Origin of the sequence: Bombilactobacillus bombi (assembly GCF_003522965.1) — a bacterium.
Classification (GTDB): domain Bacteria; phylum Bacillota; class Bacilli; order Lactobacillales; family Lactobacillaceae; genus Bombilactobacillus; species Bombilactobacillus bombi.
On sequence record NZ_CP031513.1, the window covers coordinates 173,015 to 288,357 of the forward strand.

Below are 115,343 nucleotides of genomic sequence, written 5' to 3' on the forward strand. Positions count from 1 at the left end.
TGGCCGCTTAGGTCGGATTTTAGGACCTAAAGGATTAATGCCAAATCCTAAGACCGGTACTGTTACTATGGATGTTGAAAAAGCTGTCAAAGATATTAAAGCTGGACAAGTAACTTATCGGGCTGATGCTCAAGGGTTGATTCATGCACCTTTAGGTAAGATGTCTTTTGATACTGACAAATTAGTTGAAAACTTCAATGCCTTTAACAACGTTGTTGTTAAAGCACGTCCTGCAACAGCTAAAGGTCAATATATTAAATCTGTTAACTTGACTTCAACATTTGGCCCTGGAATTAAAATTTCAGTTGACTAATTATTTAATTAATGATAACTTATCATAAGAAACTACCTAAGACTCAGGTGGCGTAAGCCTTAATATCCTGCCGAGGCTAGATGCTGAACAAGTAGGGCATTGTGTCTTAGGGCGCGATGTCCTTTAATTTTAGGTAGAAAAAATTTATGGAGGTGAAACTTAATGAAAGACGCTGTTCTTAACGCTAAACAGGCCCAAGTTGATGCAGTTGCTGACAAAATGTCACGTGCTGAATCAATTATTGTGGTTGATTATTTAGGTTTAAGTGTTGCCCAAGTTACTGACTTACGGCGGCAATTGCATGATGCTGATGTTGAGATGAAAGTTGTCAAGAATTCTATTCTTCAACGTGCTGCTAAACAAGCAGGCTATGAAGGCTTGAATGAAACTTTTGCTGGACCTACAGCAGTGGCCTTTTCTTATGAAGACCCAATTATTGCTGCAAAGATTATTGCTAAATTTGCTGAAACTGTTGAAGTTTTGGAAATTAAGGGTGGTATGATCGAAGGTCAAGTTCAAACTTTGGACAAGATCAACGAATACGCACATATGCCTAGTCATGATGAACTCTTGGCTACATTGGCATCAATGTTGCAATCACCTGTTCGCAAATTTGCTTATGCTGTTAAAGCAATCGCTGAAAAGAAAGAAGCAGATGATTCTGCTGCTTAATTAAATTAAATTTCATTGGAGGAATTAAAATGGCTTTCGATAAAGATGCTATTATTGAATCATTAAAAGAAGCAAGCATTTCTGATTTAAACGACTTAGTTAAGGCTATTGAAGAAGAATTTGACGTTTCTGCAGCTGCTCCTGTTGCTGTAGCTGGTGGTGCTGGCGATGCTGGTGCTGAAGCAAAAGATTCATTTGATGTTGAATTAACAGAAATTGGTCAAGAAAAAGTTAAGGTTATCAAGGCAGTTAAGGATATCACAGGCTTAGGTTTGAAAGATTCTAAAGCTTTAGTTGATGGTGCTCCTTCAGTTGTTAAAGAAGGCGTTTCTCAAGCAGATGCTGATGATATGAAAGCTAAACTTGAAGAAGTTGGCGCAACTGTTACATTGAAATAATGATTAAATAAAAAAGTCATCCGAATTTAAATTCGGATGACTTTTTTATATCCATGATATTAATCAACGGTAAGCTTAACAGCACCTAAATCACAATTAAATGTAGCTTCCCACTCACCAGCAGTAAGCTTCTCTGGGAGGAGGAAAGTGCCACTAGAAACTCGCTGTCCAGCGGTTAGTTTCAAATTTTGACTTTCTAATTTTTGGACTAACCATTGTAGAGAATTTAAAGGATTGCCTAAGACTTCTGTTGCAGCGCCATCTTTTAAGTGTTGGCCATCATGGAACAATTGGCATTTTACATTTGTTAGCTCATCAGGGTTAGTAAACATTTTGTTAGTGGGGGTCTCTTGACCGTATACTACATAACCACCAACAGCTGCATCGGCAACGACTAAATATTTGGATAAACTTGGGAACCAATCTGAAAAGCGGGAATCAGGGACTTCGACTGCTGGTGCTACGGTTGTTTTTTTCATTAAATCCGCTAATGAATCTGTACTCGATAAGTCTTCTTGCGCAGTAAACATTAACTCTACTTCTGCTAAAGGATCCATTAGTTGGTTAGCCGTAAAATGAGCAGGTGACTGTAAAAAATGACTTGTTACTTGCGCACCATAAAGTGGTGAATCAGAATCAAACATTTTTTGCGTTTCCTCGCTGGTTAAAGAAACCTTATAACCACCGACTTTTTCTTCTTTTTGTTGTGTTAGCTGATATTGTACGCGATAAGCAGAATCTTCATCATGAAAAAATCCTTGGTAATCATTTTGTTGTAGAGGCTGATGGTTCTGATATGCATGGAATAAGTTATCAGCTACGGCCATTTCATTTTCTGTTAAATCATTCATTTTTAAAGTATTCATTAGATAATCCTCCAATTAATTGTCTGTTTGGCCTTGAAGTAACAAGGAAAACAGTATTTTTAGTATCGAAATAATAATCTGACTTGAATCATTTGAATTTGAAATCTGAACTTCCAATGTTACCACCACCTTTAATTGGATTGATTTTATAATTAAAAAACACCCTTAGCCTATAGCTAAGGGTGTTAAAAACACGGTACCACCTTATTTTGTATTTTTAAAATTAAAAATACCTCATGTACACTAATTAAGTAATACATTAACACAATAATGGATGTAACCAATACTACCTAAAGATTTCAGCAGCATAGCTATGAGATGATCATCACTTTGACTAGTAGATTGTTTTTCACCAACCAACAACTCTCTGACTACATCGTTAAAATGAAATTCTCATGAACGCTTTTAATTTTTATTTAATTGTTGAAAGTAATTTATCATGCTTATCGAAAAAAGTCAACGGTATTTAGAGAAATATTAATAATTAATTATTAAATTAAAAAAGAAAATTTCTTACATAGTATTGAAGCAAGTTACTCATAATATAGTTTTCTTGCATTAGCTTTAGTACTTAAAGCGTATTATAATAAACAATAATACAAGAAAGGATTACTTCTTAAATGGAACAGTACTTTACAGCGCAACCAACTGCGCAACATCAAGAACGAACTTTTAGTTTTAATTTGAGAGGCCATCTTTTACAGTTGACTACTGATAATGGTGTATTTTCGAAACAAACTGTGGATTTCGGGACACGCACACTTATTAGTGCAATTGATTTTACTAAGCTGCCTGCGGGAAATCTTTTAGATTTAGGATGTGGCTATGGACCTATCGGGTTAACATTAGCCAAAGAGCAACCACAACGCCAGATTATGATGGCAGATGTCAATGAACGAGCATTAGAATTAGCACGCAACAACGCTGCTGAGAATCGAATTACTAATGTCCAAATTCAAATCTCAGATATATACCAGCAACTACAACAACAAACTTATGCTGCAATCTATACTAATCCACCGATCCGTGCTGGTAAGGCAGTAGTCAATGCTATGATAACGCAAGCTAAGAATCATCTAGTACTTGAAGGACAATTGTGGCTGGTAGTACAAAAAAAGCAGGGAGCACCAACTTATAAGAAGATTATGCAGCAGACTTTTGAAAATGTTCAGGTTATAAAACGAGATAAAGGATACTATGTGTTAAAAAGTGTTAAAACCAACAATTAAAGAATTATATACCGCACAAGATTTAGAAAATTATATGCACTCTACAATTAAAATTGCTCAAAAGGCTTTAATTGATGATGAAGTACCAATTGGGGCTATTATTGTTGATAATCAAACGAAAGAAATAATTGCTACCGGCTTTAATCAACGGGAAGTTCAGCAGCGTGCAACTGCACATGCAGAAATTTTGGCTATCGAGTCAGCTTGTAAATCAGTTGGCAGCTGGCGGTTGGAGCATCATTCCTTATTTGTAACTTTAGAACCTTGTGCAATGTGTGCAGGAGCGATTATTAATAGTCGTATTGCTGATGTCATCTTTGGAGCAAGTGATCCTAAAGCAGGTTCAGTCGGTTCGTTAACTAATTTATTTACCTTAGATTATAATCACCATCCTGATTTTCAAGGCGGGGTATTAGCTGCTGAATGTGGAACTTTGTTGACGGATTTCTTCCGCACAATTCGTCTTAATCGAAAACATTCATAATATTCTGGCATGGTGCTAAAAATATTGAAGGCTAAATAACTGGTTAAAAGGTTAGCTTAACTATTGCAAAAAACGGAGAAATAGGTTAATATTATTATTGCCGTAAGGCCAGAGGCAATGGTGGGCTTACGAATCGTGTCAGGTTCGGAAGAAAGCAGCACTAAGTAGGATTCCGTCATGTGCCTTTTGATATGAATTTTTATACTCTTAGCTTTTTAGCTAGGAGTTTTTTATTATAATGATAAATTTTTGACCATAATTGTCGCTTTGGATTAGAATAGAAGTATCAATTTTGGGAAAGGAGTTTTTAATGGCTTATCAAGCTCTTTACCGTGTATGGCGGCCGCAGACTTTTGGTGATGTTGTCGGTCAAGAAGCAATTACAACTACTTTACGTAATGCTGTGGCAACTAAGCAAGTAAGTCACGCTTATTTATTTACTGGTCCGCGAGGTACTGGAAAAACTTCTTGTTCCAAAATTTTAGCTAAAGCTGTGAATTGTTTAAATCCGCAAAATGGTGAGCCTTGTAATCAATGTGAAATTTGTCAGGCAATTACTGAAGGTAGTTTAAATGATGTAATTGAAATTGATGCTGCTTCTAACAATGGAGTTGAACAAATTCGTGATATTCGTGATAAAGTGAAGTATGCACCAACCCGTGCTGAATATAAAGTTTATATTATTGATGAAGTTCATATGCTTTCGACGGGTGCTTTTAATGCTTTGTTGAAGACGTTAGAAGAACCGCCAGCTAAAGTGATATTTATTTTAGCAACTACAGAACCGCAAAAAATTCCGGCAACTATTATTTCCCGAACACAACGGTTTGACTTTCGAAGAATTGAAGCCAGCGATATTTTGAAGCGGCTTGAGTATATTCTGCAAGATAAAGACCTTTCTTATGATGAAGAGGGATTGCGCTTAATTGCTCAAGCTGCCGAAGGTGGAATGCGGGATGCGTTAAGTATTTTAGATCAAGCACTATCGCTAAATAATGATCAGCTCACTTTAAATAATGCCTTGCAAGTAACTGGAGCATTGGATAAACAACAACTTGAAGACTATTTACAAGCAGTTATCAAGCATGATGCTGCTCAAGCTTTAGACAATTTACATCAGTTATTGACTAGTGGACGTTCCGCCATGCGACTGACGGATTCGATTATTGAAGTATGTCGCGATTTATTGCTTGTTAAAACTGATGAACAGCTTCTGGATGAATTTGATCGTTCGTTAGTGGCAACTACTGTTTTGGAGGCTAAAGATCAATTTAGTCAAGACCAATTATATAAAATGATTGATGCCGCCTCTAAAACGCAGCAAGATTTACACAATGCAACCCATGCCACGATTTATTTAGAAGTATTAACTGTTAAACTTTGTGAAATTATGTCAAGGCAACCAGTAGCTGCGAATACTGTTGATAATAGTCAATTGCAATCTATGCAACAAGAAATTGATTCTCTTAAGGCACAATTGCAAAAGGTTAATAACAATATACAATCTAAAACAGCAACCAAAAAACAAACAACACCGGTTAAACATCAAAAACCTGGTACTAAAAAAATTCATGTTGATCAACAAAAAATTAATCAAATTTTAGCTAATGCAACCCGCCAAGACTTAAATCAAGTCCGTGAGATTTGGCCAGATCTGATGAGTATGCTTAATGTCACTCAAAAAGCAGTTATGAAAGTTTCCAAACCAGTAGCTGCCAGTAATGAGGGTATCGTAGTAGCTTTTGATTATGCGATGTGGTTTGAGCGGGTAATGAGCAACCAAGAAATGTTGGATATGTTGAAAGATAACATAGACAAGTTGCTTAAAAATGATGCTGATGTTGTGATTGTTGCTGCGGAAGATTGGCCGCAAATTCGGCAAAACTTTTTACAAAATCATAATATTACTGCTCAACATTCGGAAGCAAAACCTGCTTCAACACAAAATCCTGCAGTAGCAGAAGCAAAAAAGTTATTTGATCCAGATTTGATAGAATTGAAAGATGATTAAGGAGTAAGTTATGAAAGCACAAATGCCTGGTAATATGCAAAATATGCTCAAACAAGCACAAAAATTACAAAAACAAATGTCACAAGCACAAGATCAATTAAATGAAACTGAATTTATTGGCAATTCCGCCGATGAAATGGTAAAAGTCGTCTTTACCGGTAATTATCAATTAAAAGATATCCAAATCAAACCAGCAGCAATTGATCCAGATGATCCGGAAATGCTGCAAGATTTAATCATTATGGCTGTTAATGATGCAATGGACAAAATTGCGCAGCAAACTCAACAAACATTAGGTCAATATACTCCAAAATTATAAGAGGTAATTAAATGCAATATCCTAAACCAGTAGCTAATTTAATTGATTCATATATGAAATTACCTGGGATTGGTGAAAAAACTGCAGTTCGGTTAGCATTTTTTACAATTGATATGGATGATGAAGATGTTCAAGAATTTGCCAGCAGCTTAAAAGCCGTTAAAACCAAATTACAATATTGTTCAATTTGTGGCAACATTACGGATACCAATCCTTGTGAAATTTGCAGTAATCCACATCGTAACTCTGAGCAAATTCTGGTTGTGGAGCAACCAAAAGATATTATGGCAATGGAAAACATGCATGGTTATCAGGGGTTATATCAAGTTTTAGGTGGGGTATTGTCGCCAGTCAATGGAGTTGGTCCTGATGATTTAAATATTAAGCATTTGTTGCATCGCTTAAAGGATAACTCACAAGTGAAAGAAGTAATTGTAGCGACAAATGCTACTCCTGAAGGAGAAGCCACTGCTATGTATTTAGCTAAACTGATTAAACCAGCGCAAATTAAAGTAACACGATTAGCTCATGGATTGGCTGTGGGTGCTGATATCGAATATGCTGATCAAATGACTCTCCAACGTGCTGTCGAAGGTCGTCAACAAATTTAAGAAGATCAAAGAGGATTGCAGCAAGCTGGTCTTGTTGCAGTCCTTTTTAATATTTGAGGAAATATTATGATTGAATCAACCAAAATCCGTTGTCAGTGGGTGCCCTCTGATAATCAATTAATGCAAACTTATCATGACTTGGAATGGGGAACACCGACTACTTCCACGCAAGCATTATTTGAATTATTAACTTTAGAAATATTTCAAAGTGGGCTCAGTTGGCAAATCATTTTAAATAAACGCGACCATTTTCGACGGGCATTTGCACAATTTTCAGCAGCTCAAGTAGCTAATTTTAATCAGCAAGATATCGAGAACCTAATGAATAATGCTGATATTGTACGTAATCGGCGTAAGATTTTAGCAACTATCAATAATGCCCAAGTAATTGTTAATGATTTTCCCGACAACCAATTTAGCGAATATATTTGGTCTTTTACAGGTTATCATGTGATTAAACATCATTATGCACACTATTTTGAGATTCCTAAATTTGATTCATTAGCAGTTATTGTTAGTCAAAATTTACGACAACGTCATTTTCAATTCATTGGCCCGGTTACAATTTATTCTTTTCTACAAGCTAGTGGAATCGTGAATGATCATGAACTGGGATGTTTTCGCTCTGATTAATGCATGGGTATTATGATGATTTGAGCCAGATAAGGGTAGAAATTATTACAATAATTAGCCAGCAATAAATTATTTCATGTTATAATCATCTCAATGAAATATTTTTATTGATAGATTTTAAGCAATGTGCAAAGGAGTATTATGACGAATAAAATTGCGGTTTTAGGTGCCGGTTCTTGGGGAAGTGTGTTAGCTAGTGTTTTAGTTCAAAATGGACATAAAGTTTGTTTGTGGACTCGTCATCAAGAGCAAGCTGATGAAATGAACCAACATCATACTAACCAGCACTACTTGAATAATTATCAATATCCTTCTCAATTACAAGCAACGACAGATTTGACGGAAACTTTACGCCAAGCAGATGTAGTCTTGTTTACAGTGCCAACATCAGCTATACGTTCAGTTGCCCAACAAGTAGTTCCGATTTTACAAGAGTTGCATCAGCATCCTTTGATTGTGCATGCCAGCAAAGGCTTAGAACAAAAAACTCATCTAAGAATTTCTGAAATTTTAACATTTGTGATTCCTTTTGATTGTCGAAGTGGGATTGTGGCTCTTTCTGGCCCTAGTCATGCTGAAGAAGTTGCCAAAAAAGATATAACTTTGATTACTGCTGCTAGTACGGATCTGGCTGCGGCTCAACAAGTTCAACAGTTATTCATGAACGACTATTTTCGAGTTTATACAAATACTGATTTAATCGGAGTGGAATTAGGGGCAGCATTTAAAAATATTATTGCCTTAGGTGCTGGAGCCTTACATGGCTTGGGTTATGGTGACGATGCCAAAGCTGCACTCATGACTCGTGGTTTGGCTGAAATTTCACGCCTGGGAGTAGCTTTAGGTGCTCAGCCATTAACCTTTATTGGTTTGTCAGGTGTTGGGGATTTAATTGTTACTTGTACAAGTGTGTATTCGCGCAATTGGCGTGCAGGTAACCAACTAGGTCAAGGCAAAAAATTAGCTGACGTTGTAGCAAATATGGGAATGGTCATTGAAGGCGTTAAAACTTGCCAATCAGCCTATGAATTGGCTCATCAGCAGCATATTGAAATGCCGATTACAGAAGCTATTTATCACGTTTTGTATGAGCATGCTGATATTAAATCAGAAGCAGTTGAATTAATGCGACGTGAAGGAAAATCTGAAATATATTAAGTTTTTAATAGTTTATCTGTTAGATATTCTTTTACACCGAGACCATTTTCAAATAAAATGTAGGTCTTGTCTTGATATTTTAAGTTAATAGTAGTAGCTCCTAAAAAATTTCTTGATTCTATTTGGTCAATCTGGGACAAATCAATTTGAATGGGACGTTTCCACCGAAAACCTAAATATTTTTTGAGTGATAATAGCTGGTTGGTAATTTTAATATTTGCATAGCCATATTGCGTCTGATTATGAAAGATAATTGCAAAATATGTGTTCATCATTACCACCTCAACTGAATTGTAATGGATGATACGGGTTTCAGAGCAAACAAGATAACTTTAATAATTCTAAATATTTTTCGAAGCGGCCTGTTTTAAAGTCGCTTTTTTAGTACAATTAAGAGGAGGCTTTACTTGTAAATTAAAATCAAAAGCTGCATAATTTTTACTAAAATTTCAATTAGAAAGTAGGCATTGATGTGTCTGGTATTTTTATTTCTTTAGAAGGACCTGATGGTTCCGGAAAATCGACAACAGCTGCTAAGTTAGTCCCACAATTACAACAATTATCCCAAAAAGAAGTAATTTTAACTCGTGAACCTGGAGGAAGTTCAATTTCTGAGCAGATACGTCAAGTTATTTTAAATGTAGATAATACTAGTATGGATAGTCGGACAGAAGCACTTTTATATGCCGCTCAACGACGCCAACACTTAGTAGATGTCATTTTGCCAGCCTTAGCCGCTAATAAGATTGTGATTAGTGATCGTTACGTGGATAGTTCCGTAGCATATCAAGGGGCTGGACGCGAAATTGGAATGAAGCAGATTTGGGATTTAAATTTATTTGCTACTGATAATTTGTTGCCCCAGTTGACTTTATATTTTGATGTACCTCCAAAAGTTGGGTTGCAAAGGATTAATCAAGCACGGGCACAAGCTGTGGATCGTTTGGAAAAAGAGACACTTGTTTTTCATCAACGAGTGGCTGATGCTTATCAACAATTAGTGCAACAATTTCCACAAAGAATAGTAAGCATTGATGCACAACAAGATCCGACTCAAGTAAAAGATGAATGTTTGCGAATTATTAAGCAAAGGTTTAAATTAGGAGAATAATCATGAAACTAGTGATTGCGTTTGTACAAGATAAAGATTGCAATAAGCTAACGAGGGCGTTAAATAAAGCCCAATTTCGCTCAACACGTTTAGCAACCACGGGCGGGTTTTTAAAAAGCGGGAATTCGACGCTCATATTAGGGATTGAAGATGAACAAGTAGATAAAGTGTTGACTATTATTAAGGAACATTCGCATACACGTAAAGAATTTTCAACTAGTTCAATGGCAACTAATATGTTAGGTGAAATGCCTAATCATCCGATTGAAGTAGTTGTTGGTGGAGCGACTGTTTTGATTGCACCTTTAGAAAAGATGGTTCGGTTTTAATGACAGCAATTGTATCGACACAAGCACAGATTACTAAAGAACTAGCACAAACGATTGTTGCGCAGCGAGTATCACATTCTTATCTTTTTGTGGGTGCTAATCAAATTCAAACTAATGAATTAGGATTATGGTTTTGCCAGGCATTGTTTTGCCAAAATCCTCAAGCCGGTTATCCATGCCTGCAATGTGATTATTGTCGCCGGATTGCCCAACATGATTTTCCGGATGTGGTATTAGTCCAAAGCGACAAGCAAAGTATTGGTGTGGACGAAATTCGAAGTGTCAAGCTAGAAATGGGGCAAACAGGTGTAGAAAGTGCTCATCGAGCTTGTGTAATCATGGGTGCTGAGAAGTTAACAGTGGCTGCTGAAAACAGCTTGTTAAAATTTTTAGAAGAGCCTGCAGGAGCAATAACCACAATTTTATTAGCCAATTCAACCAATAATTTTTTACCGACAATTTTATCACGTGTTCAAATTATTCGACTAGCAGCTGGGCAAGATGAGCAATTAACACAAAAATTGCACAGTCAAGGTTACTCGCAGCCCGATATTGATTTAATTCATAAGGCACATTTGGAAAATTTGGTAGCTGCTGAAGATGCAGAACATTTTACTAAATTAAAAACCCAAGCGCAGTCTTGGTTCAAGTTGTTGATTACTAATCCACAACAAGCATTTATTGCAGTGGCAGCTTCTATTTTGCCCGTAATTGAAAATCGGATTCAACAACAAATTTTTTTGAGTTTGTTAGAATGGTACTTTTCTCAGTATTTACAACAGCAAGCTCAACAATCAACTTGGCACCAGAGTCGGCGGCTAGTTGAACAATTTCTACATGCACAAAAGTTATGGCAAGCCAATGTCAGTTTTGAAAATAGTTTGGAACAGCTAGCTTTAATAGCTGATTCAATTATCAAAGGAAGTTAACAATGGCACAAAAAGACTATTATGCAAAATTTGCCGCTTTGCAAGATGTGGCGCAGGATTTAACATCTGAGCTAGCGGTAATGAAAGATGATATTTCTCACGTTTTAGAAGAGAATGCGGAATTAAAAATTGAAAATGAACACTTACGCTCTCGCTTGGCGGAATTAGATGCCAAAAAAACTCCCGAATTACCTGAAGCTCGACGAACCTTAGAGAAATTATATGAACAAGGATTCCATGTTTGTACTGTATTGTATGGTGCACATCGGGAAAACAATGAAGAATGTGCTTTTTGCTTGGATGTTATTTATGGGGAGCGAAATTCAAAGTGATTGTAGAAAGACAAAGCTTTACTAACCAGCCGTTGGGGTGTTTATATTTAGTACCAACGCCAATTGGTAATTTAGACGATATGAGTATACGGGCAGTGCAGACCTTACAATCGGTGGACTTAATAGCAGCCGAAGATACTCGAAATACACAAAAATTATTAAATCACTTTCAGATTCAAACTAAGCAAATTAGCTTTCACGAGCATAATACTCAACAGCGAATTCCAGAATTATTAGAAAAGTTAAACTCAGGAATGAATATTGCTCAGGTTAGTGATGCGGGGATGCCATCAATTAGTGATCCTGGTAAAGAATTAGTTGCTGCTTGTATTCAGCGCCAAATCACAGTAATCCCCTTGCCAGGACCAAATGCGGCATTGACAGCATTAATTGCTTCAGGAATAGCACCGCAGCCGTTTTATTTTTATGGTTTTTTGCCGCGGAAGTTGAAGTTGCAACAACAAGCTTTAAGACAATTGCAACAATTGACAGCGACTTTTATCTTGTATGAATCACCTTATCGCATTCGCAAAACGATTACTACTTTAATTCAATATTTAGGGTCCGAACGCCAAGTAACTTTAGCACGTGAATTAACTAAAATCCACGAAGCTTTTTTGCGCGGGACTTTAGGTGAAGTACAAAGTTATTTAACAGAACATCAACCACGGGGTGAATATGTCATAATTGTTCAAGGTTATCAAGAAACTGAGCAAATTCAAACTATTAGTTCTCAACAACTGTTAGAGTTAATACAAAATCAGATTAATAGTGGGCAAAAGCCTAATTCTGCTATTAAGTCTATAGCTAAGCAATATCAACTGCCTCGGCAGCAAGTTTATAATTTATATCATGGATTGGATGAGAATAAATGAGCAAACAATATGTAGAAACAAAAGTAATTCCTTTTTATAGTACTAATGCTACGCAAGAAATGAATATTTCGTCCCTATTTAATGAAATGTTACTAGTGTCAGAACATCAATTACATGCAGTGGGAATTGATTCCCAGCAGATGGTTCAGCACGGAATAGGTTGGGTTGTTACAAAATATCATTTAGAAGTACAGCGTTTGCCATTAATAGATGAGCAAATTAAAATAACAACACAAGCCAATAGTTATAATAAATTTTTCTGTTATCGTACTTTTACTGTACAAGATGCTGCGGGCAATGAACTATTAACACTCATTAGCAATTGGGTAATGATGGATATCAAAGAACGGAAATTGATGCCGATAGTTCCTAAAGTAATGGAAAAAATAGATTGCGAATATTCAGAGGATGTTTGGCGTTTTCCACGTATAAAAAGAATTAAAGACGCAAAACAAAAAAAGCAATATCAAACACGATTTTTTGATATTGATGTCAATGGACATGTGAATAACGCAGTTTATTTGGATTGGATGTTAGATTCTTTGGGCAGAGATTTTTTGTTGAGTCACCAAATTAAAAGCCTAGATATTAAATATGATCGCGAAGTAGCTTATGGACAGACAGTACAAAGTTCTGTGCAGTTAGAAAATAATAGCTCTTATCATCAAATTAGTAGTGATCATAAAACTAACGCTCAAGCACAAATTGAATGGACAAAACGTAATGACTAAATTAGAGCATGGAATATGCAATAGCAACAGATCCAGCAATTCTGTCTGTTAGATAATTAGATTTGACCCTGCCATTCTTGCATAAACTTTGCTAAAAATTCCTGCATAAAAATTGTTCGTTGCTGAGCTAAATGATATCCAGCAGGTGTATTCATGGTGTCTTGGAGTTGGAATAATTTTTCATAAAAATGATTAATTGTCGTAGTAGGATGCTGACGATATTGAGAATGACTAGTTAACTGGCGAGGCTTAATCTTAGGATCATAAAGAGGCTGATTTTGTTTGCCACCATAAGCAAAAGCCCGTGCAATACCAATTGCTCCTAGAGCATCTAGACGATCAGCATCCTGTACATATTGCCCGATGAGTGGTAATTGATAGTGATAGGCCAAATTATCCGCAAAAGACATATGGGTAATAGTTGTAAGGACTTGTTCTTGTTCAGATGGAGCACATTCAGCTGTTTGAAGTAATTTGGTAACACGCTTTAATGCTTGGGGTGATGAAGTGACTATTTTTTCATCAATGGTATCGTGCAAATAACTAGCTGCAATTAAAGTGTCATTGGTAGTTGGTTGGTGATCTTTGTTCCACAAATTTTGGGCTAGATGAGCAACTCTTTGCACATGATAAAAATCATGACCACTAGTATCGGCTTTAAGTGTCTGATATGCGTATTGCTTAATTATATTTAGTTTGATAATCTTTCACCTCACAATTATTATATCAAATCAAAAGTTTGTTATAATGAATTAAGAGTATTAAAGGAGCAACTTTATGGCTGCACAAACAATTTTAGTTACTACTACCGAAAAAATTCCAGGCAAAAATTATGAAGTTATTGGCGAAGTATTTGGCTTAACCACTCAGTCTAAAAACATGATTAGTGATTTTGGAGCTGGTTTAAAAAGTGTTGTTGGTGGTGAAATTAAAGCCTATACGAAAATGTTACATGAATCTCGAGATAAGGCCATATCGCGTTTGCGCCAAGCTGCCCAAGATCAAGGCGCAGATGCTGTAGTAATGATGCGTTTTGATTCAGGTTCGATAGGCAATGACATGCAATCTGTGGTTGCCTATGGAACTGCAGTGCGTTTTATTGATGAGTTTTAAATAAGAGGAGCAAAAGATGCAAAATAACGTTGTTTGTCCAAATTGTGGTAATTATGTTGCTGCTGAGGCCACTACTTGTCCATATTGTGGTGTTGCATTAATGAACACTAACTATGGTTATTATGATAATAATCAGACACAATCAACAAATATGACTTCCAATAATTTTCCAAAGGAAACTATTCCAGATTCCACTCCAGATATAAGTCAAAATAGCACTACTCAAAATGATTACGTCTTAGAGCCGTTATCTTTAGCAGGGATGTTAACAGGCTTGCTTTCGCTAATTGTTCAATTTGGTGGACTCACAGGAGGGATTGCCATTGTTCTTTCCGCTTTAGCCTTGAATAAACGAGTTCAAAGAAAAAACAAGGCCTTAGCAATCGCGGGAATTTTATTAGGAATTATTAGTATCATTTGTTTTATTGTCGAATTAATGTATTTGAGACATACACTTGATTCAACAATGCATCTATTAAGTAGTCTGCGAGGGTTAATTCAACAATTGACCAATCATTAGACTTTGAGGTGGCAAAAGTGAATCGAATTTTACTGATTGAAGATAATGCTGATATTTTACAAGCGATGCAATTAGCATTATCTAAGTGGCAATATCAAAGTTTTGTCATCCAAGATTGGCAACAAGTAGGGATAGAATGTCAGCAAATAAATCCAGATTTAATTGTCATGGATATTACATTACCAATGTTTGATGGCTTTTATTGGACTAAGCAGATTCGCACTTTTTCACAAGTGCCGATTATTTTTGTTTCTGCAGCCCAAATGGATCCCAATGCAGTCCGGGCAATTGCTAGTGGAGCAGATGATTATTTAGTTAAACCCTTTTCGATGGATGTATTTATCTCTAAGATTCAAGCTATTTTGCGCCGAACACAACAATCTTTGCAAGAAGAGCTAACTTTTCAAAACTATCATCTTAATATGTTAACTAATGAATTACGCTACCAGCAAACAATTATTAAGTTATCCCCAACAGAAGGCTTAATTTTAAAATTATTTTTTTTGCAACCCAATCAAACTTTATCTAAAGAAGATTTACGGCAAAAAATTTGGCAAAGTGGAGAATTTATCGATGATGCAGTATTAAATGTGAATATTAGTCGTTTACGCCAAAAAATTGCACCGGTACATTTAAAAGAGCACTTGATTACGGAACGCGGTCGTGGTTATCGATTGGAGACGCAATGAGTTATTGGCAAATCGTTATTAAACAATGGCCTTTAGGTTTAGGTTATGTGCTTTTAGTCGGTTTTTTAGGTGGTATTTTTGGATTATATGATGTCTCTTGGAATATTTTAATTGATATTGTGCGTTATACTTGGTTTATTGTGGTAGCGGTAATTTTGCTGCGAGCATCTTATCAAAAACATCAAATTCAACAATTAAACCAATTACGCATTCAAAAATCTATGCCACGGCAAAATTTTAATAATCCGGTTTTACAAGCTTATAGTCAAACTTTGCATGAAGTTCAACAAGAATATCTGAACTCCCAACAGCATCTAGAGCAACAACAGTTAGAACAACAAAATTATTTGCTAACTTGGAGCCACGAAATGAAAACCCCATTGATGGCTTTAATGTCTTTGGCTGATAGTCAAACTTTAATTCCGAGTGCTCAAGTACAACAGCAAATCGTTCTAATTCAAAATAAAATCGATTTGTTGCTCAATTATGAGCGCTTAGCTGACTTCAATCATGATTTGAATTTTGAATGGGTTCAACTTCAAGCATTGGTAACACCTATTATTCAAAAATATGCCATCTTTTTTGCCAATAAACATCTACGTTTACAAAATTTTATTGGTGAAATTAAATTATTAACTGATGCTAAGTGGTTGACGGTGGTTTTGGAGCAGATAATTTTTAATGCAATTAAATATTCACAACCACAACAGCAAATTACAATCAAAGTATTGAAAAATCAGCTGCTTATTCAAGATGAGGGCATAGGTATTGCAAGTTCGGATTTGCCCAGAGTGTTTGAACCAGGATTTACAGGACACAATGGTCGTGAACAACAGATTGCAACTGGAATGGGGCTGTATATTGCTCATCAGATTTGTCAACATTTAGAAATACAATTAACAATTGCCTCGCAAAAAGGCAGAGGTACTACAGTAAAATTAACTTTTCCCCATAATCATGTGCGTTAATAACAAATTGTAAGATTCCTAACTAGACTGTAACTGTTATCTAGTTAGGAATTTTTTTATACTAGGATTAACAAAGGGGGAAGAAGAATGAGTTTATTAACTTTAAGACATATACGGCGGGCTTTTGTTAGTGGTAAAAATAATCAAATAATGGCGTTGAAAGATATTTCCATGGAAGTTGAAACGGGAGATTATGTAGCTATTATGGGAGAATCAGGCGCTGGTAAAACGACTTTATTAAACATTATCGCTACTTTAGATCAAGCTTCCAGTGGCACTATTATCCTTAATAATAAAGATTTAAGTCAGCTTTCAGAAAAGAAAGCGGCGAAGTTTCGTCGCCAACACTTAGGATTTGTTTTTCAAAATTTTAATTTATTAGATACGTTTAGTAATCAAGATAATATTTTTTTACCATTAGTTTTAGATCGGCAGCCTTTAGAAATTATGCAGCAACGATTAATACCTTTAGCTCAGCAATTAGAGATTAATGATATTTTAAATCGATATCCTTATGAAATTTCTGGTGGTCAACGACAACGAATTGCTGCTGCGCGAGCTTTAATCACTCATCCACAATTGTTATTAGCAGATGAACCTACAGGAGCTTTAGATTCGCAAAACTCACAACGGCTGCTACAAGTTTTTGACCAAATTAATCAGGCAGGTCAGACCATTTTAATGGTAACCCATAGTGCTGCCACGGCTGCCCATTCTCGAAGGACCTTATTTATCAAAGACGGCATTATTTATCATGAATTGTTTCGAGGAAAACAAAGTGAAGCAGACTATTTGCGTAATATTAATAATAGCTTATCAGCTTTAATGACTACTGGAGGTGAATAGGATGATTCATTATCGATTAGCTTGGAGCAGCTTGAAGCGAAATAAACAACAATATGGATTATTTGTTTTTGCGAGTGCTATCTTAGTTGCTTTGAATTTTATTTTTCTAGCTCTTATAGCAAACACTTCATTGAAAAATGCTAATGGTGGCAATTATATTGTAATTTATATTTACGCTTTGTTTTAATGTTATCAGTGATTTTTATGTTTTATGTGGATAGTTTTATTATGAAACAACGCAATCAAGAACTAGGATTGTTTAATATTTTGGGCTTAACTCGTTCAGATTTACGACTCATTATCATAATTGAAGATATTCTTTTATATTTAGGCACTATAATCTTGGGTTTATTGATGGGAGTAAGCTTTTTAAAATTAGCTTTTCTTTCGCTACAAAAATTAATGCAAACACAAAATTTGCATGAGCAATTTTCTAGACAACCGTTTTTGCAAGTGATTGGTATTTTTGCTCTCTTCTTTATATTAATTTTAATTTACAATTTATTTCGTTTACGTAAAGTTAAGCCAATTGATTTATGGGGTCAAGCAGCACAAGGTGAGCGCCAACCAAAGAATCATTGGATATTAGCAATATTAGGCGTATTGACTTTGGCGGCTGGATATTTCATTGCAGTGACTGTCAAGCCTAGAATAACAAGTTTTACGCAATTTACACTGGCTGTCATTTTAGTGGTAATTGGCACATATTTTGTCTTTATTGCTGCTAGTATTAGCATGTTACAATTTTTAAAAAATCGAAAACAATTTTATTATCAACCTAATCATTTTATTTCGATTTCGGGGATGTTTAATCGAATGAAACAAAATGGTGCTGGTCTGGCTTCTATTTGTTTATTGTGCACGACAATATTGGTTACAATGATTGCTACTATTAGCATTTATCAAGGTGGTCAAGATGTTTTAAATTCATGGAATCCTTATGATATTATGATGACTACTAAACAACCTTTAACAGTTCAAAATCAACAAACGATTAAGAGCTTAGCTAAGACTAATCAAATTCGGCTTGGACAGCAGCAACAAATGGCAATGACTGAACCGACAATGGGGAATCTAACTAAACAGAAATTTCAAAAAACGGATCTGAGTACTAGTACTTGCACTTTATCAACACTCACAATTAAAGACTACAATCGGATTCAACACCAACATGTGCGTTTAAAGGCCAATGAATTATTAATCGTTAGTTCTAATAATAGTTATCAAGCCTCGAAAATTTTAATTAAGGGACATCAATATCAGATAAGACCTGTTTCTTCATTCAAGTTATACTTTAATTATGAACGGACAATTTTAAAGCCGATTTTTATTATTGCTGCAAATCAAAAAATTGCGCAACAAATTAATCCACAACCTTGGATTTTTGTTAATGGAATCAATATTACAGGTCAGCATCAAAAACAATTTGTGCAACAATTACAAAGCACTTTTAAGTTAGATGAGAGTTTTAGTTCGCGCTCACAATTGAAAGAAAGTTTTAATAATCTATTTGGTGGTTTTCTCTTTTTAAGCATTATTGCTTGTATATCGATGCTATTAGTCACAGTACTAATGATTTATTATAAACAAGTCGCTGAAGGTTATGCAGATCGTGAACGTTTTCAAACTATGCAGCAAGTGGGATTAAGTAAGCAAGAAACTCGGCAGGCGATTCATAGTCAAGTTTTGCTAGTGTTCATGTTACCGATTATTGGTGCAACGGTAAATATTGCCTTTGCCCTGCCAGCTATCAGTAGTATTTTAAAACAACTAAGTTTGTATAATGATCAATTAGTTATTTATGTTGCACTGTCGACTTTAGGAATTATGTTATTAGCCTACTTGGCTATTTATGGCTTAACCACTAAAGTATATGAGCGTTTAGTTCATGCTTACTAATTGCTCAAAATTAAAGAATTAAACTCAGCAGGGATTGCTAGAGAGTAATTCTTTTTTATTTACAAAGATTTGCTTATTATATCCAGATTACTTGTTTATTAAAATAGCTAGTTGATTTGATTATTTATATTAATAATTTGACTCTCAGATAATTTAGTTCGGAATCGGATGATTACTTTTTTTAACATAATTAGCATACTGAGAATCTTTGTTAGGAAAATTAAGAACAGTGGCTTATCCTATCTATATAGGAGGTGCGGTAATGATTTTTGGTCAACGTTTACAGAAAAAACGGCAATCATTACATTTAACTCAAGTTGAAGTGGCTCAGCAATTGCATGTTAGTCAACAAACTATTTCTAGTTGGGAGCAGGGCAAAAGTTATCCCGATATTGATAGTTTAATTAAGTTGAGCGATTTTTATCAAATTTCTTTAGATGTTTTGCTTAAAGAAGATGTCGGAGTGAAAGAATCAATCAAAAAGAATGAAGTTTTCCATTTTTTAAAACCATTATTATATAGTATGTTATTGCTTAACTTATTTTTGCTAGTAATCTTAATTTTACATCTTTATCAACATGAATATCTTATGACGATTTATTTGATTTTGACAATTGTTTTAATTGTTAATTCAGTAAGTCTTATTTATCTCGCAGCTTTTATTAAAGATAAAATCCGCAAAAAGGCAAACTCCACTCATAAAAAACAACTATTACTAGTAATTGCTTGCTGGGGTGGTTTAGTAGTAATGTTTTTATTTTTAAAATCTTATTTATATGCAGGTATTTCTACTGGGATTGCGCTTGGCGTCATATTAGTTGAGTATTTGCAACAACGATATTTTTGAACTGTAAATATTATAGCGGATATTCAGGTGTACAACTTTGGAGCAATGCAAGCTCTAGATAAAGTTAGATTTACCATCCATATCAGACAAATGGCTGTTATATTATTAAAATTTATTAGAGTGTAATGTTGCCAACTGGTGATACGAGTTTGGGCAAAAGCTTAAACACAAGGCATCAGGCGATATTTGAAGCGACCATCAGAGGTCGCTTTTTAATTATTTTGAAATTTATTCTCAATTAATGCTAAGATGATTGTTAGACATTATTTATCAAAGGAAGTTTTATTTGTTATGGCAGATGATATACAAGCAACACCAAGGCATTTATCCCAAAAGCATCATATGACCATCCATTGGAAAGATTCGATTGCTGATGATAATATTTGTGCGACTAAAGCTAGTCTAAATGAACGCGCTGGTGTAGTTGGCAGAGTAGGAATCATGTTACTGTCTTGTGGTACAGGGGCTTGGCGAGTGCGCGATGCAATGAATGTTGTTGCACGAGCTTTAAATTTAACCTGTTCTGCAGAAGTAGGTTTATTAACTATTTCTTATACTTGTTTTAGCCAAAATTTAAGTCATTCGCAAATTTTAACTTTACCTAAAAGTGGTGTAAATACTGATAAGTTAGGACGAATGGAGTCTTTTGTACGTAATTTTGCTCAAGAATGTACGCATTTAACTATTCGCCAAATTCATATTAAGTTAGATAAAATCCAAAAACGTCCCGGTAACTATAATACATTACAAGCAGCCTTAGCCGCTGCGGTAGCTTGTAGTGCTTTCGTGTTTTTGCTAGGCGGCGGTTTAGTGGAAATGTTTTGCTGTTTTGTTGGTGCGGGCATTGGCAACTGGGTCCGCAAAGAAATGACCAATCACAGTATTACAATGTTAGCTGATATTTCTGTGAGTGTAGCAGTAGCCTGTTTGGCATATTTAGCATGTTTTAAATGTTTAGAATTATTTTTTGGCATTTCCTTACAACATGAAGCTGGTTACATCGGGGCAATGTTATTTGTGATTCCGGGTTTTCCTTTTATTACTAGTATGTTGGACATGTCCAAACTAGACATGAAATCAGGTCTGGAACGCTTAGCTTATGCGTTAACAATTATTGTTACAGCAACTTTAGTAGGCTGGATAGTTGCTTTAACTGTCCATTTACGGCCCAAAAATTTCTTACCTTTGAATTTGAGTCCCATGTTGATGTTATTTTTACGATTAATAGCCAGTTTTTTTGGCGTTTATGGTTTTTCAATTATGTTTAATAGTCCACGGAAAATGGCTTTTTGGGCAGGCATTTTAGGAGCATTAGGTAATACTTTGCGTTTAGAATTGGTTGATTTGACTCATATTCCAGCTGGTACAGCAGCCTTTGCAGGCGCCTTTTTAGCGGGAATTTTGGCTTCCTTAGTAAACAAAAAACATGGATATCCGCGCATTTCTTTGACAGTACCAGCAATTGTAATTATGATTCCTGGATTATATATTTATCGCGGAGTTTATAATATTGGCATTAATTCCATTGGAGTTGGTGCTTTATGGTTATCAAAAGCTGCAATGATTATTATGTTTATTCCATTAGGTTTGTTTGTTGCACGTGTGTTATTAGATAAGAAATGGCGTTATTGCGATTAGAAGTGTTTAAAGGCACTTCTTTTTTATTATGTAGACCATAAAATTGCTACATAAATATGTTGGAGGAATAAAAATTTGCAGTTGAAACAACTAACTTTGATAGGTAAAACAACTCTCACTACAGCAATAATGACTATTGTCTGGTCGCTAATTTCGGAAATGGGAGGTGAAGTTGTATCAAAAATAAATCATCATTCAGAAAATTGGTCCGTTATCAGTTGTGAGTTACTACTAGAAGGCATTGCCATTTTTTTAATGTGGCTGACTTATTATCGACATCCTAAAATTTGGGCTTTTGCTGATCAGCAGTTGCAAAAAAGATACTTATTGGGATTTTTGTTTGGGACGATTTGGTTTGCCTTATCATGGTCAATTTGTGTTATTTTAGGAGGTTTTAAAGTTCAATTTATTGGCAAATTTAGTAATTTGGGTTGGTTCATCGTATTTTTGGTAGGTTTTGCTGTGCAAAGTATGTTTGAAGAATTAATCTGTCGAGGCTATATAATGGGAAAATTTTTAGAATTAAATTTGCCTAAAACAGCAATAATTGTTAATTCACTGTTATTTATGTTATTGCACACTGGTAATGATGGCTTTAGTTTACTGGCAGCCTTAGATTTATTATTTTTTGCCTTCGCAATGTCTTTGTTGCGTTTGCAAACTCAGAGCCTTTGGTTTGTTGGGGCGTTTCATGCAGCATGGAATTTTGCTGAAGGAGTTTTATTTGGAACTGCAGTTTCAGGCACTACGAAACAGGCAATTATATTTAATTCAATCAGAATGTCACATAAATCCTTAGTCAATGGTGGTATTTTTGGCGTAGAAAATAGTTTAGTAAGTGTGATTTTAGATGGAATTTTATTATTAATTATAGTGGGATATGTTTATTGGCATCACAATTATCAACCAATTGATAGCTGAAAAAATTTTATTATTTTTGATTTTTATTATTGTTTTACAATAATTAAATATTGAAGTACAATAATTAAAACGTTTAAAGGATGTGATCATTTTGAAAGCAATTAATCAAATTACACTTAAATTTTTGGCGATTGTCGTTTTCATTGGTGAAATTATGATGCTTATCAGTGGTGCCGGGACATTAGCGACTGGAATTGTTAAACTAATTAATCCCAAGCAAGTGCACATGAATGTGGAAATTTATAATCTTCAACTAACTTCTAAATTTTGGCACCAAAATCTCATTGGGTCTATAGGGTTATTAATATTGAGTGTATTACTTGCTATGAGTTTAGCTGTTGGGTTGGATTCCCTGCGCAAAATCATTCTTAATATTGAGCGCCAACAATATTTTTCGCTTGCTAATTTACGAGCAATTCGCTGGATTCTAGGTGCTAGTAGTAGTGTGTTGATAATTGAATGTATTTTGCAAATTTACGCAAAATATCAGCATCTACTAGTTACCAGCAATAATATCTGGTTGCCTTTGATAGTTACAGGGATGATTTATGTAATTGAGCAATTGTTTGTCCAGGGCTTACAATTGCAGACAGATAATGATTCTTTTATTTAGGTAGGCAAAATGATTAAAATCAATTTAGCAAAAGTAATGTTAGATAAACGAATATCTTCGAAAGAATTAGCTCAACAAATTGGTATTACTCCAGCTAATTTATCAATCTTAAAAACCGGGAAGGCACATGGTGTCAGATTTGCCACCCTAGAAAAAATTTGTGCAGTTTTACAATGCCAACCCGGAGATATATTGGAATATGTGAATGAAACTCAAAAACCGCATAAAAGCTAGTTTAATTTACTAGTTTTATGCGGTTTTAAATTAGAAGATTGAAGTCAAGCTTTTAAAAAGTTGAGCACGCTAGCAACTTCAGCTTTCACTCCATTAATTAAGGAACTTTCATCAATAATAAATTTAGGACTGTGATTAGAATATGGATAGCCTTCGGCTTCATCCCCGCCACCTAACAAAAAGAAACAAACTGGAGCTACTTTGGCATAAGCAGAAAAATCTTCACTGGCACTCATCATTTGACCTTGAGGAACCATTGCAGCTGGTAAAACGTCGAGGGCACTCGCTTTAACCAATTGACTTAACTGCCCATCATTAATAACGGCAGCATAAGCAAATTGATAATTTAAGTCGTAACTAGCACCATATGTGTCACAAGTATTGTGGATGATTTTTTTAATTCTTTGTGCGATAGCTTGACGAGTATCTTCACTAATAGTTCTCACTGAACCACCAATAAAGGCAGTGTCTGGTAAAACATTAACTGCGACTCCTGATTGAAATTGGCCTACAGTTACTACGTTTAAATCTTTTGGTGGGGTAAAACGCGAAGTAATTGTATGCAATTGATTGACAATTTCTGCACCGATAGTAATAGGATCAATTCCTTCTTGGGGCATCGATCCATGACTTCCACGTCCTTGGATAGTAACTTCAAAGGCATCAGCTCCTGTTGTGGCAGCTCCTTCAGTGACAATATTAATACTGCCGGCCTTTAAGCCAGTCATGATGTGTAACCCAATCACAGCGTCTATATCATGCAGTTGGCCGCTAACTACAATTTCACGAGCTCCTCCTGGGACTTGTTCTTCTGCATGTTGAAAGATAACTTGAACAGTTCCATGTAATTGATCACGTAAATCATTTAAAACTTTAGTTGTGGCTAACAAAATAGCTGCGTGGGTGTCATGACCGCAAGCTTGCATAACCCCTTGATTTTGAGACTTAAAAGCTAAATCTGTTTCCTCTGTTACGGGCAATCCATCAATATCCGCCCGAATGAGGATTTTTTTACCCGGATATTGACCAACAATTGTTCCTAAAACACTAGTTGGAGTAGGTTGCGTTATCTTAATATCACCAAATGATTTTAAAATATCAATGATATAGTTACTAGTTTTAACTTCTTTAAAAGATAATTCTGGATATTCATGAAAATGCCGCCGCCAGTTAATCATTTCTAATTGGGGAATGAGCTGAAACCAAGTTTTTTCTTGCATGTTAGGCTCCTTTTAATAGACTTGCTTTCCTTTTTTGTAAACAGCTTTATCAGCTTGCTGCATAGCTTTGATATCAGTGAGTGGATTTTGATCTAAGACTAAAAAGTCAGCATATTTATTTGGTTCTAAAGTGCCGTATTCGTGATCAATTTTCATTAATTTGGCTGAATTTTGCGATGAAGTCAATAACGCTTCGTATTCACTAAATCCGTGTTCAACCATTAATTGTAATTCTACTGGAGTCATCGAAAAATCATTAAATGGTGTTCCAGCATCTGTGCCTAAAGTGACTGCCACTCCACGTTCATGGGCATGAGCTATATTTTGACATAAATCATCTAAAGCGTCTGCTGCTTTTTTAATTTCCCAATCTGGTAAAATGCCATGTCCATATTCTGGTATGGCCCAATCAGCAACAATTGTTGGTGTTAAATAGGTTCCTTGTCGGAGCATCATGTCAATTTCTTCATCATTTACATAAAATCCATGCTCAATTGAATCGACTCCTGCTTTAATAGCATTGAGAATCCCTGGGTTACCTTCAGCGTGAGCAGCTACAATATTACCTTTATGATGAGCTTCTTCAACAGCAGCTTCAATTTCGGCTGTACTCAATTGAGGATCATTCATAAAATCATTCTTAGTCATTACGCCACCTGTAGCCATGACTTTAATTGCTTTCGAGCCGATTTTTTGACCCTGACGGACAGCTTTGCGCATTTCGTCAGGGGAGTCGACTAAATGACCGAAGTTAGCAAAATCACCATGTCCGCCAGTCATGGAATAAGGACGTCCAGAGGGCATAATTTCGGGTGCTTGTTGGATTTGGCCTTCAGCAATTAAATGGCTCAAAGTGATATCGATATCATAAGTACTACCACACTCACGAATATAAGTGACACCAGATTTCAGCAAAGTATGCAAATTATCTATTGCATGTACGGTAGAAGAGATAACATTAGCGGCCGTTCCGCCATCACCAGTATTGGGATCCATTGTAATATGCGTATGACAATTAATGAGTCCAGGTACAATGTATTTGCCATTCAAACTGACATTTTGGTCAGCGGTGGGTTGCTTTTGGTTTCCACAATCGATAATTTTACCAGTTTGGTCATCAACTAACATCCAAGCATTAGTTTTTAAAGCTTCATTTTTACCATCAAACAGTGCAAAGTCAGAAAAAAGGGTTGTCGTCATCATCAAAATCTCCTTGTATTAAATCTTTTTAATTGAATATTATAATAATGATTATTAAGTTTGAAGTCAAATTAATTTCAAATAAGTGTTGACTAACATGAAAAACATCTGTATTATTACGTTAAATTTTTCTAATAAATGTTAATGATAAGGGGTAGGCCAATGCAATTTATTATCGCGTTTTTAATAGTTATGGTCTTTATGATGATAGGAGAATGGGTTTCATCAATCACTCATGCCTATATTCCTTCAGTTTTTGTTACAGCAGTTTTATTTGTTTTAGGATTTTGGACTATTTTGCCAAAAAATATTGTAGCTTCTGCGTCATTTGGGACCAATTTTAGTTCCATCTGCGTTGGCTTATTATTAGTCCATCTGGGAACTTTAATGAGTTTAAAGGAATTATTGCAACAATGGCGGGCAGTTTGTATAGCCTTATTAGGTGTAGTAGGAACTTTAGTTTTAACATTAACAGTTGGTACTTGGATTTTTAATTGGCACACAGTAGTAGCTGCGGTACCACCTTTAACTGGAGGATTAGTATCAGCATTACTCATGTCTAACGGACTCAAAGCACAAGGAATTCAGTCTTTAGTTGCTTTGCCAGTTTCAATGTTTGTTTTTCATTCATTAGTTGGTTATCCTTTGACTTCTTGGCTTTTAAAGAAGGAAGGTCGAAGATTAGTTACAGAATTCAACCAATTACCAGCCATTGAGCAAGAAGTAGTTCCAGACAATCAGGATGATAATGCTCATATGGACAAGGACTTATTTAAGAAATTACCAACAAAGTATAAAACAGCGGCTTTTACGTTGGTGAAAGTAGCCTTAGTTGCATTATTGAGTAGCTGGATTTCTAGTTTGACACATGGGAATTTGAATTCAAATGTTATTTGTTTAATTTTAGGAGTTATAGCGCACCAAGTTGGTTTTTTAGAAACTAATGTTTTGAACAAGGCGGGAGTTTATAACTGGTTAATTTATGGTTTGTTAGCGTACATTTTTGCACAATTAAGTATTACTACTCCTCAACAAATGGGCGGTATCGTAATTCAGATTGTTGTTCTGATTGCATTAGGCTTGTTAGGGATGTTTATTGCTTCGAGTCTATTAGCTAAACCTTTTAAAATGACTTGGCAGATGGCTTACGCTTGTTCATTGACTTCGTTGTTTGGTTATCCTGCAGATTACATTTTAACTTCAGAAATCTCTCATGAAGTCGCTAATAACAAAGAAGAAGAGAACTATTTATTAGCAAATATGATGCCTAAGATGTTAGTTGGTGGCTTTGCCACAGTTTCGGTAGCTTCAATCATTATTGCTTCAGTTTTCTTGAAATTATTATAGATTGATTAAAGTGAGCTAGAACAAATTTTTTGTTCTAGTTTTTTTTGATGTAAAATTGACACCGTGTCACTTTAATGCTATGTTAAATTTTGACCAATAAGTTATCAAAGGAGAAACTTTATGCCAAGTTCAACTTTTACTAATCTTAAACCAGAAAAAAGGCAACGTATATTCCAAGCTTTATTGACAGAATTTTCCCAATATCCATTGTCCCAATCACAGGTGGCACGGATTGTGAAACAGGCAGATATTGCTCGGGGGTCTTTTTACAAATATTTTACTAATCTCCTTGATGCTTATCAGTACGTCTTGCAGCAATCTATCTTTCAGTTACATACCAAACTTGCTCAAAAATTAACCGTCGATAATCAAGACACTATTGCTAATTTTTATCATTATACTGTGGAATTTGCTCATCAATTAAAAACTTCTCAATATAAAGATTTTTATCGTTTATTTTGGCAAGAAAATCAATATTATTTACAGTCACATGCAGCTATTGAAATGACTAATTTTAAATTTTTTCAGCATCTAACTTTGAAGGTGGCTAATCAGGCAATTAAAAATCCCCGACAAAATCAGGTAATTATCCAATTGTTAAGACAAGTTAGTCATGAGGCAATTAAAGAGATTCTCAGTGGGAAAGATGAAGAACAAGTATTACAAAATTTAAAAATAATTCTCAAAGTAATTAGTGCTGGTCTCCAGCAAGAAGAGGGATAAATATGTATTTAGCAATTAAAGAAATGAAGCATAACAAATTTCGTTATGGGTTAATTATCATGATGATTATGTTGATTAGTTATTTGATTTTTATTTTGACAAGCTTAGCCACAGGGTTAGCCGAATCTAATCGGCAAGCAATCGATTCTTGGCAGGCAGAAGCAATTGTTCTCAATGCTGATGCTGATGGTTCATTACGCAAAGCTAGTTTAACTACTTCTCAGGTCCAAAAAATCACTAAAAACAAAGGACCAGCGAGTGTTATTGGAGAATTATCAGTTACTGCTTCCCAAAAGAAGTCACAGCACAAAGCGGCAGCAGAATTATTAGGTATTAATAAATCCCAATTTATTTATCACGATTTAAAAATTATTGCTGGAAGAAATTTTAAACGTAATTTTGAAGCTGTAGTAGATCAGAGTCTGGCTAATAAAGGTTATCAATTGGGAGATGACATTACAGTTGCTGCTAATACGCCTAAAATTAAAATTGTCGGCTTCACTAAAAATGCCCAACTAAGTGTGGCTCCAGTTATTTATACTTCATTAGCTACTTGGCAACAAATTAAATATGGTGGTGCACCTATAGCCAATAGCAGTGCTGTGGTGTTTAAAAATAATTTTTCAGATAAATTAAACGCCGATACAGAAAAATTAACCATGGCTCAGTTTATTCAAAAATTACCAGGTTATCAGGCACAGAATTTGACCTTTGAATTTATGATTGGCTTTTTGTTGATTATTACTTTAATAATTATTGCTATTTTTTTGTATATTTTGACAATTCAAAAATTACCAATCTTTGCTGTGCTTAAAGCACAAGGAATCCCCACACGTTATCTTATCAAAAATACAGTAATGCAGGCTTTTTTGATTACAATTATAGGCTTAATTTTAGGTGTCATCTTAGCAGCGATTACTAAACTGATGTTGCCAAAAGCAGTACCAATGAGCTTTAATTATCAGTTGTTGTTTGGGGCCACTGTGGCTTTATTAATAATGTCTTTATTAGGATCTTTGATTCCAACACGAACAATTAAAAAAGTTGATCCAGCCGCTATGATTGGAGGTAATTAGATGACAGCAATTTTAATGCAGCAAATTAATAAGACTTATGGCCATGATATTAGCCAAGTACAAGCCTTAAAAAAGATTAACTTTCAAGCAGAATTTGGTCAGTTAATTGGAGTAGTAGGTCCATCTGGTTCTGGTAAAAGTACTTTTTTAGAAATAGTAGGTGGCTTACTAACACCAAGTGCGGGCACTATTCAAATTGATAATCAAAGTTATCATGATTTATCAGCCGCAGCACGTGAAAAATTACGTTTGAATAAAATTGGCTTTGTCTTGCAATCTTATAATCTAGTACCTTATTTGACTATTCAAGAACAATTTGAACTAGTCAACCGTGTGAAAAAAACACCTAATATGAATCGAGATACCTTTCACCAAGTTATTGAACGCTTGCAAATTGAACCATTACTAGATAAATATCCCGATGCTTTGTCGGGAGGACAACAGCAGCGAGCGGCCATTGCACGTGCACTTTATGCTAATCCACAAATTATTTTAGCTGATGAGCCAACAGCTTCTTTAGATTCGCAAAAAGCATTTGAAGTTATGAATATTTTTCGCGACTTGGCACATAGTACTAATAAAGTAATTATCGTAGTAACACATGATACGCGCTTAGAAAAATATGTTGACCAATTGTATAACATCAATGATGGGCAAATTAAGTTAGTAAAATAAAAGCGACTTCGAAGATAATCTTATCTTGAAAGCCGCTTGTTTTAATTATTGTGTGATGAAAATATTGATTGAATTATGAGCGTTCAATTAGGAATTAATATATTTGGCCAATTCCCGATTTTTCAGACCAGCACTGATGCCAACTAATAATTTGATTCGAGCCTTTTGGCCATTAAGGCCACGACAAAAGGTAACGCCCATTTTTTGAAGATTAACCCCACCGCCTTCATAATCGTAAACTGGTTCAGCAATGCCATTGAAGCAACGTGAGACTAAAATAATAGGAATTTGACGATCTAATAATTGTTGTAAAGCAGGAAGAACTTGGGGCGGTAAATTCCCAGCACCTAAGGCCTCAATGACAAGACCGCGAGTTGAATCTTGATTCAAGGCAGTAAGCAAGTCACCATTCATCCCCGCGTAAGCTTTAATTAAATAGACATTTGAACAAATCTGGTCAATGGGGAGACATTTTTCTGCAATTGTATTTTGCACATAAACAACATAATCATCGGAAATAATCCCAATAGGACCAAAAGTAGGTGTGCGAAATGTAGCTACATTGGTGGTATGAGTCTTAGTTACAAAACGAGCAGCATGAATTTCATCATTCATCACGACAACAACGCCTTTATTAATTGATGCTGGCGAGCTAGCGACCATAATAGCTGTTTTGAAATTATAAAGCCCATCACTACCAATTTCATTGGAAGAACGCATGGCTCCTGTCACTACTACAGGCATTTGACTATCAAGTGTTAAGTCTAAAAAAAACGCTGTTTCTTCTAGGGTATCAGTACCGTGCGTCACAACTGCCCCAAAGAAACCGTCAGCTTGAGCCTGCCGTAAGCGCAAGCTGAGTTGTAACATATGTTGTGGGTCCATATGAGGTGAGGGTATATTAAAAACCTCTTCTGTTACTAATTGTAAATTTTCATTAGTTGGTAATTGCAAACTAGTGAGAGGGTTTTGGGTATTAGGCTTCACTTTACCAGTTTCGTCTTCAGACATGGAAATAGTTCCGCCGGTATGCAAAATTAAAATCTTTTTCGTCATTAAATAACCACCTTTTTTGAACTAAGCTGATTTTACCACTAACTAGATTATTTGTGATATGGTAGTCATGTTATATAAATCTGGGGTAGGCAATAAAGCGTTAAGTGCTGGTGGAACGGAATGTGAACACCGGACGAAAAGAAGGCTAACTTCTTGCGATTTTATTGCCGCATTCGCCACGATTAGTGGCAGCTCCAAAAAGGAGATGCTGAAGATGAACAAAATTCAGTCAATGAGCAAAACGATGGGCTTAACATGGTTAGCAATATTAATGGCCTTGCAAATGATTTTAGGTCGTGTACATGTTGGCCCTAATTTTTTGAAAGTGGGCTTTGGCTTTATTGCTACAGCTTTAATTGGTTATTACTTTGGTCCGTGGAAATCCATGTTGGTCGGCTTTATTAGTGATGTGATTACTAATTCTTTATTTCCTGATGGAGCCTTTTTTTGGGGATTCACATTATCAGCTGTCGTTGGAGGGTTTATTTACGGAGTTATGCTTTATCAAAAGCCCGCAACGATTGGACGCATATTATTAACTACGATACTTGTGGTGTTAATAGTTGATTTGGGCTTAAATACAGAGTGGGTCAGCATTTTAGGCAAAGTCAACTTTATGACAATGTTTTGGATTCGGATTTGGAAAGAACTAATATTTATTCCCATTCAAACAGTCATTTTAGTATTTGTCTTTAAGTGGCTCAAACAACACCAATATGATTAGTGCGATAATAAACTAACTATGATCAAGAGCGAAAGCTCTTTTTTTGTTGTCTTGAAATAATCTTTGCAAGTAATTATGCTAAAATATGAAAAGTATAAGGAGATAATCATGAAATTATTAGCAATTGATACTTCCAATGCTCCGCTGATAGTAGCGGCGGCACAAAATAAGCAAATATTAGTACAAACTAATGACACTAATCAAAAAGCCCATAGCACTAACTTAATGCCTGCAATTGACCAAGTAACAAAAAAAGCAGGTTGGCAGCCACAAGATATTGATCGCGTTGTAGTCGCGCAAGGACCTGGGTCTTTTACCGGTGTTCGAATTGCAGTCACAGTAGCCAAAATGTTGGCTTGGACTTTAAACAAAGAATTAGTTGGCGTTTCTAGCTTAGCAGCTCTAGCCAGAAATGTTCACGATACTACCGGTTTAATTGTGCCGTTATTTGATGCGCGTCATCAAAATGTCTTTGCGGGTGTTTATCAGAACAACCAAGAGCAATTAGTTTCTCAGTTAATCGATAAACATACTGCTCTAAAATCGTTACTGAGTTACTTACAAAAACAAACCCAACCAATATATTTCTTGGGAACAGGGGCTCAAAACTATCATGAATTAATTACTGCAACTTTAGGTTCACAAGCAATCATCTTGAATGAGGTAGCCCCTCAAGCCAGTTCTTTGGTGGAATTAGGCTTAAATCAACAACCAGTTTTAGATTTAGATGCTTTTAGTCCAACTTATTTGCGCCAAACACAGGCAGAAATGGTTTGGGCTCAAGCTCATCCACATTCCCAATCAACAAATTACGTGGAAGATGTTTAAGGAGAGAAAATGGCAAAAGATGTTTTAATTTTAGCATTTGAAAGTAGCTGTGATGAAACCAGTGTTGCAGTTGTGAAAAATGGTCAAGAAGTGTTATCAAATATTATTGCGACTCAAATTAAGAGCCATCAGCGTTTTGGCGGCGTTGTACCAGAAGTAGCCAGTCGTCATCATGTTCAACAAATTATTCATTGTACAGATTTGGCCTTAAAGCAAGCACAAGTTAATTATGAAGATTTATCAGCTGTTGCAGTTACTTATGGACCTGGGTTGGTAGGGTCTTTACTAATAGGTTTAATGGCTGCTAAAGCTGTAAGTTGGGCACACAAATTACCTTTAATCGGTGTAAATCATTTGGCAGGACATATCTATGCAGCTAATCTTGTTACTCCAATTAAGTATCCCGCCTTGGCACTAGTTGTTTCTGGTGGACATACTGAATTAGTCCAAGTTAGTGCTCCGGGTGCGTTTACTATTTTGGGTGATACACGCGATGATGCAGTGGGTGAAGCCTTTGATAAGGTGGGACGAATGTTAGGCGTTAATTATCCAGCAGGAAAAACCATTGATCAATGGGCGCATGAAGGCCAAGATACATTTGATTTTCCACGCGCAATGTTGGAAGAGGATAATCTGGATTTTAGTTTCAGCGGTATCAAAAGTGCTGTAATTAATACCTTGCATCATGCAGAACAAATTGGTGAAACTCTTAATAAGAAAGACGTGGCTACAAGTTTTCAAAACGATGTCGTTGAGATTTTAGTTACTAAAACAAAACGAGCTTTAGCAAATTATCCTAGTCAACAATTAATTGTCGCAGGTGGCGTAGCTGCTAATTCGGGTTTGCGTGAACGGATTCCAAAAGAAATCAGTCCGCAAATAGAGGTAGTTTTCCCGCCATTACGCTTATGTGGTGATAATGCCGCCATGATTGGTGCTTTTGCGTATGTTAAATATCAACAGCAACAATTTAACTCGCTGGCTTTAAATGCTAATCCTAGTTTAGACTTTGAATATCTAGATAATTAATAAAAAAAACTTTTAAAAAAGACCAATCTGTGCTATTTTAGATAGGTTGGTTTATTGGTGTGGCATAGTCTGCAACCGGTTTACTATTTAAATTTTATTAAATTATTGAGGGAGGTCAAAATGGTCGGAATTGTAATTGCCAGCCATGGTAAGTTTGCAGAAGGCATTATGCAATCTGGTTCGATGATTTTTGGTGAACAAGAAAAAGTCCAAGCTGTGACTTTTATGCCAAGTGAAGGCCCAGATGATTTGCGGGCACATTTAGAAGATGCTATTGCAAGTTTTGATAATGATGATGAAGTATTATTTCTCATTGACTTATGGGGTGGTTCACCTTTCAATCAAGCTAATGCTTTGTTTGAAGAACATAAAGACAAGTGGGCTATTGTAACAGGTTTAAACTTGCCGATGTTAATCGAAGCCTATTCTGCTAGAATGTCGATGGATTCGGCACAAGAAATTGCTCAGCATATTTTGGGTGAAGCTAAAGGGGGCGTGAAAGTGCGTCCTGAAGCTTTAGGAGAATCTGAAACAACTGAGTCTAAAGCAACTAAGCCTGCAGTAAGTAACGCTGGGGCACCTGGCAAGTTAGAATATGTTTTGGCACGGATTGATTCACGATTGCTGCATGGTCAAGTAGCCACTTCATGGACCAAAACGACTAATCCTACACGGATTATTGTCGTCTCAGATGCTGTAGCACAAGATGATTTGCGGACTAATTTAATTAAACAGGCTGCTCCAGTTGGGGTGAAAGCTCATGTAGTGCCGATTAAGCAAATGATTAAATTAGCACAGGATGATCAGCATTTTGGAGGACAAAGAGCAATGTTACTCTTTGAAACACCACAAGATGCTTTACGTGCAATTGAAGGCGGCGTGCCTTTAAAGACTTTGAATGTGGGTTCAATGGCGCATTCCACAGGGAAAGTGCAGCCTAATAAAGTGTTGGCTTTTGATCAAAATGATATTGACACTTTTAAAAAATTAAAAGACTTAGGTGTTCAATTCGATGTTCGAAAAGTACCAGCTGATTCACAAGATAATATGGATAACATTTTAAGCAAAGCACAAAATGAATTGAATCGCTCAAAAAATTAATGTAAACGGAAAGCAGAGGCAAAATTGAAATGCAATTAAATTTCATTCAAATTATTTTGGTCCTCCTCATCGCGTTTTTAGCGGGGATGGAAGGTATTTTGGACCAATTTCATTTTCACCAACCAGTTATTGCTTGTACTTTAATAGGTTTGGTTACAGGTGATTTAACTCCATGCTTGATTTTAGGTGGAGAGTTACAAATGATTGCTCTAGGATGGGCCAACATTGGCGCTGCGGTTGCACCAGATGCAGCTTTAGCATCAGTAGCTTCAGCAATAATTTTGGTTTTAGGCGGTCAAGGCAAAGCTGGGGTTTCCACAGCAATTGCGATTGCTGTGCCGTTAGCAGTAGCAGGTTTGTTACTGACTATTTTAGTACGGACTTTAGCTACTGGAATTGCCCATATTATGGATGCTGCAGCTAAAGAAGGTAGTTTTCGTAAAATTGATTTTTGGCAGGCAATTGCGACCTGTTTGCAGGGATTGCGGATTGCTATTCCAGCAGGCTTAATTTTGGCCATTGGTGCTGGTCCTGTCAAAGGATTGTTAGCGTTAATGCCTGCTTGGCTAACTGACGGTTTAGCCATTGGTGGTGGCCTAGTTGTTGCAGTTGGTTATGCAATGGTTATTAATATGATGGCAAGTCGGGAAGTATGGCCGTTTTTTGCTATTGGTTTTGTCTTAGCGACAATTAAAGATTTAACTTTAATTGGTTTAGGTGCTATTGGTTTGGCAATGGCTTTGATTTATTTGGCATTATCTCAAAGCGGTGGCTCTGGTGATGGCGGCAATAGCAATGTTGGTGATCCTGTCGGCGATATTATTGATAATTATTAGGAGATGAAAACACACAATGGCCGAAAAAATTAAATTAACTAAAAAAGATCGAATTGCGGTTTGGTGGCGTTCGACTTTCCTACAGGGTTCATGGAACTATGAAAGAATGCAAAATGGTGGGTTTGCGTTTTCTTTAATTCCTGCTTTAAAAAAATTATATAAAACTAAAGAAGACCGCTCAGCTGCTTTAACACGACATTTGGAATTTTTTAATACGCATCCTTACTTAGCTTCACCAGTCTTAGGTGTTACTTTAGCCTTAGAGGAGGAGCGCTCTAATGGAGCTCCCATCGATGATGTTACTATTCAAGGTGTAAAAGTCGGAATGATGGGACCTTTTGCTGGTATTGGTGATCCAGTGTTTTGGTTTACAGTAAAACCAATTATTGGATCTTTAGCAGCTTCTTTAGCAATGAGCGGTAATATTTTAGGACCAATTATTTATTTCTTGGCTTGGAATATTATTCGGATGTCTTTTATGTGGTATACCCAAGAATTAGGTTATCGGGCTGGTTCTAAAATTACAGATGATTTATCAGGTAACTTATTGCAAAATATTACTAAAGGTGCTTCCATTTTAGGTATGTTTATTTTAGGCTCTTTAGTTAACCGCTGGGTAACTGTGAAGTTTACCCCGGTGGTTTCCAATGTTGCCCTTGATAAAAAAGCTTATATTCACTGGGATCATTTGGCCGCTGGTGGTAAAGGAATTCAACAAGCCTTATTACAACAACAACAAGGTTTGTCCTTAACAGCTCGTAAATTAACTACATTACAAGATAACTTAGATCAGTTAATTCCTGGTTTAGCAGGTTTGTTATTAACATTCTTGTGCATGTGGTTGCTCAAAAAGAAAGTTTCACCGATTGTGATTATCTTAGGATTATTTGTTTTAGGTGTTGTTTTCCACGTTTTGCATATCATGTAATTAAAAAGAGTCTGAGAAAAATCTCAGACTTTTTTATATAATGCTATTATTTGCCAAATAAAGCCGTAGGACTTTATCATGGAAATAATTTATTTTATTGGAGTTTTGCTGATGGTACAATCAATAAATACTAAAGTCGATTTAACAATGAAGGCAACTTCACATATGGGATTTGAAACTTATGGTCAAATTATGATTGGTGATCGCGGTTTTGAATTTTATGATGAGCGTAATGTTCAAAATTATATCCAAATTCCGTGGACCGAAGTTGATTATGTGGTAGTCTCAATTTTGTTTGGTGGTAAATGGATTCCACGTTTTGCTTTAAAAACGAAAAAAAGTGGGATGTTTACTTTTTCGGCTCGTGATCCTAAAAAAATCCTTCGGGCAATTAGAAATTATATTGCCCCCGAGAAAATTGTTCGTTCATTAAGTTTTGGGCAAGTTTTATCTCGCTCACTTAAAAAAATATTTTCTCGCTAATTATTCCATCAAGTTGGCCCATTTATCTTCGGCCAACTCTTTTTGTGTTGTCAAGTCATCAATTTGCGCTTGCAGATCTTGCAGTTTAGAATAACTAGCCAAGTTCTCGGGATCAGTCATAGCTTGATTGATAGTAGCAATTTGGTGTTCGTAATCATCAATTTGTTGTTCCAAAGCATCAATTTGGCGTTGTTTTTTGCGTTCTTCTCGTTGGTGAGCTTTGGCTTGTTCATATGTTTGACTGCCAGTATTGTTATTATTTTCCAATTGGGGCTTGGTTTGTTGCTCGGAATCAGTTTTAATAGCAGCAAGGGCTTGATTTTCAGCCTTTTTAGCCAGATAGTAATCGTAATTTCCTAGATAAATCGTGCTGGTTTGGGGTTCTAATTCTAATATTTTAGTTGATATTTGATTAAGCAAATAACGATCATGGGAAACAAATAAAACAGTGCCCGTAAAATTTTGCAAAGCATCTTCTAAAACTTCTTTGCTTTGAATGTCTAAGTGGTTTGTCGGTTCATCCATAATTAATAAATTATCGTGCTCTAAAGCTAACTTACAAAGAGTTAAGCGCGCTTTTTCACCACCCGAGAGAGAATGCACAGTAGTAAACACATCATCATCTCTAAATAAAAAGGAACCTAAAACACTGCGGATATCTTTCTCATCCAATGTAGGATGCTCATCCCAAATTTCGTGTAAAACGTCCTTATGGGAATTTAATTGATTTAAGGTTTGATCATAATAACCGATGTCAACATTAGTACCCCATTCAATTGTGCCTTGTTGTGGTGGCAGCTGGTTAATTAAAGTTTTAATTAGTGTAGATTTTCCCACACCGTTAGGACCAATAATGCCTAGACGTTCTTGTTTTTTTAGGTTAAAACTAATATCTTGAGCTAAAGGTTTATCTGGATAACCTGTTTGTAAATGACTAACTTTAAGGACTTCATTGCCACTCATTCGCTCGGGTGTAAATTGAAAATGAACTTGTTGGTTATAAGCTTGTGGACGTTTTAAAACGTCCATTTTTTCTAATTGTTTACGGCGGCTTTGTGCTTGTTTAGTACTGGAAGCCCGGACAATATTTTTCTGAATAAATTCTTGAGTTTTTTTGATTTGCTCTTGTTGTTTTTCATAAGCTTTCAAAGCTAATTCGAAGTTTTTATCCCGCTGTTGTAAATATTTGGTATAGTTGCCCTGATAATGAGTTAGAGTTCCTTGTTCTAAAGCATAAACTTCATTCACCGTATGATCTAAAAAGTATTGATCATGAGAAACAATTAATAATGCACCAGAATAATTTTGTAAATATTTTTCTAACCAATTAAGAGTATCAATATCTAAGTGATTAGTAGGTTCATCTAAAACCAAAAGATCATGATGCTCTAATAATAATTTTGCAAATGCTAGGCGTGATTGTTCACCACCCGAAAGATTTTGTGCAGGTTCATTAATACGTTCTTCACCAAAACCAAAACCAGCTAAGACGGAACGTATTTCTGAACGATAGCCATAACCGTTTTCATCTTTGAATTTAACTTGTAAATGGTCATAGCGTTTTAATAATTGTTGATACTCAGTAGTTTTTATTTGGTTAGCCTGATCTGCAATTTGTTGTTCCATTTGATGCAGCTGTTTTTCTTCAGCTTGCAAATAGGCAAAGACACTTTCCATTTCTTCATAAATTGTATTACCTGATTGAAAAGCAGGATTTTGAGCTAAATAGCCAATGCTAATACCATTTTTATAAATCATTTGCCCATCATTGGGCTCATTTTCTTGAATAATTATTTTTAGTAAAGTTGATTTTCCCGCTCCATTAGGACCGACTAATCCGATACGAGCTTGGTCAGAGATTTGAAAATTCACTTTAGAAAATAAAATCTCTCCACCAAAACTGCGGGAAATATTTTGACCTTGAACGATTAACAAAATAAGGCTCCTTTGTATATTTTTTCGTAAATTTATTTTAACATATTGACATTGTGATATTGAATGCGTAATACTGTAAGGAGCATAGAAATAAATTCACAAGAGGAATATATTATGAAACAGTACAAAATACCTAATGCAACGATTAAGCGATTACCACTTTATCATCGCTATTTTCAATTTTTAAAAGACTCTGATAAGAAAAAAATTTCATCAACAGAATTAGCGGAAGCGGTTCAAGTTGATAGTGCCACAATTAGACGTGATTTTTCTTATTTTGGCTCTTTGGGAAAACGCGGCTATGGTTATGAAGTTGAACCCATGCTAGAATTTTTTAAAAAGTTATTAAATCAAGATAAGACTTCACAAGTAGCCTTAGTTGGTGTTGGTAATTTGGGTAATGCACTTCTTAATTATAACTTTTCTCAGACTAATAATATCAAAATTGCAGTGGCCTTTGATAAAAATCCACAAATTATTGGTCAAAAGATTAATGATGTCCCTATTTTGGACACTGAAAAGTTAGCTGAGACTATTCAAAACCAAGAAATTGATGTAGCGATTTTGACAGTTCCAGCTAATAATGCGCAAAAAGTTGCTGATGAGCTTGTACAAGCTGGGATTAAGGGCATTTTGAATTTTTCGCCTTTAAGAATTTCAACACCACCAACAGTGCGAGTGCACAATGTCGATTTAGCTAATGAATTACAAACATTAATTTATTTTTTAGATAATTATCGCTAGGAGGCAATGGCATTGATGGAACCACTGTTTTTAAAGCCTGTTTTTCAGGAAAAAATTTGGGGTGGCCAAAAGTTAGCACAAGAATTTAATTATGATTTACCCGAAGGTAAAATTGGCGAATGTTGGGCAATTTCTGCGCATCCTCATGGACCGTCGCAAGTGGAAAATGGTCCTTATGCGGGCAAATATTTAAATGAACTATGGCAATCTCAACCAGAATTGTTTGGTAATCCACAAGGTAAAGTTTTTCCATTATTAACAAAGATTTTAGACGCAGAGGATAGTCTATCTGTCCAAGTTCATCCAGATAATGCTTATGCCAAGGCACATGAAGGGGAATTGGGTAAGACTGAATGTTGGTATATCATTGCTGCAGAGCCAGATTCGTATCTCATTTATGGACATAATGCTAAAAATCACCAAGAAATGAAAGATATGATTGAAAGTGGTGATTGGCAGCATTTTTTGAAAAAATTACCCGTTCAGGCAGGAGATTTTGTTTTTGTTCCTAGTGGAACAGTGCATGCCTTGAATAAAGGTATTGTAGCCTTAGAAACCCAGCAGAGTAGTGATACGACTTATCGGTTATACGATTATGATCGTGTGGATATGAAAACTGGGAAAAAGCGTGCTTTGCATTTGCAACAATCAGAAGATACAATAACTGTACCTTTTGTGGCACCTAAGCTAAAGTTGCAACAGCAAAAAATTGGTGCTAATAGTGTTATAACAAATTATGTTCAGCCCCCAATTTCACCATTCTTTGCAGTTTGGGGCATTCAAGTCCATAACGATCAAATACAGTTTCAGCATCAATTGGGTGCTTATACACTGTATTCTGTGATTGCTGGTGCGGGTGTCTTAACAATTGCTGATCAAGAATACCAATTGCCCTTGGGGACTCATTTTATAATTCCAGCAACGATTAAAGATTGGAAAATATCCGGCGCTAATATTCAATTAATTGCTTCAGAATCAACAGAAGAGTAATATGGTATTTTAATAAGTTAGGTTGGGGTAAGGATAAAAATTTTCCCAGCCTTTTCTTATTACCAGTTTAGTCTATAAAGTAGTCGTATTGCTGAGAAATTTGCAATTAAGGAGTTTACGTGAAGGATATTTATAAAAAAATAGCTTACCGAATTGTACAGATTTTAGTAGTGATTTTAATTGCAGCAGTTGCTTATTTTTATCTGCAATTAGCAATTACAGGACACTTAGATCGTGATTATTTAGCGATGTATAATGAGATTATTAGTAACCCCATAGCAACAGCAATTAATGTCTTAATGTTAATGGTATTTGTAATCACATTAATTGCACTGATTGGTGATTATTGGTGGGGGATTGCTGGCAGTATTAGTCTGTTTGCAATAATGATTTTTGTTGATTATCAAAAAATAGTCTCTCGCTCTGAGCCCTTATTGCCTTCAGATTTAATCATGGCCAAACAAGTTGGCGGTCTTATTCAGATGGTTAATTGGTTGTCAATTGTTGAACTTATTTTGTTTATAGCTTTAATGTTAGCTGCCGCCTATTTTTTGCGTAAATTTACTAAGAAAATGTGGCTGACTAAACATCGAATAATTTGGCCACTGAGAGTAGTAGTAGCAATTGTTGGTATTTGGGCGTTTGTGTTCTTTTTTCAGTGTGGCAATACTAATTCTTTAGCTTATAAACAATTAACTGATCTAGAGATTTATAATGACAATCACAATCCATTAAATGTTTATCGCTCAGATGGCACTGTGATTGGTTTTGCATTTAATGTTCGTTCAGATCCGATGAAACGTCCCAATGGTTATAGCGAAAAAGTAATTGCCAAGATAGCTAATCGTTATCGGATAGCTGATGCTGAGAAGGCTGATATAGGCAAGCAACCAGCTAATATTATTTATATTTTGAATGAGTCATTAACTAATCCACGAACTACTTCTGATCAGTATCCACTTCAAGAAGATTCCCCATTAAGCTATATTGACAATATTTTGCAAAATCCTCAGGCCAATCAGGCTAGTGGATATATGGTATCACCCGAATATGGTGGTGGAACTGCAAATATCGAATTTGAAGCAAATACAGGTTTTTCTAATTACTTTTTAAAGAGTATTCCTTATCAAGATATTTTGCCGAAAAAAGCCTATTTTCCTAGCGTTATGCACTACTTAGAAAATTATGGCTATCATTCTGATGCTTATCATCCTTTTGCCGGAGCCATGTATCAACGCCCTCAAGCCTATCAAGCATTAGGTATTCATCAATTTAAAGATCAAAAGCGGCTTAAAGGACTGCATAAAAGTAAATTTGGAGAATATTACACTGATAGTTCTACGTATCCAAATATCTATCCCCAACAAAAAAAGGCAAAACAATTAAGCTTAGTTATTACCATGCAAAATCATATGCCTTATATCACTAATGTTGGGTCTCAAAGTGATTATCAATTAGAAGATCCGATTAAGAATAATACTGATAAAACTAACAAAATGCAAACTTATTTGCAGGAACTTCATCAGTCAGATCAAGCATTTTCTAAGTTAGTGGATCATTTTAAGAATTCAGATCAAAAAACTTTAATTGTGATGTATGGTGATCACTATCCTGGAGACGGCTTGTATGATGATTTAGCATCAGATATTTTGACAGTGCATGCGACTCCTTTTGTGATGGTTGCTAATTTTCCTTTGAGCAACCACCAATATGGCTATTTTTCACCTAATTACATGTCTTTATTGATGTTACAACAACTAGGCTATCCTTTAACGCCGTTTTATAATTTACTTGATCAATTACATCAGCAAGTTCCTGTCTTAACTAAGGCAATTCAGATGGATGACAGCGGCAATCAGTACACTAATTCACATTCTAAGAAACCCAAGTGGCAAAAATCGCAAGCTTATCGTGATTACCAAATGGTAGAATATGATATGACTTATGGGAAAGGCTATGCAAATAAATATCATATGTTTACAGTATCTAAATAATAGAGTCAAGGCAAAAATTGTCTTGGCTTTTTTGTCTGGAAAATGAAAAAATAAAATTTTTTATGGTTAAATACTTGCATACTTTTTCAAACATGATAATATATAAAGTGTTGTTAGCACAAAGTGATAGAGAGTGCTAAACGTGCTAAAAAATTAAGATAAATTTGGAGGGATTACTTTGTTAAAGCCATTAGGTGATCGTATCTTAGTACAAGTCGATGAAGAAAAAGAACAAACTGTTGGTGGAATTGTTTTAGCAAACAATGCTAAGGAAAAGCCACAAACAGGAGAAATTGTAGCCGTAGGCGCTGGTGACAAAGCACCAGATGGAAAAATTATTCCTATGACTCTTAAAAAGGGCGACAGAGTTATCTATGACAAGTATGCCGGCTCCGAAGTTAAATATGAAGGCAATAAATATTTAGTTATGCATGAAAAAGATGTCATGGCTGTTATTGAATAATAAATAAATAAAATTTAATTGAGGTGTAATGAAGATGGCAAAGGAAATTAGATTTTCAGAAGACGCTCGAGCAAAAATGCTCAAGGGTGTTGATCAATTAGCAGACACAGTTAAGACAACTATGGGACCAAAGGGTCGTAATGTAGTTCTAGAAAAATCTTATGGTTCTCCTAACATAACTAATGATGGTGTTACAATTGCTAAAGATATCGAATTAGATGATCATTTCGAAAATATGGGAGCTAAGTTAGTTTCTGAAGTTGCTTCCAAAACCAATGATATTGCTGGTGATGGTACCACAACTGCAACTGTTTTGGCACAAGCAATTATTCGTGAAGGTATGAAAAATGTTACTGCCGGTGCTAACCCAGTAGGCATTAGAACTGGTATTGAAAAGGCAACAAAAGCTGCAATTGATGAGTTGCATAAAATTTCTCATAAGGTTGATGGCCGTGACCAAATTACACAAGTAGCTTCTGTATCTTCTTCTAGTGAACAAGTTGGTGAATTAATTGCTGACGCGATGGAAAAAGTTGGTCATGATGGTGTCATCACCATTGAAGAATCTAAGGGTATTGAAACAACATCAGATGTTGTTGAAGGTATGCAATTTGATCGAGGCTACTTATCTCAATACATGGTTACAGATAATGATAAGATGGAAGCAGATTTAGAAAATCCTTATATTTTGATTACAGATAAGAAGATTTCTAATATTCAAGATATCTTGCCATTATTGCAATCTATTGTTCAACAAGGAAAAGCACTTTTAATTATTGCTGACGATGTTGACGGTGAAGCATTACCAACTTTAGTTTTGAACAAGATTCGTGGTACATTTAATGTTGTAGCAGTTAAAGCACCTGGTTTTGGCGATCGTCGTAAAGAACAATTAGAAGATATCGCAATTTTAACCGGTGGAACTTTGATTACTTCTGACTTAGGATTAGAATTAAAAGACACAACTATTGATCAATTAGGTCAAGCAGGACGTGTAACTGTAACTAAAGATAATACAACTATTGTTCAAGGTTCTGGTTCTAAATCCGCAATTGAAGAAAGAGTCAACTTAGTTAAGAAACAAATCGAAGAAACAACTTCTGATTTTGATAAAGAAAAACTTCAAGAACGCTTAGCTAAATTAGCTGGTGGTGTTGGTGTAATCAAAGTCGGTGCTGCAACAGAAACTGAATTAAAAGAACGTAAATATCGGATTGAAGATGCTTTGAATGCTACACGTGCAGCAGTTGAAGAAGGCTATGTTGCTGGTGGTGGTACAGCATTGATGAATGTTATTCCAGCTGTTGAAAAGTTATCCCAAACAGAAACTGGCGATGTTCAAACTGGTATTAATATTGTAAAACGCGCATTGGAAGCTCCTGTACGTCAAATTGCTGAAAATGCTGGTAAAGAAGGTTCAGTTGTTGTTGAACACTTGAAAGGCCAAAAACCTGAAGTAGGTTACAATGCTGCTTCTGATAAGTGGGAAAACATGATTGATGCTGGAATTATTGACCCAACTAAAGTTACACGTTCTGCATTGCAAAATGCAGCTAGTGTATCAGCATTGATTTTAACAACTGAAGCAGTTGTTGCTGATAAGCCAGAACCAAAGGCTGATGATGCTGCTGCCGGTGCAGGTAACCCAGCTGGCGGTATGGGCGGTATGATGTAATTTAATAATTTAATATATTAAAAGGTCTCTAAAAGCTAATTGCTTTTAGAGACCTTTTTTAAAAGTTAAATAAGTTATTTGTGTTGACGGATTATTTGCTGTTCCAATTTTTGAAAATTACCAACTTTATAGTGAGGAGCATAAGCTTTCCAATCTTCATAATTAACTGCGATAATTTTATGATTGGAGTCTCCAACAAAAAAATGCAAAAACATCGGGTCCTCACTCATGTTTGAGGACCATAAATAGTCGATATTAGAATAGTTGATAACATAAAAGTCTTTTCGCTGGAGTGTCTGTTGATATTGACAATAATCTTGCGATAATTTGTTGGTTTGATAGTAATTAAGTGAGATTTTGTTAAAATAAAATCCTAAAAATAACAATGCAAGTAAACTTAAGGGAGTTAATATCTTATAGTAATGTGGTAAACGTGCTGTCAGATTAATTACTAACAAGGCGATTATCAAAGTATAACTGCCAAAAATACAACGGGGACCAAATGGGGTAATTACAATAAATGGTAATAAAGCTACAATTGCATCAATTATAAGCCACCCATTGATCAGTTTTAATTTTGAATAATTCGGATAATCAGTTTGATAATAAAAATTAACTAAGATAATTGCCAGCAGTATTATTAATAGTAGAATAACGCGATAATGACTTACAAAGGTTTTGAGATAAGGCAGTAAAGCTGCTTGTTGCGAGTCTATATGGCGATAGCTGTCATGGCCAGCAAATAATAATTTGATATAAGCTCCATTGATAAACATCAAAAATGCGCCGATTAAGTTACCTATAAAAATCCACCGAAAATATTTTTGGAAAAATTCAGGACTAAAATGACGGCGGAAAAAAATTAAAAGTAAAAAATCGTTGAAGCAATTTAACAAAGTTATATGTTCTGCTAAAAATTGGCTTAATATTGCAGCTAATAAAATTAAGAAGCTAGTGGATTGGGAAAAATTAATTTTTTTATTTGGTTGATCATAATAAGCACAGATAAGATAAATAAAAAATAAAGGAAAAATAATGGATGGAACATAGTTAGCAAAACCGGCATGCCAGCCCCAGATTTGGCGAAAAACATCTTTGGGAGCTAATAACAGCCCAATAGCCATTAAAATAGCTCCAATTACTTGATAATCACGCTGGAAAAGTATACGCGAAATTAAATTTACTAGATAGGTAATAAGTGCGGCACAACTTCCATAAATACAAAAAGAAATTAACTTGGAGTGAGTCATTAAGATAACTAATAAATCTCCTAAATAACGACCATCGTAAGTTAAAAAAGTCCCACTACTAAAATAATGTGTCCCCCAAGCACTCCACCAATTTAAATCATCGCCAACTAATGGCATCCAATAACCAATTAATCCAAAAATAACAAAAATTATTAGATAAATTAAGGGCCGGATTCTGTTACTTGTACGCATAAATCTTACTCTTTTCTATTTAATTATTTTTCAGCTTATAAAATATATTGCCATAAGGACATTATACTAATCATTAGCAAAGTATCAATTTCAATCCCCTTTAAAAAGAAATTTTAGACGATACTTGTTTTAAAGAGACATTTAATTGATAATAGCTATATCTGTCTTGAAATAAGTACTTAATGTAACATGAAATTTATCATGTATATTATGAAGGAGCGCATAATGAGAATAGTGTTTGTAGGCGATGTAATGGGTGAAATTGGAATGCGGGCCGTTAAAATGTATTTGCCCTTAATTAAAGCTAAGTTTCATCCCCAAGTAACAATTGTCAATGGTGAAAATGCTGATAATGGCCGTGGAATTAAAGCTACACAATTCAAAGCTATCCTACAAGCAGGAGCTGACGTAGTGACACTGGGTAATCATGCTTGGGATAAAAGAGATGTTAATGAACTCTTGGCAACTAATGATAATTTGTTGCGTCCAGCTAATTATCCTGGGAAAAATACTCCTGGTCAAGGTATGGTGATTAAAAAGGTAAATCAACAACAATTAGCGATTATCAATCTGCAAGGACGCGCTTTAATGAATCCATTAGATGATCCTTTTATGATAGCAGATCAGCTTTTACAACAAGTTCCCAAAGAAACAAAAATTTTTGTTGATTTTCATGCGGAGGCAACCAGTGAAAAGGGTGCTTTAGCACATTATCTTGATGGTCGTGTAGATGCCGTAGTGGGTACGCATACCCATGTTCAAACTAACGATGCCCATGTCTTGCCGAAAGGAACGGCTTTTTTGACTGATGTAGGGATGAGTGGTTCTTATGATGGCATTTTAGGAGTGAAAGCAAGTTCTAGTGTGCAAAGATTTTTAACCCAGCAACCAACTCGTTATGAAATTGATGATAATGGTCGCCCACAAATTAATTATTGTGTACTTGATTTAGAAACGCATAATCATATTCAAGTAGGACAAATCAATCCAGACCACCCTTTAGATGTTTAAATTAGCTAATTTTAGTTATAATAGTAGATATAATTTGTAAGAGGTTGAATAGTAATGCCACAAAAAACCAAAGATACACCAATGATGCAGCAATATCTGAGTATTAAAAAAGATTATCCGGATGCTTTTTTATTTTATCGGATTGGTGATTTTTATGAAATGTTTTATGATGATGCCATTAAGGGCTCACAGATTTTAGAATTAACATTGACTGCCCGTAATAAAAATGCTTCTGATCCAATTCCAATGTGTGGGGTTCCACATCATGCAGCAGACAGTTATATTGAAATTTTGGTTGATAAAGGCTACAAAGTGGCAATTTGTGAACAGCTCGAAAATCCCAAAGAAGCTAAAGGGATGGTTAAGCGGGGCATTATTAAGTTAGTCACTCCGGGAACTAATTTAGAAGATAAACCCAATCAAAGTAAGGAAAATAATTATTTAGCCGCTATCTTTGCAGTTAAAGATGAATTTGGGTTTGCCTATACAGATTTATCGACAGGCGAAGTGAATGTAACTAGCTTTACCGATTTTAAACAAGTTAAAAATGAATTGCTTAATTTGCGTTGTAAAGAAGTCGTAGTTAGTCCTGACTTTGATACCGCACTAGCGGAGCAAATTAAAGATTTAGGTATTTTAATTTCTCAAGAAACTCCTCAAAAAAGTTATGCCGAAGTGGCTTTTGTCACGCAATCTTTAAAAGAACAATCCACTAAACAAGCTGTAAATTATTTAATTGCTTATTTAATTGAAACCCAAAAACGCTCTCTTGCTCATCTACAAATTGCTAAAGTTTATGCTGCCAATAAATATTTACAAATGGACCATAATGCGCAAAATAACTTAGAAGTCTTTCGTTCATTAAGAACAGGAGAAAAATCGGGGACTTTGGCCTGGCTATTGGATGAAACTAAGACTGCTATGGGAAGTCGCTTACTGAAGCAGTGGTTGCGGCAACCATTGTTGGATCAACAAGCGTTAATTAAACGTCAAGATGTTGTGCAAATATTATTAGATAATTATTTTCAACGGAGTTCTCTACAAGATTATTTAACCAAAGTATATGATTTAGAGCGTTTAGCAGGACGAGTAGCTTTTGGCAATGTTAATGGACGTGATTTGATTCAATTAGCTACTTCATTACAGCAAGTTCCCAAAATCAAAGCTACTTTACGAGATTTGAATGAACCAATTATCAATCAATTAGTGGAGCAATTGCCTGATAGTCAAGGAATTTTGAATTTAATTGAGAAAGCCATTGTTGATGATCCACCGATTTCAATTACAGAAGGTAATTTGATTAGAGATGGTTATAATAAGCAGCTGGACCAATATCGTGATGCTATGAAAAATGGCAAAGATTGGATTGTACAATTACAAGTTCAAGAACAAAAACTGACAGGTATTAAAAATCTTAAAATTGGTTTTAACCGAGTTTTCGGCTATTATATTGAAATAACTAATGCTAATAAAGCTCAAGTGCCCGAAGATCGTTATCAGCGCAAACAAACACTGACAAATGCTGAACGTTATATTACGCCAGAATTAAAAGAAAAAGAAAGAATCATATTAGAAGCAGAAGAGAAGTCCACGATTTTAGAACATCAACTATTTGTTCAGATTCGTGATCAAATAAAACAACAAATAGCACCTATTCAAGTATTAGCACAAAAACTAGCTTGGCTGGACGTGTTGCAGGGATTTGCAGTTATTAGTGAACGATATCATTATATCCGGCCTCACTTTACTGATAAGAACCAAGTTAATATTATTGATGGCCGTCATCCCGTAGTAGAAAAGGTTCTCGGCAAGCAAAAATATATACCTAATAGTGTGAAGATGAACGCTAGAACTTCCGTTTTATTGATTACTGGCCCTAACATGTCTGGTAAAAGTACCTATATGCGTCAAATTGCCTTGATTGTCATCATGGCTCAAGTAGGTTGCTTTATTCCAGCACAAAAAGCTGAGCTACCGATTTTTGATCATATTTTCACTCGTATTGGAGCAGCAGATGATTTGATTTCCGGAAATTCTACCTTTATGGTAGAAATGATGGAAGCCAATGATGCTTTGCAGCATGCAACAGCGCACTCATTGATTATTTTTGATGAAATTGGTCGCGGAACTGCAACTTATGATGGGATGGCTTTGGCTCAAGCAATTGTCGAATATTTAAATAATCATGTTCATGCTAAGACTTTGTTTTCTACCCATTATCATGAATTAACAGAGTTAGCCAGTGAACTTGACTCAGTGCAAAATATCCATGTAGACGCCACACAAGAAAATGGGAAATTGGTTTTCTTGCATAAAGTGTTACCTGGTCCTGCCGATAAATCTTACGGAATTCATGTGGCCAAGTTAGCAGGCTTACCAACGGAATTATTACAACGGGCTCAAAAAATTCTGACTAGTTTAGAAAATCAGTCACTGACAGTTAATCCTGTGGATAAGAACACCCCCCAATTACCTCAGTCACAAGTGAAAGAACCAAAACAGCAACTGTCGTTATTTAGCGAACCACAGCCTAGTCATAATCAAGCTCTATTGCAGCAGCTGAAAGATGCAAATTTGATGAAAATGACACCTTTAGATGCTATGAATTTGTTGGCTCGTTTGCAAGACGAATTGGAGGATTAAGGAGGTTTTATATGGCACATATTCAACGCTTATCACCAACTTTAAGTAATCAAATTGCTGCTGGTGAAGTAATTGAGCGACCGGCATCAGTTGTCAAAGAACTAGTGGAAAATGCAATTGATGCTCAAGCGACCCAAATTGATATTGTCGTAAAAGATGCAGGAATTTCTTTAATTAAAGTGACGGACAATGGTAATGGAATTGCTGCAGATGAAGTAGAACTAGCCTTTCAACCTCATGCTACCAGCAAAATTAGTTCGAACCAGGATTTATTTAATGTAAAAACGTTGGGATTTCGTGGTGAAGCTTTAGCTAGCATTGCTGCCGTAGCCAAAGTTCATCTAACTACAAGCACTAACGGTAGTCGCGGTGTATTGGTGCAAATAGCTGGGGGCCAGCAATTAAACAAGCAAACTGTTGCAGCTACTAAGGGAACAAGTGTAGAAGTGAAGGATTTATTTTATAATACTCCTGCACGTTTAAAATATATAAAAACTGTTAATACTGAATTAAATCGAATCATTGATATCGTTAATCGTTTGGCTTTGGCACAACCACAAATTGCTTTTACTTTAATCAATGAGCAACGTAATTTAATTCGAACCTCGGGTAACGGAAATTTACAGCAAACAATTGCCGGAATATACGGACGTAAGGTTGCTGAACAAATGGTTTCCTTCGAGCAACAAACTTCAGATTTTAGAATCTTTGGCTTTATTTCTTTACCACAGCAAACAAGAGCTAGTCGTAATTATATTTCTTTATTAGTGAACAATCGTTATATTATTAATTATCAGTTAACCAAAGCTTTGCTTGCTGGTTATGGTTCTAAGTTAATGGTTGGACGGTATCCCTTAGCAGTTGTCCATATTAAGATGGCACCCTTGTTAGTTGATGTAAATGTGCATCCGACTAAGCGTGAGGTCCGTTTAAGCAAAGAGGATCAGCTTATTGATTTGATAACAACAACAGTCGCGGCCAAGTTACAGCAATTGAATTTAATTCCCGATGCCGTTCATAATTTACCTGCTAATTTTGCAGCTGGTCAACAATTAGACTTTAAAAGCTCGCCTAAATTAGAACCAAAGCCCTTAGCTAATTCACAGATTGCCGAACCACAAACAAGTACTGTCTTATCAGATGATTTAGTAGCCGCAAAGGCTATTCATTTGCAACCAATTTTTCAAGATGAACAGCATCTTCAAGAGTGGGATCAACATGTGGCCCAGTTTAAAGCAGCCAACGCTACTAAAACAACAACAGCAACTAATGAAAAAGTGACCTCACTAATTTCAGAAACAAAATTTCCAGAATTACGTTTTTTAGCACAAATTCATGATTCGTTTTTGGTTGCGGAGAGTGATGATGGCTTTTATCTAGTAGATCAACATGCTGCTCAAGAACGAGTTAATTATGAAAAATTCCGCCAAGAAGTAGGTCAAGTGAGCCAAGATCAACAACAACTATTGGTACCTTTAGTTTTGGATTATTCCAATTCAGATGCCGTGATTGTTAAAGACCACTTAGATATTTTACGTAGTGTGGGCTTAGAAATTAGTACATTTGGTCAAAATAGTTTTGTAGTACAAAGCCATCCAACCTGGATTGTAAAAGGGCAAGAAGAGGCCACGATTCGTGAAATTATTGATTATGTCTTAAAAGACGGTAAAATTAGTATAGCTAAGTTTCGTGAACAAACAGCTATCACCATGAGTTGTCGTTTGTCAATTAAGGCCCATGATCATTTGGATCAAGCTCAGGCCCAAGCTATTTTAGACCAATTAGCCCAAGCTCAAAATCCGTATAATTGTCCCCATGGACGTCCCACCCTGGTTCATTTTAGTAACCAAGATGTCAAGAAAATGTTTAAACGAATTCAAGATCCCCATCAATCACGATGGACGAAATGAGGTTGTATTGTGTTTGAGTATTTAAAAGGTACTGTTACTTATGTTTGTCCTCAATATATTGTCGTCGAAGCTAGTGGAGTTGGTTATCGTGTTTTAGTAGCCAATCCTTATCGTTATCAGCAAGATCGAGTTAATACAGTTTATGTACAACAAATAGTTCGTGATAATGATCAATCATTATATGGTTTTTTTGATTTGGCTGAAAAACAACTTTTTCAACAGTTGACATCTGTTTCAGGTATTGGCCCTAAAAGTGCTTTAGCCATTTTAGCTGATAATGATCACCAGGGTTTAATTCAAGCTATTGCCCAAAACGATGCTAAATTTTTGACTAAGTTTCCTGGTGTTGGTAAGAAAACTGCTCAACAAATTATTTTAGATTTAAAAGATAAGTTACCCCAACTAAATGTGGACCCTAATCTTGATACACCAACATTAGATTTAACAATGGATTCAGAAAATTCCGCCTTTAAAGATGGTTTACAAGCTTTGATAGCGTTAGGTTATAGTAATCGAGAAATTGAAAAAATTAAGCCACAATTGCAAAAACTATCAGGTCAAGATGCAGGGGAATATTTAAGAGCCGGATTACAATTATTAAGATAATGGAGGTGGTTGAATGAGTGAAACAGAAATTACCAGTGATCACGTCTTAAGTGAACAAGAGGCGGCAGTTGAAAAAACGCTGCGACCGCAATATTTACGGCAATATATTGGCCAAGATAAAGTTAAAAAACAACTACAAGTGTATATTCAAGCTGCCCAAAAGCGCAAAGAAGCGCTGGACCATGTATTATTATATGGTCCTCCTGGATTGGGAAAGACGACATTAGCTTTGGTAATTGCTAATGAACTTCAGGTTAATTTGCGTTCAACCACAGGTCCGTCAATTGAAAAAGCCGGCGATTTAGTAGCAATTTTAAGTGAACTGCAGCCGGGGGATGTTTTGTTTATTGATGAAATTCATCGTCTGCCGAAAAATGTTGAGGAAATTTTATATTCAGCAATGGAAGATTTTTTTATTGATATTGTAGTTGGCCAAGGTTCAGATGCGCATTCGATTCACTATCCTTTGCCGCCATTTACTTTGATTGGAGCGACAACAAGAGCTGGTCAACTATCAGCGCCTTTAAGAAGTCGTTTTGGGATTATTGAACATATGGCTTATTACGATGAATCAGAATTAACTTTAATTATTAAGCGTTCAGCTGATGTATTAAATATTGCCATTGCAGATGAAGGTGCTCATGAAATGGCCCGCCGCTCACGAGGCACTCCACGAGTAGCTAATCGATTATTAAAGCGAGTACGAGACTTTGTCCAAGTGGCTGGACAAAAGCAAATTACCGCCCAAAATGCTGCCAGTGCCCTCAATCAGCTGCAGGTTGATACTGCAGGTTTAGACCAAATCGACCGCAAATTATTGCAGATGATGATTGACTTATATAATGGTGGCCCCTTAGGTCTTAAAACAATGGCCGTTAACATCGGTGAAGAACAAGAAACTGTGGAAGCAGTTTATGAACCTTATTTGCTGCAACAAGGTTTTTTAAAGCGGACACCGCGTGGTCGAGTGGTTACTGTCAAGGCTTATCAACATTTGGGAATTAAACCACCACAACAGAATGGAGAATAATGATGCTTACTTTGGATGATTTTGATTATGATTTACCTCAGGAATTAATTGCACAAACCCCCTTAAAAAAACGTGACCAATCGCGCTTGTTGGTTTTAGATCATCAAAGCGGTGCTTATCAAGATCGACATTTTTATGATGTCTTAGATTATTTGAATCCTGGTGATGCTTTGGTGATGAATGATACTAAAGTATTACCAGCACGCTTATATGGAGTTAAAGAAGATACACAAGCTCATTTAGAAGTATTACTATTGAATAACACTGAAGGTGATGATTGGGAAGTTTTGATGAAACCCGCGCGACGGGCACCGATAGGAACTAAGGTGGACTTTGGCAATGGCAAATTAACCGCTACCGTAACGCAAGAATTAGATCATGGCGGACGCATGATTCATTTTGATTATGAAGGCATTTTTATGGAAATTTTGGAAGAATTAGGAGAAATGCCTTTGCCACCTTATATTAAGACTAAATTAGATGATCCTAACCGTTATCAAACCGTTTATGCCCGCGAAGAAGGATCAGCTGCTGCTCCCACGGCAGGTTTACATTGGACCAAAGATTTATTACAAAAAGTTCAAGACAAGGGTATTAAGTTAGTCTATTTGACCTTACATGTTGGCCTAGGAACTTTTCGGCCGGTTTCTGAACAAAATATTGATGAGCATAAAATGCATAGTGAATTTTATCGGTTAACTGCCGAGTCTGCTCAAATTTTGAATGAAGTACGCCAAAATGGCGGTAAAATTGTAGCTACAGGTACAACATCTATTAGAACTTTAGAAACAATTGGCACCAAGTTTGATGGCGAGATTAAAGCTGATAGCGGTTGGACGGATATTTTTATTAAACCTGGTTATCAGTGGAAGGTTGTAGATGAATTTATTACTAATTTTCATTTACCTAAATCAACCCTTGTCATGTTAGTAGCTTCATTTACTGGTCGAGAAAATATTCTGAATGCTTATCAACATGCTGTAGCAGAAAAGTATCGCTTCTTTAGTTTTGGAGATGCAATGTTTATCAAATAATTTTAGTATGAGGTCGTTATGGTACAACCAATTAGATATCGTTTAATTAAAAAAGAAAAACATACAGGAGCGCGTTTAGGAGAATTAATCACGCCCCATGGAACTTTTCCCACACCAATTTTCATGCCCGTAGGCACTCAAGCTAGCGTGAAAACAATGGCTCCTGAAGAACTAAAAGAAATGGGAGCTTCAGTGATTTTAGCTAATACTTACCATTTATGGTTGCGCCCTGGTTCACCGTTAGTTAAAGAAGCTGGGGGCTTACACCAGTTCATGAATTGGGATCGAGGAATTTTGACTGATTCTGGTGGTTTTCAAGTTTTCTCTTTAGCCAAAAGACGTGGGATTAGTGAAGAAGGGGTCACTTTTAAAAGCCATTTAGATGGTCAAAAAATGTTTTTATCACCAGAAAAGGCAATTCATATTGAAAATGATTTAGGTCCAGATATCATGATGAGTTTGGATGAATGTCCGCCCTTTTTTGAGTCTTATAATTATTTAAAAGCTTCTGTAGAACGCACATCGCGTTGGGCTGAACGGGGATTAAAAGCCCATCGTAATCCAGATACTCAAGGTATTTTTGGTATTGTTCAAGGAGGCGGTTATCAAGACTTACGCCAACAAAGTGCCCATGACTTAACAAGTTTGGATTTTGCCGGTTATTCGATTGGCGGTTTATCAGTAGGTGAATCTAAAGCGGAGATGAACCATGTTTTAGATTTTACAACGCCATTATTGCCAGAAAACAAACCACGTTATTTAATGGGAGTTGGAACAGCTGACTCTTTAATTGATGGTGTGATTCGCGGCATTGATATGTTTGATTGTGTTTTGCCGACTCGAATAGCTCGTAATGGAACTTGTATGACATCACAAGGCCGTTTGGTTGTCAAAAATGCTCAGTATGCTCATGACTTTACACCTTTAGATCCTGAATGTGATTGTTATGCTTGCCGCAACTATACGCGCGCTTATATTCGCCATCTATTACAGGTGGATGAGACTTTTGGAATTCATTTGACTAGTTATCATAACCTGTACTATTTAATTCATTTAATGGCCCAAGTTCGGCAAGCAATTGTTGATGATAACTTACTAGAATTGCGTGACCAAGTCTTTGAAAAGTATGGCTTCAATCAAAAAAATGCTAAGAACTTTTAGCATAATAGTGTGCAAGCGCTAATTGTTTGTTAGAATGGAGTAAAGTTAAATTTTTAATGAGGTGAAAGAATTGAAATTATTAGCAGCAGCAAATAATAGTGGTAGTTATTCGATGATTTTTATTATCATTATAATGTTTGCCTTAATGTACTTTACAATGTATCGTCCCCAAAAGAAGCAACAACAACAGCGTCAAGAAATGCTCAACCAAATTAAAGTTGGCGATCCGGTTGTAACTATTGGCGGTTTGCATGGGGTAATTGATTCAATGAATGATACCGATAAAACAGTTGTTTTGGACTGTGATGGGATTTATTTAACGTTTAGTCGTTCTGCTATTCGGACGGTAAGTCGAAATACTGCAGCTGCATCTGCGAATAGTGATTCCGCAAAAGCAGAAACAAAAGAAGCAGATACCCAAGCTGATTCTGAGGCAAAACCAACTACAGCTCCTGCAGATGCTGCTGAGCCAGTTAAAGAAGAAAAAGCACCTACGACAGATGCACCAAAAGCTGACAACGCTGAAGCTAAGCCAGAAGATTAATAAACATGTAATAAATATTACAGCCCAATAATTTAATTTTTGACACGTTACTATGAATTAAATTATTACTATCAAGACACTAATAATCCAAGCTTAATAAGAGCTTTAGGTTAATTAGTGTTTTTTTATAAGTGTTGTAAAATAGTTTTAGCCATCGTTTATTGTGGATTCTAGAACTTAGCGGTGTAAAATATAATTAGCTTTACATTTAATTTTTAAGATATGTCAATTAAAGCAATCAACTTAATTATGAGAGTGATCTTTTTATAAAAGCTGCAGGAGAAGATTATGGCAAAAGAACAACGAACAATTTTTATTATTTTTGGCGGCTCTGGCGATTTAGCCCATCGCAAGCTATATCCAGCTTTATTCAAACTTTACATCAAAGGCTATTTAAGAGAACATTTTGCGGTGATTGGTACTGCAAGAAGACCTTGGAGTCATGAGTATTTTCGCCAAACTGTGATGGAATCAATTGGAGCTGACATCGGCGATCAAGAAAAGATTTCCGCTTTTGCACAGCACTTTTACTATCAATCACATGATGTCAATGATGCAAGTCATTACGTGGCCTTAAAAAAATTAGCATTACAATTGAGTGATCAATATCAAACTCAAGAAAATCAAATTTTTTATATGGCGGTGGCGCCACGCTTTTTTGGCACGGTAGCTAGTCATATTAATTCTGAAGGTTTATTAACGAAAAGTGGCTATAATCGATTAGTAATTGAAAAACCCTTTGGACGTGATTTGCAAAGTGCTACGGAATTAAATAATAGCATTGCCGCTACCTTTAAAGAGGAGCAAATTTATCGAATTGATCATTACTTAGGAAAAGAAATGGTTCAAGCATTACCAATGCTGCGTTTCACTAATCCGATTTTGGAAGCTATTTGGAATCATCAATATTTGAGCAATGTTCAAATTACACTTGCCGAAACCTTAGGTGTTGGCGAACGTGCTGGTTATTACGAAACAGCAGGTGCTTTGCGCGATATGATTCAAAATCACGCTTTACAGATTTTGGGTTTGATTGCGATGGAAAAACCAGCCGAATTTTCTTCAGCAGCCGTTCATCAGCAAAAAAGTGCGCTATTTGCGCAATTGCCGCTTTACTCAGCTTCAGAAGTTGATCATAATTTTGTTCGTGGTCAGTATGGTGTCGATAAAAGGGGAAACCAAACAGCATATCGTCAAGCAGATAATGTTGCTGATAATTCCAATATTGAAACTTTTGTTGCCGGTAAAATTATGATTGATAATCCACGTTGGCGGGGAGTGCCCTTTTATGTGCGCAGTGGAAAAAGATTGCGCCAAAAAACTACGCGCATTGATTTGGTCTTTAAAACTAGTAGTAATAAAATTTTTACACGTGATCAGTTACGTAAAGGTAATACCCAACCAATGGTTTTAAGTATTTTTGTTGAACCGACACAAGGAATAAGCTTAACTATTAATGGCACTAATCCAGGTATGGGTTTACATCCTTTTTTGCACAAGTTGAACTTTCAACAGTCTGCTGAAGAAATGACTAATTCGCAAGAAGCCTATGAAAAATTACTGATTGATATCATTCAAGGTAATCAGACTAACTTTACTAATTGGCAAGAGCAAGAATATACTTGGCGTTTTATTGATCAAATTCGCCAGCGTTGGGATCAAGTAAAAGCTGAATTTCCTAATTACTATAGTAATAGTTTTGGTCCTCAAAGCAGCGTGGAATTGTTAGCACATGATGGTAATGAATGGATTTGGGGACCAGAATCAGTTCAATGAGTTTTTTAGAATTACCTGAAATTATTAACGATAGCCGCCAAATTATTCATGTTGATATGGATGCTTTTTATGCTTCTGTAGAAGAACGCGAGCATCCACAATATCGCCAAAAAGCTTTAGTGATTGCGCCTGATCCACGTCAACATAATGGACACGGTGTAATTACAACGGCTAATTATCGGGCACGTCAATATGGTGTAGGCTCAGCGATGCCAGCTATTAAGGCTGTGGAATTAATCCCATTTTCAGAATTACTATTTACTTCGCCTAATTTCACTTTATATCGACAAGTATCAAATCAAATTCATCAAATTTTTACCCAAGTAACAGATACTTGGGAGCCAGTAGCTTTAGATGAAGCATATTTAGATGTAACAGCTAATAAGTTGCATTTAAATGATCCGATTCAGATTGCTTTAATTATTCAAAGAACGATCAAACGTCACTTGCATTTGACTTGTTCTGTGGGAATTTCGTACAATAAGTTTCTAGCAAAAATGGCATCTGATTATGCTAAGCCCTTTGGGAGAACAGTAGTAACCAGCGCACAAGCACGGAACTTTCTGGCACCTTTGCCGATTAGTAAATTTCACGGTATTGGTCATGCGACTCAAGAAAAGTTAAATCGATTAGGGTTGCAAATTGGCCGAGATCTCCAACAAACATCATTTGATTTTTTAACTAGAAAATTTGGTAAAACTGGTTTTATGATTTATCAACGTGCGCGCGGTATTGATAATGAGCCAGTTAAGGCACAGCGCCAAAGTAAATCTATTGGGCGTGAGCAAACCTTTAATCGGCCAGTATTTAATGATCAGCAAGCACAAAAAATATTTCAAAAAATGGCACAGCAGGTAGCTAAAAATCTTCAACAAAAACATCTTATTGGGCAAACAGTTGTGATTAAAGTGCGAACGGTAGAATTTGTCACTTATACACGGCGCCGTACTTTAGCACAAGCTACAAGCGATGCAGATGTTATTTTTCAAACTAGCCAGGAATTATTTGCACTTTTGAATTTGCAAACACAACCCCTGCGATTAATTGGGGTGACAATGACTAATTTACGGGAACAAAGTTTTGAAGAAATCGAATTATTTTAGGAGGAATCATATGAATACTTTTGGAGAAATTATTGACCAAATTGCAATTTCATCTAAGATTATCATTCATCGTCATGTTAATCCGGATCCAGATGCTTTAGGATCCCAATTAGGCTTGGCAGAAAGCATCCGTGCTACTTATCCACAAAAAAATGTCTTACTAGCTGGTGAAGGTGTTGGGGATTTAGACTGGATTAGTACAATGGATACAGTGAAGGATACTGATTATCAAGATGCCTTGGTCATTGTTGTAGATACAGCTAATCGGCCTCGGATAAGTGATCAACGATATCATCAAGGTGCAAAATTAATTAAAATTGATCACCATCCCAATGTTGATCCTTATGGAGATTTACGCTATGTCAATACCAGTGCTTCAAGCTGTTCAGAAATTATTGCAGATTTAATCAATACTGCGGGAAATAAACTGCGGATGACTGCAAGGGTGGCTGCAAGTTTATATACCGGAATTGTAGGAGATACTGGACGCTTTTTGTATCCTAGTACGACAGTTCATACTCTAGCAGTAGCAGCTCAGTTAGTGAGTTTTGATTTCGATGCGAATCTCATTAATTTAAAAATGGGGGAAATAACTTTAAATCAAGCTCGCTTGCAAGGATATGTTTATGATCACTTAGAAGTTGATGATAGTGGAGCGGCTAAATTAATTATTCCGCAATCTTTATTAAATTCATTGGATTTAACAACTGATGATGCCCATGTGATTTTCTCAACTCCTGGTCGCCTGAAGGGTGTTCATAGTTGGGTGATGGGTGTGGAACAATTAGATGGCACTTATCGAGTACATTTGCGCTCTCAAGGACCCGCGATCAATGATTTGGCCGCTGCTCATCACGGTGGTGGTCATCCTCTGGCTAGTGGAGCTAAGGCACAAGATGAAGCTGAAATGCAACAAATTTTTACAGAACTGATTACTTTGCAACAACAATTTAAATAATGAGGTTATATTCTATGGCAACATTTGCCGAGTATCATTGGCCGAATTTTATTAATTCGGCATTAACTAAAATCAACTTTCAACATCCCACACCTGTGCAAGAACAGGTTATACCAATAATTATGGCCGGTCGAGATGTGATTACGCAAGCACAAACTGGTAGTGGTAAAACGCATGCTTATTTACTACCGTTACTTAGTCAGATAACGTCTGATTTGCAGGTACAATTGGTAATCACTGCGCCTAGTCGAGAGTTGGCCTATCAAATTCGGACTGCAGCTGAAACTATTATCCAACAAGCACCCCAAACTTTACACATTGGTTTTTATGTGGGCGGCACCGATAAACAAAAACAAATAAAACATTTGCAACAATGGCAACCACAAATTGTTATTGGCACACCAGGTAGAATTTGGGATTTAATCAATAATCATGTTCTACAAGTTCAAACGGTTAAATATTTTGTGATTGATGAAGCAGATATGACATTAGATATGGGATTTTTGCCCAGCGTTGATAAGATTGCCAGCAGCATGCCCCAAAAATTACAAACGCTAGTTTTTTCGGCTACAATTCCCCAAAAATTACAACCATTTTTGAAAAAATATTTACATCAACCAGTTATTGAAAGACTGGAAGTACCAACAATAATTGCACCTAATATCGATAATTGGGCACTATTTACTAAAGGCCGCGATAAGAATGCAGTTTTATATCAACTTCTCACATTGGGACAGCCTTATTTAGCCTTAATATTTGCCAATACAATAAAAGCGGTTGATCAAATTTATGATTATTTAGCAGCTCAAGGCTTAAAAGTAGCGAAAATCCATGGCGATTTAACTCCGCGAGAACGAAAAAGAACAATGAAAGCTGTTGAACAAATGGAATATCAATATGTAGTTGCTTCTGATTTAGCAGCTAGAGGGATTGATATTCCTGGTGTTTCCCATGTTATTAATGTTGAAATACCTAATGAAGACGAGTTTTTTGTTCATCGTGTAGGTCGAACAGGTCGTAATCAAATGAGCGGGATTGCCATTACTTTATATGGTCCTGATGAAGAAGACAAAATTGCGCATTTAGAACAACTAGGTATTAAATTTAGTTATAAAGAAATTAAAAATAAAGAAATCGCAACAGCTAAGCCGCATGATCGCCGTAAACAGCGGACTGCACATAATCAAACATTAGATCCTACTTTAAAGGGATTAGTTAAGAAAGAAAAGCGCAAGAAAAAGCCGGGTTATCGTAAAAAAATTAAGCAGGCAATTCAAAATGATCGCCAACAAAAACGAAAATTGGAGCAACGTTCAGAACGCCAACGCTTGCGTAAGCTGAAAAAACAACAAAATAAGATTTAAAATTTGACTTTTAGCTTAATTGTGATTATTATTTGTGTGGACATATTATTAGTTGGATTTTTTTCAGAGAGGATAGGTTGGTGTGACTATCTAAAAATTGGCTAGTAATGCTACCATAAATCGATACAACTAAGAAAATTTAAAGAGGCAAACGACAAAATCGTTGCAATCAAGGTGGTACCGCGCTGGGGCGTCCTTGAACGGCAACGATTTTGTTTTTGTTTGGAGGCAATATAAATGAAAAAAATGTCTAGTGCACAAGTACGGCAAATGTTTCTTGACTTTTTTAAAACTAAAGGACACACAATTGAACCTAGTGCATCTTTAATTCCTCAAAATGATCCAACATTGCTTTGGATTAATTCGGGAGTAGCAACGCTTAAAAAATATTTTGATGGAGAAGTTATTCCCAAAAATCCGCGTCTGACTTCGGCCCAAAAGAGTATTCGTACCAACGATATTGAAAATGTTGGACGCACTGCTCGTCACCAGACATTTTTTGAAATGTTAGGTAACTTTTCTGTGGGTGACTATTTTAAAGATGAGGCAATTGCTTGGGCTTGGGAATTGATGACCAGTCCAAAGTGGTTTGATTTTGATCCTGAAAAACTCTACATTACAGTTTATCCGAAAGATACCACAGCTTATGATTTATGGATTAAACAAGGTGTTAGTCCGAATCATATTTTTAAAGATGAAGATAACTTTTGGGATATTGGCGTCGGTCCTAGTGGTCCTGATTCAGAAATTTTCTTTGATCGCGGGCAAGAAAATAATGATGTCGCTGAAAATGACCCTGAAAACTATCCTGGGGGCGAAAATGCTCGTTATCTGGAAATTTGGAATATTGTTTTTTCACAATTTAATCATTTGCCAGATGGGCGTTTTGTTGATCAACCACATAAGAATATTGATACCGGTATGGGATTAGAACGGATTGTTTCCGTAATTCAAGATGCTCCGACTAACTTTGAAACTGATCTGTTTATGCCGATTATTCAAGCAACAGAAAAACTAAGCGCTAATAAACATTATGCTGCTAATCTTGAAGATGATGTAGCTTTTAAGATTATTGCGGATCATGCACGTGCAGTTACTTTTGCGATTGGAGATGGGGCGATTCCATCTAATGAAGGTCGAGGCTATGTTTTACGCCGCTTAATTCGGCGGGCAGCCTTAAATGGACAAAAATTGGGTATTAATCATGAATTTTTGTACCAATTAGTGCCAGTAGTTGGTAAAATTATGGAAAGCTATTATCCAGAAATTTTACAACAAAAAGATTTTATTCAAAAAGTTATTCGCTCAGAAGAAGAACGTTTTGCAAAGACTTTGAGTGAAGGTTTAGATTTATTAAATGCGGAAATTGCACAAGTGAAAGCTAACAATAGTGCTGTCTTAAGTGGACAAGCAGCCTTTCGTTTATTTGACACTTATGGATTTCCTTATGAATTAACAGTTGAATATGCCCAAGAACAAGGCTTGAGTGTCGATAAAGATGCGTTTAATGCTGAAATGGAAAAGCAAAAAACACGTGCTCGGCAAGCTCGCGGTCATCAACAATCTATGGGCTCACAAGACAAGTTGTTGATGTCAATTAAAACTCCAAGTAAATTTGTCGGCTATGACCGCTTCAGCAGTGATCAATGTACTCTCAAAAATATTATTGCTCATGATCAAGCTGTAGACCAGATTGCTGAAGGATCGGCGCAATTAATTTTTGATCAGACTCCTTTTTATGCTGAAATGGGTGGTCAGGTTGCTGATGTTGGAGTGATTAAGGATAGCAACGGCGAAATAGTTGCACAAGTTGATGATGTTCAACATGCTCCAAATGGTCAAAACTTACATTTTGTAACTGTTCAAGCACCTTTAACAATTAACGAACAATATCATCTAGAAATTGATGAAACTTTTCGCAAAAAAGTTCGCCGTAATCACACTGCCACTCACTTATTAGATCAAGCGCTAAGAAATGTATTAGGTCCACATACCCATCAAGCCGGTTCGTTAGTAGAACCAGATTATTTACGCTTTGATTTTACTAGTTTAGAGAAAGTGACAGCTCAACAATTGGCTCAAATTGAACAAATTGTTAATGAGCAAATCTGGAAAGAAATTCCGGTGGAAACTATTGAAACTGATTTAGATTCTGCCAAGAAAATGGGAGCTATTGCTTTATTTGATGATAAATATGGCGATCAAGTCCGAGTCGTCAAGATTGGTGACTTTTCGCTAGAGCTTTGCGGTGGTACTCATGTTGCCAATACTGCGGAGATTGGTTTATTTAAAATTACCGCGGAAGCTTCCACAGGTGCGGGCGTACGTCGAATTACAGCTGTAACGAGTCAAGAAGCTTGGCAATATTATGAAGATCAAATGAGTACTTTAACAGCAGTAAAAGAGCAATTAAAAACTGCACAAACTAAAGATATTCCTGCAAAAGTGGAACAAATTAATACAGAATTGAAGACTACTCAAAGACAATTAGATAATTTGCAATCGAAGTTAGTACAACAACAAGCAGGCAATATTTTAGATCAAGTGGAACAAGTTGGCCAATGGAGCTTGACAGCGGCTATTGCACCAGTTAAAGATATGAAAGAATTACGCCAAATTGCTGATGATTGGAAAAATAAGAATAATTCCGATATCCTAGTACTAGGAGCTAAAAATGACGCGAAAGCTAATTTATTAGTTGCAGTTGATGAAAAAGCAATCACGGCTGGTATTACAGCCGGCAATTTAATTAAGCAAATTGCTCCTAAAATTAATGGCGGCGGCGGCGGTCGTGACCAATTGGCTCAAGCTGGTGGTAAAAATCCTGCTGGTTTACAGGATGCAATACAAGCAGCTAAAAAATTATTAAATTAAGTTTTTATTGATAGTTTAATTAATAGTTGTGAAGTGGTATTTAATTGCTAAAATACAACCAGTAGAAAAATAATATTTGTGGTTATTTTGTTTTTTGAGTATGATAGGGGATATAAAAGGGGTGAAAGCTTGTGAGTTCATTAGACAATACAATGAGTTTTGATTTTAACGAAAGTCGTCGTCAAGATGTGCGCGATACCTTAAAAAAGGTCTATCAAGCATTGGAAGATAAGGGCTATAATCCTATCAACCAGATTGTTGGTTACTTATTATCCGGTGATCCAGCTTATATTCCACGGTATAATGATGCCCGCAACTTGATATTAAAGCATGAACGTGATGAAATTATTGAAGAATTAGTGCGTTTTTATTTGGAACATGACCATCATGAGGTAAATAAGTGAGAATAATGGGATTAGATGTTGGCTCTAAAACAGTCGGTGTAGCTGTGAGTGATTTATTAGGCTGGACTGCTCAAGGAGTTGAAATTATTCGAATTAATGAAGATCAAGAAGAATATGGTTTAGAACGCTTAGCGCAATTAGTGAAAAAGTATCAAGTTGAAAAATTTGTCGTCGGCTTTCCGAAGAATATGAATAATTCTATTGGTGAACGTGCTGAAAAATCACGAAATTATGGTAATATGATTGCTGAAAAATTTAATTTACCAGTAGATTACATTGATGAGCGTTTAACAACTGTTCAAGCTTCGCGAATGTTAATTGAAGAAGGCGACGTTTCCCGTCAAAAAAGGCATCAAGTTATTGATGAACTAGCGGCAGTAATGATTTTGCAAAATTATTTAGACCGTTTATCATATCAAAATTCACAACCGCATAATTAGAGAGGTTAGTTATGGCAAATCCAATAGACAATGATGATCGTGAAATTATCCTAAGTGACGATCAAGGTAATGAAGAAGCTTATCGTGTATTATTTACTTTTGATGCAGAAGATTATGGCAAATCTTACGTCTTGATGTATCGAGCTAGTGATGAGACTGAAGATGAAATTGAAATCCAAGCTTTTAGTTATACACCTGATGAAAATGGTGATGTGACTTCTGGTGACTTGGAACCTATTCAAGATGAAGCTGAATGGGATATGGTTCAAGAAGTGTTGAATACTTTTTCTGCTGACGATCAGCCAGACGAGCAATAAAATACGAATATTAGGGTGTAAGAATGGTAAGTGGATTAATTATTCTGATTCTAGCATATGGCGTTTACGTTGGTGTTAGAAGAGGATTAGTGCTGCAGGCAATTTATACAATTGGATATACAATTAGTTTTATTTTGGCCTATCTAAGTTGTCGTTGGTTAGGACCTAAATTGGATTTAATTGTGCCGTATCCATCAGCTTCCCCGCATAGTTATTTTGCATTTTTTAGTCAAAAGGTTAGTTTGAGTTTAGATCGCTCATTTTACTGTGGCATTGCCTTTTTACTGGTGTTATTTGGGGGTTGGATTATTACACGGATTATTGGGGCTTATTTATATGATTTAACTTTTTATCCTTTAGAAGCCGATCTTAACCGTGTAAGTAGTGCTTTATTATCTTTTGTCTGTAATTATGTAGCTATATTTGTAGTCTTATATGTTTTAGCATTAGTACCTATTTATGGCTTACAAAAAGCACTCAATCATTCCTGGCTAGCATCAATTATGATTCGCTACTCGGCATTTTTGACACATTCGTTTACCCAATTACTTTTAGCAGTTCCCTAATATTTAATTAACAATAATGTAATTAAAAGGCTGGCAATTTTTGCTTTGCCTTTTTGTTGCATTTAAAGGAAAAATAAATGAATAAAAGAATTTTAAAAACTTTAGAATATCAAAAAATAAAAACAGCCCTGGAGCAATTTTTGATTACTGCCCAAGGACAAGAACAATTACAAAAATTGTTTCCGAGTGATAAACAAGCACAAGTACAGAATTGGCTCAATGAAACTAAAGATGGCGTGGATATTTTACGACTGGGACATGAAATTCCTGTAACCCCTACACATTCAATTAATGCAGAACTACAGCGCTTGAAAATTGCTGCCATTTTAAATGGTAATGAATTATATCATATTAACCAAATTTTACAAACCGCCAAAAATATTAAAGATATTTTTACCGAATTACGCAGTGATGGTGTTAATTTAAGAGCTTTATATGAAGTTGTAGATCAGTTAACCAGTTTGCCTAGTGTGGCTGAGCGGCTGGCACAGTCGGTTGATCAAACGGGGAAAATTTTAGATAATGCCTCACCAGAATTAAAACGAATTCGCAAAACACTGCAAAATGCTCAACAGCGAGTACGTGAGCGCATGGAACAGTATTTGCGTGGATCAAGTAGCAAATACTTAAGTGAACCAATTATCACTATTCGTGAGGGGCATTTAGTTTTACCGGTTAAACAGTCTGCTCGTAATCACTTTGGCGGTGTAGTTTATGATCAAAGTGCTAGTGGACAAACAGTTTATGTTGAGCCGCAAAGCGTGATTGCACTTAATAATACTGTCCAAGAACAACAAATTGCGGAAAAACAAGAATTACAAAAAATTATGCAGGAATTAAGTGATTTACTACGACCTTATCAAAGTGAATTACGCCAAAATGCTTGGTTAATTGGTCAATTAGATTTAGTTAATGCCAAAGCAAAGTATGCAGAACAATTGCGGGCAAGTGAACCTTTGTTGACGAATGATAATCAAGTTGATTTAAAATCTGCTCGACATCCTCTGATTGATCCACACCAAGTTGTGCCTAATGATATTAAACTCGGCATAGATTATCAAAATTTAATTATTACTGGGCCCAATACAGGTGGTAAAACCATTGCCTTAAAGACAGTTGGTTTATTACAATTAATGGCTCAATCAGGTCTGTTTATTCCAGCAGCTGAAGAAAGTAAAGTAGCCGTCTTTCAGCAGATATTTGCAGATATCGGTGATGAGCAGTCAATTGAACAAAATTTAAGCACTTTTTCTTCACATATGGATAATATTATCAATATTTTACAACACACTTCTGCCGATAGTTTAATATTGCTAGATGAACTAGGAGCTGGTACTGATCCACAAGAGGGTGCTGCCTTAGCTATTGCGATTATTGAAGCCTTTAGTAAGAAAGATTGCACTTTAATGGTTACTACTCACTATCCAGAATTAAAAGTTTTTGCCTATAACTTTAAACGGACTATCAATGCTTCAATGGAATTTGATCAAGAGTCTTTGCAGCCAACTTATCGCTTATTAATTGGAATTCCTGGTAGTAGTAATGCTTTTGATATTGCTAATCGTTTAGGAATGGATCAGCAAATTGTTGAACGTGCCAGACAATTGCAAAGTGGGGAAAGTCAAGATTTAAACGCAATGATTCAAGATTTGGAAAAGCAACGTAAAAATTATGAAACTTCCGCCTTCAATTATCAGCAACAAGCCCAAGAATTACAACGAAAATCAGCTGCAGTCGCTGCAAAAGAAGAAAAATTGCAACAACAAAAAGATCAAATTATTGATCAAGCCAAGCTTCGTGCGAATCAGTTAGTAGAACAATCGCAACAACAAGCTGATAAAATCATTGCTCAATTGCGACAATTACAACAACAAGCTGATACTGTGGTTAAAGATGATCAGATAATAAGTGCGCAAACGCAATTGAAAAAGTTACATCATGAACGGCAATTACAGCAAAATAAGGTGTTGCGTCGAGAAAAAAAGAAGCAAGCTATTAAAATTGGGGATGACGTTCATGTTGATTCTTACGATCAAGATGGGGTAGTCATTGGCCAAGATAAAAAAGGCAATTTTGAAGTGCAACTAGGAATTTTAAAAATGCGCTTACCCAAAGAACAATTGACTAAAATTAAACCCGAAAAACAAGAAAATCAACAACAAGTATCGCGTCAACGAGCTCATAGTGCCTTACCATTACAGTTGGATTTGCGAGGCGAACGTTATGAAGAAGCAATGGCTGACTTAGATCAGTATATTGATTCAGCTTTATTAGCAAATTATAGCCAAGTCACGATTGTTCATGGTTTTGGCACTGGGGCAATTCGTAAAGGCGTGCAAAAATATTTACAAAATAACCCGCGCATCAAAAAGTTTGGTTATGCGCCCGCTAATGCTGGCGGACAAGGAGCAACGATTGTCAATTTAGGATAAAGGCAAATAATTTTGTGAATAGTATAAATCTTGTTAGAATAAGATTAATTATGAGGAGATGATATGATGGTTGAAGAAGTGACTGATCAAAATTTTCAAGATGAAACTGGTCAAGGCTTAGTTTTAACTGATTTTTGGGCAACGTGGTGTGGTCCTTGTCGGATGCAATCTCCAGTTGTGGAAAAGCTTTCTGGTCAATATGATGATGTAAAATTTACCAAAATGGATGTTGATGCTAATCCTGAGACACCAAACTCATTTGGTATTCAAGCTATTCCAACTTTATTATTAAAGAAAGACGGTAAAGTTGTAGAAACAATGGTTGGTTATCAAAGTGAATCTCAATTAAAACAAATAATTGAAAAACATTCTTAAAAGAAGAACCGCTCAAAATTTGAAGCGGTTTTTTTTGTCATAAATTTATTGTTGAATGGACGATTTTAAATAATTTGTTCTGATTTACATTTTTGCTATAATGTATGTAATTGCCGTCAATTTAAAAAAGTAATCCAAAGTGAAATCGAAGTGTTATACTAGCAATTGTTGATAAAAGGAGTAATGAGCATTGAAAAAGTTTTTTCAACAGCATCCAGCCATGAAATTTATTGGACAAACGATTTTTTATTTTTTAATTATCATGGCCTTGGTTTACTTATATAGCTATGCTGGCATCAATAATAGTGGCTTTATTTATAACGAATTTTAGGAGGAACATTTTACTGTGAGTTATCAATTAACTAATATTTTGACAGCAATTGATCAAGTAGCACTGAATAATCCTGACTATTGCTATCAAGATGACCAAGGTACTCATTCTTATCAAGATTTATACCAGCAAACAAATTGTTTAGCTGCTTATTTACAGTCATTATCTTTACCTGCAGGAGCACCGGTGATTGTCTATGGTGACCAAAATTTTCTGATGGTGGTTACAATGCTCGCTGCAGTAAAAGCTGGGCATGCTTATATTCCCGTTGATGCCCATTCGCCTAAAGAGCGTTTAATTCAAATTAATGAAATTGCTCATCCGGCGGCTATTTTAGGCACGATTGATTTACCAGTTGCTTTGGAGACCTTGACAATTAATGCGGACCAATTGCGGGCTCATTTGGACTATCAAGATACTGAATTAGATCGTTCCCAAAGTGTAAGTGGTGATCAAAATTTTTATATTATTTTCACTTCCGGAACAACTGGAGTGCCCAAGGGAGTCCAGATTAGTCACAATAACTTGTTAAGTTATGTTAATTGGACCGTTAATGATTTTAATTTGCACGACAAAATTCGTTGTCTTTCACAACCGCCGTACTCTTTTGATCTGTCAGTGATGGATTTGTATCCGACGTTGGTTTTAGGTGGACAATTGCTGGCAATTTCTCATGACACGACAGAGAACTTTGGAAAATTATTTAAAGTCTTACCTACATTAGACTTAGAAGAATGGGTATCTACACCGTCTTTTGTTGAACTTTGTCTCTTAGATAAAAACTTTAATCAAAAAAATTATCCACACTTGCAGCATTTTCTTTTTTGTGGAGAAGAATTAACACGCAGTACTGCTAAAGCTTTATTACAACGCTTTCCGCAAGCTCAGATTTTTAATACCTATGGGCCGACAGAAGCTTGTGTTGCTGTAACAGCAGTAGAAATTACTCCACAAGTAATTGAGCAAAATCAGCGCTTGCCAATTGGATTTGCTAAGCCAGATACTTCAATTACCGCGATTGATGAAAATGGTCATGATAGTTTTGAAGGTGAACTGATTATTAGTGGTCCAAGCGTATCTAAGGGATATTTAAATAACCCACAAAAGACTGCCGCTGCCTTTTTTATGAAAGACGGTACGCTAGCTTATCGTTCTGGTGATTTAGGATCTATCAAAGCAGATGGTTCCATTTATTATCGGGGACGGACAGATTTTCAAATTAAATTGCATGGTTATCGCATTGAATTAGAAGATATTGATCAGAATTTGTCAGCTTTACCTGCAGTGGATCAGGCAATTACGGTTCCACGTTATGGTGCTAATCATAAAGTTAATCAAATTATTGCCTATGTGGTCTTGAATCAACCATTAGCTAATCCAAGCGCTACTTTGAAAGAACAATTATCACAAAATGTAATGGAATATATGATTCCGCAACGCATCGAGGTGCGCGAACAATTACCTAAAACTGCCAATGGCAAGATTGACCGTAAAACGCTGATGGCAGAGGTAAATAATCATGATTAATCTACAACCATATCAAAATCCCCAGTATTTTATCTTGTTACTGGTAGCATTACTGCCATTAATGTTTGGCTTATATCATGGTCATCGCTGGCGGATTTATGAGAGCTTTGTTTCACTATTATTTTTGTTTTTTATTTTTGATGCAGAAAAAACTAATCAAGGGATTGCCTTAATTGCTTATACAGTTATTCAAACATTAATTGTCAAATGTTATTTTAGTTATCATACTAATAAAAAATATAATAATAGTTTTTGGATTTTTACTTTGGCAATTGTCCTATCGATTTTACAATTAGTAATTGTGAAATTTACACCGTTGTTTGCTCATGGGCATGATTCTATTGTGGGATTTTTAGGAATTAGTTACTTGACTTTCAAAACGGTTGGGATGATTATGGAAATCCGGGATGGTGCCATTAAAGAATTTAATTTGTGGAAATTTTTGCATTTCTTGTTGTTTTTCCCGACAATTTCTTCTGGGCCAATTGATCGTTATCGGCGTTTTATTAAAGATTATGATCATGTACCCAGTCAAGATAAGTATGTTGAGCTAATTGGTAAGGGATTGCATAATATTTTTCTGGGATTTTTATATAAATTCTTATTAGGATATTTATTTGGAACATTATGGTTGCCACAAATTCAGCAATTAGCATTAGCTCAACGGCATACGGTACCGTTTGGTATCTCTATTTATTTAATCGGATATATGTATTGCTATAGTATGTATCTCTTTTTTGATTTTGCCGGTTATAGTTTATTTGCGGTAGGGGTCAGTTATCTCATGGGAATTGAAACTCCAGTGAACTTTAATAAACCCTTTGCTGCACATAATCTCAAAGAATTCTGGAATCGTTGGCACATGACTTTATCATTTTGGTTCCGTGATTATATCTATATGCGTTTTGTCTTTTGGGCAATGAAACATAAGCTACTCAAAAGTCGTATTGCGATGGCCAATATTGGTTATTTACTACTTTTCTTAACGATGGGTATTTGGCATGGAGAAACCTGGTATTACATTGTATACGGACTGTTTCATGCGCTGGTTTTGATTTTAACTGATGCCTGGCTTAGATTTAAGAAGAAGCATCGTCAGCATATTCCATCTAACTGGTTTACCAAGTATTTTGCAATTTTCATGACATTTAACACAGTTTGTTTCAGTTTTTTGATTTTTTCAGGAATTTTAGATAAACTATGGTTCAATTAATAGGAGGATTTTGAATAATGGACGTAAAAACAACAGTTTTAGATATTTTGGCAGATTTAACAGGTAGTGATGATGTGAAGACCAATTTGGATCAGTCTTTATTTGATAGTGGTTTGTTAGATTCAATGGCTACAGTACAGTTGTTGTTGGAATTACAACAACAATTAGATATTGATGTACCAGTATCGGAATTTGATCGTCAAGAATGGGAAACACCAAACAAAATTATTGCAAAGGTTGAAAACTTGACAAATGAGTAATCTAAAAAAGCTGGGCAAAATTGTCGCACCGATGGTTTTGGCCGCTATTTTGGCCATTGTAGTTTTATATGGACCGTGGCATTTTCCCACAACGTCAGCCACTGTTAAAAGAGCTTCTACTTCTTTAACTGCTAATGTATTACGTGGGGATCAGATTAAGGATCGAGCGTTAGATGACGGTTACTTGATGATAATGGGGTCATCAGAATTATCACGTTTTGATTCATTGCATCCTTCGGTATTGACTCAGAAATATAATCGCGGTTATAAACCTTTTTTGTTAGGCTCAGCCGGTACGCAGTCGTTGACTCATTTTTTTTCGACTGAAGCGATGGGAAAACATCTTGATAATAAAAAGGTAGTTGTCTTTATTTCTCCACAATGGTTTGTTAAAGCAGGTGTTGATCCGCGAATGTTTGGGAGTTACTATTCCAAACAGCAAGCTACGTACTTTGTAATGCATGCTGATCCTCATTCTCGTGCTGATCGTTATGCGGCACAGCGATTATTATCAATGCCATCTGGTAAATCAGATACCGATATTGAAAGCTCTTTAAAAGCAATTGCTTCAGGCCATGCTATTAATAATTGGGATAAATTTACTGTAGGACAATTGGGTAGTGTAAATTTGCGTCATCAAGATCAAATCTTTACACGTTTAGCAATTGATAACCATGAAGATTTGATTGAGCGCCGGGCAAAAGTTTTGCCTACTCAGTATGATTATCAAAGACTAGATCAATTAGCTTTTGTTTTAGGTAAAGAACATACAACTAGTAATGAATTTGGCATTGACAATAAATTTTATCAGCGTAAATTGAAGCGCTATGTTAAAGGTTTAAAAAATAGTCAAACTGATTTCACCTATGAGTATGGTCCGGAATTTTCAGATTTTCAGCTTTTATTAAATCAATTTAAACGGCATCATGTCACTCCGTTATTTGTGATTACACCGGTGAATGGTGCTTGGATGGATTATACTGGTTTGCGTCCACAAATGCTTGATCGTTTTGATCATAAGATTAGATATCAATTAGAATCTCAAGGCTTTCATCATATTGCTGATTTGCATAATGATGGACGTGTTCCTTTCTTCATGCAAGATACAATCCATGTAGGCTGGCGCGGTTGGCTCAAAATTGATCAACAAATACATCAATTTGTAAAGCAACCGGATAAAAAAAATCATTATCAAATGAAAGATTATTTTTATAGTCAAAAATGGCAAGAACGGAATCCAAGAACTATCCCTAGTCATCCCTAGAATATTGGGTGTATAATAAAATATTGAGTTAAAGGATGTGATAAGCAGCTCTCACATCCTTTTTTATATAGTAAAGGGAGGATAATATGAATAATCGGCCAATCGGTTTATTAGATTCAGGTGTCGGTGGATTGACAGTTGTGAAACAGATTTTGAGGCAGCTGCCTCATGAAAGTACAATTTTTATTGGCGATCAAGCACGTTTACCATATGGTACTAAAACTCCCCCAGAAATTATTAATTTTGCGCGTCAATTAGTGCGATTTTTAATTTCTAAAAATGCTAAGATGATTGTGATTGCTTGTAATACCGCTACAGCAGCTGCATTGCCTACTTTAAGGCGTGAATTTAATCTCCCTATCATCGGAGTTATTGCTTCAGGTAGTCAAGCTGCTGTAAAGCAAACTAAGAATCAACGAGTGGCAGTGATTGCCACGCCAGCTACTATTAAGTCACATGCTTATAGTGATGCGATTCAGCAATTACAAGCTAATATTCAAGTTAAAGGTTTGGCTACTCCCGAATTTGTTACCATAGTTGAAAATAATCAATATCGTGCTCAAGCTACCCAACAAATTGTACAACAGACTTTATCGCCTCTTAATGAATTTGCTATGGATACTTTAGTTATGGGTTGTACACATTTTCCCTTGTTGCAACCGCTAATTCAACAAGCAGTGGGTCCTAACGTTCAGTTAATTGATGCGGGTGGCGCTACAGTACAAGCAGTCAGCACCCAGTTGCAGCAATTAAAGCTGAAAGCTAGTGATAAGCAAATTCCGCAACATCAATTTTATACAACGGGAAAGACGGAGCAATTTGTTAAAATTGCTAATGACTGGTTACAGCCAGCAGTTATTACTGCTCAACATGTGGAAGTCACAGCTTTGGAGGAAAGTTAATGTCTGAATTATTAATTGCTACTAAAAATCGTAATAAAGCACATGAATTTGCGGCGGCTTTGAATGATAAGCAGTTGCAGATTAAGACACTACTGGATTATCCTAATTTTCCAGAAATTGCGGAAACTGGTTTAACTTTTTCAGAGAATGCGCATTTAAAAGTAGCAGCTGCGATTAAAGAATTAAATATACCCACTTTAGCAGATGATTCGGGACTAATGGTTGATTATTTGCATGGGCAACCAGGAGTTCGTTCGGCTCGTTATGCTGGAGATCATAATGATGCAGCTAATAATGCCAAATTATTGGCAGAATTAGCAGGAGTACCCTTAGAACAGCGTCAAGCACAATTTGTTACGACTATTGTTTATTGTAATCCGAACACTAATCAAGAAATTGAAGTAGTTGGGCAATTGACCGGTCAAATTCTACCAGTTCCACGCGGAAATAATGGTTTTGGCTATGATCCCTTATTTTATGTACCTAGTTTAAATAAAAGTTTGGCTCAGTTAACAATGGAACAAAAAAATCGCATTAGCCATCGTGGCCAAGCGATTAAAAAGTTTGTTGCTGAATATCAAAAATTGAAATAATTATTTATTTATTGAGTTAAGTCTAAAGTATTTTCGGGCATGGAGATGTTGGCTTGCTGTAAAGCTGCTAAATAAGCTTCCAAGAATTGACGCTTGACGGCAAGTTGAGCGCCATTTTTTGTACTTAAACTAATTTGATAATGCAACAATCCTGCTTGTACATCAATCGGTCCAATTATTTGTGGAGCTTGAACCAGATCGGCAATTTTAGGAGTTAAATCTTTATTAACTTGTGTGATGACTTGTGTAACTTGTTTAATATTAGTTCTGGGAAATAATTGCAAATCAATTATCGTAGTCATATTGCCACGAGAAAGATTTTTCACAATAGTTATATTGCGATTAGGGATGTAGTTTAAAGTACCATCAGCACTGCGAATTTGAGTTGTTCGTAAGCCAATATAAGCTACTGTTCCAGAAATATCGCCCACACTCACTGAATCACCAACATCAAATTGTTGCTCTACTAAAATAAAGAAACCTGTAACGACATCACTAACAAATCCTTGCGCACCAAGACCTAAAGCTAAACTGAAGATTCCAGCTCCAGTAATTAAGGTACCAACCGGGGCGCCCATAATTGATAAGACCATATATATATATATAAAAGCCAAAAAATAAAAATAAATATTTTGAGTCAAAGTTGCAATTGTTCGAGAACGGTTAGAGCTTGTCGTATTGATTCTTAAATTATAAGTTACACGACTGACTACTCTTTTACCAAATTTATAAAGCAACCAAAAAAATAATGACAACAAGATTATCTTAATCACATTGCTCAGCAAAGTATTAAAAAGATTAATCCAATATTGAGGATTATTGATTTGTTGAAGGAACAATGGCTCCTTATTTGAATTTTGCTGTTGATTGTTATTCACAATCGAATTATATTTATTCAATAAATTACCCAATTTTCCACTCCCTAAGTTAATTTCTACCTTAAAGTATAACCTCTCTGATTGCTGTTGTCATGAAATGATGATAAAATTTAAATGATGACAAAATGAGGAGGAAGACATATGACAATGGGTCAAATAGCCGCATTAATTGCAGCCATTGCATTTGTAATTTTAGTAGTTTACTTAGGGATGATGCTTTTTCAGTTGGCTAAAGTATTAAAGAAGCTCCAAGCAACTGTAGAAGAAACAACTAAGACAGTGAAGACATTAACAATTGATTTTGATAAGATTGCCCATCAAGGCAACGACTTAACCGCAAAAGTTAATGATTTAATGGCTGATGTGAATGGTAAAGTGGGTAAGTTAAATCCATTCTTTCAATCATTAGAAAACTTTGGTAACAGCTTGGAAAGAGTTAGTGACAAAACTAATGAGCCTAAAACTGCTAAAAGTTGTCGAGTATCACCTTGGTTAGCTAATAAAGTTGCCAAAAAGGCTTGGAAAATCTTTCGGAAGAAAAAATAATTTAGTGAAGAAGCGATAATATGTCAAAAACAAAATTTGCAATTGGCGCTTTAATGGGAGCAGCTTTGTCTTACTGGGCTATGAACAAGTATTCTGCACATAAAGATGAACTAATTAGTTTTGTAACTGATAAGTTTGAGCAAATGCCAAAGATTAATAAACAAAAGATGGAGCAGGCCTTTAAAGATGATACTGCCAAGTTGCAGCAAGCATTAGATACTGATAATTCAGCTGAAATAGATACTAACTTTGATGATATCAAATTGGATGCCGATAAAATTCAGTTAGACAAATAATTTACTTATTAAGAGTGGTTTTGTACCACTCTTTTTTTGCGCAAATTTTATTAACTAGTACCACACATAATTATTTAAACATTCGGTATAATATATGTAATTATGATATTTTAGCGATATAATCACTTACTAAGTAAGGAATTATTGGTTCATTTTATTTATTGCTAAGAAAATGAGGGTTTAATTATATGGATAAGATTCTTATAGTAGATGACGATACAATTTTAGTACACGAAATAATGTCTGAATTTAAGAAATGGGACTTATTAGTTAGTACTGTCCAAGATTGGAAAAACGTTTTACAAGAATTTATTAAATTACAACCTGATTTAGTGATTATGGATGTTAAATTGCCTAACTATGATGGCTTTTATTGGTCTGATAAGATTAGACAATTATCCAAACTACCCATAATTTTTTTAACAGGGGTTGATCAAGAGCCAAATGCAATTCGTGCAATGGGTAACGGAGCAGATGATTATTTAATTAAACCATTTTCTGTAAATGTGTTGTTATCTAAAGTTCAGGCTTCTTTAAGAAGATATCAAGTTTATGGAAAAACTCAAGTTAATACTCAATTGAAATTTGGCAAATATATTCTTTATACTATGAGTAATGAAGTGACTGATGGCAATAACCGAGTTTCTCTATCTCCTACAGAAGGAAATATTTTAAAATTACTTTTTTTGAGTGATAATTATTTGATTTCTAGTGAACAATGTCTTCAGATTCTTTGGCAAGGTGGCCTTTTTTTGGATAATAAGGCTCTGCGTGTGAATATGAGTCGTTTAAGACATAAGCTGAGAAAGATTAAATTGGATATTATCAATGTTAATAAAGGGGGGTATCGTTTACTTGACCAAAAATAAAATTATGGTTTCTTATTGGAAACAACTTATTGTCAATAATGTAGCCATTATCTTCATTTACGTCTGCTTTATGCTGTTACTTTTATTATTAATGATACTTTATAAAGTACGCTTAATTATTTGGTGGGATTTATTACGTTTTAGTCTATTACCAGTTGTTTTTTATTTTAGTTTTCGTGTTTATCAGGAACATAAAAAAGTAAAGAATCTCCAGCAGCTTTTAGCTAGAGGCAAATTGCCCCCAGTATCTAGACATAGCTTAGTTGAGATGAATTATATAATTGAAATCCAAAAATTGAAAACTGAATATTATCAATCAATCAAAAAATATAAAGATCAACTGCAAGAACACCAAGATTATCTGACTCATTGGTCTCATGAAATTAAGGTTCCAATTACTGATTTGCTGGTTTTATCTGAGAATAAAGAGCAGGTATCATCTATTCAAGTGCATGAACAAGCTGTTTTGATTAAGCAACACTTAGATTTAATGTTAAATTATGATCGCTTGGCTGACTTTAATCATGATTTAAGGTTTAATTGGGTTTCTTTAGAATACATAGTTAAGAATATTATTGCTAAATATTCGACTTTTTTTATCAATAAGCAAGTTCATTTGGAATTAAATATTTCCAATATTAAAATTTTAACTGATCAAAAATGGATGCAGGCACTTTTAGAGCAGATTATTTTTAATGCGATTAAATACTCCAATAAGGAAGGTAGTATTAAAATCAATTGGTCTAAGGATACCTTAAGAATTATTGATAACGGAATAGGAATCGCTTCAAGTGATCTTCCTCGAATATTTGAGCCAGGATTTACTGGTATTAATGGTCGTAAAAATGATACAGCAACTGGTATGGGGTTATATTTGGCTGACCAAATCAGCCGTAAACTGAATAATAAATTAAAGATTAGCTCTATTTTAAATCAAGGAACAACTGTCAACTTAGTTTTTCCAAAAGAACACTATAGTGACATTACTAAACTGTAATATAATTGCTAGATTGTAATTTTTTAATATTGATTGTAACTTGTAAGCCATGATAGTTCCTCTTAAACTAAACCTGTAAGTTAAATTACTTACAGTCATAGGAGGTTAGTCATGGCTTTATTATTTTTGCAAGATATTAAAAAAAGTTTTCATCAGTCCCAAGATGGTCCTCAAGTAGAAGTCTTAAAAAGTATTTCTTTATCTGTCGATAAAGGCGAATATGTAGCAATTATGGGTGAATCTGGTTCTGGGAAAACTACCTTATTGAATATAATTGCAACATTAGATCAAGCAACTACAGGTACAATCAAAATCAATAAGCAAGATCTTAATGAGTTATCAGAAAATAAGCGTGCCATTTTTCGTAGAAAACATTTAGGTTTCGTTTTTCAAAATTTCAATTTGTTAAATACTTTTAATAACCAGGACAACATTCTATTACCTTTGGTTTTAGACAAAGTACCCTATAAAAGAATGGAAAATAAATTATTACCTTTGGCAAAGTCTTTGAATATTTCTGATTTACTTCAGAGATATCCTTATGAAATTTCTGGTGGTCAAAGACAGCGCGTAGCGGCAGCACGAGCTTTGATTACGAATCCGGAATTAATTTTGGCAGATGAACCTACGGGAGCCTTGGACTCGTATAACTCAGAATTGTTATTAGATTTGTTTGAACAAATAAATCGGCAGGGACAAACAATTCTTATGGTAACCCACAGTGCCGCTGCTGCTAGTCATTCGCAAAGAACACTATTTATTAAAGATGGTCGGATTTTTCATGAAGTAATTCAGGGACAACAGTCTAAAAAACAATATCTACAACAGATTACCGAAAGTGCGACAATGCTATTAAATGTTGGGGGGACTGTTCAGTGATTCAATGGAAATTAGCGACACATACGATTACAAAGAATCGTGAACAATATTTACCTTTTATCCTAGCTAGTACCATGTTAATAGCAGTTAATTATATTTTTTGGTCGACTACATTAAATACTAGTTTAAAACGAACTATTAACGGTAATGTTGCAGTTAATCTAATGTTTTTGGGTACAATTTTTGTCACATTAATATCAATTATTTTAATGCTGTATATTAATCGCTTTCTAATAAAACAAGAACTAAATGAGCTAGCTTTATATAATATGTTGGGCTTTGCAGTTAAAGATCTGAAAAAAATTCTTTTAATACAAGTTATACTTCTATTTATGATTAGTACTAGTCTGGGATTAGTTTGTGGGGTAGTTTTTGGAAAAATATTTTTCCTAGTACTCAATGCTTTAGTACAAGGTTCACATATAGTTGAACAGTTTAAAATAAGCAGTTTTGTGCTAGTTATATTAACGTTTGGCGGCATTTTCTTGCTATTATTTTTAAATGATATAAAGAATATTTATAAGATTAGTCCTGCTAATTTGTGGCAGGAGAGTCAAAAGGCTGAGAGTGAGCCTCAAGGTAATTTACTCGGAGGGATAATCGGGATTGCTCTTTTGACATGGGGCTATGGGATTGCTGTCAGAACTCAACCTAATATGAAATCAATGCTTCGCTTCATGTTAGCAATTATTATAGTCGTCTTAGGAACTTATCTATTCTTTATATTTTCTAGTATTGTGTTCTTAAAGTTTCTTAAAAACCAAAAAAAGTTTTATTATCAGCCTAGTCATTTTATTTCAATCTCCGATATGTTGTATAGGATGAAACAAAATGGCGCCAGCCTAGCTTCTATTTGTTTACTCTGTACTGCAGTTTTAGTAACAATAGTTGGCACAATGAGTTTGTATGTTGGTCAAGAACACCTAATAAATAATTGGAATCCTTATGATTTTGTGATTTCCCAAAAGACACCAGTTTCGCAAAATGCATATAAACTATTGGAACAGACAGCTACTGAACAACATGTAAAAATAAAATCAATTCATAAATTGGCAATTACTACACCAGTACCGATAAGTATCAAAAATACCGGCATTACTCCTGGTTTTAAGGGAGCCAGTCACCAAATGGCAACTTTAACCGTTGGTAACTACAATCAGTTAGAAAATACCAATTATCATTTATCGCCTCACAAAATATTGATTTATAGTGAAGATAAACCAATAATTCCAAAGAAAATGTTTATTAATGGACAAGAATATCAAACCCAGGTAATATCACACTTTAACTTTGCATTTAGTTATCAGCGCTCCACTTTAAAACCACTGTTTATTATAACCGCTAATCAAAAAATTGCTCAGAGTGTGAATCCAAATTCCTGGTTATACGTACTTGGCTTTAATACGGGTGGTACTACCAAACAAGTAAATAAGTTTGCTGTAAAATTGCCAGGAGCTTTACGATTAAAGACCGATAATTATTCGGCAATTCCAATAGTTAAAAAGGCAATCCATGCTTTGTTTGGGAGCTTATTATTTATTGGTGGTTTAATCAGTCTCACCATGATCTTAGTTACTGCATTATTAATTTATTATAAACAAATTTCTGAAGGATATGCCGATCGGGCAAGGTTTCAAACAATGCAGGAAGTTGGGTTAAGTTTGGATGAGACTAAGCAAGCTATTAGAAGCCAGGTATTAACATTATTTATGTTTCCGATTTTAGGAGCAGTGATTAATCTAATGTTTGCTTTTCCTGCTATAAAAAATTCGTTATCGTTATTTTCTATGTATAACTTGCGTTTATTAGTGGTTGTGACATTAGTGACATTATTTTTATTGATAACATATTACTTAGTAATTTATGGTTTGACTACCAAAATTTATACCAAAATTGTAGAGCAACGATCACACAATTTGGAGTAGGAGGTACGAATGAAAAAGTTTTTTTCGAGTATTTTGGTAATATTAGTGATTATTTGTTTTTTACCTTTTGTTCTTCCACTATTAACGCATGATCAAACTAATAAGTTGGCAATGGTAGTAGACTCCATCAATCCAATCTTATCAAAAAAGGAGTTATATGCCAAAGTGGCTACATCCAAACCCTTTATTATTGAAAAGCCCCAGCGAGTTAGTCAAGAAAAGAATTATTTATATCGTGTAACAGCTTATGATAAAAATGGAAAGTCCCGCAAATTATTATGTAAATCTTTTGGTCAGCCAGCCAAAATTCAAGTCGGAGATTATCTTTTAATTAAAGCTAAAGGTCAGACTGTAAAGTTTTGGAAAATAATTAATAGAAATAAAATCCCTAAAAATATCATTCAAGAGATGAACTAATTAGCCATTATTATCAAGATAAAACTGAAAGGAGGTGATAACTATAATAGAATTTAGATAGAAGTTAGTATCATTCATATTATTGTTAATTGCGGCAAGATAAAAATACAGATTTAAATTATTTTTTATTATGTAAAAAAATGACCACTATTAGGTGGTCATTTTAAATTCTCAATTATTTAATTGGTAAAATTTGTAATTCTTTTGTGGTATGGGTAAATGGTTCATTACCATCTTTAGTGAGATAAATACAATCTTCAATTCTGACGCCTGCTACACCTTGGATATAAATTCCCGGTTCAATGGAGAAGCACATACCAGGCTTAAGAACCATATCATTGCCTTCCATAATTGAAGGAAATTCATGAGTAGAAGTACCAATACCATGTCCTAAGCGATGAATGAAATATTCACCGTATCCAGCATCTGTAATAATTTTACGTGCAACCGCATCTAATTCAGCTGCGGTAATTCCTGGCTTGGCAGCATCCATAGCTGCTAATTGAGCCTCTAAACAAACATTATAGATATCTTTTTGCTTATCAGTAGGCTCACCAAAGGCCACTGTCCGTGAAGCATCACTCATATAGCCTTTGTTCACTGTTCCTAAATCAAAAAGGGTCAAAGCATTAGCTTGAATCTGAGTTTTTTCAGGGCCACCATGAGGATCAGCAGCATTCACTCCAGATTGGACAATAGTATCAAAGCTAGTATGCATAACACCTTTTTTCATTAAGCCATATTCAATTTCAGCTACTACTTGTTGTTCAGTTCTAGCTGTTGACAAAGCCTCAAAGCCTAGCTTGAATGCATAGTCAGCTTGTTCACCAGCTTCTTTCATAATAGCAATTTCATCAGGTGTCTTAAATAATTTTAATTGATCTAAAAATTCTGAGGCATTGCCAGGGAAAGTTGCAGTAGGAAATTGCTTTTGAATAGCTTCATAGCGTTGGTAGGGTAGGTCAGCTTTTTCAATAGCCCATTTGGTAGTATTATTTGTGCGTTCTTTAATGTGGCTAGCAATAATTGCAAAGGGATCTTCATGATCTAAATAACCATAAACATCATGGCTCCAACCAGCCTTTTTAGCCGCTTCCACTTCTAGTTGTGGGGTAAATAAAAATGGTTCAGCTTCAGGGAAAACAAATAAGGCTAATACTCTTTCTTCAGGATCGCTGCTAAATCCAGTAAAATACATGATATCAACGGGATTACTAATATAAGCAACATCATAATGAGAATCAGCAACCCATTTTTGTAAATTCTGTAAGTGATTCATACACAAGACCTCCTAATTTCTTACTAAAATTATAGCACTTTTACAATAAAATTATCATTGAAAGCCTGAAGCGCTTGCAATTGTTTCTGTTTTTTGATAAATTAGTTATGAAAATCTTTGAAAAGAGTAGTTTTCAGAAAATGTAAATCGAGGTAGTTTTTATGAATAAATCAGACAAGGAAATCACTATTACCGACGTTGCTCGCCAAGCAGGTGTGTCAATGGCAACGGTTTCTCGTGTTGTGAACGGTAACAATAATGTCAAAGAAACAACGCGAAAGAAAGTTATGGAAGTTATTGATAAATTACATTATCGTCCTAATGCAGTGGCGCGAGGATTAGCAAGTAAGAAGAGTACTACTATTGGTGTTATTTTGCCAAGTATGACTGATTTGTTATATGCTAATTTAGCTAAAGGGATTGATGATGTTGCTTCCATGTATAAATACAATATTATTTTAACTAGTTTAAAAAATGGTATTGGTAGCGAACAACAACTTTTTAATGATTTATTAGCTAAACAAGTTGACGGTATTATATATATGGGTGAAGATATTTCCAATGTTCTTTACAAAGAAATGTCCAATTCCCGTGTTCCGATTGTTTTTGCTGGTGCCATTGATCCTGATGGTGAATTTGCCAGTGTCAATATTGATTATGTAACTGCAGTACGGGATGTCATTAAGCTGTTAATTGATTCTGGCAATCAAAAAATTGCCATGGTTACTGGTAATTTAGATAGCCCTATTAATAGTAAATACCGACTCAAGGGTTATCAACAAGCATTAGAACAAGCAGGGCTGAAATATTCTTCAGCTAATGTTTTTGAAACTGTTTATAACTTGACAGCAGGTGCTGCTGCTTGGGATGCAATTCATGATAGTGGGGCTACTGCAGCCTATGTTTCTAATGATTTGTTAGCTGCTGGTGTTTTAAACGCTGCTTTAGATGCTGGAGTGAGAATTCCAGAAGATTTTGAATTAGTTACTGGCAGCAATACCATTTTATGTGATGTAACACGCCCGCAAATGACCTCAATTGCGCAACCTTTATATGATATTGGAGCAGTGGCTATGCGGATGTTAACTAAATTGATGAACGATGAAAATATTCAAGATAAAACCATTCGCTTACCTTATAGCTTAATTAAGCGCGGTACTACTAAAAATTAAGACAAATAAAAAGACAATGCCTGTCAAAATTCATGCATTGTCTTTTTTTGTCTCAATCTAAGGAGCAGTTGAGCCACCGGTAGCAGTAGCTGTAGTAGTACTTTCGTTGGCAGTTGCTGTAGTGTTTTCGCTAGTATTGCCACCATTGGGTGTGGTAACAGCAGGAGTATTAGGTGTGGTAGTTGAGGGATAGTTGTTATAGCCATTGCCATTATTTCCACCGAATCCACTAGTTGTTGAATTCGTATAAGAATTATTGCTTTCACTATTAGTACTACTTTGAGAATTGTTACCCCAAACCGTACCTGAATAGTTACCAAATATCGAATTTGACGTAAATGATTGCCCATAACCGATGCCATTGCGATGACTGGATTTGTTAGTCTTATCGCTAAGGTAGTTAGTGACTCCATAACCATTAATTTTACCAAAATAATGATCCCAAAATAGCTTATAATTACTATCCTTACCGCCAATTCCAAAATGTTTGCTTAAAGGTTTGGCGTGTGTTTTATAGAATAAACTGGTGGAAGTAGGACTAGATAGGTAAGTTTTATAACCTTCATAAACAGTACTTCCTGGTAAGGTTCCCGTTTCAGTTAATACTTTTTGCTCGTTGACAGTAGTAGGTTGAGCCATTTTCTGATCAGCTTGCAAAATTTGTGGGTTTACTTGATAAACGCTATTTATGAGATTGGCCCAGAGACTTTGGTTGGTTTCTGTTGAATCATCAGCCAGATTATAATTGTGGCCATAAAGGTTATCATAACCAATCCAAGAAGCTAAAGTGACACCAGGTGTACTACCAATAAACCAATTATCACGAAAGTCATTTGAAGTTCCGGTTTTACCAAAGGTATTCTTGTAATTAAAGTTTAATTGATAGGTCAAAGAGGAAGCTGTTCCTTCTGTAATGACAGAATGCATCATTTTTTGCATAATGTATGAAGTCCCTGGTTGAAAGACACGTTGCTTTTTGGTTGGATGCTTATAAATGACATGATGATTAACATCAGTAATCTTATCAATGTAATAAGGAGTAACATGCACGCCTTGATTGGCAAAAGTCGAAAAGGCACTGGCAGCTTGAGCTACAGTAAAACCATTCCGTGTTCCTCCTAAGGCAATTCCGAGTTCTTGATATTCCTGATTGCTAAGCTTGAGCCCCATTTTATCCATATAAGGTTTAGGATTAGTACTTTTTTGTAACTGACGATACAAGTTAACCGCAGGAATATTTAGAGACTGTTCTAAAGCCTTATCTGCTGGAACAAATTTATTAGCAATTGTATTATCAAAATCTGTAGGAGCGTATTTTTTAAATTTAGCTTTAAAATCTGCCAACATCGTTTTGCTGCCGATAAGTCCTTGCTCAACAGCAGGAGCATAGACTAACATTGGTTTGATAGAAGATCCTGGCGAACGCTGGGTATCAAAAGCGTGATTCAATTGATTTTCTTGAAAATCTTGCCCACCAACAAATCCTAAAACAGCTCCAGTATGATTATCAATCAAAACACTCCCGTTTTGAACAGGTTCTTTGACTTGAACAATTTTGCCGGTATTAGGATCGGTGGCAGTAGACTGGTGAACTGTTCCCAATAAGTTAGCATTTTGCTGAAAGGCACTTTGCATATTGTCATAAATATTCTTATCAATAGTTGAATGCACTTGATAATCATGTTCACGCATTAGTCGGTTGGCTCTTTGACTATACGCCTGATAAACATCTTTATCCTTAATAACATCAGCGTATTTGACATTATCTTCTTTAGCTAACTGTTTGATAAGGTGAGTTTGTAGTTGCTCAGTTAGTAAGTTATAAAGATACCCATATTTAATTTTAGTTTTGGGAGCAGGTTGATGAGCAGCAAATTGCGAAGGTAAGTCGACTTTTTTAGCAGCTTGGTATTGAGATTTAGTAATATCATTATTCCGATACATTCTAAACAAAACTACATTTTTGCGCCGTAATCCTAAAGCAATATTAGGGCTAACCCGGCCTTCATCATCATAAGGTGTGTAAACAGAAGGGCTCTGAGGCAAACCGGCGATAAAAGCAGCTTGGGCTAAGGTAAGATTGTTGGCATTAGTGTTAAAAATTCCTTGTGCAGCAGTCTGGACACCAGCAATATTTTGACCGCGATTATTCCGACCCATAGGGGCAACATTTAAATAAGATTCGAGAATTTGGTCCTTAGTAAAATGCTTTTCAAGTCTAGTAGCTAATAAAATTTCAGTAGCTTTACGCTTCCAAGTAGTTTCTGAAGATAATAACTGCATTTTAACTAATTGCTGAGTTAAAGTCGAACCACCTGTCTGGGTACCAAACCCTGTAATTTCTGAGATAATAGCACGAAAGATTGATTTGGGCACGACCCCATGATGTCGATAAAAGTTCTCATCTTCAGTAGCAACGACTGCTTTTTTAAGATTAGGAGATATTTGATTAAAAGCCACTTTTTGGCGTCTAATGTCACTAGGTACTCGTTCCATTTTAACGTTATGTGCGAAATATAAAGTAGTTGATTGATCTACTTTTTCAATTTGATTGCGTAAACTAGTGTTGCTTTGGATGGGTTCTTGTTTAATAATGGCGCAAAAATATCCGGTTGCTAAACCTAAGCCTAACCCCATAAGTAAAATAAAACCAACGATAGCTGAAAGTATTAATTTGCGGATAACACCAATGGTTAGATTGATTTTGCCAGCTAGGGTAGTAGGTAAATCTTCTTTATTAACTACAGCATATTTTTGTGGCTGTGGTTGTTTATTGTCAATAAAATGATTTTGCTTAGGGTGCTTTTGTGCGTGAACGCCGATAGGTTCACTAGTGTCTAAAAAACGATTTTTGAAATTTTTAAAAATACGTTCCCACCAAGGATCTCGCTTACTCAAGAATAAAACCTACCTTTTATATTTGTCTTTAATATTATATAACAAGATAATTTTTCTGTATGCCTTACGAGAAAATTTTCTATTTTTCTTAAGTTTAATAGTTATTATTGTTCTTTATCATTACATAAGCTTAAGAGGAAGGCAACCAATAAATGAAAGGTCTTTTAAACTAATAATTTAATTATTAGTTGAGCCCAAACCTAGCGGTCTATCGAAAAAATTTTCGTGGATGTCATGAATGACCAAATAGCTGCTTGCGAAAAAACATTGTACATAATTTCACTGTTTAAGCAACAAGCTGTGTATTTGGTTTTATAATATGTTAGCATAGTACTAATGCTTTTACGGGAGCGCTTGGTGTTTTTTACTAGGCGTTTTATTTTATCTAAGGTAAGGTGCTGCTGATGAATAAAGAAACAAAGCGTGCAATTTATATTTTGATTTTTGGTAATTTTTTGATTTGTTTAGGAATTAGTCTGGTAATTCCTGTCGAACCATTTATCAAAAAAATGTACGGCTATTCAACAACGGATATTGGTATCATGACCTCTTTGTATGCTTTTGCGCAGTTTATTGCCTCGCCAATTATAGGGCGTGCTTCTGATCGTATTGGGCGCAAGTCTGTTATTGTTTGCGGTTTATCACTTTATATGATTTCCGAGGCTATTTTTGCTTTGTCTAATAGTCTCTGGCTTTTTGATATTTCCCGAATTATTGGGGGGCTTTCTGCAGCCATGTTTATGCCCACTTCGATGGCGATGGCTGCCGACTTAACTGATAAAAAGAATCGGGCCAAGGTCATTGGCTGGATTTCTGCTGCTTTTAGTGGAGGCTTAATCTTAGGCCCTGGTATTGGGGGTATGTTAGCTAATTTCTCAATTAAAACTCCGTTTTGGGCTGCAGCAGTTTTAGGTTTATTAAGTATGATTTTTACGCTGATATTTTTGGTGGATGAGCCAGTTGCAAAAATCCCAACTACTCAAAAGGTTAATTGGCATAAATTCTTAACACCGATGATGATTATTTTGTTTGCAATGATTTTTATTTCGTCATTTGGTTTACAAGGTTTTGAAAGTATTTATAGTATTTATGTTAATCAAGTTTTTAAATTTAGTATGGCGACAATTGCTTTGGTGCTTACCTTAAACGGAATTTCTTCATTATTCTTTCAAATTGTAATGTTTGATTGGTTAACACAGAAGTTGGGTGAATTACGTTTAATTGGGATTTGTTTTTTGTTAGGTGGAGTGTGTACAGTTTGGATTACACAAGCTCATAGTCACTTAGAAGTCATTGTAGCTACCTTAATTGTTTTCACTGCTTTTGATGTTTTGCGCCCAGCGATTACAACACTTTTAACGAAAACTAGTCAAGCCAATCAAGGATTAATTAACGGTTTAAATATGTCTTTGACCAGTGTTGGTAATGTTGTAGGTCCCATTATGTCTGGGGTTTTAATGGATCTTAATCCGCACATTCCTTATGTAGTGGTAGCAATTATTCTATTTATTTCATTTGTTATCACACTGATAGTGCAGAAGTTTGCTCGTTCTCAAGTAAAATAATTAACCATTTTTTAATATGAAAGAGGGCTGAGATAAAATTTATCTCAGCCCTCTTATTTGAGTTCAGCGAATTTATTTGGAACTAGCAATATTGCTTAAAATTTCCGCATCAATTGCAGTTAATGTTATTAAAGAAGACTGGTTCTGGGAGATGTTAGGTAATAAATTGCCAAAAGAAAAACTATTCTTTAAAAGCGCACTATAAACACTAGGGCGCAAGCTTAGACTATCTGCTGCGATGCCTGTTTGGGTTTGATAGGCTTGTAAAACTTTTTTAATTAACGGATTAGAATTAATTTTTAGATTACCATCTTGATAATTAGTAGTAAAAGTCACATGATATTTAAAACTGAGCGATTGACATCTTTGATAAAAAGATTTTTGTTGTTCTGGTGATAGTTTCTTTAAGTTAACCTGAATAGTACCGCCACTGGTACGATGATAAATTATTTTCATAGTTTGGGGATTAGTAAGATGGTGCAGCAAATAATTTAAAACTTGTAAAAAATTTTGACTACTTTCATCAAGATTAAGTTGGAGCAAAAAAGAACATAATAACTGCTGTGATTTGAGCGAGTCCTGGGAAATATTGTTAATTGTGACTGTCACTTGACGTTCAGCAATATCTAAATGGCCTTGAATCTGGTGGTAATTAATAAAGTTAAACCACTTTTGATGGATATCACGCCAATTAACTGTTAATAGTTGAGCTTGTACCTTGTGACTGAGATTAAAGTTTATTTGTTCTAAACAAGAGCTAACAGGAGTTGTAATCGGCAAAAATTGAAAATAAAAAATAGTAGTATTGTCGTAAGGTGAATTGTTGGCAGTCACGATACTTGCACCAGGGGCTGCTTCACGAGCTAAATAATCATTTAAAGCGTGGTTTTCGTCGTCCTTATCAGTAGAAATAATTAAACGTAATCTCTGATGAATTGAGCAATTACTGTTTTTTAAAAGTTTAAAAGCTTGATAAGCAGCCACAACTTGTTCAGGGCGATTTTGAATATCATTAACTAAAATAGCAAAAATATATTCACCGTGACCATATTCAATTTGTCCTATATTTGGCGTAATCACTTTGGTTTTAAAAAAATCATTTTGCCCCCACTTTAAAGTTTGGGTAATAATTTGTTGCGGATAAGAAAGATGTTTTAATTGTTCTAGATTTTGTGTAAGATTGCTTTCTGCGTTAATAGCCAGTTTTTGCCAGTTCATAAGAATCCTTTCTTTTAATGCTGAAGGGGAAAATAATGATCGATATCATCTAGATTTGGGAGAATCTGTTGGGGATAAGTTACAGCCGGCAATATCGAAATAGGATTGACTTTGGTTTTGGGTTGTGGCAGCCAAGCCCGTAAATTTAACTGTAATGAAATGTTATTTTGAGCCGGGGAACGCTTTTTTTCTATTTGTGGTGCTAATTGTTGTGGTTCTGGACACGCATTAATTAAGAGATTATTTAAGTTGGTCCAGCCAAAATTATTTAATTGAGCATAGCTTTGACCATTCACATTTTGCAAAGCTGTTATATGATAAACTTGATTAAATAGCAAGGTACCAATCTTGTTGTGATTAGCAGAAGGATTGTCCCACAGTGTCCGATTTACTAAGGTATTTTTCAAGACTGCTTTTTGTTGCCAAAAAGGTGCCAAGTTATGAATTAAATCGGTTTGCACCAATCCGGACATATTAATAAAGCGATTTGCATCAATTTGAAAGAAGACCTGATTTTGCACATTAACAATTTTTTGCACATGAACTGTGGTTAATGGCGACAACATCCCTTTTTGTGGTGCTTGAGGATAAGGGTTTTCCCAAAGCGGTGCTGCTTGTTCATTATAATAAACTGCATCAAAATTAGCATCATCTTGTTGCGAATGTTGAGTCAATCTTTGATAATAAGCAGCAGTTGCAGGAAAATTCGTCACGACGCCGTCAATAGGTAAGTTCACAAGCCAATTCCATTGCTTGGGGTTTTCATTCATTTCGTCCCAAACATAGACTTGTTGACCAATAGCGTGGAGTTGGTTAATTAATTGTGGATTTAATAAGGAGGATGAAACATTTACTGCATTAGAATATTGAAAAACTTCAAAGTCTAATCGTCCTAGACTGCCGGCAATAAATATCCGAGGAATTTCGGGCATTAATTCTTGTAGATTCTTTAAACTTGCCAAGGAAAAGGAATGAACCATAACCCGATTTTGCATTTGATACTTTTTGATTGCATTAACTAAGAGTAATTCCATATTTTGCGGATTACCGTGTTTGGTTTTTTTAGTTTCAATTAAAAATTTAACATTGGGTTCTTTTTGATAATGAGCAAATAACTCATCTAAGGTGTAAATACTTTGACCATTACTTTGCTTTAATTGCGTTAGTTGACTAGCAGAATGTTCTGAAACAATAACATTTTGCCCAGTTACGCGAAAAAGGTTGCGATCATGAGAAATAACTAACTGATTATCATTAGATTCGTGAACATCTAACTCCACCCACTGAGCACCTTCACCAATAGCAGTGTCGATACTTTGAAAACTTTCTTCAGGCGCTTTAATTGGATCACCTCGGTGGCCAACAACGATAAACCCAGTATTAGAAATAAATAAAATTAATAGTAAAATAGTAATTGAAAACTTTTTAAACATAATTGACCTCACCTAGGAGCTATAGTATGCAAGAATATCAAACTTTAGATTTAATCGAGCAAATTACTCGTAATAATGATAGTAAATATTTTGAATTAGGAAATATTTTTCTGAATGGTCGAGCGGAATTGGCAGCTGAGCGAGGATTTATTAAAGAAGTTCGAATTTTAGAGCTTAACATCCCTCGTTCGACAGCTGTTAAAACTTATGAAAAATATATCAATGATCATTATACATTTCCAGATGTTGATTTTGACCATTGGGAAGAATGGGACAAACCTGCTGGCAAAATTCAAGACGCCTTTAACGAAATCTTACGGGCAAATCACATTAATTAAATCTATTTGAAGATAAAGCAGTTATTCTCTGCCGTCAATTTTATCATGAAATGAGAGCGAGAATTTGAAAAAAGTATTATGAAGGAGGATCTGCTGTGGAACAATTGCATATTATTCATACTAATGACTTGCATTCTCATTTTGAAAATTTCCCCCGAATTGCTCGTTATATTAAGCAGCAGCGCTTGTTAGATCAACAACAGCAGCGGCAAACTTTTTTATTTGATATTGGGGATGCTTCTGATCGAGTGCATCCTTTGACCGAGGCTACAATGGCTCAAGCTAATATTGAATGGATGAATCAACAGCATTATGATGCAGCAACGATTGGTAATAGTGAAGGGTTATATTATAATCATTCAATCCTAGAGCATATGTATGATCACGCTAATTTTCCGATAATTTTGGACAATTTGTATGAGAAAAATGGCAACCTACCAGCATTTGTACAACAATCAAAAATTTTTACTACTAAAGTAGGTACTAAAATCGGCCTTTTAGGTTTAACAGCACCTTATATGTTGACTTATCCGCTTTTAGATTGGAATATTAAATTAGTTCAAGATGTACTACCGGCTTTAATTAATAAACTTCGACCCCAAGTAGATATTTTAATTTTGTTGTCACATTTAGGTATTAATACCGACCGCTATCTTTGTCAAAAATATCCCCAATTAGATTTGATTATTGGAGGACACAGTCACCACTTATTGCCAAAAGGAGAGCTGCATGCAACAACCTTATTGACTGCTGCGCAAAAGTATGGACATTATATTGGTAATATTTATTTGACAGTCAACAATCATCAAGTTCAGTCAACAACGGCTCATACCATCGAAACAACAACAATACCAGAACAGGTCGAAGATAAGCAAATTATTGCCAACTATCAAAATCAGGGTGAAAACTTGCTGAAATCACGATTAGTGGCACATTTACCTTACCAATTAGATGCTAGTTCAACTGGAGCTCATCCAGCTATAAATACTGCTTTAAAAGCGATTGAGTGGGCAACAAACACACCAGCAGCAATGCTAAGTACTGGATTGTTTTTAACAGATTTGGCAGCAGGAGTAATTACTGAGAATGATTTGCATCAACAATTACCACATGCTATTCATTTGATGAAAACTACTCTTTCAGGGCGAGAATTCTGGCGATTAATGATGGAAGTTACCAAAAATCGTAATTTTTTGCGTAATTTTCCACAGAAGGGGATGGGCTTTCGAGGAAAAATATTTGGCGATCTTGTGCTTGATGGAGTTGCTGTTAATGAAGCAACCCGCCAAGTTTTTTATCAGGGACAAGAATTAATTCCAGATAAAGAATATAGCATTGCTTTATTAGATCATTATTTATTTATTCCCTTTTTTCCAACATTGCAGATTGTTGGTGATAATCAACTTATTTATCCTGATTTTTTGAGAACGACCTTTGCTAAGTATTTAGCACTAAAATATCCTTTAAAGGCTGGTGAGAAAAATGGCAGCAAATGATTCTGTGAAAGATTCTAAAAAAGATTCCATATTGAGTAAAAGTATCGCACACGCAATTGCAGCTTCAAGCGATGAAACAGAAGCTGAAGTAGTTGCGGATGTAGTTCAAGTGCGGGATAACAAAGTTAAAATAAATCAAGATGTATATACCGTTGCTATTAATCAGGGCGATAATTTAGATACACGACGTTTAGCGATGCGTTATAATGCGGTTTTACGTAAATACGATTATATTGTTGGCGATTGGGGATATGGACAGTTAAGGCTACGGGGCTTTTATGACAATGAGCGGCCACAGGCTAAAATTGATCAAAAAATAGCAACGTTGCAAGATTATTTGTTAGAGTATTGTAATTTTGGCTGTGACTATTTTGTTTTGGAGCGAGAACAAAAAGAACCCCTAGAACCAACTAAACGCACGATTATTCAAAAGAAAAGTATTAAACATAATCATCATAAACAAACTCCTAAATATCGCAGGCGGCGCGTCAATGACAATAAGTCAGCACTGTCCAATAGTAAGCCACCGTCTAAAATTAACGCTAACAAAACACATAAGAAAGCACCATTTAAAATACGAAATTTAAAATAACTAATGTTGAGGAAATTAATTATGGGAAAATACCAAGGATATTTAATAGATTTAGATGGAACAATTTATCGTGGGCGGCAGCCAATAGCTGCCGCTCATCGTTTTGTTAAACGGTTACAGGACAAGAATGTGCCGTTTGCTTTTTTGACTAATAATACGACAAAAACACCACAACAAGTAGTTGCTAATTTAAGTCAAAATCATCAAATAAATGTTTTGGAAAATCAAATCATTACACCATCTTTAGCCACAGCAAGTTATTTAATTGCAGATAGTGATGATATTACGCAAAAATCATGTTATATTATTGGGCAAATGGGATTGCAATCTGCTATTTTTGCAACCGGCATTAAGTATGATGAAAATAATCCTGATTATGTAATTGTCGGTTTGGATTTTGATGTAACTTATCATAAATTTGAATTGGCTACTTTAGCTATTAAACGGGGTGCAAAGTTTATTGGGACTAATGCCGATACTAATTTGCCTAATGAACGTGGACTAGTACCCGGTGCTGGTTCTTTGATTTCACTAGTAGAAACTGCCACACAGCAAAAGGCAATTTATATAGGTAAACCGCAACGAACAATTGCTGATTATGCCTTGAAGGTCAAAGGTTGGCAACGCGATAAAGTTGCAATTATTGGCGATAATTACAATACTGATATTAAGTGCGGGTTGAATTCCAATATTGATACTATTTTAGTTTATACTGGAGTCAGCACACCTGAACAAGTCGCTCAGCAAAATAAGCAACCAACTTATCAAATTCAGAGTTTGGATGAATGGGATGTTTAAGTATGCTCTTTTTAAATTTTATTTTTGATCTTACCTTAGCTTTATTTACTATAACCAGTGCAGTTATGGTTACAATTATAGCTAGTAATTTAATTTTTTGGCTTGATGCACATTATTTGCAATTAGATTTAGTTGTTAATCTTAGTCAAAAACAAATCTGGCATAATTATCAACAAGTGCTGGATTATTTAACGCGTCCTTGGATTTCAAAACTAAAAATGACAAATTTTTACTCCTCAGCTTCCGGTTTGGAACATTTTCGAGAAGTTAAAATTTTATTTATTTTGGCGCTTGTGGTATGGATTTTATGTTTAATTTTACTGACTTGGTGGTGGAAAAAAAGTCAATTGCAGACCTTAACAGTCATTAATAATCGATTTATTATGGGTTTAGGATTGATATTTGTAGTTGTGGCCTTTCTAGCTGCCATTGATTTCGATGATATATTTATTGCTTTTCATCGGCTTTTATTTAGAAATAACGATTGGCTATTTGATCCAAATACAGATCCCATAATCAAGATATTACCCGATACATTTTTCGCGCATTGTTTTTTATTTGCATTTGTAGTATTTGAATTATTAGTATTTAGTTTTTGGCTTTACGGACACAAAAAAAGCAAACAGGTTACTTAAGGCCTAGTTTGCTTTTTTTGTTTTGCTAAGAAGCTTTTTTGGATTTGATAAAACCAATCAATGCTGGCAAAACAGAAATAAAAATAATTCCTAAAACAATCATGGAAAAATGTTCTTGAACAAAAGGTAAATTACCAAATAAATGCCCACAAACAAGACATAAACTAACCCAAATAAAAGAACCAATTAGGTTGTAATGAAGAAATTTTCTATATGATAACGCACCGCCACCGGCGACAAAGGGGACAAAAGTTCTTACAATGGGAATAAAACGGCCCAAAGCAATTGCCTTACCACCATGTTTATCAAAAAATTCTTGTGCTTGGAGCAAATATTCTGGTTTAACAAATTTGTGAAACCAAGATTTATTTTGGAGCCATTGGTTTAAATACTTGCTGATAAAAAAGTTACTTGAATCTCCACCAATAGCAGCTACTAAGAAAAGAATAAACAAAATCCAAAAATTTAGTTTACTGTCATTGTTAGCGGCTAGTGCGGCAGCTGCAAATAAAAGGGAATCACCTGGCAAAAAAGGTAAAATAACAGCTCCAGTTTCGACAAAAATGATTAAAAATAAAATAATATAGGACCAGTTGCCAAATTGATTGACTAAACCAGCTAAATGGTGGTCAACATTCATAATAAAATCAATTAATTGCATAATTGCTCCTTTGTAGAGTGATTTAATCAATATTTTAACTGTTTTGACACTTAATTAAAAATTAAATTTAATTAAACATGGAAGAACTGTGACCAAAATGAGTTTTTTGAGGATAAAGTTCTTCAATAGCACTGTTGACTGCAATTGGACCTTCAGCAAATCCTAAAGCAATAAGACGCTGTTTACCAGGATAAATAATAGCATCACCAGCGCCATAAACTTGCGGTAAATTAGTTTGCATTTGCGAATTGACTGTTATAAAAGGTCCTTGTAAGTTGAGACCCCACTGGCGTAATAAGCGAGAATCGTTGGTCATACCATAGTTAACTAATAGTTTATCAACAACAATCTGATTAATTGTTTTATCGCCAACAGTCTTATAGGTAACAGTTAATTTTTCAGAATCAAGATTACGCTGAATTCCTGTAATAATATTAGGAGTTAATAATTTAACTTTTGAAGAATTCAACATTCTTACGCTTGATTCCAATGCTCGAAATTGCTCTCTTCGATGTAAAAGATACGTTGTATGAGCAACTTTATCAATTTCTAAAGCCCAATCTACGGCTGCATCGCCGCCACCAGCAACCAAAACATCACAATCGTGATACTCATTAATATCTTTAACAAAATAATTAAGCTGCTTGCCTTCTAATGCAGAATCATAATCAAAAGCTAATTTGCGTGGTTTAAATGGACCGTTGCCAATTGTAACAATAATTGCACGTGCGTAAAGATCATTTTGTTGATTAGTTATTATGCGATAACAATCATCTAATTTTTCAAAATTTTGCACAGTGGTTTCTAGACAAGTCTCATAAGTAAAATGATCATCATTTACTAATAAGCTTTTTGTCAATTCGACACCGCTAACACCAAATTTTCCTGCAACATCATAAATTTTTTTTTGTGCATATAAATTACTTGGTTGACCTCCAAGTGTGGGCATACTTTCAATTAAGACAGTTTGTAAATCACGCATTGCTGCATAAAAGGCTGTAAATATACCTACTGGTCCACCACCAATAACAGCAACATCAAATATTTTTTTTGTCACCAAATTCACCTCATTAATTTATAATATACTTAACTAGCATACTATATGTTAAGCTTAAATTCGGAGGAAGTGTTTATGAAATTAAAAATTGGTGATATTGTAACTGGTAAAATTTCGGGAATTAGAACTTATGGGGCATTCGTTAACATTGATGGTGTCGCTGAACAAGGATTGATTCATATATCGGAATGTAAAAATGGCTATGTAACTAATTTGGAACAAATTTTTCAATTAGGTCAAACAGTCAAAGTTGTGATTTTAGATATTGATGAATATACTGGAAAAATCAGTTTATCAACTAGAGCTCTACAAAAAACATCATATAATCCGGAACATTATCATAAAAAAAGGTATTGGACTAATTATAAAAATAAAATTGGTTTTCAAACAATTGCTGCTATGAAGCCAATTTGGGTACAAGAAGTATTAAAAAATATAAATTAATTCAATTTTTTTGAAAAAAGTACTTGCGCTAGAGTAAAAAAGTTGGTAAGATATTTTCTGTTGTCACGGAGAGCAAAAAGAGAGCTAAAAGAACAAAGCGATAAAGATAAAAAAAGTTCTTGACAAGCCACCGAGCAGCTGATATAATAAAACAGCTGCTAAATGACAGCGAAGGTTGATCTTTGAAAACTGAATAAAGTTTCTAAACGCAAAAGTGCAGGGTTCAATAAGAACCTGTCAATGAGAAAAGCAATAAAGAAAAGACAAGAACGCGAGTTCAAGTCATGAGCAAGAGAAAGAACTACAAAAAATGAGAGTTTGATCCTGGCTCAGGACGAACGCTGGCGGCGTGCCTAATACATGCAAGTCGAGCGAGTGAAATTAAGGAAGTCTTCGGGCGGAATTAATGGAACGAGCGGCGGATGGGTGAGTAACACGTAGGTAACCTACCCTAAAGCGGGGGATACCATCTGGAAACAGGTGCTAATACCGCATAAACCTTCTGGTCACATGACGAGAAGTTGAAAGACGGTTTCGGCTGTCACTTTAGGATGGACCTGCGGCGTATTAGCTAGTTGGTGGAGTAACGGTTCACCAAGGCAATGATACGTAGCCGACCTGAGAGGGTAATCGGCCACATTGGGACTGAGACACGGCCCAAACTCCTACGGGAGGCAGCAGTAGGGAATCTTCCACAATGGACGCAAGTCTGATGGAGCAACGCCGCGTGGATGAAGAAGGTTTTCGGATCGTAAAATCCTGTTGTTGAAGAAGAACGGGTGTGAGAGTAACTGCTCACATCGTGACGGTAATCAACCAGAAAGTCACGGCTAACTACGTGCCAGCAGCCGCGGTAATACGTAGGTGGCAAGCGTTGTCCGGATTTATTGGGCGTAAAGGGAGCGCAGGCGGTCTGTTAAGTCTGAATGTGAAAGCCCTCAGCTTAACTGAGGAAGAGCATCAGAAACTGGCAGACTTGAGTGCAGAAGAGGAGAGTGGAACTCCATGTGTAGCGGTGAAATGCGTAGATATATGGAAGAACACCAGTGGCGAAGGCGGCTCTCTGGTCTGTAACTGACGCTGAGGCTCGAAAGCATGGGTAGCGAACAGGATTAGATACCCTGGTAGTCCATGCCGTAAACGATGAGTGCTAAGTGTTGGGAGGTTTCCGCCTCTCAGTGCTGCAGCTAACGCATTAAGCACTCCGCCTGGGAGTACGACCGCAAGGTTGAAACTCAAAGGAATTGACGGGGCCCGCACAAGCGGTGGAGCATGTGGTTTAATTCGAAGCAACGCGAAGAACCTTACCAGGTCTTGACATCTCCTGCAAGTCTAAGAGATTAGAGGTTCCTTCGGGACAGGAAGACAGGTGGTGCATGGTTGTCGTCAGCTCGTGTCGTGAGATGTTGGGTTAAGTCCCGCAACGAGCGCAACCCTTGTTACTAGTTGCCAGCATTAAGTTGGGCACTCTAGTGAGACTGCCGGTGACAAACCGGAGGAAGGTGGGGACGACGTCAAATCATCATGCCCCTTATGACCTGGGCTACACACGTGCTACAATGGATGGTACAATGAGAAGCGAACTCGCGAGGGCAAGCATATCTCTTAAAACCATTCTCAGTTCGGATTGCAGGCTGCAACTCGCCTGCATGAAGCTGGTGCGGGTTGAATTCCAAGATCAGCATGCCGCGGTGAATACGTTCCCGGCCTTGTACACACCGCCCGTCACACCATGAGAGTTTGTAACACCCAAAGCCGGTGGGGTAACCCGTAAGGGAGCAGCCGTCTAAGGTGGACAAATGATTAGGGTGAAGTCGTAACAAGGTAGCCGTAGGAGAACCTGCGGCTGGATCACCTCCTTTCTAAGGAAAATAAACGGAAGCACTTTGTAGAAACTTTGTTCAGTTTTGAGAGGTCAACTCTCAAACAAAGAATAAAACGAGTGGCAAAAGCTTTTGGCCTATAGCTCAGCTGGTTAGAGCGCACGCCTGATAAGCGTGAGGTCGATGGTTCAAGTCCATTTAGGCCATCGATCCAAAAATATGGGGTTTAGCTCAGATGGGAGAGCGCCTGCTTTGCACGCAGGAGGTCATCGGTTCGATCCCGTTAACCTCCATTGGCAGGAAACTGTCAATGATACCTTTGAACCTTGAAAACTGAATATTAAGAGAAACGATATGCAAAAGTATATCACGAGAAACTGCGCGAATCGAGAGATTCAAGAAAAGAAGTAAGAAATAGGTTAAGATGATAAGGGCGCACGGTGGATGCCTAGGCACTAGGAGCCGATGAAGGACGGAACAAACACCGAAATGCTTCGGGAGCTGTAAGTAAGCGAAGAACCGGAGATATCCGAATGGGGAACCCGGCTGAGGTCAAGCTCAGTCACACATTAATGAAATGAAGTAGTTAATGTGGGGAAGACGTGGTGAACTGAAACATCTAAGTAGCCACAGGAAGAGAAAGAAAAATCGATTTCCGGAGTAGCGGCGAGCGAAAAGGAAAGAGCCCAAACCAACGAGCATGCTTGTTGGGTAGTAGGACTGGTAGACGAGGAAAAAGGCTTGCGATAGTCGAAGCAGTTGGGAAGCTGCACCGAAGAAAGTGACAGTCTTGTAGACGAAATCAAGAGCACTCAACCAGGATCCTGAGTACGCGGGGCACGTGAAACCCCGTCGGAATCTGGGAGGACCATCTCCCAAGGCTAAATACTCCCTAGTGACCGATAGTGAACTAGTACCGTGAGGGAAAGGTGAAAAGCACCCGGGAGGGGAGTGTAATAGATCCTGAAACCGTGTGCCTACAAGTAGTCAGAGCTCGTTAAAGAGTGATGGCGTGCCTTTTGTAGAATGAACCGGCGAGTTACGTTAAATTGCGAGGTTAAGTTGAGAAGACGGAGCCGCAGCGAAAGCGAGTCTGAATAGGGCGCAAAGTAGTTTGACGTAGACCCGAAACCAAGTGACCTACCCATGTCCAGGTTGAAGGTGCGGTAAAACGCACTGGAGGACCGAACCCACGTAAGTTGAAAATTGCGGGGATGAGGTGTGGGTAGCGGTGAAATTCCAAACGAACTTGGAGATAGCTGGTTCTCTCCGAAATAGCTTTAGGGCTAGCCTCGGGAAGAGGATTATGGAGGTAGAGCACTGTTTGGACTAGGGCCCATCAAGGGTTACTGAATTCAGATAAACTCCGAATGCCATTAATCTATACCCGGGAGTCAGACTATGAGTGATAAGATCCGTAGTCGAAAGGGGAACAGCCCAGATCACCAGTTAAGGTCCCAAAATCCATACTAAGTGGAAAAGGAAGTGGAGCTGCATAGACAACTAGGATGTTGGCTTAGAAGCAGCAATGCATTCAAAGAGTGCGTAATAGCTCACTAGTCGAGTGACTCTGCGCCGAAATGTACCGGGCTAAGTATGGTACCGAAACTGTGGGTGTAACTAGAAATAGTTATGCGATAGGAGAGCGTTGTAAGCACGAAGAAGCCAGATCGTGAGGACTGGTGGAGCGCTTAGAAGTGAGAATGCCGGTATGAGTAGCGAAAGACCAGTGAGAATCTGGTCCACCGAATGACTAAGGATTCCTGGGGAAGGCTCGTCCGCCCAGGGTAAGTCGGGACTAAGACGAGGCGAAAGGCGTAGCCGATGGAAAACAGGTTGAGATTCCTGTACTGATCAGTTCTGTTTGAGCAATGGAGGGACGCAGGAGATAAACGTGAGCATGCAGCTGGAAAGCATGTCCAAGCAGTGAGTCTGGGAGTGAGTTAAATGCTTACTTCTAAGGACGAGCTGTGATGGGGAGCGAAATATAAGTAGCGAAGCACGAGAGTCACACTGCCAAGAAAAGCTTCTAGTGAGGAACTGGTTACCCGTACCGCAAACCGACACAGGTAGTCGAGATGAGAATTCTAAGGTGAGCGAGTGAACTATTGTTAAGGAACTCGGCAAAATGGCCCCGTAACTTCGGGAGAAGGGGTGCTGGTGTAAGAGCCAGCCGCAGTGAAAAGGCCCAAACAACTGTTTATCAAAAACACAGGTCTCTGCCAAATCGAAAGATGACGTATAGGGGCTGACGCCTGCCCGGTGCTGGAAGGTTAAGAGGAGAGCTTAGCGTAAGCGAAGGTTTGAATTGAAGCCCCAGTAAACGGCGGCCGTAACTATAACGGTCCTAAGGTAGCGAAATTCCTTGTCGGGTAAGTTCCGACCTGCACGAAAGGCGTAATGATTTGGGCACTGTCTCAACAATAGACTCGGTGAAATTATAATACCCGTGAAGATGCGGGTTACCCGCGACAGGACGGAAAGACCCCATGGAGCTTTACTGTAGCTTGATATTGAATTTTTGTGTAACATGTACAGGATAGGTAGGAGCCGAAGAGGTCGGTACGCTAGTATCGACGGAGGCACTGGTGGGATACTACCCTTGTTAGATGAAGGTTCTAACCCGCGCCATTGAAGCATGGCGGGAGACAGTGTCAGGTGGGCAGTTTGACTGGGGCGGTCGCCTCCTAAACAGTAACGGAGGCGCCCAAAGGTTCCCTCAGAATGGTTGGAAATCATTCGCAGAGTGTAAAGGCAGAAGGGAGCTTGACTGTGAGACAGACAAGTCGAGCAGGGACGAAAGTCGGGCTTAATGATCCGGTGGCACCGTATGGAAGGGCCATCGCTCAACGGATAAAAGCTACCCTGGGGATAACAGGCTTATCTCCCCCAAGAGTTCACATCGACGGGGAGGTTTGGCACCTCGATGTCGGCTCATCGCATCCTGGGGCTGTAGTCGGTCCCAAGGGTTGGGCTGTTCGCCCATTAAAGCGGTACGCGAGCTGGGTTCAGAACGTCGTGAGACAGTTCGGTCCCTATCCGTCGCGGGCGGAGGAAATTTGCGAGGATCTGTCCTTAGTACGAGAGGACCGGGATGGACATACCGCTGGTGCACCAGTTGTTCTGCCAAGAGCATCGCTGGGTAGCTATGTATGGAAGGGATAAACGCTGAAAGCATCTAAGTGTGAAACCCACCTCAAGATGAGATTTCCCATTCAGTAATGAAGTAAGACCCCTCAAAGAAGATGAGGTAGATAGGTTGCGCGTGGAAGGTTAGTGATAATTGGAGCGGAGCAATACTAATCGGTCGAGGGCTTAACCGAGCGCAGAACGGACTCTTAATATTCAGTTTTGAGGGAACGAAGGTTCTTTCAGAGGCAAAGTGTGGTGGCGATAGCGAGAAGGATACACCTGTTCTCATGCCGAACACAGAAGTTAAGCTTCTCAGCGCCGAGAGTAGTTGGTGGGAAACTACCTGCGAGGCTAGGACGCTGCCACGCTTTGATTCTCATTGGAAGTTTAGCTCAGTTGGGAGAGCGTCTGCCTTACAAGCAGAGGGTCACAGGTTCGAGCCCTGTAACTTCCATTGAGTCGCTAGCTCAGTTGGTAGAGCAACGGCCTTTTAAGCCGTGGGTCGTGGGTCCGAGCCCCACGCGACTCATTATGCGGGTGTGGCGGAATTGGCAGACGCGCTAGATTTAGGTTCTAGTGTCCATTGGACGTATGGGTTCAAGTCCCTTCTCCCGCACTTGCATAGTTCTTTGAAATTGTGTATATTATCTTTATTGTATTGCCGACTTAGCTCAGCTGGCAGAGCATCTGTCTTGTAAACAGGGGGTCGGAGGTTCGAATCCTCTAGTCGGCACTACGCGGAAGTAGTTCAGTGGTAGAACATCACCTTGCCATGGTGGGGGTCGCGGGTTCGAATCCCGTCTTCCGCTTTCATTATTTTGCCGGGGTGGCGGAACTGGCAGACGCACAGGACTTAAAATCCTGCGGTAAGTGATTACCGTACCGGTTCGATTCCGGTCCTCGGCATTATAATGAATTTGCACCCATAGCGCAATTGGATAGAGTGTCTGACTACGAATCAGAAGGTTGTAGGTTCGACTCCTACTGGGTGCATCAATTTCGGGAAGTGGCTCAGTTTGGTAGAGCACCTGGTTTGGGACCAGGGGGTCGCAGGTTCGAATCCTGTCTTCCCGATTAGCATATTCTGCTAATTTGGCGGTGTAGCTCAGCTGGCTAGAGCGTCCGGTTCATACCCGGGAGGTCGGGGGTTCGATCCCCTTCGCCGCTATTTCGGACCTTTAGCTCAGTTGGTTAGAGCAAACGGCTCATAACCGTTCGGTCGTAGGTTCGAGTCCTACAAGGTCCACTATATTGTTTTGGATCCTTGCTTAGTTTCAAATTTATTATCGCGGGATGGAGCAGTCTGGTAGCTCGTCGGGCTCATAACCCGAAGGTCGTAGGTTCAAATCCTTCTCCCGCAATTGGTCCTATGGTGTAGTTGGTTATCACGCCTGCCTGTCACGCAGGAGATCACCGGTTCAAGTCCGGTTAGGACCGTATAATGGCTCGGTAGCTCAGTCGGTAGAGCAATGGATTGAAGCTCCATGTGTCGGCAGTTCGATTCTGTCCCGCGCCATTGTAATTATTAATTTGCGGGTGTAGTTTAGTGGTAAAACCACAGCCTTCCAAGCTGTTGTCGCGAGTCCGATTCTCGTCACCCGCTTTGGGCCTATAGCTCAGCTGGTTTAGAGCGCACGCCTGATAAGCGTGAGGTCGATGGTTCAAGTCCATTTAGGCCCATTGGAGAAGTACTCAAGTGGCTGAAGAGGCGCCCCTGCTAAGGGTGTAGGTCGCGCAAGCGGCGCGAGGGTTCAAATCCCTCCTTCTCCGTAGGAAATTTTTTTCCGATACTATTATGGTGAATTTTGGAGGATTACCCAAGTGGCTTAAGGGAACGGTCTTGAAAACCGTCAGGCGTGTAACAGCGTGCGTGGGTTCAAATCCCACATCCTCCTTAGTTTCAAATTTATTATCGCGGGATGGAGCAGTCTGGTAGCTCGTCGGGCTCATAACCCGAAGGTCGTAGGTTCAAATCCTTCTCCCGCAATTGGTCCTATGGTGTAGTTGGTTATCACGCCTGCCTGTCACGCAGGAGATCACCGGTTCAAGTCCGGTTAGGACCGTATAATGGCTCGGTAGCTCAGTCGGTAGAGCAATGGATTGAAGCTCCATGTGTCGGCAGTTCGATTCTGTCCCGCGCCATTTATGGAAGGGTAGCGAAGTCTGGCTAAACGCGGCGGACTGTAAATCCGCTCCTTCGGGTTCGGTGGTTCGAATCCACTCCCTTCCATTTTAATAGGGATATAGTTTAAAGGTAGAACTACGGTCTCCAAAACCGTCGGTGTGGGTTCAATTCCTACTATCCCTGTTAATATTGTTTTGGCGGTATTGGTGAAGTTGGTTAACACACCGGTTTGTGGCACCGGCATACATGAGTTCGAGTCTCATATACCGCCCTTTTTAATGGGTTATAGCCAAGTGGTAAGGCAATGGACTTTGACTCCATTATGCGCTGGTTCGAATCCAGCTAACCCAATTTTTGTCTGGCGGTATAGCCAAGTGGTAAGGCAGAGGTCTGCAAAACCTTCATCACCGGTTCAAATCCGGTTACCGCCTTTGGCTATTAGCCAGTTGATTATTTTTGCCGGTGTGGCGGAATTGGCAGACGCGCTGGATTCAAAATCCAGTTCCTGTTAAAGGAGTATCGGTTCGACCCCGATCACCGGTATTAGGTTGCATTTTGGAGTTTTATATAGAAGTCTATAGAACCAGATATCCTGGTTTTATAGGCTTTTTTGTTTGGAAGAATTCTATAATAATAGATAGAAAAATATAAATGGCGGACTTTTGGCGGACCTGGCGGATTATTTAGGTCCGCCAACCACGGTATTTTAAGAGGCTAGTTGTGATAATCCCTTGGGTGCCATGAGTTTTGGCTATTTCCCGGTATCGAACCTAAAATGCTATAAATGCTGTTATAGCAACGCTTTACTAATTCGCAATTAACCATTAATAATTATATGTTAAAGAATATTTGATAAATCATATTCACAATAATCTTGAGAATCGTATAATTATTATTTGATAATAAATCAAATTATCTTCAATACACTATATTTGGTATCTTACATAATTACACTACAATATGTAGCATATTTATGATATTATATATTGGTTCTGATGATAAGGGGAGGAAACAAATGATGATAGTATTAAGCGGCATGATTGGCGCAGGAAAAAGTAGTTTGGCTACTATTTTGTCTGAACATTTAGGCACTCAAGCCTTTTATGAACAAGTAGATGATAATCCTGTTTTGCCATTATTTTATGCCGATCCAAAAAAATATGCTTTTTTGTTACAAATTTATTTTTTAAATAAACGTTTTGCATCAATTAAAAGAGCTTTAGCTGATGATAATAATGTTTTAGATCGTTCAATATATGAAGATTCGTTATTTTTTCATATTAATGCTGATATGGGAAGAGCTACCGAACAGGAAGTTGAAGTATATGATGAATTATTAGATAACATGATGGAAGAATTACCATATGCTGCCCATAAGAAGGCTCCAGACTTGTTAGTACATCTTGTGATTTCCTATGATAAGATGTTAGACCACATTAAAAAGCGTGGTCGCTCTTACGAACAGCCAGAAAATGATAGCACATTAGTTGATTATTATCATAATTTATTAGAACGTTATGACAAATGGTATGAAGACTATAATTATAGCCCTAAAATGAAAATCGATTGTGACCAATATGATTTTGTTGAAAATACAGCTGATAGAGCTGAGGTATTAAAATTAATTGATGAACAATTAAAAATTCGCGGCACCTTATAATATCAAAAATTCAAGCAGCCATTGGCTGCTTTTTCTGTTCATTAAATAGGTTTTAAGCTAGGACTTTGGTATAATAAATTGTATTAACCTGATTTGGGGAGTGCTACAAAATGAATGTTGGTATATTTACAGATACTTATTTTCCGCAAGTTAGTGGTGTAGCCACATCAATTCAAACTTTAAAAAATGATTTAGAACGTAAAGGTAATACGGTTTATATTTTTACAACAACTGATCCACATGTTGCTAAAAATACAATCGAACCTAATATTTTTCGATTAGGGAGTATTCCTTTTATTTCATTTACCGATCGGCGTATAGCTTATCGAGGTATGTTTCATGCTCTCAAATTAGCCAAAGAACTTGACCTAGATATTGTCCATACTCAAACTGAATTTTCCTTAGGTCTAATTGGTAAATTTGTAGCTCATAGTCTCAAAATTCCTTGTGTTCATACCTACCACACAATGTATGAAGACTATTTACATTATGTATTAAATGGTCATTTACTAAAACCGTATCATGTTAAACAAATGTCCAAACTTTTTATTTCCGGATTGTCTGGAGTAGTGGCACCTAGTAAGCGAGTTTATGATACCCTGCAAGGATATGGGATTAAGACACCGATGGAGATAATTCCTACAGGTGTGGATTTGTCAGAGTATACTCGTCCTATTGATACTGTTGCTTTAAAACAACAATTGAACTTACAAGACAATCAACCGATTTTATTAACTTTGAGTCGAATTGCTCATGAAAAGAAAATTGAAATTTTAATTCAAAGTATGCCCAAGTTATTAAATTATTATCCAAACCTAGTTTTATTGATTGTTGGTGGTGGACCCGATATGGATGATTTAGTTGAATTAGTGACTAAATTGAATTTGACAGAAAATGTCTTATTTGTAGGAGAAGTTAATCATGAAGATGTAGCTCCTTATTACCACCTGGCAAATTTATTTGTTTCTGCTAGTGATACGGAGTCCCAAGGGTTAACTTTTATTGAAGCAATGGCTACAGGTTTAAAGTGTGTTGTTCGTTCTAGTCCATATACAGATGATTTGTTTGATGATCCTTCACTAGGTGTTACTTATAGTCATCCGGAAGATTATGTAGGATTAGTATTACAATATTTACAGCATGAACACGTATTTGATGATGTCCAACCACGGCAACAAAAGTTATATAGTATTTCTTCAGATTGCTTTGGTGATCATATTTTAGAATTTTATCAGGATGCATATAAATATTTTTTGCGCAAGAAATTGGCAAATGAACCACTCAAGGATGGTCAGTATTATGACGATTAAAATCACAATGTTTTCATCAGCTCAAAAGGTTGCTGGTCAAGGAGTTGGCAGTGCCTATGCAGAATTAATGCGTCTTTTAAAAACATATTTAAAAGATGATTTTGAAATTCATATTAATGATTATCATTCTAGTGACATTAGTCATTATCACACTATTGATCCCCAATTTTATATGTCAACTTTTTCTAAAAAACGTGGTCGTAAAATTGGTTATGTACATTTTTTACCTGAAACATTACAAGGAAGTTTAAAAATACCACGAATTTTTCAACCATTAGTTGCTAAATATGTTATTAGTTTTTATAAAAGAATGGATCATATTGTAGTAGTCAATCCAAGTTTTATTCCTAAATTAGCAGCATATGGAATTGATGAAAGTAAGGTTACCTATATTCCTAATTTTGTGTCTAAAAAAGAATTTTACCCGCTTTCAGCTTCTGAACGTGCAAAAGTCAGAAAAAAATTAGGCTTAAGTCCAACAGATTTTGTGGTTTTTGGTGATGGTCAAGTACAAAAACGCAAAGGTGTGGACGACTTTTATCAATTAGCCCAAAAAAATCCACAAATTAAATTTATTTGGGCCGGTGGCTTTTCTTTTGGCCGCTTGACTGATGGATATGATCATTATAAACAACTAATTAAAAATGCATCGCAAAATATGAATTTTACTGGGATCATTAATCGGCAAAAATTGAATGCGTATCTAAACGTGGCTGATTTATTCTTGCTACCTTCTTTTGATGAACTCTTTCCCATGTCAGTTTTAGAAGCTTTTAATACCCATACACCAGTACTTTTACGCGATTTAGATTTATATCATGATATTATTAGCGGCTATTATCAGCCAGCTGAAAATTTTCAAGAGATGAATCAAATTATCAATCATTTAAGTACTAATAAAGAAGATTTGTTACAATTAGCTCAAATGGCTGCTGCTGGTGCTAAATATTATTCTGAAGAACATTTGAGTTCTATTTGGCGTGAGTTCTATTTACAACAATATAATCTAAAAAGAGGCTAATCATGAGTCGAAAGAATCAATTATCTGCATTAATTATGTTGATTATTGGCTTAGGTGTTTTTGCTTTTGAGATGCATAATACTAATCTTCAAGCCTTATGGCACCAAGCTTTGCATATGAATTTATTTTGGCTAGTAATCGCCTTTTTAGCGATGTTTATATCGTATTTTTTTGAAGCTTTAGTTTTAAAAGTTTTATTAAAAAATCGAGAAGATTCTTTGCACAATTGGTGGAATATCTTACGAATTCCGTGGATTCAAGCTCTTTTTAATGCCATTACTCCTTTTTCTTCAGGAGGACAGCCAGCACAATTAATTGCTTTGTTACAATCAGGAGTTGAAGGTGGGCGTGCGAGCTCAGTTTTATTAATGAAATTTATCATTTATCAAACCATTGTTTTGGTTAATTTTATTTTTGCTATGATTTTTAAATTTCAAAGTATTGCGCAACATTATTCTGCTTTAGCTTACTTAATTGCTGGTGGGTTTATAATTCATGTTTTTACTATTGGTTTATTATTAATGATTATGTTTTATTATCGTTTAACTAGAAAATTAGTTATGGGAATAATGAAAATAATTTCTTTATTTGTTAGTCATCAAAGAGTTCAAGTATGGACTAACAAAGTATTGGACAAAATTGATACTTTCTATCATGAAAGTTTGGTTTTGAAAAAAGAGGGTCGTAAAGTTTTATTAGCAACTTTATTGACGTTTATTCAGCTTTTGTTTTATTATTTGGTAGTCTATTTTACGTTACTAGCTTTACATGTTGATCAGGCTAATTTGATTGATGTTTTGATTATGCAAATTATGATTGTCATGATTACTTCAATTTTTCCAGTTCCTGGTGGTACTGGTGGAGCAGAATATAGTTTTAAAACTTTATTTGCTCGTTTTGTAAGTGTGCCCAGTCAATTATACTTAGGGATGTTTATTTGGCGTTTTATCACTTATTATTTGGGCATGTTTCTCGGCATTATTGCAGTAGCATTTAAACCAATTAACGAACGCAAGAATACACAAGTGCGTGGAGGCAAAACTTTTGATGAAGAACCTAGGAAATCGAATAATTAATTTTCTAAATACTAAATTAGGCTTTTTTACGTTGGCTGTTTTATTATGTTGGATAAAAACATATTTTATGTATCTAACTAAATTTAATTTAGGTGTTAATGGCAGCATGCAATCCTTTTTGCTGTTTTTAAATCCAATTCCAACAACACTTTTGCTGTTGGGCATTGCGATTTATATGAAAGGCCGCAAATCTTATGTTTATATGTTGATTATCGATTTAATCACGTCAATTTGGTTATTTGCAAATATTCTTTACTATCGGGAATTTTCTGACTTTTTAACAATGACTTTGATGAAGGGGTCAAGTTCGGTTTCTAACAATTTAGGTAAAAGTATTATTGGTATTATTCGGCCTACCGACTTTTTTGCGTTTATTGATATTGCTATTTTGGTAATTTTATTGGCATTCAAATTTATTAAAATTGATATTTCTAAATTGAATGTCCGTATTCCTATGACCATTACGGCTATTGCATTGGTTACATTTGGCATTAATCTAACTTTAGCTCAACAAGATCGTTCAGGATTACTAACAAGAACTTTTGACAACAACTATATTGTTAAATATCTGGGCTTGAATTCTTTTTCAGTATATGATGCAGTTAAAGCGGCTAAAACTAGTGCAGTTAAAGCTAATGCTGATAGTTCTGATATGAAAACAGTGAAGAATTATATCAATAATAACCGAGTTGCCTCCAATGTCCAATATACTGGAGTAGCCAAAGGTAAAAATGTTTTTATTATTCATTTAGAAAGTTTCCAACAATTTTTAATTGATTTTAAATGGGATAACCAGGAAGTTACACCAAATATTAACAAGTTATATCACTCTAAAAATACTATTGGATTTGATAATTTCTTTAATCAAGTTGGACAAGGAAAAACTGCTGATGCAGAGTTAATGCTAGAAAACTCTTTATTTGGCTTGCCTGAAGGAGCAGCAATGGTAACTGATGGAACTTCTAATACCTTTCAAGCTGCACCAGCTATTTTGAATCAAAATGGCTACACGACTGCATCTTTTCATGGGGATGTTCCCAGTTTTTGGAATCGCGATAATACTTATAAATCTTGGGGTTATGATTATTTCTTTAGTTCCAAATATTACAAAGATAAAAAAGATTATAATATCGGTTATGGTATGAAAGACAAAATCTTTTTGCGTGATGCTGCTAACTATGTTCAACAGTTGCCACAACCTTTCTATGCTAAATTAATTACAGTAACTAATCACTATCCTTATATGCTGGATAAAAAGAATCAAACAATTCAGAAAACCAATACCGGTGATAGTACTGTTGATGGCTATGTCCAAACAGCTCACTATTTAGATCAATCCATTGGTGAATTTATGGCATGGTTAAAAGCTACAGGACTAGATAAAAAGAGCGTTGTTATTTTTTACGGGGATCATTATGGAATTTCGGCTAATCATAAAAAAGCTGTGGCCAAGTTATTAAATAAGAAAAATTTTGATAATTTTGATAATGCGCAATTTCAACGTGTACCATTTATGATTCATATGGATGGTTTACAAGGTGGCATTAATCATACCTATGGTGGTGAAATTGATGTTTTGCCAACCATTCTTAATTTGTTGGGCGTAAAAAATGATGATACGATCCAATTTGGATCAGATTTATTGGCACCTCAGCGGTCACAATTAGTAGCTTTTCGAAATGGAGATTTTGTTGCGCCAGATTTTACGAAAGTTAATGGTACTTATTATGATACCAAAACAGGTAAAGTGGCTGGTTCTTTAACCCCAGAACAGCGTCAAAAAGTTGAACAAATGTCTAATCGAGTAGATACCGAATTATCCTTGTCAGATAAAGTAATTACAGGAGATTTGCTCCGCTTTTATACACCACAAGGTTTTAAAAAGGTTGTCAAAAAGGACTATAATTATAGTAAAAGTAAGGGTCTCAAACAATTACACAAGCAAAATCGCTTACAGAAAAATAGTATCATGATGCAAAATCATGACAAATCACTTATGAACTACTATCATACGGATGCTCCAGAATTGAATAAAGAGAGGTAAAACAATGGCCAATGATGAGTTAGATAAATTAGTATCCAAATTACGTGCGCAAAAGATAAGAATTACTGACCAGAGGTTAGTAATTTTAGAATATATGATAACTCACCATAATCACCCAACTGCTGAAGATGTCTATAACGATTTGAAACATACTACTAATAACATCAGTATTGCTACTGTTTATAATAATTTGCGCTTTCTATCAAAAGTAACACCTATTAATGAATTGACCTATGATGATAAGTCAATTCATTTTGACTATTTTCATAAAGAACATTTCCATGCAATTTGTGAGAATTGTCATCAAATTTTTGATATTAATTATACTGATTATCCAGCCTTATTAAAAAAATTAAGTGCCGATTCTTCCTTTCAAATCAACAAAATAGAATTAAATATTCAAGGAATTTGCCCAAATTGTAAAAAAGTACTTGCGCTAGAGTAAAAAAGTTGGTAAGATATTTTCTGTTGTCACGGAGAGCAAAAAGAGAGCTAAAAGAACAAAGCAAGAAAGATAAAAAAGTTCTTGACAAGCTACCGAGCAGCTGATATAATAAAACAGCTGCTAAATGACAGCGAAGGTTGATCTTTGAAAACTGAATAAAGTTTCTAAACGCAAAAGTGCAGGGTTCAATAAGAACCTGTCAATGAGAAAAGCAATAAAGAAAAGACAAGAACGCGAGTTCAAGTCATGAGCAAGAGAAAGAACTACAAAAAATGAGAGTTTGATCCTGGCTCAGGACGAACGCTGGCGGCGTGCCTAATACATGCAAGTCGAGCGAGTGAAATTAAGGAAGTCTTCGGGCGGAATTAATGGAACGAGCGGCGGATGGGTGAGTAACACGTAGGTAACCTACCCTAAAGCGGGGATACCATCTGGAAACAGGTGCTAATACCGCATAAACCTTCTGGTCACATGACGAGAAGTTGAAAGACGGTTTCGGCTGTCACTTTAGGATGGACCTGCGGCGTATTAGCTAGTTGGTGGAGTAACGGTTCACCAAGGCAATGATACGTAGCCGACCTGAGAGGGTAATCGGCCACATTGGGACTGAGACACGGCCCAAACTCCTACGGGAGGCAGCAGTAGGGAATCTTCCACAATGGACGCAAGTCTGATGGAGCAACGCCGCGTGGATGAAGAAGGTTTTCGGATCGTAAAATCCTGTTGTTGAAGAAGAACGGGTGTGAGAGTAACTGCTCACATCGTGACGGTAATCAACCAGAAAGTCACGGCTAACTACGTGCCAGCAGCCGCGGTAATACGTAGGTGGCAAGCGTTGTCCGGATTTATTGGGCGTAAAGGGAGCGCAGGCGGTCTGTTAAGTCTGAATGTGAAAGCCCTCAGCTTAACTGAGGAAGAGCATCAGAAACTGGCAGACTTGAGTGCAGAAGAGGAGAGTGGAACTCCATGTGTAGCGGTGAAATGCGTAGATATATGGAAGAACACCAGTGGCGAAGGCGGCTCTCTGGTCTGTAACTGACGCTGAGGCTCGAAAGCATGGGTAGCGAACAGGATTAGATACCCTGGTAGTCCATGCCGTAAACGATGAGTGCTAAGTGTTGGGAGGTTTCCGCCTCTCAGTGCTGCAGCTAACGCATTAAGCACTCCGCCTGGGGAGTACGACCGCAAGGTTGAAACTCAAAGGAATTGACGGGGGCCCGCACAAGCGGTGGAGCATGTGGTTTAATTCGAAGCAACGCGAAGAACCTTACCAGGTCTTGACATCTCCTGCAAGTCTAAGAGATTAGAGGTTCCCTTCGGGGACAGGAAGACAGGTGGTGCATGGTTGTCGTCAGCTCGTGTCGTGAGATGTTGGGTTAAGTCCCGCAACGAGCGCAACCCTTGTTACTAGTTGCCAGCATTAAGTTGGGCACTCTAGTGAGACTGCCGGTGACAAACCGGAGGAAGGTGGGGACGACGTCAAATCATCATGCCCCTTATGACCTGGGCTACACACGTGCTACAATGGATGGTACAATGAGAAGCGAACTCGCGAGGGCAAGCAGATCTCTTAAAACCATTCTCAGTTCGGATTGCAGGCTGCAACTCGCCTGCATGAAGCTGGAATCGCTAGTAATCGCGGATCAGCATGCCGCGGTGAATACGTTCCCGGGCCTTGTACACACCGCCCGTCACACCATGAGAGTTTGTAACACCCAAAGCCGGTGGGGTAACCCGTAAGGGAGCCAGCCGTCTAAGGTGGGACAAATGATTAGGGTGAAGTCGTAACAAGGTAGCCGTAGGAGAACCTGCGGCTGGATCACCTCCTTTCTAAGGAAAATAAACGGAAGCACTTTTGTAGAAACTTTGTTCAGTTTTGAGAGGTCAACTCTCAAACAAAAGAATAAAAACGAGTGGCAAAAGCTTTTGGGCCTATAGCTCAGCTGGTTAGAGCGCACGCCTGATAAGCGTGAGGTCGATGGTTCAAGTCCATTTAGGCCCATCGATCCAAAAATATGGGGGTTTAGCTCAGATGGGAGAGCGCCTGCTTTGCACGCAGGAGGTCATCGGTTCGATCCCGTTAACCTCCATTGGCAGGAAACTGTCAATGATACCTTTGAACCTTGAAAACTGAATATTAAGAGAAACGATATGCAAAAGTATATCACCGAGAAACTGCGCGAATCGAGAGATTCAAGAAAAGAAGTAAGAAATAGGTTAAGATGATAAGGGCGCACGGTGGATGCCTAGGCACTAGGAGCCGATGAAGGACGGAACAAACACCGAAATGCTTCGGGGAGCTGTAAGTAAGCGAAGAACCGGAGATATCCGAATGGGGGAACCCGGCTGAGGTCAAGCTCAGTCACACATTAATGAAATGAAGTAGTTAATGTGGGGAAGACGTGGTGAACTGAAACATCTAAGTAGCCACAGGAAGAGAAAGAAAAATCGATTTCCGGAGTAGCGGCGAGCGAAAAGGAAAGAGCCCAAACCAACGAGCATGCTTGTTGGGGTAGTAGGACTGGTAGACGAGGAAAAAGGCTTGCGATAGTCGAAGCAGTTGGGAAGCTGCACCGAAGAAAGTGACAGTCTTGTAGACGAAATCAAGAGCACTCAACCAGGATCCTGAGTACGGCGGGGCACGTGAAACCCCGTCGGAATCTGGGAGGACCATCTCCCAAGGCTAAATACTCCCTAGTGACCGATAGTGAACTAGTACCGTGAGGGAAAGGTGAAAAGCACCCCGGGAGGGGAGTGAAACAGATCCTGAAACCGTGTGCCTACAAGTAGTCAGAGCTCGTTAAAGAGTGATGGCGTGCCTTTTGTAGAATGAACCGGCGAGTTACGTTAAATTGCGAGGTTAAGTTGAGAAGACGGAGCCGCAGCGAAAGCGAGTCTGAAGAGGGCGCAAAGTAGTTTGACGTAGACCCGAAACCAAGTGACCTACCCATGTCCAGGTTGAAGGTGCGGTAAAACGCACTGGAGGACCGAACCCACGTAAGTTGAAAATTGCGGGGATGAGGTGTGGGTAGCGGTGAAATTCCAAACGAACTTGGAGATAGCTGGTTCTCTCCGAAATAGCTTTAGGGCTAGCCTCGGGGAAGAGGATTATGGAGGTAGAGCACTGTTTGGACTAGGGGCCCATCAAGGGTTACTGAATTCAGATAAACTCCGAATGCCATTAATCTATACCCGGGAGTCAGACTATGAGTGATAAGATCCGTAGTCGAAAGGGGAACAGCCCAGATCACCAGTTAAGGTCCCAAAATCCATACTAAGTGGAAAAGGAAGTGGAGCTGCATAGACAACTAGGATGTTGGCTTAGAAGCAGCAATGCATTCAAAGAGTGCGTAATAGCTCACTAGTCGAGTGACTCTGCGCCGAAAATGTACCGGGGCTAAGTATGGTACCGAAACTGTGGGTGTAACTAGAAATAGTTATGCGATAGGAGAGCGTTGTAAGCACGAAGAAGCCAGATCGTGAGGACTGGTGGAGCGCTTAGAAGTGAGAATGCCGGTATGAGTAGCGAAAGACCAGTGAGAATCTGGTCCACCGAATGACTAAGGATTCCTGGGGAAGGCTCGTCCGCCCAGGGTAAGTCGGGACCTAAGACGAGGCCGAAAGGCGTAGCCGATGGAAAACAGGTTGAGATTCCTGTACTGATCAGTTCTGTTTGAGCAATGGAGGGACGCAGGAGATAAACGTGAGCATGCAGCTGGAAAAGCATGTCCAAGCAGTGAGTCTGGGAGTGAGTTAAATGCTTACTTCTAAGGACGAGCTGTGATGGGGAGCGAAATATAAGTAGCGAAGCACGAGAGTCACACTGCCAAGAAAAGCTTCTAGTGAGGAACTGGTTACCCGTACCGCAAACCGACACAGGTAGTCGAGATGAGAATTCTAAGGTGAGCGAGTGAACTA

At 36.6% G+C, this 115,343-nt stretch carries 106 protein-coding genes, 30 tRNA genes, 5 rRNA genes, 1 other RNA gene, 1 riboswitch and 2 other annotated features (2 of these 145 running past the window's edge); of the genes, 127 read left to right on the top strand and 15 right to left on the bottom strand.

The genetic code is table 11. The annotated features are described in order from the left end of the window. From rplA to rplL, 3 genes are all read left to right on the top strand, one after another. Window positions 1–313, top strand: partial view of a 50S ribosomal protein L1 gene (gene rplA / locus DS830_RS00870; protein WP_118899382.1) — the final stretch only. The gene continues 371 nt to the left of window position 1, outside the view; only the last 313 of its 684 coding nucleotides appear in the window; the start codon falls outside the window, past its left edge; it ends in the stop codon at window positions 311–313. Between the two features lie 17 nt (window positions 314–330). Further along, window positions 331–450 (top strand) — a sequence feature (ribosomal protein L10 leader region). Window positions 451–475: 25 nt separating this feature from the next. After that, a complete protein-coding gene (gene rplJ / locus DS830_RS00875) occupies window positions 476–985 on the top strand; it encodes a 50S ribosomal protein L10 (RefSeq protein ID WP_118899380.1) in 510 nt (169 codons plus the stop codon). Between the two features lie 29 nt (window positions 986–1,014). Next, window positions 1,015–1,383 carry a 50S ribosomal protein L7/L12 gene (gene rplL / locus DS830_RS00880; protein WP_118899379.1) on the top strand — a complete coding sequence of 123 codons (369 nt, stop codon included), beginning with the start codon at window positions 1,015–1,017 and terminating at the stop codon, window positions 1,381–1,383. Window positions 1,384–1,442: 59 nt separating this feature from the next. On the opposite strand, the gene DS830_RS00885 is transcribed toward rplL, so the two are convergent. Continuing rightward, window positions 1,443–2,249, bottom strand: coding sequence for a 2-keto-4-pentenoate hydratase (locus DS830_RS00885; protein ID WP_118907931.1), 807 nt, complete (start codon window positions 2,247–2,249; stop codon window positions 1,443–1,445). 175 nt (window positions 2,250–2,424) lie between these two features. Continuing rightward, window positions 2,425–2,658, bottom strand: a binding site (T-box leader). Window positions 2,659–2,869: 211 nt separating this feature from the next. Between DS830_RS00885 and DS830_RS00890 the strand changes: the two genes are divergently transcribed. The 8 genes from DS830_RS00890 (at window position 2,870) to DS830_RS00925 (ending at window position 8,694) form a co-directional block, all read left to right on the top strand. Then, window positions 2,870–3,478, top strand: coding sequence for a class I SAM-dependent methyltransferase (locus DS830_RS00890; RefSeq protein ID WP_118907932.1), 609 nt, complete (start codon window positions 2,870–2,872; stop codon window positions 3,476–3,478). Next, window positions 3,459–3,962 carry a nucleoside deaminase gene (locus DS830_RS00895; RefSeq protein ID WP_420836984.1) on the top strand — a complete coding sequence of 168 codons (504 nt, stop codon included), beginning with the start codon at window positions 3,459–3,461 and terminating at the stop codon, window positions 3,960–3,962. Before DS830_RS00890 ends, DS830_RS00895 begins: the two co-directional genes overlap by 20 nt. A gap of 106 nt (window positions 3,963–4,068) precedes the next feature. Next, window positions 4,069–4,157, top strand: an RNA gene (ffs, locus tag DS830_RS00900) — signal recognition particle sRNA small type. 115 nt (window positions 4,158–4,272) lie between these two features. Next, a complete protein-coding gene (dnaX, locus tag DS830_RS00905; RefSeq protein ID WP_118907933.1) occupies window positions 4,273–5,973 on the top strand; it encodes a DNA polymerase III subunit gamma/tau in 1,701 nt (566 codons plus the stop codon). A 10-nt stretch (window positions 5,974–5,983) separates the two neighbouring features. Next, window positions 5,984–6,292, top strand: a complete 309-nt coding sequence (locus DS830_RS00910) for a YbaB/EbfC family nucleoid-associated protein (RefSeq protein WP_118899372.1) — start codon at window positions 5,984–5,986, stop codon at window positions 6,290–6,292. An 11-nt stretch (window positions 6,293–6,303) separates the two neighbouring features. After that, complete coding sequence (recR, locus tag DS830_RS00915) at window positions 6,304–6,903, top strand: recombination mediator RecR (protein ID WP_118907934.1); 600 nt, start codon at window positions 6,304–6,306, stop codon at window positions 6,901–6,903. Between the two features lie 66 nt (window positions 6,904–6,969). Beyond that, a complete protein-coding gene (locus DS830_RS00920) occupies window positions 6,970–7,536 on the top strand; it encodes a DNA-3-methyladenine glycosylase I (protein ID WP_118907935.1) in 567 nt (188 codons plus the stop codon). 141 nt (window positions 7,537–7,677) lie between these two features. Then, entirely contained in the window at window positions 7,678–8,694 is a 1,017-nt protein-coding gene (locus DS830_RS00925; protein ID WP_118907936.1) for an NAD(P)H-dependent glycerol-3-phosphate dehydrogenase, read from the top strand. Here DS830_RS00925 and DS830_RS00930 read toward each other — a convergent pair. Beyond that, window positions 8,691–8,969 carry a hypothetical protein gene (locus tag DS830_RS00930; protein ID WP_162887465.1) on the bottom strand — a complete coding sequence of 93 codons (279 nt, stop codon included), beginning with the start codon at window positions 8,967–8,969 and terminating at the stop codon, window positions 8,691–8,693. The two genes, DS830_RS00925 and DS830_RS00930, sit on opposite strands and share 4 nt — an antisense overlap. A 197-nt stretch (window positions 8,970–9,166) precedes the next feature. Here DS830_RS00930 and tmk point away from each other — a divergent pair, with 197 nt between their 5' ends. The 6 genes from tmk to DS830_RS00960 are packed head-to-tail and all read left to right on the top strand — an operon-like array spanning window position 9,167 to window position 13,001. Beyond that, window positions 9,167–9,805, top strand: a complete 639-nt coding sequence (gene tmk / locus DS830_RS00935) for a dTMP kinase (RefSeq protein WP_118899363.1) — start codon at window positions 9,167–9,169, stop codon at window positions 9,803–9,805. Between the two features lie 2 nt (window positions 9,806–9,807). Next, window positions 9,808–10,134, top strand: a complete 327-nt coding sequence (locus DS830_RS00940; RefSeq protein WP_118907938.1) for a cyclic-di-AMP receptor — start codon at window positions 9,808–9,810, stop codon at window positions 10,132–10,134. Beyond that, window positions 10,134–11,063 (top strand): hypothetical protein, encoded by a 930-nt coding sequence (locus DS830_RS00945; protein ID WP_118907939.1) that lies wholly within the window; start codon window positions 10,134–10,136, stop codon window positions 11,061–11,063. Before DS830_RS00940 ends, DS830_RS00945 begins: the two co-directional genes overlap by 1 nt. Before the next feature lie 2 nt (window positions 11,064–11,065). Then, window positions 11,066–11,395, top strand: a complete 330-nt coding sequence (locus tag DS830_RS00950) for a DNA replication initiation control protein YabA (protein ID WP_118899357.1) — start codon at window positions 11,066–11,068, stop codon at window positions 11,393–11,395. Next, window positions 11,395–12,270: a 16S rRNA (cytidine(1402)-2'-O)-methyltransferase gene (rsmI, locus tag DS830_RS00955; protein ID WP_240366839.1), complete on the top strand. Its 876-nt coding sequence runs from the start codon at window positions 11,395–11,397 to the stop codon at window positions 12,268–12,270. Before DS830_RS00950 ends, rsmI begins: the two co-directional genes overlap by 1 nt. Further along, window positions 12,267–13,001 carry an acyl-[acyl-carrier-protein] thioesterase gene (locus DS830_RS00960; RefSeq protein WP_118907941.1) on the top strand — a complete coding sequence of 245 codons (735 nt, stop codon included), beginning with the start codon at window positions 12,267–12,269 and terminating at the stop codon, window positions 12,999–13,001. The genes rsmI and DS830_RS00960 overlap by 4 nt, the downstream gene beginning before the upstream one ends. A gap of 56 nt (window positions 13,002–13,057) precedes the next feature. Here the strand turns inward: DS830_RS00960 and DS830_RS00965 are convergent, their stop codons facing one another. Next, a complete protein-coding gene (locus DS830_RS00965; protein ID WP_118907942.1) occupies window positions 13,058–13,702 on the bottom strand; it encodes an HD domain-containing protein in 645 nt (214 codons plus the stop codon). A gap of 76 nt (window positions 13,703–13,778) precedes the next feature. Between DS830_RS00965 and DS830_RS00970 the strand changes: the two genes are divergently transcribed. The 12 genes from DS830_RS00970 to DS830_RS01025 all read left to right on the top strand — a co-directional run bounded on the left by DS830_RS00970 (window position 13,779) and on the right by DS830_RS01025 (window position 23,289). Continuing rightward, window positions 13,779–14,114 carry a heavy metal-binding domain-containing protein gene (locus DS830_RS00970; protein WP_118899352.1) on the top strand — a complete coding sequence of 112 codons (336 nt, stop codon included), beginning with the start codon at window positions 13,779–13,781 and terminating at the stop codon, window positions 14,112–14,114. Between the two features lie 16 nt (window positions 14,115–14,130). Further along, on the top strand, window positions 14,131–14,634 hold the full coding sequence (locus DS830_RS00975; RefSeq protein WP_118907943.1) for a zinc ribbon domain-containing protein: 504 nt from the start codon (window positions 14,131–14,133) through the stop codon (window positions 14,632–14,634). 17 nt (window positions 14,635–14,651) lie between these two features. Next, the gene (locus DS830_RS00980) at window positions 14,652–15,323 is read left to right on the top strand and encodes a response regulator transcription factor (protein ID WP_118907944.1); all 672 of its coding nucleotides are present in this window, start codon (window positions 14,652–14,654) and stop codon (window positions 15,321–15,323) included. Next, entirely contained in the window at window positions 15,320–16,291 is a 972-nt protein-coding gene (locus DS830_RS00985; RefSeq protein WP_118907945.1) for an ATP-binding protein, read from the top strand. The genes DS830_RS00980 and DS830_RS00985 overlap by 4 nt, the downstream gene beginning before the upstream one ends. Window positions 16,292–16,378: 87 nt before the next feature. Next, the gene (locus tag DS830_RS00990; protein ID WP_118907946.1) at window positions 16,379–17,137 is read left to right on the top strand and encodes an ABC transporter ATP-binding protein; all 759 of its coding nucleotides are present in this window, start codon (window positions 16,379–16,381) and stop codon (window positions 17,135–17,137) included. 1 nt (window position 17,138) lies between these two features. Beyond that, entirely contained in the window at window positions 17,139–17,324 is a 186-nt protein-coding gene (locus DS830_RS00995; RefSeq protein ID WP_118907947.1) for a hypothetical protein, read from the top strand. A gap of 41 nt (window positions 17,325–17,365) precedes the next feature. After that, entirely contained in the window at window positions 17,366–19,036 is a 1,671-nt protein-coding gene (locus DS830_RS01000; RefSeq protein WP_162887466.1) for an FtsX-like permease family protein, read from the top strand. A 262-nt stretch (window positions 19,037–19,298) separates the two neighbouring features. Then, window positions 19,299–19,883: a helix-turn-helix domain-containing protein gene (locus DS830_RS01005; protein ID WP_118907949.1), complete on the top strand. Its 585-nt coding sequence runs from the start codon at window positions 19,299–19,301 to the stop codon at window positions 19,881–19,883. A gap of 291 nt (window positions 19,884–20,174) precedes the next feature. After that, complete coding sequence (locus DS830_RS01010; protein ID WP_118907950.1) at window positions 20,175–21,521, top strand: threonine/serine exporter family protein; 1,347 nt, start codon at window positions 20,175–20,177, stop codon at window positions 21,519–21,521. Between the two features lie 75 nt (window positions 21,522–21,596). After that, complete coding sequence (locus DS830_RS01015; protein ID WP_118907951.1) at window positions 21,597–22,442, top strand: CPBP family intramembrane glutamic endopeptidase; 846 nt, start codon at window positions 21,597–21,599, stop codon at window positions 22,440–22,442. A gap of 91 nt (window positions 22,443–22,533) precedes the next feature. Further along, a complete protein-coding gene (locus DS830_RS01020; protein WP_118907952.1) occupies window positions 22,534–23,055 on the top strand; it encodes a DUF2975 domain-containing protein in 522 nt (173 codons plus the stop codon). 9 nt (window positions 23,056–23,064) lie between these two features. After that, the gene (locus DS830_RS01025; protein ID WP_118907953.1) at window positions 23,065–23,289 is read left to right on the top strand and encodes a helix-turn-helix domain-containing protein; all 225 of its coding nucleotides are present in this window, start codon (window positions 23,065–23,067) and stop codon (window positions 23,287–23,289) included. A 44-nt stretch (window positions 23,290–23,333) separates the two neighbouring features. Here DS830_RS01025 and DS830_RS01030 read toward each other — a convergent pair whose 3' ends face one another. Then, window positions 23,334–24,509, bottom strand: coding sequence for an amidohydrolase (locus tag DS830_RS01030; protein ID WP_118907954.1), 1,176 nt, complete (start codon window positions 24,507–24,509; stop codon window positions 23,334–23,336). Window positions 24,510–24,521: 12 nt separating this feature from the next. Beyond that, window positions 24,522–25,709: a metal-dependent hydrolase family protein gene (locus tag DS830_RS01035; RefSeq protein ID WP_118907955.1), complete on the bottom strand. Its 1,188-nt coding sequence runs from the start codon at window positions 25,707–25,709 to the stop codon at window positions 24,522–24,524. Window positions 25,710–25,871: 162 nt separating this feature from the next. Here DS830_RS01035 and DS830_RS01040 point away from each other — a divergent pair, with 162 nt between their 5' ends. The 4 genes from DS830_RS01040 (at window position 25,872) to DS830_RS01055 (ending at window position 29,530) form a co-directional block, all read left to right on the top strand. Next, window positions 25,872–27,056 carry a hypothetical protein gene (locus tag DS830_RS01040; protein ID WP_118907956.1) on the top strand — a complete coding sequence of 395 codons (1,185 nt, stop codon included), beginning with the start codon at window positions 25,872–25,874 and terminating at the stop codon, window positions 27,054–27,056. Window positions 27,057–27,176: 120 nt separating this feature from the next. Further along, complete coding sequence (locus DS830_RS01045) at window positions 27,177–27,779, top strand: TetR/AcrR family transcriptional regulator (protein ID WP_118907957.1); 603 nt, start codon at window positions 27,177–27,179, stop codon at window positions 27,777–27,779. Between the two features lie 2 nt (window positions 27,780–27,781). Then, window positions 27,782–28,855, top strand: coding sequence for an ABC transporter permease (locus DS830_RS01050; RefSeq protein WP_118907958.1), 1,074 nt, complete (start codon window positions 27,782–27,784; stop codon window positions 28,853–28,855). Then, window positions 28,856–29,530 carry an ABC transporter ATP-binding protein gene (locus DS830_RS01055; protein WP_118899321.1) on the top strand — a complete coding sequence of 225 codons (675 nt, stop codon included), beginning with the start codon at window positions 28,856–28,858 and terminating at the stop codon, window positions 29,528–29,530. Between the two features lie 87 nt (window positions 29,531–29,617). Here DS830_RS01055 and DS830_RS01060 read toward each other — a convergent pair whose 3' ends face one another. Further along, a complete protein-coding gene (locus DS830_RS01060; protein ID WP_118907959.1) occupies window positions 29,618–30,586 on the bottom strand; it encodes an asparaginase in 969 nt (322 codons plus the stop codon). A gap of 79 nt (window positions 30,587–30,665) precedes the next feature. Beyond that, window positions 30,666–30,767, top strand: a riboswitch (THF riboswitch). A 33-nt stretch (window positions 30,768–30,800) separates the two neighbouring features. Between DS830_RS01060 and DS830_RS01065 the strand changes: the two genes are divergently transcribed. The 7 genes from DS830_RS01065 (at window position 30,801) to DS830_RS01095 (ending at window position 36,515) form a co-directional block, all read left to right on the top strand. Further along, complete coding sequence (locus DS830_RS01065) at window positions 30,801–31,310, top strand: folate family ECF transporter S component (RefSeq protein ID WP_162887467.1); 510 nt, start codon at window positions 30,801–30,803, stop codon at window positions 31,308–31,310. A 108-nt stretch (window positions 31,311–31,418) separates the two neighbouring features. Beyond that, a complete protein-coding gene (gene tsaB, locus DS830_RS01070) occupies window positions 31,419–32,138 on the top strand; it encodes a tRNA (adenosine(37)-N6)-threonylcarbamoyltransferase complex dimerization subunit type 1 TsaB (protein ID WP_118907961.1) in 720 nt (239 codons plus the stop codon). Window positions 32,139–32,147: 9 nt separating this feature from the next. After that, a complete protein-coding gene (tsaD, locus tag DS830_RS01075) occupies window positions 32,148–33,167 on the top strand; it encodes a tRNA (adenosine(37)-N6)-threonylcarbamoyltransferase complex transferase subunit TsaD (protein WP_118907962.1) in 1,020 nt (339 codons plus the stop codon). Between the two features lie 120 nt (window positions 33,168–33,287). Further along, window positions 33,288–34,268 carry a mannose/fructose/sorbose PTS transporter subunit IIA gene (locus DS830_RS01080; RefSeq protein ID WP_118907963.1) on the top strand — a complete coding sequence of 327 codons (981 nt, stop codon included), beginning with the start codon at window positions 33,288–33,290 and terminating at the stop codon, window positions 34,266–34,268. A 29-nt stretch (window positions 34,269–34,297) separates the two neighbouring features. Further along, a complete protein-coding gene (locus DS830_RS01085) occupies window positions 34,298–35,104 on the top strand; it encodes a PTS mannose/fructose/sorbose transporter subunit IIC (RefSeq protein WP_118899310.1) in 807 nt (268 codons plus the stop codon). Between the two features lie 16 nt (window positions 35,105–35,120). After that, entirely contained in the window at window positions 35,121–36,032 is a 912-nt protein-coding gene (locus tag DS830_RS01090) for a PTS system mannose/fructose/sorbose family transporter subunit IID (RefSeq protein ID WP_118899308.1), read from the top strand. A 111-nt stretch (window positions 36,033–36,143) separates the two neighbouring features. Further along, window positions 36,144–36,515 (top strand): DUF956 family protein, encoded by a 372-nt coding sequence (locus DS830_RS01095; protein WP_118899307.1) that lies wholly within the window; start codon window positions 36,144–36,146, stop codon window positions 36,513–36,515. Here DS830_RS01095 and abc-f read toward each other — a convergent pair whose 3' ends face one another. Continuing rightward, window positions 36,516–38,450, bottom strand: a complete 1,935-nt coding sequence (abc-f, locus tag DS830_RS01100; RefSeq protein ID WP_118907964.1) for a ribosomal protection-like ABC-F family protein — start codon at window positions 38,448–38,450, stop codon at window positions 36,516–36,518. Window positions 38,451–38,564: 114 nt separating this feature from the next. Between abc-f and DS830_RS01105 the strand changes: the two genes are divergently transcribed. From DS830_RS01105 to groL, 5 genes are all read left to right on the top strand, one after another. Further along, complete coding sequence (locus DS830_RS01105; protein ID WP_118899304.1) at window positions 38,565–39,194, top strand: redox-sensing transcriptional repressor Rex; 630 nt, start codon at window positions 38,565–38,567, stop codon at window positions 39,192–39,194. A gap of 12 nt (window positions 39,195–39,206) precedes the next feature. After that, window positions 39,207–40,184 carry a type I phosphomannose isomerase catalytic subunit gene (locus DS830_RS01110; protein ID WP_118907965.1) on the top strand — a complete coding sequence of 326 codons (978 nt, stop codon included), beginning with the start codon at window positions 39,207–39,209 and terminating at the stop codon, window positions 40,182–40,184. Between the two features lie 119 nt (window positions 40,185–40,303). Next, entirely contained in the window at window positions 40,304–42,178 is a 1,875-nt protein-coding gene (locus DS830_RS01115) for an LTA synthase family protein (RefSeq protein ID WP_118907966.1), read from the top strand. A 178-nt stretch (window positions 42,179–42,356) separates the two neighbouring features. Beyond that, the gene (gene groES, locus DS830_RS01120; protein WP_118907967.1) at window positions 42,357–42,641 is read left to right on the top strand and encodes a co-chaperone GroES; all 285 of its coding nucleotides are present in this window, start codon (window positions 42,357–42,359) and stop codon (window positions 42,639–42,641) included. A 34-nt stretch (window positions 42,642–42,675) separates the two neighbouring features. Then, the gene (gene groL, locus DS830_RS01125) at window positions 42,676–44,316 is read left to right on the top strand and encodes a chaperonin GroEL (protein WP_118899296.1); all 1,641 of its coding nucleotides are present in this window, start codon (window positions 42,676–42,678) and stop codon (window positions 44,314–44,316) included. Between the two features lie 74 nt (window positions 44,317–44,390). Here groL and DS830_RS01130 read toward each other — a convergent pair whose 3' ends face one another. Next, window positions 44,391–45,758: a DUF6056 family protein gene (locus tag DS830_RS01130; protein WP_118907968.1), complete on the bottom strand. Its 1,368-nt coding sequence runs from the start codon at window positions 45,756–45,758 to the stop codon at window positions 44,391–44,393. A gap of 225 nt (window positions 45,759–45,983) precedes the next feature. On the opposite strand from DS830_RS01130, the gene DS830_RS01135 reads away from it, so the two are divergent. From DS830_RS01135 to DS830_RS01260, 26 genes are all read left to right on the top strand, one after another. Further along, window positions 45,984–46,769, top strand: coding sequence for a TIGR00282 family metallophosphoesterase (locus DS830_RS01135; protein ID WP_118899293.1), 786 nt, complete (start codon window positions 45,984–45,986; stop codon window positions 46,767–46,769). Window positions 46,770–46,823: 54 nt separating this feature from the next. Continuing rightward, entirely contained in the window at window positions 46,824–49,412 is a 2,589-nt protein-coding gene (gene mutS, locus DS830_RS01140; RefSeq protein ID WP_118907969.1) for a DNA mismatch repair protein MutS, read from the top strand. Window positions 49,413–49,423: 11 nt separating this feature from the next. Further along, window positions 49,424–51,322 (top strand): DNA mismatch repair endonuclease MutL, encoded by a 1,899-nt coding sequence (gene mutL, locus DS830_RS01145; protein WP_118907970.1) that lies wholly within the window; start codon window positions 49,424–49,426, stop codon window positions 51,320–51,322. A gap of 9 nt (window positions 51,323–51,331) precedes the next feature. After that, on the top strand, window positions 51,332–51,928 hold the full coding sequence (ruvA, locus tag DS830_RS01150) for a Holliday junction branch migration protein RuvA (protein WP_118899287.1): 597 nt from the start codon (window positions 51,332–51,334) through the stop codon (window positions 51,926–51,928). 13 nt (window positions 51,929–51,941) lie between these two features. Then, window positions 51,942–52,958 (top strand): Holliday junction branch migration DNA helicase RuvB, encoded by a 1,017-nt coding sequence (ruvB, locus tag DS830_RS01155; RefSeq protein WP_118907971.1) that lies wholly within the window; start codon window positions 51,942–51,944, stop codon window positions 52,956–52,958. Continuing rightward, window positions 52,958–53,992, top strand: a complete 1,035-nt coding sequence (queA, locus tag DS830_RS01160) for a tRNA preQ1(34) S-adenosylmethionine ribosyltransferase-isomerase QueA (RefSeq protein WP_118899284.1) — start codon at window positions 52,958–52,960, stop codon at window positions 53,990–53,992. Before ruvB ends, queA begins: the two co-directional genes overlap by 1 nt. 18 nt (window positions 53,993–54,010) lie before the next feature. Continuing rightward, window positions 54,011–55,153: a tRNA guanosine(34) transglycosylase Tgt gene (gene tgt / locus DS830_RS01165; protein ID WP_118907972.1), complete on the top strand. Its 1,143-nt coding sequence runs from the start codon at window positions 54,011–54,013 to the stop codon at window positions 55,151–55,153. A gap of 112 nt (window positions 55,154–55,265) precedes the next feature. Beyond that, on the top strand, window positions 55,266–55,697 hold the full coding sequence (gene yajC / locus DS830_RS01170) for a preprotein translocase subunit YajC (RefSeq protein ID WP_118909072.1): 432 nt from the start codon (window positions 55,266–55,268) through the stop codon (window positions 55,695–55,697). A 288-nt stretch (window positions 55,698–55,985) separates the two neighbouring features. Continuing rightward, window positions 55,986–57,473 (top strand): glucose-6-phosphate dehydrogenase, encoded by a 1,488-nt coding sequence (gene zwf, locus DS830_RS01175; RefSeq protein ID WP_118907973.1) that lies wholly within the window; start codon window positions 55,986–55,988, stop codon window positions 57,471–57,473. Beyond that, on the top strand, window positions 57,470–58,576 hold the full coding sequence (gene dinB, locus DS830_RS01180; RefSeq protein WP_205526790.1) for a DNA polymerase IV: 1,107 nt from the start codon (window positions 57,470–57,472) through the stop codon (window positions 58,574–58,576). The genes zwf and dinB overlap by 4 nt, the downstream gene beginning before the upstream one ends. 10 nt (window positions 58,577–58,586) lie before the next feature. Continuing rightward, complete coding sequence (locus DS830_RS01185; protein WP_118907974.1) at window positions 58,587–59,534, top strand: DHH family phosphoesterase; 948 nt, start codon at window positions 58,587–58,589, stop codon at window positions 59,532–59,534. Between the two features lie 14 nt (window positions 59,535–59,548). Beyond that, complete coding sequence (locus tag DS830_RS01190) at window positions 59,549–60,898, top strand: DEAD/DEAH box helicase (protein WP_118907975.1); 1,350 nt, start codon at window positions 59,549–59,551, stop codon at window positions 60,896–60,898. Between the two features lie 237 nt (window positions 60,899–61,135). Beyond that, entirely contained in the window at window positions 61,136–63,772 is a 2,637-nt protein-coding gene (alaS, locus tag DS830_RS01195) for an alanine--tRNA ligase (RefSeq protein ID WP_118907976.1), read from the top strand. Window positions 63,773–63,903: 131 nt separating this feature from the next. Beyond that, window positions 63,904–64,176, top strand: a complete 273-nt coding sequence (locus DS830_RS01200; RefSeq protein ID WP_118899273.1) for an IreB family regulatory phosphoprotein — start codon at window positions 63,904–63,906, stop codon at window positions 64,174–64,176. Then, entirely contained in the window at window positions 64,173–64,616 is a 444-nt protein-coding gene (gene ruvX, locus DS830_RS01205) for a Holliday junction resolvase RuvX (protein WP_118899271.1), read from the top strand. Before DS830_RS01200 ends, ruvX begins: the two co-directional genes overlap by 4 nt. 11 nt (window positions 64,617–64,627) lie before the next feature. Further along, entirely contained in the window at window positions 64,628–64,933 is a 306-nt protein-coding gene (locus tag DS830_RS01210; protein WP_118899269.1) for a DUF1292 domain-containing protein, read from the top strand. A 23-nt stretch (window positions 64,934–64,956) separates the two neighbouring features. Beyond that, on the top strand, window positions 64,957–65,499 hold the full coding sequence (locus DS830_RS01215; protein ID WP_118899267.1) for a CvpA family protein: 543 nt from the start codon (window positions 64,957–64,959) through the stop codon (window positions 65,497–65,499). 77 nt (window positions 65,500–65,576) lie between these two features. Next, the gene (locus tag DS830_RS01220; protein WP_118907977.1) at window positions 65,577–67,931 is read left to right on the top strand and encodes an endonuclease MutS2; all 2,355 of its coding nucleotides are present in this window, start codon (window positions 65,577–65,579) and stop codon (window positions 67,929–67,931) included. A 66-nt stretch (window positions 67,932–67,997) separates the two neighbouring features. After that, window positions 67,998–68,306: a thioredoxin gene (trxA, locus tag DS830_RS01225; RefSeq protein ID WP_118899264.1), complete on the top strand. Its 309-nt coding sequence runs from the start codon at window positions 67,998–68,000 to the stop codon at window positions 68,304–68,306. Between the two features lie 190 nt (window positions 68,307–68,496). Next, window positions 68,497–68,637, top strand: coding sequence for a teichoic acid D-Ala incorporation-associated protein DltX (locus DS830_RS01230; protein ID WP_259335379.1), 141 nt, complete (start codon window positions 68,497–68,499; stop codon window positions 68,635–68,637). 15 nt (window positions 68,638–68,652) lie between these two features. Then, window positions 68,653–70,164 carry a D-alanine--poly(phosphoribitol) ligase subunit DltA gene (gene dltA / locus DS830_RS01235; protein WP_118907978.1) on the top strand — a complete coding sequence of 504 codons (1,512 nt, stop codon included), beginning with the start codon at window positions 68,653–68,655 and terminating at the stop codon, window positions 70,162–70,164. Then, on the top strand, window positions 70,157–71,377 hold the full coding sequence (dltB, locus tag DS830_RS01240) for a D-alanyl-lipoteichoic acid biosynthesis protein DltB (RefSeq protein ID WP_118907979.1): 1,221 nt from the start codon (window positions 70,157–70,159) through the stop codon (window positions 71,375–71,377). Before dltA ends, dltB begins: the two co-directional genes overlap by 8 nt. Before the next feature lie 17 nt (window positions 71,378–71,394). After that, complete coding sequence (gene dltC / locus DS830_RS01245; RefSeq protein WP_118899258.1) at window positions 71,395–71,637, top strand: D-alanine--poly(phosphoribitol) ligase subunit DltC; 243 nt, start codon at window positions 71,395–71,397, stop codon at window positions 71,635–71,637. After that, a complete protein-coding gene (dltD, locus tag DS830_RS01250; RefSeq protein ID WP_118907980.1) occupies window positions 71,630–72,901 on the top strand; it encodes a D-alanyl-lipoteichoic acid biosynthesis protein DltD in 1,272 nt (423 codons plus the stop codon). The genes dltC and dltD overlap by 8 nt, the downstream gene beginning before the upstream one ends. An 86-nt stretch (window positions 72,902–72,987) precedes the next feature. After that, entirely contained in the window at window positions 72,988–73,803 is an 816-nt protein-coding gene (gene racE, locus DS830_RS01255) for a glutamate racemase (protein ID WP_118907981.1), read from the top strand. Then, window positions 73,803–74,396 carry an XTP/dITP diphosphatase gene (locus tag DS830_RS01260; protein ID WP_118907982.1) on the top strand — a complete coding sequence of 198 codons (594 nt, stop codon included), beginning with the start codon at window positions 73,803–73,805 and terminating at the stop codon, window positions 74,394–74,396. The genes racE and DS830_RS01260 overlap by 1 nt, the downstream gene beginning before the upstream one ends. 8 nt (window positions 74,397–74,404) lie before the next feature. Here the strand turns inward: DS830_RS01260 and DS830_RS01265 are convergent, their stop codons facing one another. Continuing rightward, the gene (locus DS830_RS01265; protein WP_240366810.1) at window positions 74,405–75,307 is read right to left on the bottom strand and encodes a mechanosensitive ion channel family protein; all 903 of its coding nucleotides are present in this window, start codon (window positions 75,305–75,307) and stop codon (window positions 74,405–74,407) included. A gap of 108 nt (window positions 75,308–75,415) precedes the next feature. Between DS830_RS01265 and DS830_RS01270 the strand changes: the two genes are divergently transcribed. The 7 genes from DS830_RS01270 (at window position 75,416) to DS830_RS01300 (ending at window position 81,203) form a co-directional block, all read left to right on the top strand. After that, entirely contained in the window at window positions 75,416–75,820 is a 405-nt protein-coding gene (locus tag DS830_RS01270; RefSeq protein WP_118907983.1) for a DUF948 domain-containing protein, read from the top strand. Between the two features lie 20 nt (window positions 75,821–75,840). Continuing rightward, window positions 75,841–76,116, top strand: a complete 276-nt coding sequence (locus DS830_RS01275) for a hypothetical protein (RefSeq protein ID WP_118899248.1) — start codon at window positions 75,841–75,843, stop codon at window positions 76,114–76,116. A gap of 188 nt (window positions 76,117–76,304) precedes the next feature. After that, window positions 76,305–76,985, top strand: coding sequence for a response regulator transcription factor (locus DS830_RS01280; RefSeq protein WP_118899246.1), 681 nt, complete (start codon window positions 76,305–76,307; stop codon window positions 76,983–76,985). Further along, window positions 76,972–77,982: a sensor histidine kinase gene (locus DS830_RS01285; protein WP_162887468.1), complete on the top strand. Its 1,011-nt coding sequence runs from the start codon at window positions 76,972–76,974 to the stop codon at window positions 77,980–77,982. The genes DS830_RS01280 and DS830_RS01285 overlap by 14 nt, the downstream gene beginning before the upstream one ends. Window positions 77,983–78,093: 111 nt before the next feature. Continuing rightward, window positions 78,094–78,861, top strand: a complete 768-nt coding sequence (locus DS830_RS01290) for an ABC transporter ATP-binding protein (protein ID WP_118899242.1) — start codon at window positions 78,094–78,096, stop codon at window positions 78,859–78,861. After that, on the top strand, window positions 78,858–80,786 hold the full coding sequence (locus tag DS830_RS01295) for an FtsX-like permease family protein (protein WP_118907984.1): 1,929 nt from the start codon (window positions 78,858–78,860) through the stop codon (window positions 80,784–80,786). The genes DS830_RS01290 and DS830_RS01295 overlap by 4 nt, the downstream gene beginning before the upstream one ends. A 9-nt stretch (window positions 80,787–80,795) precedes the next feature. Then, the gene (locus DS830_RS01300) at window positions 80,796–81,203 is read left to right on the top strand and encodes a DUF1093 domain-containing protein (RefSeq protein WP_118907985.1); all 408 of its coding nucleotides are present in this window, start codon (window positions 80,796–80,798) and stop codon (window positions 81,201–81,203) included. Between the two features lie 175 nt (window positions 81,204–81,378). Here the strand turns inward: DS830_RS01300 and DS830_RS01305 are convergent, their stop codons facing one another. After that, entirely contained in the window at window positions 81,379–82,482 is a 1,104-nt protein-coding gene (locus DS830_RS01305) for a M24 family metallopeptidase (RefSeq protein WP_118899237.1), read from the bottom strand. Between the two features lie 161 nt (window positions 82,483–82,643). Between DS830_RS01305 and ccpA the strand changes: the two genes are divergently transcribed. Then, window positions 82,644–83,654, top strand: a complete 1,011-nt coding sequence (gene ccpA, locus DS830_RS01310) for a catabolite control protein A (protein ID WP_118899235.1) — start codon at window positions 82,644–82,646, stop codon at window positions 83,652–83,654. A 57-nt stretch (window positions 83,655–83,711) separates the two neighbouring features. On the opposite strand, the gene DS830_RS01315 is transcribed toward ccpA, so the two are convergent. Beyond that, entirely contained in the window at window positions 83,712–86,552 is a 2,841-nt protein-coding gene (locus DS830_RS01315) for a transglycosylase domain-containing protein (RefSeq protein WP_118907986.1), read from the bottom strand. A gap of 404 nt (window positions 86,553–86,956) precedes the next feature. Here DS830_RS01315 and DS830_RS01320 point away from each other — a divergent pair, with 404 nt between their 5' ends. Then, a complete protein-coding gene (locus DS830_RS01320) occupies window positions 86,957–88,117 on the top strand; it encodes an MFS transporter (protein ID WP_118907987.1) in 1,161 nt (386 codons plus the stop codon). 72 nt (window positions 88,118–88,189) lie between these two features. Here DS830_RS01320 and DS830_RS01325 read toward each other — a convergent pair whose 3' ends face one another. Together DS830_RS01325 and DS830_RS01330 are read right to left on the bottom strand one after the other, a co-directional pair. Beyond that, complete coding sequence (locus DS830_RS01325; RefSeq protein ID WP_118907988.1) at window positions 88,190–89,335, bottom strand: zinc-binding metallopeptidase family protein; 1,146 nt, start codon at window positions 89,333–89,335, stop codon at window positions 88,190–88,192. A 14-nt stretch (window positions 89,336–89,349) separates the two neighbouring features. Then, window positions 89,350–90,768 (bottom strand): glycerophosphodiester phosphodiesterase, encoded by a 1,419-nt coding sequence (locus DS830_RS01330; RefSeq protein ID WP_118907989.1) that lies wholly within the window; start codon window positions 90,766–90,768, stop codon window positions 89,350–89,352. A gap of 26 nt (window positions 90,769–90,794) precedes the next feature. Between DS830_RS01330 and DS830_RS01335 the strand changes: the two genes are divergently transcribed. The 5 genes from DS830_RS01335 to DS830_RS01355 all read left to right on the top strand — a co-directional run bounded on the left by DS830_RS01335 (window position 90,795) and on the right by DS830_RS01355 (window position 94,627). Continuing rightward, entirely contained in the window at window positions 90,795–91,106 is a 312-nt protein-coding gene (locus DS830_RS01335) for a hypothetical protein (protein WP_118899225.1), read from the top strand. 95 nt (window positions 91,107–91,201) lie between these two features. Next, the gene (locus tag DS830_RS01340) at window positions 91,202–92,602 is read left to right on the top strand and encodes a bifunctional metallophosphatase/5'-nucleotidase (protein ID WP_118907990.1); all 1,401 of its coding nucleotides are present in this window, start codon (window positions 91,202–91,204) and stop codon (window positions 92,600–92,602) included. Beyond that, complete coding sequence (locus DS830_RS01345; RefSeq protein ID WP_118907991.1) at window positions 92,589–93,194, top strand: YutD family protein; 606 nt, start codon at window positions 92,589–92,591, stop codon at window positions 93,192–93,194. Before DS830_RS01340 ends, DS830_RS01345 begins: the two co-directional genes overlap by 14 nt. A 21-nt stretch (window positions 93,195–93,215) precedes the next feature. Then, the gene (locus tag DS830_RS01350) at window positions 93,216–93,992 is read left to right on the top strand and encodes a TIGR01457 family HAD-type hydrolase (protein WP_118907992.1); all 777 of its coding nucleotides are present in this window, start codon (window positions 93,216–93,218) and stop codon (window positions 93,990–93,992) included. Window positions 93,993–93,994: 2 nt separating this feature from the next. Beyond that, window positions 93,995–94,627, top strand: a complete 633-nt coding sequence (locus DS830_RS01355; protein WP_162887469.1) for a TIGR01906 family membrane protein — start codon at window positions 93,995–93,997, stop codon at window positions 94,625–94,627. 25 nt (window positions 94,628–94,652) lie between these two features. On the opposite strand, the gene DS830_RS01360 is transcribed toward DS830_RS01355, so the two are convergent. Both DS830_RS01360 and DS830_RS01365 read right to left on the bottom strand, forming a co-directional pair. Beyond that, window positions 94,653–95,288 carry a VTT domain-containing protein gene (locus DS830_RS01360; RefSeq protein ID WP_338024776.1) on the bottom strand — a complete coding sequence of 212 codons (636 nt, stop codon included), beginning with the start codon at window positions 95,286–95,288 and terminating at the stop codon, window positions 94,653–94,655. A gap of 67 nt (window positions 95,289–95,355) precedes the next feature. After that, window positions 95,356–96,345, bottom strand: a complete 990-nt coding sequence (locus DS830_RS01365; protein ID WP_162887470.1) for an NAD(P)/FAD-dependent oxidoreductase — start codon at window positions 96,343–96,345, stop codon at window positions 95,356–95,358. 75 nt (window positions 96,346–96,420) lie between these two features. On the opposite strand from DS830_RS01365, the gene DS830_RS01370 reads away from it, so the two are divergent. The 42 genes from DS830_RS01370 to DS830_RS01575 all read left to right on the top strand — a co-directional run. Continuing rightward, on the top strand, window positions 96,421–96,789 hold the full coding sequence (locus DS830_RS01370) for a CvfD/Ygs/GSP13 family RNA-binding post-transcriptional regulator (RefSeq protein WP_118907995.1): 369 nt from the start codon (window positions 96,421–96,423) through the stop codon (window positions 96,787–96,789). Window positions 96,790–97,095: 306 nt separating this feature from the next. Continuing rightward, window positions 97,096–98,651: ribosomal RNA gene (locus DS830_RS01375) — 16S ribosomal RNA — on the top strand. A 94-nt stretch (window positions 98,652–98,745) separates the two neighbouring features. Further along, window positions 98,746–98,819: transfer RNA gene (locus tag DS830_RS01380), tRNA-Ile, on the top strand. Between the two features lie 14 nt (window positions 98,820–98,833). Continuing rightward, window positions 98,834–98,905, top strand: a tRNA-Ala gene (locus DS830_RS01385). A gap of 124 nt (window positions 98,906–99,029) precedes the next feature. Continuing rightward, window positions 99,030–101,935 (top strand): 23S ribosomal RNA (locus tag DS830_RS01390). A gap of 60 nt (window positions 101,936–101,995) precedes the next feature. Further along, window positions 101,996–102,112 (top strand): 5S ribosomal RNA (gene rrf, locus DS830_RS01395). The 16S, 23S and 5S rRNA genes sit together here with 28 tRNA genes alongside, the layout of an rRNA operon. 13 nt (window positions 102,113–102,125) lie before the next feature. Beyond that, a tRNA-Val gene (locus DS830_RS01400) sits at window positions 102,126–102,198 on the top strand. 2 nt (window positions 102,199–102,200) lie between these two features. After that, a tRNA-Lys gene (locus tag DS830_RS01405) sits at window positions 102,201–102,273 on the top strand. A gap of 4 nt (window positions 102,274–102,277) precedes the next feature. After that, window positions 102,278–102,360, top strand: a tRNA-Leu gene (locus DS830_RS01410). Window positions 102,361–102,404: 44 nt separating this feature from the next. Next, window positions 102,405–102,477: transfer RNA gene (locus DS830_RS01415), tRNA-Thr, on the top strand. 4 nt (window positions 102,478–102,481) lie between these two features. Next, a tRNA-Gly gene (locus tag DS830_RS01420) sits at window positions 102,482–102,553 on the top strand. Window positions 102,554–102,564: 11 nt separating this feature from the next. Further along, window positions 102,565–102,650 (top strand) — tRNA-Leu (locus DS830_RS01425). Between the two features lie 13 nt (window positions 102,651–102,663). Then, window positions 102,664–102,737: transfer RNA gene (locus tag DS830_RS01430), tRNA-Arg, on the top strand. Window positions 102,738–102,744: 7 nt separating this feature from the next. Next, window positions 102,745–102,818: transfer RNA gene (locus DS830_RS01435), tRNA-Pro, on the top strand. A gap of 20 nt (window positions 102,819–102,838) precedes the next feature. After that, a tRNA-Met gene (locus DS830_RS01440) sits at window positions 102,839–102,912 on the top strand. A gap of 4 nt (window positions 102,913–102,916) precedes the next feature. Beyond that, window positions 102,917–102,990, top strand: a tRNA-Ile gene (locus DS830_RS01445). A gap of 41 nt (window positions 102,991–103,031) precedes the next feature. Then, window positions 103,032–103,105 (top strand) — tRNA-Met (locus DS830_RS01450). Window positions 103,106–103,107: 2 nt separating this feature from the next. Then, window positions 103,108–103,181, top strand: a tRNA-Asp gene (locus DS830_RS01455). 6 nt (window positions 103,182–103,187) lie between these two features. Further along, window positions 103,188–103,260: transfer RNA gene (locus tag DS830_RS01460), tRNA-Phe, on the top strand. Window positions 103,261–103,276: 16 nt separating this feature from the next. After that, window positions 103,277–103,347: transfer RNA gene (locus DS830_RS01465), tRNA-Gly, on the top strand. Between the two features lie 2 nt (window positions 103,348–103,349). Beyond that, a tRNA-Ile gene (locus DS830_RS01470) sits at window positions 103,350–103,424 on the top strand. Window positions 103,425–103,426: 2 nt separating this feature from the next. Continuing rightward, window positions 103,427–103,514 (top strand) — tRNA-Ser (locus DS830_RS01475). A 37-nt stretch (window positions 103,515–103,551) separates the two neighbouring features. Next, window positions 103,552–103,639: transfer RNA gene (locus DS830_RS01480), tRNA-Ser, on the top strand. An 18-nt stretch (window positions 103,640–103,657) separates the two neighbouring features. Continuing rightward, window positions 103,658–103,731, top strand: a tRNA-Met gene (locus DS830_RS01485). Window positions 103,732–103,733: 2 nt separating this feature from the next. Then, window positions 103,734–103,807: transfer RNA gene (locus DS830_RS01490), tRNA-Asp, on the top strand. A 6-nt stretch (window positions 103,808–103,813) separates the two neighbouring features. Continuing rightward, a tRNA-Phe gene (locus DS830_RS01495) sits at window positions 103,814–103,886 on the top strand. A 5-nt stretch (window positions 103,887–103,891) separates the two neighbouring features. Beyond that, a tRNA-Tyr gene (locus DS830_RS01500) sits at window positions 103,892–103,974 on the top strand. A gap of 7 nt (window positions 103,975–103,981) precedes the next feature. Beyond that, window positions 103,982–104,052 (top strand) — tRNA-Trp (locus tag DS830_RS01505). 14 nt (window positions 104,053–104,066) lie between these two features. Beyond that, window positions 104,067–104,140, top strand: a tRNA-His gene (locus DS830_RS01510). 8 nt (window positions 104,141–104,148) lie between these two features. Continuing rightward, window positions 104,149–104,220 (top strand) — tRNA-Gln (locus tag DS830_RS01515). Between the two features lie 9 nt (window positions 104,221–104,229). Further along, window positions 104,230–104,300 (top strand) — tRNA-Cys (locus tag DS830_RS01520). A 27-nt stretch (window positions 104,301–104,327) separates the two neighbouring features. Further along, window positions 104,328–104,412 (top strand) — tRNA-Leu (locus DS830_RS01525). A gap of 475 nt (window positions 104,413–104,887) precedes the next feature. Next, window positions 104,888–105,529 carry a deoxynucleoside kinase gene (locus tag DS830_RS01530; protein ID WP_118909075.1) on the top strand — a complete coding sequence of 214 codons (642 nt, stop codon included), beginning with the start codon at window positions 104,888–104,890 and terminating at the stop codon, window positions 105,527–105,529. Window positions 105,530–105,639: 110 nt separating this feature from the next. Then, entirely contained in the window at window positions 105,640–106,839 is a 1,200-nt protein-coding gene (locus DS830_RS01535) for a glycosyltransferase family 4 protein (protein WP_118902996.1), read from the top strand. Then, window positions 106,829–107,860 (top strand): glycosyltransferase family 4 protein, encoded by a 1,032-nt coding sequence (locus DS830_RS01540; RefSeq protein WP_118907996.1) that lies wholly within the window; start codon window positions 106,829–106,831, stop codon window positions 107,858–107,860. Before DS830_RS01535 ends, DS830_RS01540 begins: the two co-directional genes overlap by 11 nt. A gap of 2 nt (window positions 107,861–107,862) precedes the next feature. Then, window positions 107,863–108,936 (top strand): lysylphosphatidylglycerol synthase transmembrane domain-containing protein, encoded by a 1,074-nt coding sequence (locus DS830_RS01545; RefSeq protein ID WP_118902999.1) that lies wholly within the window; start codon window positions 107,863–107,865, stop codon window positions 108,934–108,936. After that, complete coding sequence (locus DS830_RS01550) at window positions 108,908–110,980, top strand: LTA synthase family protein (RefSeq protein ID WP_118907997.1); 2,073 nt, start codon at window positions 108,908–108,910, stop codon at window positions 110,978–110,980. Before DS830_RS01545 ends, DS830_RS01550 begins: the two co-directional genes overlap by 29 nt. 4 nt (window positions 110,981–110,984) lie before the next feature. Then, window positions 110,985–111,425: a Fur family transcriptional regulator gene (locus DS830_RS01555; RefSeq protein ID WP_118907998.1), complete on the top strand. Its 441-nt coding sequence runs from the start codon at window positions 110,985–110,987 to the stop codon at window positions 111,423–111,425. Window positions 111,426–111,693: 268 nt separating this feature from the next. Then, a 16S ribosomal RNA gene (locus tag DS830_RS01560) occupies window positions 111,694–113,255 on the top strand. Window positions 113,256–113,353: 98 nt separating this feature from the next. Continuing rightward, window positions 113,354–113,427, top strand: a tRNA-Ile gene (locus DS830_RS01565). Window positions 113,428–113,442: 15 nt separating this feature from the next. Continuing rightward, window positions 113,443–113,515, top strand: a tRNA-Ala gene (locus DS830_RS01570). A 125-nt stretch (window positions 113,516–113,640) separates the two neighbouring features. Then, a 23S ribosomal RNA gene (locus DS830_RS01575) occupies window positions 113,641–115,343 on the top strand; it runs 1,211 nt beyond the window's last position.

What these genes read in the sequence shown, in the direction of transcription:
- rplJ (WP_118899380.1), top strand. Translation starts at nt 476, where the DNA reads ATGAAAGACGCTGTTCTTAACGCTAAACAGGCCCAAGTTGATGCAGTT.
- rplL (WP_118899379.1), top strand. Translation starts at nt 1,015, where the DNA reads ATGGCTTTCGATAAAGATGCTATTATTGAATCATTAAAAGAAGCAAGC.
- DS830_RS00885 (WP_118907931.1), bottom strand. Translation starts at nt 2,249, where the DNA reads ATGAATACTTTAAAAATGAATGATTTAACAGAAAATGAAATGGCCGTA.
- DS830_RS00890 (WP_118907932.1), top strand. Translation starts at nt 2,870, where the DNA reads ATGGAACAGTACTTTACAGCGCAACCAACTGCGCAACATCAAGAACGA.
- dnaX (WP_118907933.1), top strand. Translation starts at nt 4,273, where the DNA reads ATGGCTTATCAAGCTCTTTACCGTGTATGGCGGCCGCAGACTTTTGGT.
- DS830_RS00910 (WP_118899372.1), top strand. Translation starts at nt 5,984, where the DNA reads ATGAAAGCACAAATGCCTGGTAATATGCAAAATATGCTCAAACAAGCA.
- recR (WP_118907934.1), top strand. Translation starts at nt 6,304, where the DNA reads ATGCAATATCCTAAACCAGTAGCTAATTTAATTGATTCATATATGAAA.
- DS830_RS00920 (WP_118907935.1), top strand. Translation starts at nt 6,970, where the DNA reads ATGATTGAATCAACCAAAATCCGTTGTCAGTGGGTGCCCTCTGATAAT.
- DS830_RS00925 (WP_118907936.1), top strand. Translation starts at nt 7,678, where the DNA reads ATGACGAATAAAATTGCGGTTTTAGGTGCCGGTTCTTGGGGAAGTGTG.
- DS830_RS00930 (WP_162887465.1), bottom strand. Translation starts at nt 8,969, where the DNA reads ATGATGAACACATATTTTGCAATTATCTTTCATAATCAGACGCAATAT.
- DS830_RS00940 (WP_118907938.1), top strand. Translation starts at nt 9,808, where the DNA reads ATGAAACTAGTGATTGCGTTTGTACAAGATAAAGATTGCAATAAGCTA.
- DS830_RS00945 (WP_118907939.1), top strand. Translation starts at nt 10,134, where the DNA reads ATGACAGCAATTGTATCGACACAAGCACAGATTACTAAAGAACTAGCA.
- DS830_RS00950 (WP_118899357.1), top strand. Translation starts at nt 11,066, where the DNA reads ATGGCACAAAAAGACTATTATGCAAAATTTGCCGCTTTGCAAGATGTG.
- DS830_RS00960 (WP_118907941.1), top strand. Translation starts at nt 12,267, where the DNA reads ATGAGCAAACAATATGTAGAAACAAAAGTAATTCCTTTTTATAGTACT.
- DS830_RS00970 (WP_118899352.1), top strand. Translation starts at nt 13,779, where the DNA reads ATGGCTGCACAAACAATTTTAGTTACTACTACCGAAAAAATTCCAGGC.
- DS830_RS00975 (WP_118907943.1), top strand. Translation starts at nt 14,131, where the DNA reads ATGCAAAATAACGTTGTTTGTCCAAATTGTGGTAATTATGTTGCTGCT.
- DS830_RS00985 (WP_118907945.1), top strand. Translation starts at nt 15,320, where the DNA reads ATGAGTTATTGGCAAATCGTTATTAAACAATGGCCTTTAGGTTTAGGT.
- DS830_RS00990 (WP_118907946.1), top strand. Translation starts at nt 16,379, where the DNA reads ATGAGTTTATTAACTTTAAGACATATACGGCGGGCTTTTGTTAGTGGT.
- DS830_RS00995 (WP_118907947.1), top strand. Translation starts at nt 17,139, where the DNA reads ATGATTCATTATCGATTAGCTTGGAGCAGCTTGAAGCGAAATAAACAA.
- DS830_RS01000 (WP_162887466.1), top strand. Translation starts at nt 17,366, where the DNA reads ATGAAACAACGCAATCAAGAACTAGGATTGTTTAATATTTTGGGCTTA.
- DS830_RS01005 (WP_118907949.1), top strand. Translation starts at nt 19,299, where the DNA reads ATGATTTTTGGTCAACGTTTACAGAAAAAACGGCAATCATTACATTTA.
- DS830_RS01010 (WP_118907950.1), top strand. Translation starts at nt 20,175, where the DNA reads ATGGCAGATGATATACAAGCAACACCAAGGCATTTATCCCAAAAGCAT.
- DS830_RS01025 (WP_118907953.1), top strand. Translation starts at nt 23,065, where the DNA reads ATGATTAAAATCAATTTAGCAAAAGTAATGTTAGATAAACGAATATCT.
- DS830_RS01030 (WP_118907954.1), bottom strand. Translation starts at nt 24,509, where the DNA reads ATGCAAGAAAAAACTTGGTTTCAGCTCATTCCCCAATTAGAAATGATT.
- DS830_RS01035 (WP_118907955.1), bottom strand. Translation starts at nt 25,709, where the DNA reads ATGACGACAACCCTTTTTTCTGACTTTGCACTGTTTGATGGTAAAAAT.
- DS830_RS01040 (WP_118907956.1), top strand. Translation starts at nt 25,872, where the DNA reads ATGCAATTTATTATCGCGTTTTTAATAGTTATGGTCTTTATGATGATA.
- DS830_RS01045 (WP_118907957.1), top strand. Translation starts at nt 27,177, where the DNA reads ATGCCAAGTTCAACTTTTACTAATCTTAAACCAGAAAAAAGGCAACGT.
- DS830_RS01050 (WP_118907958.1), top strand. Translation starts at nt 27,782, where the DNA reads ATGTATTTAGCAATTAAAGAAATGAAGCATAACAAATTTCGTTATGGG.
- DS830_RS01055 (WP_118899321.1), top strand. Translation starts at nt 28,856, where the DNA reads ATGACAGCAATTTTAATGCAGCAAATTAATAAGACTTATGGCCATGAT.
- DS830_RS01060 (WP_118907959.1), bottom strand. Translation starts at nt 30,586, where the DNA reads ATGACGAAAAAGATTTTAATTTTGCATACCGGCGGAACTATTTCCATG.
- DS830_RS01065 (WP_162887467.1), top strand. Translation starts at nt 30,801, where the DNA reads ATGAACAAAATTCAGTCAATGAGCAAAACGATGGGCTTAACATGGTTA.
- tsaB (WP_118907961.1), top strand. Translation starts at nt 31,419, where the DNA reads ATGAAATTATTAGCAATTGATACTTCCAATGCTCCGCTGATAGTAGCG.
- tsaD (WP_118907962.1), top strand. Translation starts at nt 32,148, where the DNA reads ATGGCAAAAGATGTTTTAATTTTAGCATTTGAAAGTAGCTGTGATGAA.
- DS830_RS01080 (WP_118907963.1), top strand. Translation starts at nt 33,288, where the DNA reads ATGGTCGGAATTGTAATTGCCAGCCATGGTAAGTTTGCAGAAGGCATT.
- DS830_RS01085 (WP_118899310.1), top strand. Translation starts at nt 34,298, where the DNA reads ATGCAATTAAATTTCATTCAAATTATTTTGGTCCTCCTCATCGCGTTT.
- DS830_RS01090 (WP_118899308.1), top strand. Translation starts at nt 35,121, where the DNA reads ATGGCCGAAAAAATTAAATTAACTAAAAAAGATCGAATTGCGGTTTGG.
- DS830_RS01095 (WP_118899307.1), top strand. Translation starts at nt 36,144, where the DNA reads ATGGTACAATCAATAAATACTAAAGTCGATTTAACAATGAAGGCAACT.
- DS830_RS01105 (WP_118899304.1), top strand. Translation starts at nt 38,565, where the DNA reads ATGAAACAGTACAAAATACCTAATGCAACGATTAAGCGATTACCACTT.
- groL (WP_118899296.1), top strand. Translation starts at nt 42,676, where the DNA reads ATGGCAAAGGAAATTAGATTTTCAGAAGACGCTCGAGCAAAAATGCTC.
- DS830_RS01130 (WP_118907968.1), bottom strand. Translation starts at nt 45,758, where the DNA reads ATGCGTACAAGTAACAGAATCCGGCCCTTAATTTATCTAATAATTTTT.
- DS830_RS01135 (WP_118899293.1), top strand. Translation starts at nt 45,984, where the DNA reads ATGAGAATAGTGTTTGTAGGCGATGTAATGGGTGAAATTGGAATGCGG.
- mutS (WP_118907969.1), top strand. Translation starts at nt 46,824, where the DNA reads ATGCCACAAAAAACCAAAGATACACCAATGATGCAGCAATATCTGAGT.
- mutL (WP_118907970.1), top strand. Translation starts at nt 49,424, where the DNA reads ATGGCACATATTCAACGCTTATCACCAACTTTAAGTAATCAAATTGCT.
- ruvB (WP_118907971.1), top strand. Translation starts at nt 51,942, where the DNA reads ATGAGTGAAACAGAAATTACCAGTGATCACGTCTTAAGTGAACAAGAG.
- queA (WP_118899284.1), top strand. Translation starts at nt 52,958, where the DNA reads ATGATGCTTACTTTGGATGATTTTGATTATGATTTACCTCAGGAATTA.
- tgt (WP_118907972.1), top strand. Translation starts at nt 54,011, where the DNA reads ATGGTACAACCAATTAGATATCGTTTAATTAAAAAAGAAAAACATACA.
- yajC (WP_118909072.1), top strand. Translation starts at nt 55,266, where the DNA reads ATGATTTTTATTATCATTATAATGTTTGCCTTAATGTACTTTACAATG.
- zwf (WP_118907973.1), top strand. Translation starts at nt 55,986, where the DNA reads ATGGCAAAAGAACAACGAACAATTTTTATTATTTTTGGCGGCTCTGGC.
- dinB (WP_205526790.1), top strand. Translation starts at nt 57,470, where the DNA reads ATGAGTTTTTTAGAATTACCTGAAATTATTAACGATAGCCGCCAAATT.
- DS830_RS01185 (WP_118907974.1), top strand. Translation starts at nt 58,587, where the DNA reads ATGAATACTTTTGGAGAAATTATTGACCAAATTGCAATTTCATCTAAG.
- DS830_RS01190 (WP_118907975.1), top strand. Translation starts at nt 59,549, where the DNA reads ATGGCAACATTTGCCGAGTATCATTGGCCGAATTTTATTAATTCGGCA.
- alaS (WP_118907976.1), top strand. Translation starts at nt 61,136, where the DNA reads ATGAAAAAAATGTCTAGTGCACAAGTACGGCAAATGTTTCTTGACTTT.
- DS830_RS01210 (WP_118899269.1), top strand. Translation starts at nt 64,628, where the DNA reads ATGGCAAATCCAATAGACAATGATGATCGTGAAATTATCCTAAGTGAC.
- DS830_RS01215 (WP_118899267.1), top strand. Translation starts at nt 64,957, where the DNA reads ATGGTAAGTGGATTAATTATTCTGATTCTAGCATATGGCGTTTACGTT.
- DS830_RS01220 (WP_118907977.1), top strand. Translation starts at nt 65,577, where the DNA reads ATGAATAAAAGAATTTTAAAAACTTTAGAATATCAAAAAATAAAAACA.
- trxA (WP_118899264.1), top strand. Translation starts at nt 67,998, where the DNA reads ATGGTTGAAGAAGTGACTGATCAAAATTTTCAAGATGAAACTGGTCAA.
- dltB (WP_118907979.1), top strand. Translation starts at nt 70,157, where the DNA reads ATGATTAATCTACAACCATATCAAAATCCCCAGTATTTTATCTTGTTA.
- dltC (WP_118899258.1), top strand. Translation starts at nt 71,395, where the DNA reads ATGGACGTAAAAACAACAGTTTTAGATATTTTGGCAGATTTAACAGGT.
- dltD (WP_118907980.1), top strand. Translation starts at nt 71,630, where the DNA reads ATGAGTAATCTAAAAAAGCTGGGCAAAATTGTCGCACCGATGGTTTTG.
- racE (WP_118907981.1), top strand. Translation starts at nt 72,988, where the DNA reads ATGAATAATCGGCCAATCGGTTTATTAGATTCAGGTGTCGGTGGATTG.
- DS830_RS01260 (WP_118907982.1), top strand. Translation starts at nt 73,803, where the DNA reads ATGTCTGAATTATTAATTGCTACTAAAAATCGTAATAAAGCACATGAA.
- DS830_RS01270 (WP_118907983.1), top strand. Translation starts at nt 75,416, where the DNA reads ATGACAATGGGTCAAATAGCCGCATTAATTGCAGCCATTGCATTTGTA.
- DS830_RS01275 (WP_118899248.1), top strand. Translation starts at nt 75,841, where the DNA reads ATGTCAAAAACAAAATTTGCAATTGGCGCTTTAATGGGAGCAGCTTTG.
- DS830_RS01280 (WP_118899246.1), top strand. Translation starts at nt 76,305, where the DNA reads ATGGATAAGATTCTTATAGTAGATGACGATACAATTTTAGTACACGAA.
- DS830_RS01290 (WP_118899242.1), top strand. Translation starts at nt 78,094, where the DNA reads ATGGCTTTATTATTTTTGCAAGATATTAAAAAAAGTTTTCATCAGTCC.
- DS830_RS01300 (WP_118907985.1), top strand. Translation starts at nt 80,796, where the DNA reads ATGAAAAAGTTTTTTTCGAGTATTTTGGTAATATTAGTGATTATTTGT.
- DS830_RS01305 (WP_118899237.1), bottom strand. Translation starts at nt 82,482, where the DNA reads ATGAATCACTTACAGAATTTACAAAAATGGGTTGCTGATTCTCATTAT.
- ccpA (WP_118899235.1), top strand. Translation starts at nt 82,644, where the DNA reads ATGAATAAATCAGACAAGGAAATCACTATTACCGACGTTGCTCGCCAA.
- DS830_RS01320 (WP_118907987.1), top strand. Translation starts at nt 86,957, where the DNA reads ATGAATAAAGAAACAAAGCGTGCAATTTATATTTTGATTTTTGGTAAT.
- DS830_RS01325 (WP_118907988.1), bottom strand. Translation starts at nt 89,335, where the DNA reads ATGAACTGGCAAAAACTGGCTATTAACGCAGAAAGCAATCTTACACAA.
- DS830_RS01330 (WP_118907989.1), bottom strand. Translation starts at nt 90,768, where the DNA reads ATGTTTAAAAAGTTTTCAATTACTATTTTACTATTAATTTTATTTATT.
- DS830_RS01335 (WP_118899225.1), top strand. Translation starts at nt 90,795, where the DNA reads ATGCAAGAATATCAAACTTTAGATTTAATCGAGCAAATTACTCGTAAT.
- DS830_RS01345 (WP_118907991.1), top strand. Translation starts at nt 92,589, where the DNA reads ATGGCAGCAAATGATTCTGTGAAAGATTCTAAAAAAGATTCCATATTG.
- DS830_RS01350 (WP_118907992.1), top strand. Translation starts at nt 93,216, where the DNA reads ATGGGAAAATACCAAGGATATTTAATAGATTTAGATGGAACAATTTAT.
- DS830_RS01355 (WP_162887469.1), top strand. Translation starts at nt 93,995, where the DNA reads ATGCTCTTTTTAAATTTTATTTTTGATCTTACCTTAGCTTTATTTACT.
- DS830_RS01360 (WP_338024776.1), bottom strand. Translation starts at nt 95,288, where the DNA reads ATGCAATTAATTGATTTTATTATGAATGTTGACCACCATTTAGCTGGT.
- DS830_RS01370 (WP_118907995.1), top strand. Translation starts at nt 96,421, where the DNA reads ATGAAATTAAAAATTGGTGATATTGTAACTGGTAAAATTTCGGGAATT.
- DS830_RS01530 (WP_118909075.1), top strand. Translation starts at nt 104,888, where the DNA reads ATGATAGTATTAAGCGGCATGATTGGCGCAGGAAAAAGTAGTTTGGCT.
- DS830_RS01535 (WP_118902996.1), top strand. Translation starts at nt 105,640, where the DNA reads ATGAATGTTGGTATATTTACAGATACTTATTTTCCGCAAGTTAGTGGT.
- DS830_RS01540 (WP_118907996.1), top strand. Translation starts at nt 106,829, where the DNA reads ATGACGATTAAAATCACAATGTTTTCATCAGCTCAAAAGGTTGCTGGT.
- DS830_RS01545 (WP_118902999.1), top strand. Translation starts at nt 107,863, where the DNA reads ATGAGTCGAAAGAATCAATTATCTGCATTAATTATGTTGATTATTGGC.
- DS830_RS01550 (WP_118907997.1), top strand. Translation starts at nt 108,908, where the DNA reads ATGAAGAACCTAGGAAATCGAATAATTAATTTTCTAAATACTAAATTA.
- DS830_RS01555 (WP_118907998.1), top strand. Translation starts at nt 110,985, where the DNA reads ATGGCCAATGATGAGTTAGATAAATTAGTATCCAAATTACGTGCGCAA.